Consider the following 115,343-nt stretch of genomic DNA (forward strand, 5'->3'; position numbering starts at 1 on the left):
GTACTCTTTATTATTGTAGGAATGGTTGTTAGCCACTACATCTACTTTGACAATGCTCTTTTAACACAAGGATTCGGAATATTAGCGCTTATCATTATTCTTTTTGATGGAGGCGTGCAGACCAAATGGAAAGATGTTAAACGCGTTGTTCGCCCTTCCGTTTCATTAGCTACTTTCGGAGTCCTCATTACGACAGTTTTAACGGGTGTGCTTGCCAAATATATTTTAGGTGTTACTTGGCTTGAAGGCTTTTTATTTGGGGCAATCGTTGGCTCTACAGATGCTGCAGCCGTGTTCTCTGTGCTAGGGACACAGAACATCCGCCAAAAACTAAACTCCACGCTAGAAGCAGAATCTGGTTCCAACGATCCGATGGCCATTTTCTTAACCGTTTCTATTATTGAATTAATTCAACATCCAGACTCTCCTATCCTCTCATTAATCTTTAATTTCTTTTGGCAAATGGGAATCGGGCTGGTACTTGGTTTAGTACTTGGAAAAGCATCCGTTTGGATTATTAATCGAATTAATTTGGATTCTTCTGGGCTTTACCCTGTGCTTACATTGTCATTGGCCGCCTTAACCTATGGAATTTCCACATTTGTAGAGGCAAGCGGTCTACTTGCTGTATACGTAATGGCAGTGGTAGTAGGAAATGCAGATCTAACTTATCGTCACACAATTGTTCGCTTTAACGAAGGTTTTGCATGGATGATGCAAATTTTAATGTTTATTTTACTCGGCCTTCTTGTCTTTCCTAATCAACTGCTAGATATCATTTGGCAGAGTATACTGTTATCTCTTTTACTTATGTTTGTCGCTCGTCCGCTCGGCGTATTTATTTCGATGATGTTTGCTAAATACTCATCCAAAGAAAAACTGTTTATTTCTTGGGCCGGTTTAAAAGGAGCTGTTCCAATTGTATTGGCTACTTACCCTATGATGGCAGGTTTGGAGAACAGCACGCTCATTTTTAACGTCGTTTTCTTTGTGGTCTTAACTTCCGCTCTTCTTCAAGGAGCAACAATCGCTCCTTTAGCCAAATTTCTAAACCTTTCTCAAGGTGAAAAAGAGACGGTTCCTCACAGTCTCGAGCTTGTTTCAATGGGCAAAACCAAAAATGAAATGATTGAGTTGAAGCTCGTGGAACATGCAGATATATCTGGAAAATCGCTTGAAGAACTTCACCTCCCTGAAGATATTTTAGTGACTGCTGTTATTCGAGATGATAAATTACTTACACCTAGAGGAAATACACAAATTTTTGCAGGTGATACATTATATATTCTTATTTCGAAGAAAAAACGAGATAAAGTAAAAGCATTTTTCCAAAAAAATACGTCTGATGGGGACGAAAGAGAAGGAAAAACCAGTTAAAAGATTGGCTAAAGCTTTTACTAGAAAAACAGCACCCGCTTATTGAACGGAGTGCTGTTTTTGCTGTTGCATCAAATAAAGAGATTTATAATTGGGATGATGTTTTAAAAGTTCTGAGACCGTTACAAATTTATACCCCTCTTCCTTTAACTTCGGTAAAATTTGTTTTAATGCTTCAATGGTTTGAGTTCGATCTCCTCCCGTATCATGAAACAATACAATATCTCCTGACCTGGCATGGTTAAGCACTTGACTTACAATTTTACCGACGCCTGGATTTCTCCAATCAAATGTATCTTGATGCCAAGACCAAAGAATAATCGTATACTGCTGATTTTTAGCAGCTTTTACTACCCGATCGTCATAATAACCAGTAGGTGGACGAAACAGGTAAGGTTTTATTCCTGTAATAGCTTGTATACGTTCATCCGCTTTTTCAATTTCTTGTTCAATTCTCTCTACTTCCTGGCCCCTTACTTTCAAATGGCTATATGTATGATTAGCAAGTTCATGACCTTCACGAACTTCTCTTTGAGCAAGCTTGGGAAATGACGTTATTCGATCGCCGACTACAAAAAAAGTTGCTTTGGCACCGTATTTTTGCAATAAATTTAAAATAGTCGGCGTATATTTAGGATCTGGTCCATCATCAAATGTAAGCGCAATTAACTTCTCATCTTTCATGGGAACTTCCCACACGATATCTCCTTTTCTTTCATAATAAAATCTGCTCTTCTTTGCAGCATCCACCTGAATACCGTAGAAATTAATGGAAACAATAATAATAATTGACAAGCACCATTTCACTCAATGACCTCCTTTTTTGTCTAGGTGTGATTCATGCGTATTGTCAATAAACGCTTTAATACCAACTGCAAATAATCGTTCATCACCCAAACACACGCGCTGTTGACGGCGATTAGCTGCAGAAGTTGATTTACGGTTTTTCATAGTCTTCTCTCCATTACTAATTGATTGTGTTTTTAGCTTTACCAAAAAGTCAAAAATAAACCTACGGGTTCTAACATGGCGAAAACATTTTTATATAGTAATTACACGCTGTCTAGCGTTTTGAATAGGAGATATATACATGCGAAAATTTTATTTAGCGCTTCTGTTAATGATAAGCGGAACCATGGTTATACTGCCTTCTGTTAAAGCAATCAGTGAAAGCAACGAGAAACATCAGCAGCTCACCGTAAGCGAACAAGGATATTCTCTTTCATTGCCCGGTGAATATACGCTTCAAAAAGAAGAAGATGGAAAAGATATTCTTTTTTCAACCAAGACTCCCTATACGTGGATGCGAATTGAAGTCCTTTCCGGGAAAGAAAGTACAAGCACACCATATCTAGATCGTTCAAAAGAATTGTTTGATGACCAGTTTGGAAAATCGTTAAAAATTTCTTCTACATCCCCATTTATTCAACCCGTTGTGTTTGCATCTATGTCTGGGAGTAAAAAAGAAACGGCAAAACTATATGTATTAAGAGAAACAAAGGGGCACCCTGCTTTAAAAATCACGATGGTTACGGCTAAAAATTCCGATGATGAAAAAAAGTTAATTTCAATTGTTAACTCAGTAAAAACGCATGAATGAAAATAGATAAGGAAGCCAGCTATGAAAAAAAAGATATTTCTTGTTTGTTTTATATGTTTGATGAGTGGCTGTTCAACTGCTTTTCGCGAAGAGCTTATCAACACACAAAAAGAAATTCCAAGAGAACGCTTGCCACAGCAAAACTTCACCTATCCTTACAAAGGAAGCAGCAGAACAGATGTAGGTTATCTTAAAAGAAGCAGTAATCAAAACTATACGCTTTACGTACTAGAAGGATACGAGTTTACAGAAGAAGAGCCCCGAAAAGATGTCATTTACAATAAAAAAAATGATGCTTTGTGGATGCGGATTGAAGTGTTTCCCTCAAATAAAAGTGTAGAGGAGCTGAAGAAAGAAACAAAAGAAATTTTAAGAGCTGGCTTTTCGGAAGTGGCTTCCCTTGACACGCACCTCATTCACTCTAGCTTAGAGATAGAAGCTGCGTACAAAGCGTCCGATGATAAAAGTAATGCATACGGCTTTCTTGTTCGAAAGCAAAATCAACACCCTACTTTCCGATTAACGATCTTTGCTCCTAAATCCGAAAGGGATTTAACTCCGTTTTTGGAAATGGCGAGAACGCTTCAAAATGCGTAGATAGATCTAAAAAAAGTCGGTTTACAAAGTGTAAACCGACTTTTTTTATTTTAAATCTAATAATTTGGTTTTTAAATCTTTTTCCATTTGATACAGCTCTGATTCTGCCTCGGTACGCTTCGTACGCCCTTCTTCTTGTATCTTTAGTACTTCTTCTAACGTAGTAATCAAGTCGGACTGCGTTTTTTTCAATGTTTCGATATCGACAATCCCCGCCTCGTTTTCACGAGCTACTTCAATTGTATTCTGCTTGAGCAGCTCTGAATTTTTAGTAAGCAAGTCGTTTGTTGTCTTAGATACTTGTTTTTGGGCTTCCATTGCTTTCTTTTGGCGTAATAAAGTGGTTGCGATGACTACTTGATTTTTCCAAAGTGGAATAGCTGTTAAAATAGAGCTTTGAATTTTTTCCACAAGGGTCTGATTGACTTCTTGAATTAATCGAATCTGCGGTGCACTTTGAATGGCAATTTGACGGCTCAGCTTTAAATCGTGCACTCGTTTTTCTAGCCTATTGATAAATTGATTTAAATCATTGACCTCCTGAGCCATTAAGTAGTCATTTTTTTGAGAGGCTGTTTGCTGCAGCTGGGGCAGCGTTTCATTCTGCAGCGCCACTAACTTGTATTCTGCCGCTGCAATGTAAACGTTAAGCGCCTCATAAAACTGTTTATTTTTATCATATAAGCTATCTAACATTGTAATGTCTCGATACAGCATTTGTTTTGAGCGCTCTAACTTATCTGCAATTTTATCAATTTCAACATTAATGCTTTGATATTTTGTTAATAAATTTTGAATAGGCCTAGAGACTCCTGAAAACAATCGACCGATGACTCCTTTTTTCTTTGAAGAAAAGTCATCGGGATTTACTTGGCGAATCTTACTCATCAAATCTCCTATAACGTCTCCTACTGGTCCCGTATCTTTCGTTTGAACATGCTGTAGTACAGATTGAGAAAACTGAGATAGTTCTGACTGAGCTGCTACCCCGTACTGTAAGATAGCCTGCTGATTTTTATAATCAATTTGATTTGCGATTTTCTGTGCTTTTTCCTGATATTCCGGTGTCAAATCATCGTATGTGTTTCTTTTTGCAGCGCGAGTATCCGGTTGTAACTGCGGGGTAGGCGAAGCAAAAGGATCATCAAGCAGCGCATCTAACGATTTATTTTGATCATATTCTTTCATCATAAAATCCCATCCTTTGCATTTACATTACTTTGTGCGATTAGTAGCTGTCGGTATATACGGCTGCTCTTCTTCAAATGCTTGCTTTAGCACTTTAAGCTCTACATCTAATGTCAGCTTATCTTGTGAAAGAGCATTTGTTAATAAATGCTCATACTTCCCTGATAACCCGCGCAGCATGTCTTCCGCTTCATGAAGACTTTCTTTTACTTCTATGCTTTTCGTTGGTTTTGATAATAAAAACATATACCTTTCAATGACGGTAACCGTTGATTGTAAGTAGTTCGTAAAAAAGGGCTGAACATCTTTATATCGTGCGGGCTCTTTTTCTACCATTTCAATGATGCTTTTGCCTACTTTGTATAGTTTAGAAAGTTCTGTCCACATATGAACAGACCGAATTTTAAAACGATAGCTTCCAATGGTTCTTAATTGCTTTCTTGCCTCTTTTACTTGATGACGCACGTATGCAATTTCTTCTCTATATGGATTTTGATAATGACGTCGAGCACTGCTCATAATAAAAAACAGGCTCATCACGACCATTACTCCTATACTAATGCCAACGGATTGAATCATCGTGGTACTGAATCCAAAATAGCTGACCGGAACGGCTACTGCTCCTGTTACCCAAATGGCAAGAATCTTTTTTATGATTCGAACGACTTTCATCGCTTTCACTCCTATCTTAAATGTGACCGAACTTTTAAACGTATACATATTATACCATTGTCTTCCCATCTCTTAAAACGATTACTGTTATAATTTATATACGGATAAATCCCTTAAAAGTTTCACAAAACAAAAAAACAGGCAGCTTTTATAGCTGCCTGTTTTTTATTGATCTTCGCGCTTGTTGTAATCATACTTCGAACGTTCAATTGGTTTGAACCCTTCTGGTGTATGAAAGCGGAGTAAGTCTCCGTAAACAAGTTTATCTGATAGTTCTAGCTTTTTCTTAACTAGTTCATCATACTTATCATACTGTTTCGCTTCCTTATCTGAAAGCTGCTTGCCCGTTGCGTTGTCATACACTTTCTGATCAACTTTTGTTACCTTCGGTGTAACAAAATCACCGTTACGGAAAGGTACAACTTGCTGATGTTCTTTTGATAATAAGTCTGTACCAAAGTCAATATAGTCTTTTGTATCAAGACCTAATAAATGCATCACTGTTGGACGAACATCTACATCTCCACCATACGTATGATTTACGCCGCCTTTAAGGCCTGGTGAAGTAATAAATAATGGTACGCGCTGCAGTTGAGCTTGTTCAAAATCATTGATGTTTTTACCCATTACTTTGCCCATTGCACGCTTATGGTTTTCAGAAATACCATAGTGGTCACCGTACATCACAACCATCGTATTGTCTGCTAAACCAGAGGCCTGTAAGTCCTCAAAGAATTGCTTGATTGATTCATCTAAATAACGAGCCGTTTGGAAGTATTGGTCAACTGACTTATCTCCCGTATTATGAGGTCCAATCGTTTGGTCTTCCTTATCTAATGGATAAGGGAAGTGGTTTGATAACGTAATGAACTTCGCGCTAAATGGCTGCTTTAAGCCTTTTAGGTACGGCATTGATTCTTTAAAGAATGGTTTATCTTTTAAACCATAGTTCAGCGTATCTTCGTCTGACATATTGTAATAAGCTGAATCAAAGAATTTTTCTACACCCATTGATTTATACATCTCATCACGGTTCCAGAACGATTTTCCATTTCCGTGGAACACAGATGTTGTATAGCCTTGCTGATCTAGAATACCAGATAGCGACTGATAGGTGTTATTTGCTTTTGTTGTAAATACAGAACCCTGAGGTAAGCCGAATAATGAGTTCTCCATCATGAATTCAGCATCTGACGTTTTACCTTGCCCTGTTTGATGGAAGAAGTTATCGAAATACATTGTGTTCTGATCTTTTAATAGTGAATTTAAGAATGGCGTTACTTCTTCACCATTTAACTTATAACCAATCATAAATGACTGAAGTGATTCTAATGAAATATAGATAACGTTTTTGCCTTTTGCTTGACCGAAATATTCTTTGTTCGGCTCAGCATACGTTGCTTTTGCATAGTTCTCTACCTCAGCCACATCACTGCTATCTGCTAGCGCGCGCTGTGCTGAAGATTTCGAGCTCTGGATGATGTCATAGATCGTATAGTTATACGTTCCTAAATATTTTACTAAATAGTTGCGGTCAAATGTTCTCGTTAATAGTTGAGGACGATCCATTTCCGCTAGTGCAATGTTGGCACTTAAGAATAAAATCCCTGATAAAAATACACCTGTCACAGTACGTCGACTAATTGTTGCTGGTAAGTCAACTTTTTTCCATAGTACTAAAACTAAAAGAATAAAGAAATCTGTGAAGTATAAAATATCAGTTGGGCTGATTAAAGCCATGGCACTGCCGCCTAATTGACCAAAGTTGTTTGACTGAGTCAATACAGGAACAGTAATAAAATCATTAAAGAAGCGATAGTACACTACATTTGCGTACAGGATGAATGAAAGTAAAAAATTCATTCCAAGCAGTGCTCGTACTTTTCCGCGCCCTTTAAATAGTAATGCAATGGCAAAAAAGAAAATTGCCGAACCAATTGGGTTTATGAAAAGTAAGAACTTTTGCATAAAATTGTCTAGCCCTAAGTTAAATTCGATACGATAAACGGTATACGTTTTAATCCAAAACAACAAAACTGCAATTAGAAATAACGGCAGCTGTTTCGAAAAAATATTTTTACCGTTTGTCATGAGCTGTTTCATATTCCCACCTCTGTCTCTATTGAAATTTAAGCTCACTTTTATTTTTATAGTAAATGTAAAAAGAAATCTCTCTTACAAAAAATGTAAGAGAGCTAATCTGTTCTTTCACATTTTAACTCTTTAAAAAAAATTGTCAACACCGCTACGTATAATTTTCACCAAACGTGAGAAAATAACTACTTTCTTATTCCCAGCTCTATCGGCTTTCAAACACAAATGTATCCTGCACTTTTTTCTTCTCACTATTTAATACGGACAGCTTCTCTTTAGGTTTCACTATTTTATATTTATTTTTTATTTTGTCCACTATACATATAAATTTAACACTTGCCTTAGTTTTCCTTCTACTTTACAAGAGAATGCATAAAAGCACTTGTGAATATTTGTTATATCAATACCTCTTATTTTCTTTTCTTTCTACAGTAAACCACATATTTTGAGTCATTTCTTTCTTTAAATATGAAAAAAATGTGTCAGTTTGCATCGAAAATTTTTATTTTTTTACCTTTTTGTTTATAATATAAATTATAAATATTATTTGAAATTTCAGATCTCTTTAACGTCTGATCTAGAAAGTGCATTTTTTATATAAAATTGGAACGAGTACAGGCTATGCATGCTTGTATACCTAGAAGCTTAAACGTCTTACATTTTTATAAAGGAGAAAAAATGAAAGAATGTATTGTTTTCATTACAAATATTATTAATGTATTGCACGACGGATTAATTTATATTTTTTATTTACTAGGATTTTCTCTTTCAGATAAAGAACTTCACTTCTGGATTATTGGCATTATTGGACTGCTCACGTTCTTAAGCGTTTATATGATCTTTAAATTATTGTCAAAATGGAAATTTAGTATTACAGCTATTTCCTTTATCTATACCCTTACCGTTATGCTTGTCTTAGTTTTTGCCATTGAAATTCAGCAAGGAATTACTACCCGGGGCAATATGGAATTTGATGATGCCATAGCAGGTTTATGGGGGTTTTTAGTCTTCTTTAGTATTTATATCGCCTTTGCTTCTTTTTTCCTTTTATCCAAGAAGTTATTGTCTTCGAATAAGGAGAAAAAAATAAAAGCCGAGGCCCCTACTCGGAGCCAAAGGCACGTTAATTAATTTCGTTTGAGTTTTAAAACGACTTGATGAATCCGTATTCGATTATATCGTTGAACCAAAATAAACGGTACGTTTGCAACAATCGCATAAATAACCATCCAAACACCTATAGAAGGAGAGTTCCATATAAAAAAAAGAATAGAAGGAAGTATGCTGATCCAGTGAGTTAACTCTGCTCGATTTGTTTCAATTAAAAAAAGCTGTGCATATTCCTTCGTTCTGCTCTCCCATTTCTTTTTATAAAATCCTCGTTGAAATAGCTTTCCTGCATCAGGAAGCCACGTTTTCCATCGGTGTACCCCGAATTTTTTATATATTCCAACTGTTTCCCAGCTTTGAACCTTAAACAGCGCAAGGTCTTTTTTTAAATAAAAGGCAGAAATTTTTGTGCACCTGTAGGCGATGAACATGTGAATCACAAACCATGCCATGATATTAATTAAGAGCTGAGCGCCTGTCATTTTATCACTTTCTTCTTTTTTTCTTCTTCTATAGATATGCTGCGTTCTTTCCATTTAACTTGCTTTCTCACCGCTGTTTGGATGAAAGACCATACGAATAGGCCCAGAAAAAACAGCACGTGAATAGGAAATAAGCACAAAGAAAAAAAAGTAAACGAACCTATTTTTCTTAAGCTATTAAATAAGAGACTGACATAGCAAACATAACTGCTAATTGCCAAGCCTGCATGTTGATTCCATAGAGTAGGTAAAAAAAGAACATAATTAATCATGCTAGTAAGCCATAAACTTACTAGAAATAAATAAATGGCTTCCGTTTTCCCCGCACCTGAAGCAAAGCTTTTACTCCACCCTCTTATCAGGCTTTTCATACCATCTGGATACATGCGCATGGAAAGAGCTCCTTGTCCACTCATACACGTAATAAATTCACCTTGTTTGCTCATTTTCTCAACCAGTGCCATATTTTCAACCACTTCTTTTTTTATCCCTTCGTGGCCTCCGCTTTGAAAGTAGGAGGCTGCGCTGCAAAGTAAGCACTGCCCGAAACCGACGGAAGGGCTTTTCCAATTTTTAAAGGGGTGAAAAGCGCCAATCGATGCAAACGTAACATAGTGAAATAAAGCAGAAAACATTTCATAAGGCCTCTTAACAAGATGATAAGGATGAACCGACAGCACCCCCCCTTGCTGTTGATAGTAGAAAAATACTTTTTCAATTCCGTCTTTCTCTACTGTAAGATCAGCATCTAAAAACAAAAGCACCGAGCCTTTTGCTTCTCTTGCTCCATTCCAGCATGCCCATGACTTTCCTAACCATCCAGCTGGAAGTGTCCCCGGGTGCACTACTTTCACGCCAAATGCTTTGGCTACCCGCTCAGTATGATCTGTTGAGTTGTCATCTACAACAATCACTTCAAAGTCAGCGTTCTGTAACTGGAGTGACTGCAATAAAAAGGTAAGGTTTTTTTCTTCATTTCTAGCTGGAATAATAATGGACAAACATGACATATCGTTTCTTACTATTTTTACACGTTTAAATGTAGGGATAGTGATGACAAGCGTACCTGTCAAGACAAGAGCAACCAGTAAAAAAGACATCTCTTTCTCCTTTCCTTCACGTATGAAAATTAGCGAACTGGACAAAATAAAAAGTTGTAGACCTATTTTTATTTTGCGTGAAGTCATTTTATACACATTGTTGACAACTCGCTTTTGTTTTATAAGGAGGAAAAAGATGAAAAAGAAAGTAATTGTTGTAGGCGCAGGTTTAGGTGGTCTGTCAGCTGCTATTCGTCTGTCAGCTGATGGATATGATGTAACAGTCGTTGAAAAAAGCGAGCGAATTGGCGGTAAGTTAAATATTCGCAGCGGCAAAGGGTTTTCTTTCGATACGGGACCTTCTATTTTAACAATGCCGTGGGTGCTAGAGCAGCTGTTTGACAGTGCAGGCCGCAATATCCACGACTACTTGACAATAGAACGAATTGAGCCTCAGTGGAGAACTTTTTTTCAAGATGGAACACAAATTGATTTGACCAGTGACCTTCCTCGCATGCTTCAGCAGCTTCAAGAACTTGCTCCAGAAGACATTGAAGGTTTTTTTGACTATTTATCTTATGCAAATAAAATGTATGAATCGAACTTAAAAAGTTTTTATAAAAAAAGTTTATCTGGACTGCACGATTTACGAACGATGCACACGGTAAAAGAACTGCTTCAAATGGATCCAATGAGATCTATGGATGCTACTACACGCAAATATTTTTCAAACAAACATTTGCGTCAATTGTTTAATTTTTTAATTATGTACATCGGTTCTTCTCCTTATCATGCACCGGCTGTATTAACGCAGCTTGCTCACGTTCAGCTAGGATTAGGTATTTATTACGTAAAAGGCGGAATGTACAAAATTGCTGAAGCGATGGATAAGCTCCTTCAAGAACTTGGCGTCACTGTGCATCTAAATACGCCAGTAAAAGAAATCACAACAAGCGGAGCAAAGGCAACTGGAATTACACTAGAAAACGGTGAAAGCCTATCAGCAGATGTTGTGGTATCTAATCTAGAAGCCATTCCAACTTACCGCTATTTGTTAAAAAATCATGCGCAAGCAGCTAAGCAAACTCAGCAGCTTGCAAAATTTGAACCTACTGTTTCTGGCCTTGTTCTTTTATTAGGGGTTAACAAACAGTACAAGCAGCTTCAACATCACAATTTCTTCTTCTCAAAGGATCAGAAAGAAGAGTTTGATACAATCTTTAACAAAGGGAAAATAGCGATGGATCCGACAATTTACATTGGCGTATCATCTAAATCAGATCCTACGCAAGCTCCTGAAGGAAAAGAAAACCTGTTCGTTCTTACTCATGTACCTCCTTTAAAAGAAGGCGACGACTGGGCTGCATTAAAAGACCGCTACCGTGATGTCGTACTAAAAAAGCTTGAGGCAATGGGATTAGAAGACTTACGTTCCAGCATTGAGTTTGAATATACGTTTACTCCTAACGATATCCAAGAGCTTTACGGCGCTAACGGCGGGTCCATTTATGGCGTAGCAACTGACCGTAAGAAAAATGGAGGGTTTAAAATTCCGGCAAGAAGTCAGCTTCTTTCTAACCTTTATTTTGTAGGAGGCTCTACACACCCTGGAGGCGGCGTGCCAATGGTGACATTATCAGGTCAGCTTACAGCGGACGCAATTAATGAAGATTTTCAGATTCCTCGTATGCAAAAAGATATTGGATAATGAAAAAGTGCAGGAAATTCCTGCACTTTTTTTAAAAGTTCATTTTTGACTGTCCACCATCTACGTTTAACGTCGCACCTACTATCCATGAAGCTTGAGAAGATGCTAAAAAAACAACGGCGTTTGCCACTTCTTCTGGCTCTCCAAAGCGGCCCGCTGGTATTTCATTTTCAACAAACTGCTTGATCTTTTCCGGATTTTCCTCCATTCTCTTTTTCCAATTACCCGTCTCGTGCAAAATGCTTCCCGGAGCAACACCGTTTACACGAATTCCTTTAGAAATCATTTCATCTGCAAATGACTTTGTAAAGCTGATAAGCGCTGCTTTTGCATTATTGTACGTAACTTTCCCTCCACTTTCTCTCCCAAAAATAGACGTAACATTAACGATTGCCGCATCTTTTGTCATACGAGCTGCTGCTAGCTTGCTCAAGTGGACAGCTGAAAAGTAGTTTAGCTCCATTGCTTCCTGAAAAAGAGATAAATCTGTTTCCATTGCCGTGCTTCCATTACTTCCTCCAGCGTTATTAATTAAAATATCAATACTCCCAAAGTCGTTAATGAATTTCTTAATTAACGCAACTCTATCCGCTTCGTTTGTTAGATCTGCTGTATATGTACGTACGTTTTCTAATTCTGACTGTGCATGCTGTAATGCTTCCTCTCCTCTTGCAGCAATTCCAACGTTTGCTCCTTCTTGAATAAACAAAGCAGCTATAGCTTTCCCAATCCCTTTTGATCCACCGGTAATGAGTACATTTTTACTTTGCAACTGTAAATCCACACGTATCCCTCCACGTTAAATGATAACTACTATACTTTCTATCATATCCCACCGCGTCTCAAAATTAAAATCATATACTACTTTACCTTTTACTTCCTTTCAAAGTGTGTTCTTTATGGATACATTCTTTGAATTTATTGTCAGAACTCTTAGCAAAAACAAGCCTTTGCGTGATATAATGCTTTTTGGTGTAAATGTTTTCAAATTGGGGGTTTTTTAATGCAACAAACGTTTTCAACGTCTCAAAAAGTTAAGCAGTTCGTTTTTATTTTATTTCCGATATTGGTCACCCAGTTTGGAATGTTTTCAATGACTTTCTTTGATACGATGATGTCAGGAAGAGTTAGTGCAGATGACTTGGCAGGGGTAGCAATTGGTTCGAGCTTATGGGTGCCTGTTTTTACAGGGCTAAGCGGAATTTTAATGTCTATTACACCAATTGTTGCACAGCTGGTGGGAGCTAATCAAAAGAAAAAAGTTCCGTTCTCAGTCATTCAAGGGCTTTATGTCTCCATTTTAATGGCCGCTGTTATCATTTTAATCGGCTTTTTTGTTGTTAGTCCTATCTTAAAAGGAATGAATTTAGAAGCAAACGTGATGCGCATTGCCAAACAGTATTTAATCGCTTTATCTTTTGGTATTATTCCGCTTTTTATTTATACGGTTTTACGAAACTTTATTGATGCTTTAGGGCAAACTCGTACGTCTATGCTGGTCACCATTTTAGGGCTTCCGATTAATGTGGCTTTAAACTATGTATTAATCTTCGGTAAGCTGGGCTTCCCTCACTTGGGTGGCGTAGGCTCTGGTTATGCAACGGCCATCACATATTGGTGCATACTTGTCATATCGATTTTAATTATTCATAAAAAAGAGCCTTTTTCTAGCTTCGGTTTATTTAAAAAATTTCACCGTATCTCATTTTCTGCCTGGAAAGAAATATTAAAAATTGGTTTACCTATCGGTTTTTCCGTATTTTTCGAAACAAGTATTTTTTCAGCTGTCACGCTGTTTATGAGCTCATATAATACCATTACAATCGCTTCTCACCAAGCAGCTATTAATTTTGCCTCATTTCTCTATATGATTCCACTGAGTATTTCGATGGCTTTAACAATCGTTGTAGGATTTGAAGCGGGTGCTAAACGGAATCAAGATGCACGAAGCTATAGCAGAATTGGTATAACAATTGCTGTTGGCATGGCTTTTGTTTGCGCAGGTCTTTTATTTACTCTTCGAGAATCCGTAGCATCTTTATATACAAAAGATGCAGAGGTACTGGCATTAACTTCTCACTTTTTGATTTATGCAATTTTCTTTCAGCTTTCTGATGCTCTTCAAGCTCCTATTCAAGGTGCGCTGCGAGGATATAAGGACGTAAATGTAACCTTTTTAATGTCCTTGGTATCTTATTGGGTAATTGGTCTACCTTTAGGCATTGTGTTAGCAAAATACACCGATTTGCAGGCGTTTGGCTATTGGGTTGGACTAATTGCTGGGCTCGCTGCAGGAGCAACAGGACTTGCGTATCGTTTGATAAAAATACAAAAAAAACAGCTGCTAGAGGAGGATAAATCTTCTCGAACGGCTTAAACCAAAAAAGAACGTTCTCAAAAGAACGTTCTTTTTTGGTTTAAAGATGGATGGATATTCTTCCTTATACTAAGACCTAAAACTTCTTATTTATTTAAGGTACGCTCTAACTCTTGTAAAAGCTGTTCCGCACCTTTTTTACTTAACACAACGTTTCCATTACCAAAGGTTAAGTTTTCACGCGTAATTTCCCCAGTTACTAAGCAAGCACCATACGGGCTATACTTTTGTAAAATAATAATATCTTCATCAACATATATTTCTACTGGATCACCTGTGTTGATATTTAAAATACGGCGCAATTCAATAGGAATTACTACGCGACCCAATTCATCTACTTTTCTTACAATTCCTGTAGACTTCATAAAATCCATTCCTTTCATAGTAAACAAATAATATCTTCTCGATACAAATCTAGTCAAATTCGTCAGAGTTGCTAAAACCAAAATGCTTGAATGATGGTCTGATAACGGTTTATAAGTTCTTAAAATATGGCAAATAACGTATTAAATAGATTTATATACACTTTGTATCATATCAATTCGTACACTATTTATGAATAGTGCATAATCTTTAAAATCGAATTCATCCATATATGTTAAAAGTGTGTATTTTATCCATAATATAACTATATATCCATCTTTTACACTACTTTGTACCCATTTTATAACTTTTATTCCGACATAAGACGACAAAATCAGCTATAGAAAAAACGTGTCTTTTCTAACTAAAGACACGTTCATTTGGACCCGAAGTTGTCACGAATAGCTTTTTGAATCATAGCTTCACACCGCTCCAGCTCTACTTTTAATTGTTTTTTATATAATTTAGCTTTCTCTTCTCCCTCATTTGTAAATGTATAATAAACCACTTCTTGAAGCTTCATTCCTTCTTTTTTACGCTTCACCTGTTTGAGGACACCGTCTTCAATCAAGTCATGAAGAGCTTTGTATACCTCAGAATGATTAGGTTTGAATCCAAAAGGTCGAAATTCATCTCTCAACACATCTAATAACCGAAGGCCATACAGACGCTCTTGCTCCGTCATTGTAATCATATATAATTTTAAGAAAGCACGTTGTTTTAATAGAAAACCACTGGATGTACGCTTTTCTCTCATCTCAACTTCCCCCTTCACATACTTGCTTTCATTTAGAATAATAGAAAGCTCTATACGTAATTATACTTTTTTTATTCTACATAATCCTTCTTTTTCACTCAAAATCTCTTTTTTTCCTCACATTTTTTCACTTATTTACGCATTTTTCTCATTCTTTGTAAGCAGGCATTGAATTTTCTTTTTTTCATATATATAGAAGGAATTTACGTGAATATAAGGAGGGGTTCCTTTGAGTAAAAAATATGAAGAGATTGATTGGGGTTCAATTCAGCATAAGGTAGAAGATATGCTTGGAAATCACTTTTGGAGCGATTTAAATCACATCTTGCCAAAGCGATTTCCAAACGTCGATTTATATGAAACCGATAAAGAAGGCATTATCGTCGTTGAAGTTCCTGGACTACATTCCACTAACGACATTCAAATTAAGTTGGACGCAAATATATTAACAGTTGAAGGGAACGTTCCTTACGCTTATGAAGCATCTAAACAAAAGCTAAAGCTGAACGAACGCCATACAGGCGTATTTTCTCGCACGGTCAAACTTCCTTTTCACTACACGGACGAACCAGTTCGCGCTAAGTACAAAAATGGTTTATTGGAAATTCGACTGAATAAGATAGAAAATGATCAAACCATTGCTATACAGTTTGAAGATGATTAACTGCACGTAACAAAAACCCTTCTGCTAGCAGAAGGGTTTTTGTTAGAGCGCTGAACTTAACACAACGTTTCCTTTTGGCGTCTTATTATTCGCGTTCGGTTCTAAAGTAATGGCCATAACATCCCACTTTTCACTCTGTTCTTTTTGGCTCATCGTATAGACCACTGTCCCATTTCCATTTTTATCTGTTACAAAAGCACCTGCCGGGTGAGGCTTATCACCTTTTATGAGCCATACCTGATAGACTTCATTCCCTTTTACATTTTTCAAGTTATTCGCTTGAATGACCACATTTAAATTTCCACCTTTTTTCGTCAGAGATGCTGTTGCTTCACCAGAAACATTCGGCTCTGCCTGCAGCTTCATCGTTTTCTCAGATGTAAGAGGTTCATTTTGAGGAGCAACCGAAACATTTGGTTCTTGTTTGCCTTTGTCTCCATCTTTCAACAGAAAGTAGCTGTTTCCTACAAGGGATAAAATAAGTGCCGCAGCTAATCCAATAATGACGGATTTTTTATTTGATTTCTTAGACGCAGCATATTGTTTTTCATTTTTTAAAGCTATTGATTCTCTCTTTGTCTCACCTTGATCTTCTTCGAATACATTTGCAAGTATTCGCTGTTTCATTTCTGGAGGAGGAGATTGCTCTGGTGTCAAATACGTTAGATCTCCAAGAACTTCCTCCAGTTCTTTTAGTTCATCCTGACAGCTTTGACAGTTTTTTAAGTGCATTTCAAACTCTTTTTTCTCATGGGAAGTCAACTGATCATTATAGTAATCAATTAGTTTATCGCACATACTCATGAATCAGCTCTCCCTTCTGCATCGGTACCTAAATATGTTTTTAATTTCCGCAACGCTAATCGCACCCTACCCTTTACTGTTCCTAATGGGATTTGCTGCTCTTCTGCTACTTTTTGCTGCGTTAATCCCTTAAAATAAACGGATTGAATAATCTTTTTTTGGTCTTCAGACAATTTTGATACAGCGTGCCGTACTCTCTGCTGTTCTTCTTTCCACTGAAGGTGCTCGTCAATCTGAGGATGATCATCTTCAATAAAATCAAAAATTTCTTCTGAGAAAATAGGATCGTTTTTTCTTTTTCTCACCATATCAATCGCGGTGTTTCTTGTAATCGTAAACAGCCATGATGAAAACTTCCCTTTTTCATCGCTGTAAACTCCCTTTCCTCTCCACAGCTTAATAAATACTTCTTGAACAGCTTCTTCAGCAATATCAGAGCTATTTGTTAACCGGTATACAAACGAATAAAGAATTCGCTCGTACTTGTCATACAGCAGTTCAAGGGCTTTTTTGTCTTGTTCTTTTATTCTATTGTATAAGACAACGTCGTTTTGCTCTTTCATACCCTTCTCCTTTAACTCTTATGAGTCCTTATTATATAATCGAATTACCTTTGCATTTGGATCACTTTCACATCTTTTAAACGTACCTTTATTTTTCAAAAATGACAAGTAATTATACTTTTTTTATGGAATAGGAGCGAAATTGTCCAATGAAACATTTGATTCTTTTTGACGGCATATGTAATTTATGTAACAGCAGTGTTCAATTTATTATTAAACATGATGAACAAGCTTTGTTTTCTTTCGCCTCTCTTCAATCAGATTTCGGAAAGCAGCAGCTCGCCTCTCACGGCTTACTTCCTGAGCAATTAGACAGCATTGTATATATCCATGGAAAACAAAGATATATAAAATCAACGGCTGCTTTAAAAATCGCCAAGCGCTTAGATGGACCCGTTAAATTTTTATATGCACTTATTATCATTCCTGCGCCTATTCGAGATATCGTATACAACTGGATCGCTCGCAACCGATATAAGTGGTTTGGCAAACAGCAGCACTGCATGCTCCCAACTTCTGATACAAAAAAGCGATTTGTCGATGACTAAAAAAGCTCGGCACATAGAGAAAAAACGATTCCAAAGAGGCATATTTTTATGTTAAGAAAGTCTATTCATAAAAAAATCCGAACTGATTCAACATTCTAATGAAAGAATGCTGAACTATAGTTCGGATTTTTTATCTAACATATGGTTGTATGAGCTTTTTTAGCTTCCACCCATTGCTTTTTTATTCGTTGCTTCAATTGCCTGCTTCATTGTTAAGAAAAAGTCTTGTTCTTTCATCACTTTTAATCCTTCGGCAGTAGCGCCGCCTGGAGTTGTTACTTGCTCTCTTAAAGACGCAGGATCTTTGGTTTCATGCAGCATTTGTACAGAGCCATACATCATTTGAATAACTAAATCTTTGGCTGTTTTTTCGTCCACACCGTAAGCAGTCGTTGCATCAATTAACGATTCTGCAAAATAATATAAAAACGCAGGTGCACTGCCAGTTACAGCCGTTAGCTCATGTACTTCTTTTTCTGAACACTCATGCGCTTCACCAATTCCTTTTAAAATCATTTGAAGCACTTCTTTATGCTCTTTTGTTGCAGAAGTTCCAAGTGTATACAGGGACATCGATTGCCCAATCATAGCAGCTGTATTTGGCATAATCCAAGCGACAGGCGTTTCCTGAGGAAGGTGGTTTTCTAAATAACTCGGACCAATTCCTGCAGCTAACGTTACAACAAATTGCTGATTTAAATGAGTCGAAAGTTCCTTGAGAACGGAAGGATGCGCCTCGGGAGGCATCGCTAAAATAATAACGTCCGAATTGTCAACTTCCTGGCGCCAATTTTGCGTCGTTTGTACGCCGTACGTTTTTTCAACTCGCTGTAACCGACCGATATCTCCGTTGTTTGACATCACCACTGCCTCAATACTATCAGCGCTGCTCGTAACCAAGCCAGCCGCTACGGCTTCAGCCATTCGTCCTGCTCCAATAAATAAAATTCGCTGTTTTTTCATCTGTTACTCCCAGTTATATGTCCAGAATTCTTCTCTTGTTAATAGACGTTCCATTTGCGGATAGTCAGATAAGCGATCGAAGTCAATTGCGTTCATCATTCCTTCTGTTTGAGAACGATGGGCTTTTAACGCTTCAATTTTTTTATCTTTCATCGCTGTTACATCAAAAATAACATCTGGTTCTCCAATATGTTCAATACGATCTTTTGAAAACGCATGACACCAAACAACCGGACGCTTTTCTTTTGGCATACGTTTTACCGCTTGGATCGTAGCTGCTCCCGTGGCATTGTGATCAGGGTGTACTGCAAAGCCAGGGTAATGCGTTAAAATGTGAGTCGGCTTTACATCGTTAATAATTTCTTCAATTTTATCTGCAAAAACATCAATATCAAGAAATTCTAGCGTTTTATCACGAAGCCCTAGCATACGCAAGTCTTGAATGTCTAAAACGTTTGCTAAATCTAAAAGTTCTTTTTTTCGGATTTGAGGTAGAGTTTCACGGTTAGCAAACAGCGGTCTACCCATGTTTCGTCCCATTTCACCTAGCGTAACACAAGCATATGTAACGGGCGTTCCTTTTTGTCTAGCTTGCGTGATCATTCCTGCTGCTCCATATGCTTCATCGTCAGGATGCGGAAATACAATTAATAATCTTTCTTCCATGTTCTATTCTCCTCTCTTTTCTGTTATGAAAACGGATGTTCACTTAATTGAAGGGCAACTGCTAAACGACCTTCAAAGTCATGCCCTGCTAAAAGAAGTCTGCCTTCTTCATCAATTTCCCAATCTGTTAATCCCTCTGCATAAATCCATCCTAAATCAATTTGAAGACCTACACGATAAGGACCTTCTCCAGTTATCTTTCCGTTTGAAATAGTGACTTTACCATTGCGAATAAAAGCCCCAACTGTCATTACTTTTTCATTTACGTGTGAAGCATATGCACCGTTTGTCGTTTCAAGGTGTACATATACGTCTTTATTTAAAAATGTTTGTATTTTTTTTTGAACTGTTTCTTTATGAATTGGTTGCACGCTTGTTACTCCTTTCTCATGTTCATAAATTGTATTGTACTAAAAATCAGGAGCGAATCCTAATGTTTAGTTCTAGACTTTGAATTTCTTTATTCCATCGTTCATAATCATACATAAATGTTAATTCTTCCCAATTTAACATACTGATTTCTTGAATGTCTATAATAATCTCAGCGAGTTCACGGCTAAGCATACCTAGTTCTTTTCCTTCTGCTAGCTTTTTTTTGTAACGATTAAAAGCTGGATCTAATTGTTCAATTTGTGCATAAATTTCATGGATAGAGCCATATTGTTGAATAAGAGGCAGTGCGGCTTTTTCTCCTACACCTGGAACGCCCGGAATATTATCAGATTTGTCACCAAGCAATGCTTTTACGTCCACCCATTGACGAGGATGAATATTATATTCTTCTTGAAAGTGCTTAAAGCCATAAACAAGATCGCCAACCTGCTTTTTAGCAATAATTTGCGAAATATGTTGATCTAGGAGCTGAAGCAAGTCTCGGTCGTTGCTATAGATGTACCCTGGACTTTGCTTTTCCTTACTCCACTTGCTTGCAAGTGCTCCAATTAAATCATCTGCTTCATAAGAAGACAATGACATTTGATAAATGCCTACTGTATCAAAAAATTGCTTTAACGTTTCGTACTGCTGAATCAGCGGATCAGGCAGCTCTGCTCTTGTTTGCTTATATAAAGCGTATGTATCTTTACGTTTTGTATCCTCGCGTTTAACATCCCAAGCGACGAAAATATGGCTTGGCTCATATTGGTGAATCAATGTATGCATTTTTTGAATCGTTACTCTCAGGGCATTCGTAAATTGGCCCTTACTGTTTCTTGTCAACGCTGCTTCATCTCTTCCATAAGAAGTAGCAAAATAACAGCGGCTTAATAAATTAAATCCATCAATTACTAATAGTGTTTCGTTCACATAGTCACGTCCTTTGAAAACTTTGCTCCTTTAGCTTTTAGAGCAAACATACTATAGCACTTGTTCTTTGCACGCGTCAATGAAGTACACAAAGCTCAAAACCCGCCCATTTTTTTCTCTCAATGTAAATGTAGTATAAAGATGTTAAATTGTTGTTATGATTTATTCGTTTGACTTTTAGAACTTTTGACTATCCTATAAAATGAGGATGAAAGATCAATCCTACAAATGAAGGTGAAAAAAGTGAATAAAAACACGATGATTAAAACATTAAAAGTTATATCTGTTGTGTCGCTTCTCGCTTTGTTATTTATCATTGCTTATGATCGTTCCATGTCTACATCCATGATTATTTTGTTCAGTTCGCTCATTTTCTTTGTATTTGTACTTAGCGACTTTTTTTTCGATCGCAAGCCGTGGGGATTAAAAGGCCTTCAATTATATATATCACTGATGTTATTCATCATTGCCATTTTTGAAATGCATCAAGTTGTCAGTTCACTTTGCGTTATTTCCATTATGGCTCTACCAAAAGTTATTGACGAATTAGCTTAAGCGCGAATGATAAATGATAAAATCCATGATCACAATGATCATGGATTTTATTACGTTTTGAGTAATTTTTCAGAGATGCGAAGAGCTTCTTCTATGCCAAATTTACGCACTAAACTGATGGCTTCCTTTATTTCTCTCTTTTTCAAATCATGAGTCGGATTTAAATTTAACAACACTTGAATAACAACTAAATCCCGCATCGTAAACATCATATTCTTTTTCATATCTCGCTGAAATGTATACTGTTCTTTTAAGAGCCGGTCACTTATTGCTAACACTTTCGACTCCGGAAGATGTAGCTGCGCTCCTGCTTCTTGACAAGACCACAATTTTTTCACTCGATCTTCAGCATTCATATTTGCGACTCGTGCATATGTAATATCGCTGTTTTCTTGGCGAATCTCTATCTCTTTTAACGTTGGCTTTAGCACCGTTTTCCGCTTAGAGACTTTTTTCTTGTCAACTCCTGTATCCCTGAGGACTCTGCCGTGAACGGTGTAAATGTCGTATTCATTTTCTCTTTTTACATCTTGTTTATTGTATTTTGGAAAATAACCATTTACAAGCATCGTTCTCAACATATCTAATTCTTTTTTTAATCCATGAACTTCAATATATCCAACCGCATGAATTTCTTTGTGGAATTTTTTTGTATTGCTAACACCTTTTCCTGCAACGTGAGCTCTTACTCTTTCTGATAGAGAGCCCGTCGTGGTTCCGATATACAAAAGCCTGCCGGGTTCATCAAAGAAAAAATAAATGCCAGGAGCGGAAGGCAATTGTCCCATTTCTGCTGTACTTAGCAGCTTTTGCAATACTTGCATGACTGCTAAATCAATTTTTGCTGTCATTATTTTTGATAACCTTTTAACATTTCTTCATATACTTTTAGATGCGTATGTACAGTTTGAAGAAGCGGTACGTGTATAGACGATTTTTCAGCTAACTTCAGCAAATATCCTTGAAGGTGGTCTCCTTCAATTTGAGAGCTTTTTTCCATGTCGCGCTGCATCGATGACTTCATGTCATACGTCATTTTGTCCATCGTATTCATATGCTGTTCAATGATTCCTTCGGCTAATGGTGCATCGTAGGCCATCATAATATTTTCCACTTCTTTAAAAAGTTCTTGCACAAATTGACGCCCGCCTTTTGCTGCTAAAACTGGTCCAACAGGTGCGCGCATAAGAGTAGTCATGCCTGACATAACCGTAATAAACAAATACTTATGCCACATATCCTGTTCAATATATGAACTTTTCACAAACGAAGCTTTTGTACCACTGAACGCTTGCTCAATCAGTTGTAATCGTTCTGTGTCCTTCTGCTTAAATTCACCAAATACAAGTCTGTGAGCAGGACTCGTCTGGACGACCTCTCCATCTTGGTTTAAAGTAGTTTCAATAAAGCACAGCCCTCCAATGACTTTCTCTTCCCCAAAAGCTTCCTGCAATGGAGCGACATGAGCCATACCGTTTAACAAAGGTATTACAACGGTCTGATTCCCTACAAAAGGACGGACATCTTCAATTGCTTGTGTAAGATGATAAGCCTTCGTTGTGAACAAAATAACATCATAAGGTCCTTTTACCTCAGATTTTGTAATAGCTTGTACAGGTGAAGTGAAGTCACCGTGTGCACTTTTAATCACAAGTCCGTTTTGTTCCAGCTCTTTTTTTCTGCGTTCTCTGACAAGGAAAGTAACATCTTCTCCTTTTTCCACAAGCCTGCCTCCAAAATAACCGCCAACGCCGCCTGCGCCTAAAACTAATATTCGCATAACTTTTGCTCCCCTTTTCTTTTTCTTTTTCTTTTATTGTAGCACAGCTAGTTTGAAATTTTATAATATTCTTATTTCATTGTATTTTGAGTTTTCTACAAAAGATAGCCATAGCGCTTTTAAAGTTGTTATAATGAATACAAAAAAGCATAAAAATTTACGTTTAGACATTTATCCCCTCTTGGATATACGATTTACCAACCCGTAATCGGAAAAATTCCGATTTAAATAATGTTATTTACATAGGAGAGACTGAAATGAAAACAGAAATCTACATTTTATCTGGATTTTTAGGAAGCGGAAAAACAACGTTGCTTAAACAGCTGCTTCAGCAAGAAAAAGATCGTAATCGCAATATTGCTGTTGTGATGAATGAGCTTGGCCAAGTTTCGATTGACTCAAATGAAGTAGAAGAAGACACGCCGTTAAAAGAATTGCTAAATGGCTGCGTGTGCTGTACGATTCAAGGTCAATTTGAAACGCAGCTTCATTCACTTTTACAGGAGAACACATTGGATGCTATCTATATAGAAACAACGGGAGTTGCCCATCCCATTGAAGTATTAGATGCTTGTATGTCTCCTCTTTTTGCGCATCAAGTTACGATTAAAAGTATTATCACCACACTGGATGCGACAAGATGGAAAGAACGTGGTTCCTTAAGCATTCAACTTCAAAAACTTCTTCAAGAACAAGTAAAACATGGGGATGTAATTTTATTAAATAAAACGGACATGCTGTCTGAGTCAGAAAAGTCTTCCCTGCTTTTTGAGATTCAATCCATTAACGCTAGTGCAAGGACATTATTAACGACATTTTCCCGCGTGAAGCTTGATGTGATTCAAAAAGCTCAGCTGTCTCAAAAACAGCCGCACCATAAGGCTCATGTTGAAGATCATCTTCATTTGAAAACATTTGTATATGAGTTTACAAAAAAAGTGGATCTTGAATTATTTGAAAATTGGCTGCGCCAAATGCCAGATACCATTTATCGCATTAAAGGCTACATGCGCTTCACTCATTCGAATGATACGTATTCGTTTCAATATTCATACGGCATGCCTCTATATATGAAAGAAATGATGAAGCTGCCCACCACTCTTGTCTTTATAGGTGAAAACCTCGATCACGCTAAGATGAAACAAGAATTATTTAATCTTGAACAGCAATCTCATTAAAAATCCCGCTCTAGGCGGGATTTTTTTATTACTTATAAACAGGCATTTTGTACTCTGCGCAAAATTTCATATGCACGATTTCCGGCTAACTCTGTCAATTCTTCAAATTTTTCATCTCTTTTCAAATCGAGTTCAATAATTTCTTTTGCCAGCTCAATAATCTCTTCTTTTTTCAATTGTTGCACAGCCATGTAAAACGCCCTTCCCTTTTAGAATTTATGTATATTCTCACATTTATTTTCTATTCATCATTTTGAAAGCAAGTGATTAACCACAAGGCTTTATCCTGTATGGTTAACCACTTGGGATCGAGTTAATCATTAGTTTATAGGACTCTTTTCCCTATTTCATTATTTATGTCACTTTTTCTCACATAGTAATTCAAAAATATAACATATATATGTTAGAATGTATTACATGTTATAATTTTTTGTATTTTTTTCCTTTATAATAACATACTACTACGTACTCAGGGGTGAGGGAGATTGTCTACGAATGAAGCGTCATATCGAGATAAAAAAGTCATGTCTATTGGGATTGTAAAAGAATTAACCGGTTTATCAGAAAGACAAATTCGCTACTATGAGAAAAGAAGCCTGCTCTTTCCGGACCGAACCAATACGGGTATCCGGAAATATTCGTTTTCAGACGTCGAACGATTAATGGATATTGCCGATCGTATAGAAGAAGGAGTTCAAACGAGTGAAATACGCACAGAACTGGCTAAAAAAGATGAAGCGAGAAAAATGAAAGAAGTAAAAAACCAAATGCTTCAAGGTCAGTTGAACGCTCATTTCAAGCGGAAGCTATAAAGTATACATACGGTGACTTTTCCGTCTCCGTTTTTATTTCTTTACAGCAGACAAAAAAGCGCATATCTAAAGATATCCGCTTTTTTGTCCGTTAAGCTGAACGCCCTTTAAAGAATTTCGGCTGATGAGAGCTCATGAACTTAGTTTTAGATAAAATGAACATAACCGACCCGCCCCAAATGAACAAAAAGGCAATCATTTCCACGCTAGAAAACGGTTCGTGATACACGAATACCCCTAATAAAAGCGTCATGGTAGGAGCAATGTACTGCAAAAAACCGACCATCGATAGCGGAATAAGCGGGGCTCCTTTAGCGAAATACAATAGTGGCATAGCTGTAGCAACACCGCCTCCAATTAAAAGAGCACTCACATCAAGCGACTGAAGGGAAAAACTTGAAGATCCTTTCACTAAAAGAAAAATAAAATAAATAACTGCAATAGGTGCAACCATCATCGTTTCAATCGTTAATCCTACTTTTGCTTCTAACTGAATAGTCTTTTTTACAAGACCGTACAAACCAAAGCTAAACGCTAAGCTTAATGATACCCATGGGATATGTCCGTATGTAACTGTCATAACGATAACACCTATAGCAGCCAATCCAACAGAAGCACCTTGCCAAAAATTAAGCTTCTCTTTTAAAACGACTATGCCAAGCAAAATACTAACGAGCGGATTGATGTAGTAACCTAAACTTGTTTCAATAATATGATTATGGTTAACCGCCCAAATGTAAACGAACCAGTTGATGCTGATTAGCACTGAAGCCACAAATAAAATGACCGCTTGTTTCGTATTACGAAATAATAAACCAAGCGTCTTCTTTAAAGAACTCATTTGCTTTGTCACAAGCAAAAGTAAAAGCATAAAAACAAATGACCATATAACGCGGTGAGCGAGTATTTCATTCGCATTCACCTCGCCAAGAAGCTTCCAGTAAAGCGGAAAAAGCCCCCACATAACGTAAGCGCTGGCTGTATAAACAATACCTGCTCGTTTAGAATCTTGATTCATTTCTCAACCTCTTTTCTTTATCTCTCTGTCTCTTATCATTATAGATGCATTTACCTCTTTTTTATAGCTTTATTTTGCCTATCGAAATAGCTCAAAAAAAAAAAAAACGATCGCTTTTAGCTCGACCGTTTTTTATACATTATTTTTTAGGTTGTTTAAATACTTTGGCACTGCGAATATACTCTACGTCTTGTACATTTTCTCGCGCGTTAGCGATTCGAGCCGCAGCAAAGAAATAATCGGATAAACGATTTAAATACTGAAGCACCGCCACATTAATTTTATGCTCACGCTGCACGCCAACAACAAGCCGTTCTGCGCGGCGTGTAATCGTCCGACAAATATGAAGCGTTGTCGCTGCAGGTGTGCCTCCAGGTAAAATAAAACGCTCAATGGCCGGCGCTTCTGACATATAGACATCAATGCGCTTTTCAAGTACTGCTATCATGTCATTCGTTACTTTGTACGGATGATCATCTTTTGCAAATGCTAAATCACTTCCACAGTCAAAAAGCTCATGCTGAATCGTAATTAGCTCTTCTTTTACATCTTTTAATGTTGCTTCATCCAGCTGATAAATCGCTTGACCTACAAAGCCATTTAGCTCATCAATCGTCCCGTATGCTTCCACTCGAATATCATCTTTATTTACTCTTCCTCCAATCAAGCTTGTCTGCCCTTTGTCCCCTGTTTTTGTGTAAATGTTCATTGTATTTCCTCCTTCAATCGATTAGCAATTCCGTACCAAATGTGATCTACTTTCTGGGCATGTGCCGCCAAATGCTGATACGCATACCCGCATTCATCTCTCCACTGCCGCTCTATTGGATCTAAAGGAACAATGCCTTTGCCGACTTCAGTTCCAATCACTATTAACTGTTCCCATACACCGCTGTCTCTCCACTTCTGTATGACCTTTTTAACAACAAGATGCGGAGCCTCCAGCTCGCTATGTATTAATTCCTTAACATAGTGCTCAAATCCTTCTAGCACAATGTAACTTTCTTCAAACTCAATGGCCGGTAAAACGGGGTCTTCATACAAACAATGCCATTTTATCGACTCACTGGCATACTGCTGCTTCACCCATTTTCTTTTGCCGGTAAATGCACCGCCGAATACGAAATGCATGCTCTTCTCTCCTTTGCCTGTTTGTATGTGCACGTTACTGAAAAACCTTCTCCATAAGAAAAAGAAACATCCCAAAGCGACGCTGTCTGTTTAAAATGGGACGCAAGTAAACGCAGTGGTCCGCCGTGTGAAACAATAGCAATGTGACGCAATTGCTGACTAGCCGCCAAATCGACCGCTTCTTCCCAAGCTTCCCAAACTCGGTTTGAAAACCCTGAGAAGCTTTCACCATTCGGAGGCGTATGTTCTGCCCAGTGATCGATCCAATTTCTATATGCCCGTATGTTTTTTAAATCTTCATACGTCTTCTCTTCCCAATCTCCAAAATGCAGCTCACGCCAACTTTCCCTTTTAATCACCTGAGATTTAGGAAAAACAATTGAACTTGTTTCTAGCGCTCTTTTTAAGTCACTGGAAATAACGAGCTCCGGCTCTAGAGAAAGCTCTTTTAATTCATTTTTCCCTTCTATACTTAAAGGCGGATCACTCCACCCTATATATTTTTTTTGTTGATTTTCAAGCGTCATGCCATGGCGAATACATGTGATAACCAAAGAATTATCCATAAAAACGTTTCTCCTCCTTCAATGGTTGCACCTATAACATCTCCTGTTACGCCACCAAACTGCGAACGATAAAACCGTATCCAGAGCCATAAAAAACCGGCAAAGAAAAAGATAATGAATTTATTGTCTATAAAAACAATGAAAATAGCAACTAAGAATAGGCTCATGACGATAAATGCATAAATAGACCATTTGGTGACTCCTTTTTGAAAATAAGCAGCAAGCCCCGTATCTTTAGCGGGCTTATCTCTCATAACTAAGAAAGCGGCTCCGATTCTTGGAAGTGTAAAGACGGTTATACATGCCCAAACCGATAAAGAAGAAAGAGACGTTAATTCATAGATTGCACTAAAGCGCAGCAGAAGCAGAACAATAAGAGAAAGAATAGCAAAAGACCCAACGTGCGGATCGCTTAAAATCTGCAGTTTCTTTTCCTTTGACTGATGGGAAAAATACGCATCACTTACATCCATCCACCCGTCTACATGAAGACCACCCGTTAAAACAAGCGGCAAAAGCAAAACTAAAATACTGCTAACAATAGCAGTGATAGGTGAATAGTGAAGCAGCTGTAAAAAGCTATAAAACATTAAACCTAGTAATATGCCAATCCAAGGCAGAACAAAAAGTGAGCGTGCCGTTCTTTTTTCAGTCCATTGAACGGTTTTAGCCAGTGGTAAGATCGTAAAAAACTGAAGAGAGATTCGTAGTATGGCTATCCATTCTTTCATTTGCTTACACATTCCTTTCCTTTTTTAAAACGGGAAAGTCCCGCTTCTACACAAATAGCCACATCTGCTTTTTCTACAATATACTGATGTAATTTCCCTAACATATGCATATAGCTATATGTCGGCTCCTCTAACACGCCCGCTTCAAACAGTTCATTAGATACTAGCACGACCGTCTGAGACTGCGCAAACAGCTTATCGAGCGCTTCTATCATCTGACGAAAAACCTCTTGTTTACCTTCTTTTGTTTGCCACCTTTTTTCGGTTAAAAAAAGCTCATTGGCAAGCCAGTTTGTGACACAGTCCAAGAGTATAGTATCATCACTTCGAAGGTTTGGAAGAATTTGTTGTAAATCTACAGACTGCTCGATCGTTGCCCAAGGCGTGTTCGCCGCTTGACGTTCTGTTTGATGAAGCTGGATACGTTTTTGCATTTCACTATCTGTTTGCCGGCTTGTGGCAATATAAACAGCGCGCTTTGTACAAAAAGTTTGAACCATGTTCTCCGCTGCACGTGATTTGCCGCTTCGAACCCCTCCGCTAATAAAGATGATCATATTTCATCGAGTCCTTGTTTGATTACGTTAAGTAAATAGTCATTTTCTTCTTTCGTTTTCACAGCCAAACGGATATAGCGTCCATTTAAAAATGGGAAGTTTTCAGTATGCCGAGCTACCACACCGCGGCTTGCTAAATAGATAAGCCAGTCGCGCGTTTTAATAGAAGACGGAACGCTGCAAAGATAATAGTTTGTTTGAGACGGAGAAACCAAAAGCCCCCATTCTTCTAGTTGACTCAAGATCCGTTTTCGTTCTTGTTTAATATAATGTACGGTTTTTTTCACAAAATCTTTTTCATCTACACATATCATCCCTACTTGCTGCGATAATCCGTTTACACTCCAAGGAGGTTGTTTTTTAGACATCTTGCTAATAATTTTTTCATTTGCCAAAATATAGCCAAGGCGAAGCCCCGCAATATTAAACATCTTTGTCATCGAACGCACAACAATGAGATGTTCATAGTTTAGAATAAGAGAATCAAATGAAGGCTGATGTTCGACAAAATCAATAAATGCTTCATCAATTATTAAGTATGTACCATGATGAGCAGCAGCTTTTACTACTTTCATCCATTCCTGGTGACTATACATAACGCCCGTTGGATTATTTGGGTGACAAATCCATAGTACTTTTATATCCGGAAGAATACTCATAATCAACTCTATATCCCAGCTCCAGCCATTTTCTTCAGCTAAAGGAACGTATGTCACTTCACATCCATACGCTTTACTTGCCTGTTCGTATTCGACAAACGTCGGCTGTACAATCCCCGCTTTCTCTCCTGAAAATAAAGAAGCAATAAGGAAAAAAGCTTCAGCGGCCCCATTTGTGGGCAGCACTTGGGCAGCGGAAACATGATGATGAGCTGCAAGTTTATTTTTTAGTTCTGTTACTTCAGGATCAGGGTAACTAAACGCAGCTTCCTTGAATTCGTTCCACTTTTCGTGAAGAACAAGGGGAGCCCCTAAAGGATTTGTGTTTACGCTAAAGTCTTTTAGATGCGACAAATTCTCGGCCCCTATTGCTTTTAAAAAGACATTGGGGTTAGCTCCATGTGTAGGTAATAGCACTAATAACTCCTCCTAACAAAAGATAGAATAACCACGTAGCATAGACCGTCCTTTTCATAATGAAAACAGCTTGTTCAATATGACCGGCTTGCAGGGGAATGAGTGGTTCGCCCATTTTTGCACGATTAGATTCTATGCCTTTATATGTATTAAGCCCGCCGAGTTGAATACCTAAAAGGGCAGCCACTGCACTTTCCCCGTATCCGCTATTTGGACTTGGATGCTTCTTAGCATCGCGCTTAATCAAACTCGTTACATGCCAAAGAGAATATTGGCTTTTTGCTACATTAACAGCGGTCATCACCACTGCAGTTAACCGACTTGGAATATAGTTTAATACGTCATCGGTTTTTGCACTAAAATAGCCGAACAGAAAGTAGCGGTCATTTTTATACCCAACCATTGAATCGCATGTGTTAATAGCTCGGTAAAAAAAGGCTAGGGCTCCTCCTCCTATAAATGCATAAAAAAGCGGAGCTGTAATACCATCACTTGTATTTTCAGCCACGGTCTCTACCGTCGCTCTGGCAATTTCTCCTTCTGATAAACGATCCGTATCTCGTCCCACAATCATGCTTACTTCATATCTAGCTTTCTCCATATCTCCTAGCTGAAGCGGCTTTTGCACCTTATAAGCAGCTTCGCTTAAGGAACGAGTGGATATAGTAGTCGCAATCATTACGCCCTCTACTAAAACACCTAGTATAAAATGAACTCCGTACAAAGCATGAAGGAATAAAAAAGGAATAACTCCTGCGAGCACCACCATACTTATCACAAGAAGCAATCCTTTGAATCGTTTTCCTGCGCCTTTATTTAACCTGGAATCCATCCAATAAATCCACTTGCCAAACCAGCGAACGGGATGCGGCCAATTTTCTGGGTCGCCTATGATTCGGTCAATGAGTAGAGCAATCGTCATGGCTGTCAGGTGTGCAATCATCGCTTGTGCAATACTCATTTCTTCACCTCTTTTCCTTAAGTGCCTGCTCTAAGCTTATTTTTACCAGCTTGGCTACCGCTTGACCTAAAGCGGTCATAGAGCCTGCATATTCATATAATGGTCCTTGCTGAGACGCTGCAACTGAGATACTGTCCGTAGATGTTCCCGTAGCAATCGTCTTTGTAGCTGGATCTATGACACCCAGCTGTGACAGCGTTTTTGTTTTGGCTTCTGTAGCGGCAATAAAAAGCTGTAAAAACGCCGCATCCGTAAGCGTGCCTTCCACGAAAAAAAACATATTAATTGTACCGGGAGAAGAATAAAATGGAACAGCTTCGTCAGCTGTAATATCCACTGCGTTTCCTACTCCAGCCGTTATCACGGAAGCTACTCTTACTCCGTAGCCTTCATAACAGTAAACCGCTCTTTCTTTTAACCAAACCGCTGTCATCAACCCTACGATTTGCTCATGGCGCACATTTTCTTTCATCAAATATTGCTCATACTCTAAAGAAGGAGTATCTGAATAATAGTCTTTATGAACAAATCGATTGTAAAAGGTGTCCGTTTCCATGATGCCTGTTCCTAAAACGCCTGAGCTGTATGTTTTATAAGAAGTCTCGGTTTTCATGATTAAAAGCTCAGGCCGTTCTTCAATTTTAAGATGTGAAAAGGGACCAATCCCCTTTTCAATTCGAACTGGAATATGGTCCCTCTTTTTATTTATTGTACACCTCAGGGTATACTGCTTTTGCTAAGTCCTCTAAGCCATCTACAATACGAGGTCCTAAGCGGTTGATTTTGTTTTGATCAACCTTTTCGATGTTCCCCTCTTTTACAGCAGTCATGCTGCTCCAAGCGGGACGCTTCATAATCTCATTTTTGTCTGCATCATACGTTGCGATAATAACGTCAGGGTTTAACTTAACAACTTGCTCTTCAGAAAACTTAACCCAACCCTTTTCACTAGCCGCTACGTTATCAGCACCGATCATAGTAAGCATTTCGTTCATGAACGTACCTTTTCCTGTTGTATAAATCTCAGGAGCTCCCGATACCTCTATCCATACTTTTTTACGATCTTCTTTTGAAATCGTTTTTGCTTTTTTCTCAATTGAAGCTACTTTTTCTTTCATGTCTTTAATTGTTTGATTAGCTTCTTTTGTTTTACCCGTTAATTTACCAATTTGCGTAATAGAATCATAAACCGTATCAAACGTTGTTGAATCTTTTACAACAAATACCGGAATACCCGCACTTTCAATTTGTTTAAATACTTCATCTGAAACGCCCATACTTGAAGCGTGTGCCAGCACTAAATCAGGATTTAAAGCAATAACTTTTTCTGCATTAACGTTCATATCTCCCACCTGCGCTTTTTTCTTTACGCTTTTAGGATAATCATCGTTGCTTGTGACACCGACTAATTCTTTTTCAAGGCCAAGGGCATATACAATCTCCGTATTACTTGGCATTAATGAAACAATTTTCTTAGGCTGTTTTTTCAACGTAATTTCTTTATCACGCGCGTCTTTTACCTTCACTGGAAACGCAGCTTGTGACGTTTGTTCTGTATCTTGCTTCGTTTTTTTATCACTGTTGCTTTGGCTGCCTGCACCGCATGCAGCAAGTACGATGACTAACAGCGCAATAATGGAATACGAAAGCCATTTTTTCATCTAAATACTCCCCCTATATATTGTTCATTGTGAATACGAAACCTCCACGTTAAAGAAAAAGCAAATGATCATGCAAAAAGCAGCGCTATCCCGTTTTTTCCGCTTTGACTATGTATACTGCTCGGCAGCAGCTTCAAAATAAAAAAGCTTTACTTTCAATTGAAAGCAAAGCAGGTAACGTCAAGATAAGCAGGAAAAGAATCCGTTCACTATACTTGATATGTATGTTCATTACCCTGCTTCACCCTTCCTCGAAGGTTTCACAGCTAACAATAAGGCAGGTCTCCTGACTTACGCACAAAGCGCTTACAGTGGCGGGACCGCGCTGGTTTTTCACCAGACTTCCCTTTTCACTCAATCTTTAAATTGAGACCTTATTGCTTTACGATTATTCACTTGTCCTAGTATACCCCACTCATCGAAAAATGGAAATAGCCATTCTCACAAAAAAAGCTGCGAGAATGCTCTCGCAGCTTAGGGAATTAAAGAGTTGCTAAAAATTCACGGACCGCTTCAGGCGTTTTAGCATTTGCACTGTGCAGGTGCGCAATTTTTTCACCGTTTTTATATACAAGAAGAGAAGGAATACCCATTACATTGTTTTCAGCAGAAAGTTCTTCAAACTCATCCTTGTCAATTTTAAACCATGCTTTATCTGTATTTTCGTCAACGATTTCATCAATAAACATATCCAAACGTTTGCAATCAGGACACCACGTTGTCGTAAAAATCCCAACGCTTAGTGTTTCATTCTTAATTTGTTCGCGAAATTGTTTTTCTTCCGTAAATTGTTTCATTGTGTTACCTCCAGCGTCTATTCGTTCCTTCCTACAATTCTATAGTAAGAAGTCTGACTTCATTATAAACGATTTTTTTATCGTTGTGCTAATGTTTCAGCTTATTTAGACCATAACGGTTTTAGACGTAAAAAAATGCTAGCTTAAAAAAGCTAACATTTCGAAATTGTAGAATGTTGTGTCTATTATCAGCTGAACCACTTAGGCGGCATGTTTCGGTTCCAATAAATTTTCCCTAAATCATAATGCTTTTGAAAATTATCTGCGGCCGCATGATAGTGAAAATTAAACCAGTATCCATCTTTTGGAGGATTTTCACGCCGTACATGAAACCGTATTAAGTCCTGACCGGTTTCCCGGTCATATACATGGAAAATCTTTTCACCGTAGCCAGCAGCAGGGTGCTCGCTTATCTCGAGATTCTGAATTGACTGTTCACGTTCAGTGCCAATGTCGGTCAGCACTTCTTCAATTTTAGGTAACACTGCTTGACGAAATTCATCTTCAATGACAGGACCAATTTTTGTTCCGAATTTTTCCACTGACTGTTTTTCAGCTGATTCCATTGCATACGTAACAAATGATGAAACGTCTTCATATTTTGGTTCTTCATATGGCAAATGAATATCTTCTATAACAGCTGTGACAGGAGTTGTTTCTCTTACATACCCTGCTTTATGTTGCTTGTCCGCTTTTGCATCATCAACGTATAAATATTCTGGTGGAGTGACAAGCCCAAATGTAAATACTGTAATAAATACAATTAGCATTCTTTTTATCCATCTAGGCATTCGTATCTTTCCTTTCTCATCTTTTCCCATATGGTCTTTTCATATTGTAAAATTCATTATCATAACTCACTAGGTATTGTAACATACTTATTAATTTTTTACCTATATTTGCTTATTCATTTATGCTGTCTACGGGCATTTGACGACTTTTCAGTTACCACCTTCCTTCTTCTGTTTGAGGTTGTCACACCGAGCGGAAACCTATACAAGATATTCCTTTTTTGCTGGATGCTTAAACACAAAAGTATTTTTATGTTCAAAAATATATCATACTTTTATGAACTTTAGATGAAATTCATAAAAAAAACTTCCAAAACTTTTTAATTCCTAAAAGGTTTTGGAAGTCTTTTCAATAAGCGTAATTAATTTTACTTTTTTGGTTATTTTTGTATATCAATTGTCCCGTAATGAAATTTTGATGTTTTTCGTTTTTGCACAGTAAATCCATGCTCTTTAAAACGACTGCTTTTCCAATGATCTTTTAGCATGACCTTTTGTTTGGCTACTCTTTTTGCTTCTTGTATAGCCATTGGCGTCAGCGTGGTATACAGTGCTATTGCTTTAATACCGTTAATTCCATTCGATTCCTCAATTTGTTCTTGAAACATAGGATCAAAGTAGACAACATCAAAAGAATTATCTTCACAACACGCCAAAAACGATTCAAAATTTTGATGAACCACGTTTATACGCTTCATTGCATCATTCAACTCTTGTACGTCACTTTCCCAATTTAAAAGTCCTTGTTTGACTAAATAAGCTACATAGCGGTTGCCTTCTAGTCCGACAACTTTCCCGCTTTTCCCTACCGCTGCGCTCGCCATCATACTATCCGATGCAAGACCAAGTGTACAGTCAAGCACGCTCATTCCTTTTTCTAAACCAGCAGCTTCAATAAACGGATCACGTTCTCCCCGCAGCCATCTCTTCACTCTAAACATAGCGGAGTTTGGATGAAAAAAAATAGGTTCCTCTTCATTTTGGACGTGCAACTCTACTCTATTTTTACCGACAACCAGCACGTCTGCAGCTTCAAGATTTTGAAGATCTGCAACAGATTTCTTCTCTCTTGTTACAAAAGGTATACTTAAATCAGCGGCTACTTGTTTGGCTTTTACAATCATCTGTTCATTTGTTCGACCAGCAGTCGTAACAATCACTTTCATAACTCCCCCTACACTGTTTGGCTATTTACATAAAGAAAAAGGATGCCGATAGACATCCTTTTTCTTATAAAGTATATGCGATTTTTCTCTAAAAATCTATATACTAGATGTGACAAAAGCAGGACATTTTATGAACAGTGCTGCTTAAAGCCATTTAAAATGTTTTCAAAAATAACTTCTAACGGCTGACCTTCAATTTCATGTCGAGGAATAAAATGAACAACTTCTTTTCCTTTTAAAAGTGCCATAGACGGTGATGAAGGCTCAATGTCCCCAAAATATTCACGCATTTTAGCTGTTGCTTCCTTATCTTGACCGGCAAAAACAGTTACCACTTGATCTGGTTTTTGCTCAGACTGTAAGTACGCTTGCGTTGCTGCAGGACGTGCTAAACCAGCAGCGCATCCACAAACTGAATTAACGACAACAAAAGTTGTTCCTTCTACGTTTTCCATAAAATCAACTACGGCTTCCTCTGTTGTTAATTCTTCATAACCAGCTTGAGTTAATTCTTGACGCATTGGTTTAACTAACTGACGCATATATTCTTCATATGCCATTGACATATTAACATTCCTCCTAACAATCATTCACGCTAAAAGCATACTATAAAAACCAGGAAAAATCTAGCTACTCACTCTTCAAATCCTTATCGCTGTCCCGTTCTCCTTTTTCATTTGACAAAAAAGATTAAAACCGGGTCATATCATCTAATTTTTTTCCATAAAAATGTCGATTTTTACTATTAATATTCCATTTTTTGTACTATAGTAGTAAATAGTAGTTTAGTAGAAAGGATTTTCAAATTGAACCAGCGATTTAAACCGAACAAACGATTTAAGCCAAACAAACGATTTTATGCATTTTTGTCTTTAGTGTTAGTGATCGTCGCTTCTTTATTTTTTATTACAGAAGCCAAAGGAAGTGAATCCGCTGCATCTCAGCAAGTCTTAGCATCTACTGCATTGCCGCTGAAAGAAGCTGCATCTTCAGCACAACCTGAGAAGCTGCTTAATACACTTCACCATAATATGTATGTAGGAAATACCGTGAACGATCAAAATCAAGCTCTTACACAGCCTGTTTACCTTACGTTTGACGATGGTCCAACGCCTGATACCCTTCACATTTTAGATGCTTTGCGTCAATATAACGTAAAAGCAACTTTCTTTATGTTAAAGTATCAAATTGACGCTCACCCTGAAATTGCTAAAAAAGTAGCACAGGAAGGACATGCCATCGGCTGTCACGGCGTCTCTCATGATATTCATGTCATGTATAGTGAAGACGGCGCTGCGTTAAAAGAAATGCAGGAGTGTCAAGCGACAGTTAAGAAAGTAACCGGTGTTGACAGTAAGTTAATCCGCGTTCCTTACGGCAGCGTTCCTTATTTAAAAGAGCCGCACCGTACAGAGTTGCTAAGCCACTTTAAATTATGGGACTGGAATGTAGACAGTGAAGACTGGGCACTTCGTTCTGCACCTAGAATTATTCAGGGCCTTGAACCTCATATTCAAGGGGTTAACTCCAACGGAAGAACACCCGTCATTTTATTTCATGACAAATCCTTTACGGCACAGTCTCTGCCGACTATTTTGACTTACTTAAAACAGTCCGGTTATCAGCCTATTAAAATTGATAACACGATGCAGCCTATGCAGTTTCCAACTCCCGCTGCAAAACAGTCATAAAAAAAGATCATTCAAGTGAATGATCTTTTTTTATGCTTTTCTGCTTTCCGTCATTTGTTTCCAAACAGAACCTTTTGCTTCTTCTCCGCCTTCGATACGTTCAATCGCTAGCTTGATTTGTAAATCTACCTCAAATTCTTTGTCATTCTCTGCTGCTTTTAATGCAGGAAGAGCCGTCTCATCCCCTACCTCGTATAAATACATCGCTGCACGCCAGCGCACAAGCTTGTTTTTATCACCAAGGGCTTCACACATTGCCGGAATACCTTCTTCAAAACCTAAATCCGACATGCAGTCTCCAGCAGTACGGCGCACAGTGACTGATTTATCTTTTAATGCTTTGTATAAATAAGGCAGTACCGCTTTTGATTCAATCATTCCTAAGTAGACCGTAGCTAAGCGGCGAATAGATGCTTTTTCATCATCAAGCGCTTTATTTAAAACGTCTAAATCAGCTTCTGTTGGATCCATTTGTTCTAAATGGGCATAGCGCACTGACCAATCGTTGTCTTCTAGCATCTCTTCTGTAACTTTATAGGTTTTACGCGGCTGTACCGTTTTTCCGCCTTCTTTTTCTTCTTGTGCATTGGCTACAAGGCGAGTTAATCTTTCTTGCGGATATGCTGCTGCTAATTCTTCCACTACTTCGTCTCCGATAGCCGCTAACTCTCCGTAACGAACGCCTTGTTCTTTCCATTTCCGTTCTAACACTACATTATCTGAAAAGCTTTGAAGCTCTGCTACCGCTTTTGCGAATCGTTCAGGCAGACCAAATCGCTTTTCTTCATTTCCATCCGTTAGCTTAACTTGCATTGGTACGTTTTTGAACATTTGAACGGACACATTGACCTCACCAAAATGCTCATTCATTTTGTGCTGTTCGCTGTTACTCTGCAAATCTTCACCAAACGCTGCACGAACTTGCGGCAAAATTTGCTTCCAGTCATATTTAGCATTTCGCTCTACTGCTAAGAAGTCCGCTACGTGATAGACTCCTTTTACCCCTTCTACTTTCAAGATGTCTTGAACAACTTCAGGCGCTGCTTCAGCATTTTTTTCCGTATAGTTATTGCTTTTTCCGCCTGATAGCACTTCGTCTAAATTAATTTTCATTGTATTCGGACTTGGCGTTGGCTCAATTGATTTAATGTTCATATCGTATCGTACTCCTCTCATTAAAATTGTAGCATGTGGCTTATACTCAGTCTAACGACTTGTTTACGCGTTTTCAATTTCTTCAATCAGCTCTGAAAGCTCTGCCCAGCGATCAAGCAGTGCATTTAATTCTTCATTTGCTTTTTCTTGTTCTAACGATAGGTTATGCGCTTTTGTATAATCGCTGCCCACCTGTTCAATTTCACTTGTTAAGCGTTCAATTTCTTCTTCTTTTGCTGCAATATGATCTTCGATTTCTTCCCATTCTTTTTGTTCTTTATACGTTAAGCGACGCTTTTTCGTTTTCTCCGGCTGTTTTGGCTTTTCTTCTTTCACTTTAGCCTGCTGAGCCATTGCCTGCTTCTTTTTCACCGCTTCTTCTAATTGATCTGTATAAGCGCCAAAATAAGTCGAAATGTTTCCTTCTCCTTCAAAGACAAGTAAGTAATCTGCTACTTTATCTAAGAAATAGCGATCATGTGATACCGTGATAACAACACCTGGAAATTCTTCGAGGTAGTCTTCAAGCACCGTTAGCGTTTGAGTATCCAAATCATTAGTCGGCTCATCTAGCAGTAAAACATTTGGCGATGTCATCAACAATTTCAATAAATATAAACGACGGCGCTCTCCTCCGGACAACTTTTGAATCGGTGTTCCGTGCGTATGTGAAGGAAATAGAAATCTCTCAAGCATTTGCGATGCAGAGATCATTTTCCCATCCGTCGTATGCACAACTTCTGCCGATTCTTTAATATAATCAAGCATGCGTTGATTCAAGTCCATATCATCGCTTTCTTGAGTATAGTAAGCAATTTTAACCGTTTGTCCTCTGTCAATTTCACCGCTGTCCGGCTCAATGCGTCCTGCAATCATATTCAATAGGGTAGACTTTCCGCTTCCGTTCTTACCGACAATTCCAATTCGGTCTTGTTTTTTCACGATGTGCGTAAAGTCTGAAAGAATGATTTTATTTTCATACGTCTTAGACACATCTTTTAATTCAAACACTTTTTTCCCAAGGCGGCTGCCTGCTAAACTTAAATCCAATGATTCTTTTTCAGAAGAATCGAGTTTTCCTTCTAATTCATCAAATCGCTGAATACGCGCTTTTTGTTTAGTCGTACGCGCTTTTGCTCCTCGGCGAATCCAAGCCAATTCATTGCGATATAAGTTGCTTAATTTTGCTTGAGTTGCTTTTTCCTGCTCTTCTCGAATCGCTTTTCCTTCTAGAAAAGCAGCATAGTTTCCTTTATAGCTATATAAATTTCCACCGTCTAATTCAAAAATTCGGTTTGTAACAGCATCCAAGAAATAGCGATCATGAGTAACAAGCAATACGGCTCCTTGATATTTGGATAAATATTCTTCGAGCCATTTAACCGTCTCATAATCCAAGTGGTTAGTGGGCTCATCTAAAATTAATAAATCAGGTGTTTGAATTAGGCTTTGGGCAATTGACACGCGCTTTTTCTGTCCACCTGAAAGCTCGCCGATTTTTGCACTCATATTTGAAATTCCCAGCTTCGTTAAGATCGACTGTGCGTTAGAATTGGCTTCCCACGCGTTCATCGCATCCATTTTCTGCTGTAAATCATACAGTGTCTGCTGGTTTTTTTCGTTTGCAGAATCTTGCTCTAACGCATATAGAGCTAGCTCATAGTTTTTTAATAAATTAAGAAGAGGCGTATCTCCGCTGAAAACTTGCTCTAAAACCGTTAAGTCTTCATCAAAATCCGGATGCTGAGGTAAATATGTCACGCTGTAGTCTTTAGCATGAACAATATCCCCTTCATCTCCAAGCTCTAGACCTGCGATAATTTTAAGAAGCGTCGATTTCCCTGTTCCATTTACACCAATTAAGCCGATTCGCTCATTTTCCGTAATGGTAAACGTTAGCTGATGAAACAGCTCTTTTTCTCCGTATGTTTTTGTTAAGTTTTCAACAGTCAGCATTTTCATAATGATAATTCCACTCTTTCTTAAATTGAACTAAAAATTCTTTCATATATGTATGTCGCTCTTGCGCTAGAGACCGTGCTGTTTGAGTATTCATTAACGCAGTCAGCTTTAACAACTTTTCATAAAAATGAGCAATAGCCGTTGATTTTCCGTGTCTGTATTCTTCCTCTGTCATCTCACTTCGTACAGCAATGTTTTCGTCATACAGAGCCGTGCCTTTAGAACCTGCATACATAAACGTACGTGCGATACCAATCGCACCAATTGCATCTAAGCGATCTGCATCTTGAACAACTTGACCTTCAAGCGTGGCCATAGCCGGACGGTTTCCGCCTTTAAATGACATCGTTTGTAAAATATGAACGATATGCTTGCAGTTCTCTTCTTCTACGCGCTGACTCTTCAGCCACTCCCGCACTTCTTCATACGCTTTTTCAACATCTTCCACTAGCTTATCATCTACCACATCGTGTAAAAGCGCGGCTAGTTCAATAACTTCCCGGTTGCCGCCTTCTTTTTTATATAAAAGCACTGCATTTCGACGCACGCGATCGATATGCTGCCAGTCATGTCCCGTCGTGTCATGCGCAAGCTTTGCTTGAACCCACTTTTCCGTCTTTTCTATTTTGTTCATTTGCTCACCTCAATTATATCCACCATTATTTTAGCACAAAGTAAGGCGCTCGTCTCACTGACAGCTGAGCACCCTTTGAAAACCCTGGCTGAAAAATAAAAAACAGATGGAGACCCACCTGCTTTTACAGCAATTCTTTTATATCTTTTTGAATATCTTTTGGTGCAGTTTGAGGTGCGTATCGCTTCACGACTTCACCTTGACGATTCACTAAAAACTTTGTGAAATTCCACTTTATCGCTTTAGAACCTAGCAGGCCAGGTGCTTGTTCCGTTAAGTATGCAAATAACGGATGTGCATGCTCACCTTTTACATCTACTTTTGCAAACATTGGAAACGAAACGCCGTAGTTTAACTCGCAAAATTGTTCAATATCATTTGAACTTCCTGGCTCTTGACCACCAAATTGATTGCAAGGAAAACCTAGAACCGTTAGACCGTTTTCTTTTTCTTCTTCATACAGCGCCTGTAAATCTTTATATTGAGGGGTGAAGCCGCATTTGCTAGCTGTATTCACAATCAACAGTACGTCACCTTGATAGTTAGATAGTGATACGTCTTCGTCTTTAATTGTTTTTGCAGAGTATTCATACACGCTCATTAAAACGCCTCCTTTTCTCTATTGTAATTCACTTTATTTCTAGAGTACAACTGAAACGCTCTTATGATTTGTCGTAAAGAACCTTTAGCTGGTCAGTCGTTTGCAGCATATAATCAATCATTTCGATTAAATCTCCTACTTGATCTTCGTAAATGAATCGGTTAAAGGTTACGGCAATATTGTTTTCATATTCGTTTCCTCCAACTTCATGAGTAATACGCTGCTTAACCACTCTTGTTGTTCCCCAGATCCTTTCACACATTTCCTGTATGTTTCTAAACTCAGCTTCTTCAAACGGTTTTTGTTTTTTCAGCTGAAAATGAATATAAACTGTACAACCTGGTTTTTCTACACGGGAAGGCGTTAATTCCGCATGAATATTATCTAAGTCGGTTGATAAAGTTAGCGACGCGGTACAGCAAAAATGCTGTTGAAAAGAAATGCGGTACGTTCGAGTAAACTGAGCTAAGTCTACAAAATCTTCGCGATTTGTAACAGATACTTGCCCAGATAAGTCAAGATCATAGATCTCTCCTTCTACAACCACTTTTAAATTATCAAATACAATTGGATCAAACATTTCAACTACTTCCTTTTTTTATAAAATACGAACAGTCAGCTCTTCTTCTTTCTTGCCAAATTAATTCATAACATACCTGTTATTTTGTTTTATCTCATAAGAAAAGCGATGCCAAGGCATCGCTTTTCTCTTAAAAAATACCTAGTGCATGTCCATTCTCGTCAATATCCATATTGAGCGCAGCAGGTTTTTTTGGAAGTCCAGGCATTGTCATAATTGAACCTGTTAGCGCAACGAGAAACCCAGCTCCGAGTGAAGGACGGAATTCCCTTACCGTAATCTTAAAATCCGTTGGTCGTCCAAGCTTCGTCTGATCGTCACTTAACGAATACTGCGTTTTGGCCATACAGATCGGCAGGTGATCCCATCCGTTTGCTTCAAATTGCTGTATTTGCTTTAACGCTTTTGGAGCAAACTCTACGCCTTGTGCTCCGTATACGGTTTTAGCAATAGCTTCTACTTTTTCTGGAATCGAAGCTGACACATCGTAAAGAGGAGAAAACTGACTTTCCGTCTCGTTCATGACTTCAAGAATTTTTTCAGCAAGCATGACGCCGCCTTCTCCACCTTTTTCCCATACTTCTGTTAAAGCAACTGGAACATTCTTTGAAGCACACCAATTCATAAGCGCTTCTACTTCACCTTTTGAATCTGTTACAAAACGGTTCACGGCTACAACATAAGGAACACCGAATGCCTGAATCGTTTCAATATGTTTTTCAAGATTTTCAATTCCTGCTTCTAAAGCCTCAATGTTTTCTTCATTTAAACGCTCTTTAGGAACACCTCCATGCATTTTCAGAGCGCGAATTGTCGCAACGATTACTACCGTTTCTGGTTTAATATCTGCCATACGAGCTTTAATATTTAGGAATTTTTCTGCGCCTAAATCTGCTCCAAATCCCGCTTCTGTTACTACGTAGTCGCCTAGTTTTGCAGCCATTTTTGTTGCAATGACGCTATTGCAACCGTGGGCAATATTAGCAAAAGGACCTCCGTGAATGAGGGCTGGAGTATGTTCCAATGTCTGTACAAGGTTGGGCTTAATCGCGTCTTTTAAAAGAAGAGTAAGCGCTCCTTGTGCACCTAAGTCCGCAACCGTTACAGGCTCATTATCCATGTTGTAAGCTACAACAATAGACGCTAAGCGACGCTTTAAGTCTTGTAAATCTGACGCTAAGCAGAAAATAGCCATAATTTCTGACGCAACCGTAATATCAAAACCATCTTCTCGAGGAACACCTTGCATAGGGCCACCTAACCCAATGACAACTTGACGCAGCGCGCGGTCGTTTAAATCAACCACTCGTTTCCACGTAATTTTACGTGTATCAATGCGCAGTTCATTGCCTTGATGTATATGGTTATCCAAAATAGCGGCCAGCGCGTTGTTAGCTGTTGTAATGGCATGCAGGTCTCCAGTAAAGTGTAAGTTAATATCCTCCATTGGAAGCACTTGAGCATAACCGCCTCCAGCGGCACCTCCTTTAATTCCCATTACCGGACCAAGAGATGGTTCACGCATGGCTACAATTGCTTTTTTACCTAATCTATGTAATGCCTGAGCTAAGCCAACCGTCACTGTCGACTTACCTTCTCCTGCTGGAGTTGGATTAATAGCTGTAACTAAAATCACTTTTCCATCTTGTTTTGTGTGTAAACGTTCCATAACGGATAAAGAAAGCTTGGCTTTATAATGTCCATACGGCTCTAACTCGGCCTCTAAAATATCGAGCTGCTCGGCAATCTCTTTAATCGGTTTAATCGTTGCCTCTTGTGCAATTTGCAAATCACTTTTTATTTGCTTCTTAGTTGTCATATAAAAACCCCTTTTCTGCTGAGAATTCTTTTTAAACACTTCATCAAAAAAGGATAAAATCCGTTTTCTGGGGGAGATATGAAGTTTAATAAATACAGGAACAACTGCTCTATAAATTTTACTGAGTTTCAGTCATGCTAAAAAAGCATAGCAACGCTCCAATTTAACCTTATTGTACCATTTCATTTTAGCCATTACGCATATTAATGCTCTTTTTTTTCAAAATTCAATTGCTTAATATTCTGTATATTCCTATAATAGTATATTGTACATAAATGTTGAACCTCATCTTCACGTGAGAAAGAACATTTATACGCGTCATTACTTCGAAATCGAATAGGAGGAATTTTATTGCCTATTAATATTCCACGTGATCTTCCGGCAAAAGAAATTTTAGAAAAAGAGAGAATTTTCATCATGGACGACGTGCGCGCGGTTAACCAAGAAATTCGCCCGCTTAATATTGTTATCCTAAACTTAATGCCGGAAAAAGAAAAAGCTGAAACGCAATTATTACGTTTACTCGGGAACTCACCGCTGCAAGTGCATATTACACTTCTTTACACGGCAAGCCATAAAGCAAAAACAACGAGTAAAAATCACCTAGATCAGTTTTATAAAACGTTTGAACAAATTAAAGAACGAAAATATGACGGAATGATTATTACAGGAGCACCTGTGGAACATATACCATTTGAAGAAGTAAACTACTGGAAAGAACTTCAAGAAATTATGGATTGGTGTAAAACAAATGTGACTTCTACCCTTCATATCTGTTGGGGAGCTCAAGCCGGACTTTATCATCACTTTGGGATTGACAAGCGACCTCTTTCTGATAAATGCACGGGTGTATTTACACATGTTGTATCGAGTGAAGAGCCCATTAAGCTGCTGCGAGGATTTGATGATGTCTTTTATTCTCCTCATTCCCGTCACACTGATGTAGACATGAATGAAGTGAAAAATCATCCTGACCTTGAGCTTCTTTCCTACTCTGAAGAAGCTGGTGTTTATATGGCGATGTCTAAAGACGAAAAGTTTGTTTTCGTGACAGGCCACCCAGAGTACGACGTTCAAACACTGCAAGAAGAATTTCTTCGAGATACAGAAAAAGGACTAGAACCAAAGCTTCCGGAACACTATTTCCCAAACAATGATCCTGACAAAAACCCTTTAAAAACATGGCGTTCTCATGCCAACCTGCTGTTTATGAATTGGTTAAACTATTATGTTTACCAAGAGACTCCATATCTGTGGGAATGAAAGAACCGAGTGGCCGTATATCAAACATAAAAAATGACAAGTCCTTATATGGATTTGTCGTTTTTGCATTGATTATATTTCTCTTTTGTAAGCAGCTAGCTTTCTTTTTAATTATTATTTAGAACATAGTTTTATCAAATAAATAAAACACAATCTTCTAAGAGATTGTGTTTTACAGCTCTTTAATATATTCAATGACCGAATCTGGAAATTCGTTTCGAATTCCGCAATTCCCACAATAAAATCCGCTATATTCGTCTGTCGCAACGTACTGTCTTAAAAGAAACAATGTTAACCTGTTTGGGAGACCGCATTCTGTGCAAAACGCCAGGTATTTGCTGCGCTGTCTGTTTGCTGACATACGTTTCATCCTTTCGATTAACTATAGAAAGCGTTTTCTTATTTATATGGAGCTTTCTTATTAGTTTATGACAGCAATTACGGTCTATCTCCAATTATTGTCGCGACGAGAAGGGCGGAATAAACGCAGAATTAAATTAATTACAAGCACAATAGCCAAAATGTTAATTAATAACCCAAAAATCCCGCCCAGTGCACCCATATGACCAAGCAAACCGCCAAATAACATCCCTGCCAGACCGCCGTACAGCAGTCCACGAGCGAATCCTCCTCGTTTTGAACGGGTAACGCCTCGATTTACAGTTCCATTTCTGCGATTTGAAAAATTAGATCTCGGCTCATTTTGTCTAACGCTTGGCTGTCTATTAAACGACCGCTTCCCTGAACGATACGACCTTGCACTTACGTTATAGTCGTCGTGATAGGAAATATATTCAGCTAAGGGAGATAAACTTAGCGAAAAAATCAATGCTATGGCAATCATTATTTTTTTCATCTGCTTTTTCCTTTCTTCACCTAATAGTAACTGTTTATTATAGTGCGCTGTTTCATGCATATCATACGTTTTGACACAAAAGGGCATTTCAGCTTCATACAAAATTTTTAATCGGGTATCATAACGTTATACTTTGCCCTAGAAAGGAGCGTGCATGTACATGATACGGAGAATTAGTATACTGCTGTTCACACTGTGCTTCTTATTTAATGGAGCCCTTCCTGCACTATGTAAAGCGGAACAAGTAAAAAATGTAGCTGTGCGTGACCGTTTGCTTTATCAAGGTAATAACCACCTAAAGCAAACCGCCCTAACATTTGATGATGGACCGGATCCGCGCTTTACTCCACATGTATTGGATCAATTGAAAAAGCATGGTATTAAAGCAACCTTTTTTCTTATTGGGGCAAAAGCTCATGAACATCCTGAGCTGGTGAAGAGAATGGTAGCTGAAGGTCATGCTGTTGGGATTCATACCTACTGGCACCCCAACTTACTAAAAGAATCGACTGAAAAGTTTCACTGGGAAATTGCCAAAACTCAGGCTATTATTAAAAACATTACCGGGTTTGAAACACAGCTGTTTCGTCCTCCCTATGGAAATTTAACGCAAGAAATGATTAGCGAGCTGCCAAATGAAAATGTCTATGCGATTAACTGGTCTTCTGATTCATTAGACTGGAAGCAAATCCCAGAAGCAGAAATCACCAAGAATGTATTTAAGAACATGCACGCTGGAACAATTGTTTTGATGCACGACGGCGGCCATTGGACCATGGATCTTTCCAACACCCCAAAGTCGCTGGATACCATCATTCCTAGACTTAAACAAGAAGGATATCATTTTGTGACCGTTCCAGAACTTTTGCACATCCCTTATCCAAAAAATTAAGCTCCAACGAGTTTCTGATTTAGAAACTCGTTGGAGCTTTACGATTTCCCTTAATAGAAAGTAAATGTGCCCCTACAAAAAGAGCGTGTCAAAAGATCTAATTCAAATCCATCTTAAAACTCAAAAATATACCTTATTTCTTCAAAACATTGTCATACTAAAGATACAAAAAGAGGCATTCTTTTTTTGTTCCATCACTCTACAATAAAGGGAATTTACGGATAACCTCTAAAATAGGTTTTAAGTTGCATAATTAGGAGTAAATATTACTATAACTACTCTCATATTTTTAGACAAGCTGCATATGTATAAAATGAGAGAGTCGAACGCATTCCACATATCCCTAAATTTCTTCTTCTCACAAAAAAATTGACGAACTTTTTTTGTCAACAGGTGCGTATAGATATGATAGAATTCCTATATAATGACCTGGATTCATTTCTAAACAAGGAGTTTTGACTATGATTAATGAACAAGAGACGTTGTTATTTATTAAAGAACTTGGCCGCTTGTTGAAAGACTATCAAAACTGTTCAAACGCCTCTGTAAAAAGTGAAATATATAAAGATATCGTGTTGTTGAGCAATGTTATCCAGTTAGATCACGTGAACGTTTCTTACGCTTAGAAAATCCTTTTTATTTCTTTATAAATTTCAGTTTTTCTACCATAACTACAGAAAAGGAAGAAAAGAGACGATTTCCATCCATCTCTTTTCTTCCTTTTCTCGTTCTCATATTTTTATGGTTATTTAGAACATAGTTTTATTAAAATTTTCATAGAGTTTTTCGAGTGTCTTCGGTCCAACTATTCCATCTACCTGCAAATAAAGTGCTTGTTGAAAAGCTTTTACCGCTTTGAGAGTGGAAGACCCGAATATACCGTCTGCTCCTCCAAAAAGAGAATAGCCTAAGTGAATAAGCATACGTTGAATTAACTGTACTTGATTTCCTCGATCTCCGTATTCAATTAGCACTCTTGAAACCTTTTCCGTCTGTTTCTCAGGTTTTTTTCCACTTCGAAGCTCCGACAAAGATAAACCGAATGTATATTGAAAATGAGGATAATCTTTTAAGCTTTTCCAATCTCCTCCCCATTCCAACCCGATCCTTTTTCCTACCTCTCCCGCTTTGTTCCATCTTCGATCAATGGTCCAGTCAACTTCTCCGTTGTTATCAAGCAGCGCAATATCAATAGCTAGTCCATAATTATGATAAGAATAGCCGCCTTTGGCATTAGTCACGATACTTCCTGGTGTTGTTCGGCCTTGTGAATATAGTTTATGCTGCTGCTCTATCGATCTAAATCCTTCAGTGATCACAATAAATATACTTTCTTTATATGCTTGCTTAATGAGTTCGTACGCTTTTTCTTGCACTATTTCATGTACATTCTGCAGCTTATTTTCTGCTTTTTTTAACAGCTTGTCTAATGATAAATCGCTCATACTCCCCACTCCTTAACTAGATGGCTTCTCCTTATATATACGTATAAGACGAACTCTAAGGGAGGCATCCAGTATCAGTTTATGCGGAAAGTAGTTAAGTGGTGCAACAGTGCCGCCTGCTGTGTAGAGCTGCTGTTATTTCAGTACCCAGTGGCTGATAGCCTTCGCTACTCCGTTATTGACATTTGTATCTGTCACCCAGTCCGCTGCTTCTTTTACAGCTTCCTGAGCATTTCCCATGGCGATTCCACAACCTGCCGCTTCAATCATAGCCATATCATTTAAGCTGTCTCCCATTGCAATGACTTCATCCATTGAAATGCCCAAACGTTCACATACAGTCATGATCCCTTTTGCTTTGTTAATACCAAGTGCATTAATTTCTAGATTCGTTAAACTAGAATTGCTGATTTCAAAATCTGAAATGCCTGCTATTTGTTTCAGCACTTCTTCTCGTAAAGCATCATCTGGAATATCGTAGCCAAACTTCAGCCATTCCTGTGAAGCAATATCTTCTGGAAATTCATCTCTCCATACTTTATCCGTCGTCACAGCCCAGAAGTTAAGCTTATGCTCTTGCGTTAGATTCCACATTTTCTCAATGTGTGAAGCATCAATTAACTTTCGTTCTACAAGCTGTCCAGATTCATCCCAAATTTCACTTCCGTTTACTGTAATAAGGTAAGAAGACAGCTGAAGAGACTGCGCGTATTCACGGCATGTTAAAAGAGATCGCCCCGTGCTTAATACCACATGAACACCTTGTTCTTGAGCTTTAGCAATGGCCGCACGATTTTCTTCAGAAATTTCTTGCTGATTGTTCAGCAGGGTTCCATCCATATCTAGTGCAATCAGTTTAAATTCTTTCTTTTCATTTGCTTGCATCTTTCTCTCTCCTTCTCATCAATAGTAAGTATGACATTGCGCTGAGTATTTAACTTACACTATGTAACTCTTACTATAACTGTAGCACAGGAACATTTCACTCTGCATCACATAAGCGTTAAAATGGTCAATTATTCTATGGGGAATAATTGAAGGAAAGCAGCATACCTTTGCCGTAATTTATATTTAAAGCTTTTCATTTTTATTTATTTCAACTAGAATTTTGGTAAAAGGATGTGAATGTTATGAACACTATTATTTCACCGGCTGACTTACATACTGCATTACAGCAACCCCAACACTTCATTGTGTTGCTTGACTGCCGATTTACCCTTGGAAAGCCTGAGGCAGGAGCAGATGCTTATCAAAATGAGCACCTACCGGATGCTCATTATTTGGATTTAGAAAAAGATTTGTCCTCTGTGGCTACTTCTCACGGAGGCAGACACCCGCTGCCCGATGTTCAAAAGCTCGCTCAGAAGCTCGGCAGCTTAGGAATTAATGTTGATTCCAGAGTCGTCGTTTATGATGAACAAAACGGAATGATGGCTTCAAGAGCATGGTGGCTACTGCGATATATAGGAATTGAATACGTACAAATTTTAAATGGAGGTTTTACTAACTGGAAAAAATCGGGATATGAAACAACTAAGAGCGTTCCAGCAGCTTCTCCTCAAACTTTTGTACCTTTCGTTCAACAAGACTGGGGACTTGCAGGAGTTGAATACGTAAAAGAAAACCTTCATAATCCTAATGTCGTTCTTATCGATTCTCGTGAAAAAAAGCGGTATCTCGGCTTAGAAGAACCTATTGATTTTATAGCAGGACATATTCCAGGCGCCATTCATTCTTTTTGGCAAGATGTGTTAACTTCAGAAGGTTTATGGAAAACAGATAAAGAGTGGAAGGAGATGTTTTCAGCTATTGATTCTCACGCTGAAATCATTGTATACTGCGGATCGGGTGTATCTGCTTGCCCTAACGTTTTGGCTTTAAAATCAGCCGGTTTTCCAAATGTAAAATTATATGCCGGCAGCTGGAGCGATTGGATTAGCTATCGTGACAATCCAATCGAGAAAAACAGATAGACAAAGAAGGCTCAGTCTCACCAAAAGTATAGAGACTGAACCTTCTTTTTTTGTATTTTTCTTATTAGCCTCATGTTATTTACTAAGCCTCAACATAAAATCATGAAGCCGCTCTAAGGTAAGCAAGTTTTGATTACACGCTTCGCTATCTTGACAAATATAATTTCCTCGTTGGGTAAATGTTCCTTGAACAGTTCCTTTGATTTCAGCAGTGAACATACCGACTTCTTCGTAGCTGTGACAAAGCGTGCATATTCCCTTCTGGTTGATAGGTTTAAACGTTCCTTGAATACCTTTTAGCTTCTGAGTATAGAGATCCTGCGCTACGATAAACTTTTTGTTTGAGCCTTTATCGACCCAGCTAACATATGAAATGCTCCCTAGATCAATGGTATCAACTGAAGGAATCTTTAACTTTTTCACTTTCGGAAACAATTTTTTCACGCCAGCTTCTGTAAACGATTTAAATGGAATCACGTAAGGCTTTATCGTTTCTAAAAACACTTCTGCTTGTTCTTTATTTTTAACTTCAGCAACCGGTAGCAATAACTCTTCCTGTTCCTCAGTAAGAACTTCAAACGCGTTTAATACTTTTTCTTTTGCAAGAGCTTTTAAAGCCTGCAGCACATCGGAATTGTTCACTGTTCCATACCCATTGATAAGAATTTGCGTTTGGCTTTTGATAAAGTTATATTGATCATTTCTTATAAACGCTTCCACGTTCTTCACTCCTTCTTCAGGTAATCAGCTACTTTTTACTTTACCGTATGGATTCCTTTTACGAAATGTAAAAAATAAATCAGAAATAAACTATACCTAAAAAAGCGCGGGCATTCAGTCGCCCGCGCTTGATTTTTACCGTTGCTTTTTATATACAATTTTTTTGATGGTTTCGGTTGATAAGAAGTATTCACGGGCTAGCTCCTCGATTGAAGCTCCTTTTTTGAACAACGTCTTAATCTGTTCGTTTCGCTCGTCAATCAACTTTCTTCCACCAGAGCAAGTGCCCCATTTCTTCCTTGCCTTCTGCGGCTTCGGAATATAAATGGTTTCTCCTTGAATATATTTTTGAATTTCACTAATCAGCTCTTCAGGTAAAATATTTGTTGCTTTTACATACGTCATTTCTGCCAGCTCCTTATGTGATTTTGCTTATACAATAAGGGGCAAAGCCGTATATATTAGAAATGAGATATGCTCGGTTAGGCGATGTCTATTACTAAACCGTCCACCCCATGCAAAGTATCGCCTCTCTAATATCAGGCTTTGCATGAGACGCTGCAGTATCCGGTAAATATCTTTTATTCACCATTTATTACACCTCCGCTTTACATCGAATGTAAACCAAGCTTGTAGAAAATTACAATTATTGGCTCAGATTTTATTATAAGCTATCTGCAATCTTGCAGACAATACCTTCTTACTTATAAAGATGGCACCGTAAATAAAACGAACTTGCAGTGAGCTGGTTGTTCTCCCTGCAAGTTCGTTTTATTTTTGTTATGAACGCTTCTGCTTTTTGTTAGCTGAACTGCTTTGAACACCTTGTTCAGAAGTGGTCGTCCCTTGTCCTTCTACATTTGGTGAACCTAGCTCTGATTTTGAGCGGTCTTTTTTAATTTTACTCATGTCACTCACCTCCAGTTTGTAGTGTACCCTTTGTACAGCTACATATAAGGAGACGCGTGCTGTTTTTATTGTTTCTTGAGCATAAATAGCCATAGAAACGTTAAGGCTTGCTTTAATTCATTTGGGAGCTGTCCAATCAGCTTATCAGTAACATTTCGCTTATATACACCTTCGCCATCGATTACTTCCCATCCATTTTCTTTTGCAAGCTGTTCAAACTCCCACGGCATCATCGTATTGCAAATAACGTCTTCCCCATATAGTCTTTGATAACTGTTGGTACGAGGCTGAGCAGTTGGCCCAAGAATACCTACGCATGCATATCCTCCTGGTTTTACAACTCGGTACAATTCCTTCAAAGCTAACCGCGGGTGCTCAGTCCATTCTAACGCATTGATTACCATAACCCCTTCTACTGATTCAGAAGACAGCGGGAGCTTCATAATATCAGCTTGAGCGAACGACAAATTTTCACTTTTATGCAGCTGCGATGCTTTTTGAATCATTTCTTCCGATAAATCAAGACCGATTGCTTTGTATCCAGAAGCAGCTAGAAGAGACGTTCCAAACCCATCACCGCAGCCCACGTCTGCCACCATACCACCTGATTTAAGATGTTTTTGAATAAATGGAATCACTGTTTTCCGACTTCCATTTTTCCACATCTCTTCACTTCGGCTATTCCAAAATGAGACTTTTTGGTTCCACTCGTCTTGAGCTTGATCATGCCAATTAAATGTTGTCATTTTTTATCCCCTTTGCACTCTTTTCTTTACCTTATCACTTTTTATAATGAATAAAAACGACTATTTCAGCAACCATATAGATGTAAAGGAAGGTGTTTATTTGTATGAAAGAACGTTTCGTTGCAGTGCGTAAAAATGCAGACGGTGACCTCTTAGAATTCCAAACGGCTTCAGGAGACGTTTTAACCTATGAAGAAGCGTTAAAAAAAGTAGAAGCTGGGGACGTTGAGCATGTGAGTACCTTTGTAGGGAAAGACGGCGGTACGTATATTCGCAGCATTCCTGACCATGACAAAACAAATAATCTCGATGCATTGCCATCGTTTTAAAGGAGAATGGATATGACAAAAAAGAATAACAAAGGAAGCGCTAATCAAAGTAATCCAAAAACGCAGCACCACCTTGTTGAAATGGGTGAAGAAATTTCAAGCGGGGATAATTCAAAAGGAAACAAACGCAACAAAGATCAGTCAAGTAAAACACAATAAGAAAAAGCCGTGCTTTTTAGCACGGCTTTTTTTATTAATGTTGGCTTGGAAGACCTAATGTTGAAAAATCTCCTGTTGCTACGCTTGTTCCAACTGAAGCAACACCTGCTACTAATGTAAACGCTAATGCCATACCGACTAATACTTTTTTCATAATTATTTCCTCCTCTTTCTTTGATTTGACTCTAGTGTATCACAGGATAAAAGTAGATGAATTCCTTTCTATCAGCATTTATCACCTTAAAACCATGGATTTCCTCCATTTTGATAGAAATTTCTCAAAAATTATAATGATAGGAATATTTTAAACAAATAGAGCTTCAAGTTCTTTTTCTACTAGCTTGACGAATCGCTCGTTTCGCTGCAAGGTGAAAATGGTCATAGACTTTTCCATATATTCTTTACCTTGTTCAATTTTACCTAATTTGATTAAGCTCTCTCCTGCTTGGTAATGAAGTTCTCCAAATAAATACATTGATTCATTACTAATGCACAAATCGATTCCTCGGTTGCTATATATCAATGATTCATCATAGTTACTCATATCTCCAAGCGTTTTGGCAAGTGCATTTAAAATTCTAATTTTTATATTTTCGTCTTTTGTTTGGGGCAGCTCATTTAAGCTTTTGAGTGCTGTTTGATATGTATCTAGAGCCTGTTCATACTCTTTCTCTTCATAAAGAATAATCCCAATGCTATTTAAAATTTCAATTTCTCTTTCTTTATAAAACGTTGCTGATTGCTTAGTAAGCTCGATCGCTTGGTACATTTTAGACAGCGCATCTTCTTTGTTGTGATGAATGTAATACACGCAAATACCTTCGTGCCACATTAAAAACTGCTTGTTCAGCGGATTTTGAAACAGGGGACTTTCTTTTTCTTTTACAATGATATTATGAATAGCATCATAATCTCTCTGACGAATATATTGACGAATTAACGATTGAACCGCATCTACGTAATCAAGTCGAGGTGATTCTACACTATCAAAAAAGTAGTTAACATCTACGCCAAGGCGCTTAGAAATTTTATAGAGGGTAATGCTTGATGGATATTCTTCACCGTTTTCAATTTTGCTGATTTGCGCTTGTGTACAAATGTCTCTTGATAATTCTTGTTGTGTCAACCCTGCCATTTTGCGAAGGTCTCTCATAACACTCCCAATTCTATACTCTCTCATCTCTTTTCTCACCCTTACTTTCACATAATATATTCTCTCTATAAACATATAGTGCTTTTATTTAGATAGTCAACTGTAAACACGCTAAAAATTTATGCAATGTTTCGAAATTGACCATTCCCTATAATAGCAAATTAATCTATAAGAGTAAAATAGTGTATTATTTTTCCTCTCTAAAAAATCCGAACGATAAATCGTTCGGATTTTCCTTCAACTAACATATTTTTGTTCCAGCCTCATTTACATTTTTCATTTATAAACAGGATATCCAACAAATTTAAAGTCTTTACCAATTGAAATAACAGAAAGACGCTCCACGTCCACTGCATCCCACATCTTTTCTACGCCTTTTCCTTCTAGAAAAGTAGGAGCTTCTTTTCCTCCTGAAAGCTTTGGAGCCATATACAGCACCAATTTATCAATTAAACGATTTTCTAGAAATGCGGCATTCACTTCGCCGCCTCCTTCAATTAAAAGAGACGACACAAATTTCTCACCTAGTATAGAAAGCATATCTTCAAGATTTACTTTGTCCTCACCGCTTGTGACAAATACTTCGACGCCTTGTTTCTCAAGCTGTTCTTTTTTTTCTTTTGAATAGCCCTGACTTGTAAATACCCATGTTGGCGCTAAAGAATCCGTTGCTAGCTTGGAATCAAGGGGCATACGCAACTTCGAATCCATCACAATACGAATCGGGCTTCGGCCGCCTTCGATGCGAGTTGTCAGCTCGGGGTTGTCCTTAATGACCGTGTTCACCCCTACTAAGATACCCGCCGTTTCATGACGAAGCTGATGTACATCCAAACGAGCTGCCTCAGACGTAATCCACTTGCTGTGAGAAAAAGCAGTAGCTATTTTACCGTCTAACGTAATCGCTGACTTTAACGAAACAAACGGCTTCTTCGTTACAATATACTTATTGAAGACTTCGTTCATTTGACGTGACTCTTCTTCACATACACCTGTTATGACCTCAATGCCTGCTTTTTCTAAAATTTCAACTCCATTACCTGCTACTAAAGGGTTGGGGTCTAAAGTTGCTATGACCACTTTTTTTACACCGGCTTCAACCAGCGCTTCAGCACAAGGACCTGTACGTCCGTGGTGTGAACAAGGCTCTAGCGTTACATAAGCAGTCGCTCCTTGTGCTTGTTCGCCAGCCATTCGCAGCGCATGAATTTCAGCGTGAGGCTCTCCCGCTTTTAAATGCGTACCGATTCCAACGATTCGATTATCGTTTACAATGACAGATCCTACAAGCGGATTTGGATCTGTTTGTCCTTTTGTTGCTTTTGCGTTTTGTAAAGCTATATTCATATAAAATTCGTGATTGATCAAAGAAGAACCTCCTCTTTTAAGTGTCCTGAACGTTTAACTTTGGTGTCTAGATACTTTTCATTAAACTGAGATACATCTCCCCAAAGTGGAACGCGCCCTGATAAAAGTGCGCCGTTTTTCTCAAGTGCGATTAGCTTTTTCGGATTATTCGTAATCAGCGTAACAGGTTTTTGACGCAGTACTTTTAACACACTGATGGCCTCGCTATAACTGCGAGTATCATCTTCAAATCCTAACCCTTCATTCGCCTCTACCGTATCAAATCCGTTTTCTTGAAGAACGTATGCCATTGCTTTGCTGAATAGGCCAATGCCGCGTCCTTCATGATTTGCTAAATAAAATAGCGCTCCGCTTCCATTTTCGACAATCATTTTCATCGATTGTTTTAATTGAAAACCACAGTCGCAGCGTTTGCTTCCGAATATGTCTCCCGTATGGCAGATACTGTGCATACGAATGAGTGCCTCATGCGATTCTTGAAAATCTCCGTACACAAGAACACTCGATTGCTGCATGTCAGCTAAATTAGCTCCTTGCATTTTTTCAATAAGCTCTTCCGTACTTAAAGATCCTTCTTTTACATTATCAGAACGCAACCATGAATACCAACTAAATACTTGTGTCTCTCCATCTAGATTCACCGGAAGCGTGATAGGTCCTACTATATAAATAAAATGATCATCATTTTTTACTACATTAATTTTATCTTTTAAAATTGAAACAACTTTTTCGTTAATCACAGTCATTTCCTCCTCTTATGTGTCTTTCACTTATCTACTCTTTTCACATTGTGCTCAATCTCTCACATGAACAAATATTTTTTCTAGCACTTCACTACATTTATCTTTTTTAATTGATGTATTAGCTTACTAAAAGTAAGTAACTTTACTTGCTTAAAGTATTATATGACGATACATTTATCTTGTAAAGCTTTTATGTTCTATTTGTTACTTTTAGTAATTAACTTCTTTAATTATATAAATTATATAATTAAAACATAAAAACGTAAAGTAATTTATGTTCTTTAAGTAATTAAATTACACAACACTAGATAAAATGCTGACTTTGTTTTATAATATAGGAAGAGAATGGAGGTAATAACATGGACGGTTTAGCACTCTGCCCGCGTTTTGAAAAGGCTGTTACTATACTAACGAAACGTTGGACGAGTTTGATCATTTTTCAGCTGCTTTCCGGCTCACAGCGGTTTTCTCAAATGCAAGAAGCACTTCCAGTAAGCGGAAGGCTCTTATCCGAGCGCTTAAAAGAATTAGAGCATGAAGGAATCGTCATTCGTACGGTTATTCCGGAAACTCCTGTTCGAATCGAGTATTCGCTATCCGACAAAGGATTAGCACTGGCGCCGGTAATTCAGGAAATTCAGACATGGTCCAGTGAGTGGATTACAAAAGAAGAAGTGGAATAAAAGAAATCTCTAAAGAAATCAGGAAGGCTTCAATATCGATGTGCTCACAGCCGTTTTCTTTAGAGCTCCATAAATAAAAAAGGCATGCTCCCCTTGAGCACGCCTTTTTTTATTTATATTATTTTCCTAATGATTCATTTTGAGAAAGAATACGCTGTTTCTGGCTTTTTCGGCCGTACAATACAAGGTATACTGCTATAGCTAAAAGAGCAACAATGGAACAGAATACATACATTCCTTTATATCCGGCTGCTGTAGATAAAATACCTAATAAAAAGGACCCTAACCCCATTCCAGAGTCAAAAAACACAAAAAACGTAGCCGTGGCGACACCTCGGCGATGAGGAGAAGCTTTTTTTACAGCAATGGATTGAAAACTTGATGTAATCGTTCCAAATCCTAATCCAATCAATGCTCCAGCTAATAAAAACACCCAGCTTGTTGTCGCTTGGCTAAGCAAAAAGATACCGATAGCTAGAGATAAAATGGACGGATATACCACGCTGTTTTCTCCGTATTGATCAAACCATTTTCCAGTAAAAGGTCTAGAAGCTAATAAGCACACCGCGTATACAACAAAGAAAAAGCTTGAAGCTTGCGTAAAGCCCATTTCTTTTGCATACATAGACACAAACGAAATAACACTTGCATATGAAAAAGCTACCACAAGGCCAGCAACAGAAATAGGCAGCGAACGGTATTCAAAAAACGCCGCAAGACCTTTAGCTGGCTGTATTTTATTTGTTGCAGAAGAAGCTGGCTCCACCTCAGGTACACGAAGTACTAAACTGCATAATGCTGCTAAAACAGAAGATACAATCGCAACGGTAAAGACCGCTGTATGACCCAAAGTATTTGTTAACGTTAAGCCTACAAACGGACCCACTACCATCGCTAAATTCATGAACGTCGCATAGTATCCCATCCCTTCTCCTTTTCTCTGTTCAGGGATTACATTTGCAACAATTGCTCCTGTAGCAGTTGTGCTCATTCCAAAACCAATACCATGAAGCACACGCAGCAGCAGCAGCGCTGATAATGAGTGGATATTCATATATAAAATAGAACCAATTAAAAAGATGAAGACACCTATTAATAGGACTTTCTTTTGTCCTAATGTTGTCATCCACTTACCGGCTAGCGGTCTGAACACAATGCCGGAGACTAAAAAAATTGTCACAATTAACCCTAAGCTTTGCTTACTTGCATGAAGTTCATCCGTTGCAAACAGCGGCAATGTGACAGTTAACATATAAAAAATGACAAAAACAAAAAAGCTAGTCAGTGAGACCGCTAAAAAATCTTTTGTCCATAATTTCGATTTCTGCATGATTTTCCTCCTTTTATCTTTTCATTCGTACCTATTTATTAAAACAAACTAAAGCATAGTCCATAAATAATATGTATACGAATTATCTCAACTCAAACTATTATAGGGTTCATATATGTAAGTGTCAACATGTATTTATCGATTTCATTTTTCTATAGAAACAAATCAATAAATGAAACCTACATTCACCATCACAATGAAAAAATCCGAACGATTAATCGTTCGGATTTCCCTTCAACTACATTACTTTTATCCCAGCCTCTTTTAGAAGCGTCACTTTTTTAAATGAGAAATAATTTGATCCGTTACTTCACTAGTAGTTGCACTGCCTCCAACATCTGGTGTAATGATACCCGATTCCGTCACTTGCTCAATAACCTCTAACAAATGACTGCCTAATTCTTGTTCACCGAAATGATCCAACATCATTTTAGCCGTCCAAATCTGTCCGATTGGATTTGCAATTCCTTTTCCGACAATATCAGGAGCAGACCCGTGCACCGGTTCAAACATCGAAGGATATTTTCCGTTCACATTAATATTTGCAGCAGGAGCAACGCCAATACTCCCCATAATAGCAGCTCCGATATCTGTTAAAATATCTCCAAATAAATTGCTTGCCACAATGACATCAAAACGACTTGGATTTGTTACGAAGAAAGCCGCCAGCGCATCGATGTGCTGGGAATCTGTTTCAATATGAGGATAACTCTTTGCAACATCTTGAAACACTTCGTCCCAAAACGGCATGGAATGAACAATTCCGTTTGACTTCGTGGCGCTTGTAACTTTGGCTTTTCTTTTAGAAGCTAATTCAAAAGCATAGCGCATCGCTCGTTCTGTTCCTTTTCGAGAAAAAACCGCATTTTGAATCGAAATTTGATCTTCTCCTTGATATATCCGGCCTCCTACTTCACTGTATTCCCCTTCACTATTTTCACGAACAACAATTAAATCAAAGTCTTTTGGGTCCGTTAGTGGAGATGCGATGCCTTTTAGCCTCTTGGCCGGACGAATATTAATTACCTGCTGAAATTCTCGACGAATCTTAATAAGCAGACCCCATAACGACACGTGGTCTGGCACAAGATTTAAATTTCCTACGGCTCCTAAAAAAATTCCGTCAAAGTCTTGAAGCTGCTGTAGCCCATCTTCCGGCATCATTTGTCCGTACTTCAAATAATAATCACAGCTCCAAGGAAATTCTGTAAATTCAAATTTTAATCCCCCGTGAAGCTCTGCAATCGTATGAAGAACTCTAACTGCCTCTGGAACAACTTCTTTCCCTACTCCATCTCCTGGTATATTCGCTATTTTTAACGTTTTCATCAAAAGTCCCCCTGCGTCTTTTTATATAGATCTATACACAATACTTCATGCATTATACTCTTTTGATTATACGCAGGGAAAATAATCATCTCAAGAAAATTCAGAATATACAAACCGTGAAAAAGACATCCCTCAAAGAGATGTCTTTTTCAAATCGGCAAAAACACTCCAGGTGCTTCCCCATGTTCATCGTCATCGAGCCACCATTTAAAGCCTTCCTGTGCAACTAATTTTTGTGCTTCTTCAGGGCCTTGTGAACCAGATGGATATTCATAAAGCGGCAGCATATCAGCTTCAAATGCATCTAATACTGGCTGTACCCACTGCCAAGATAGCTCTACTTCTTTCCAATGGGCAAAAAATGTGGAGTCGCCGATTAATGCGTCGTAAATAATTCGTTCATATGCCTCCGGCACACTTTCTTCTTCTCTTGAAAACGTAATACGAACCGGCTCAATCACACCATTTTTTAATGGATTTTTGCTATTAAGCTGCAAAGCGACGTTTTCGCTTGGGCTAATTTCAATAATAAATAAGTTTGGCGCTACTTTATCATAAGGAGTTTCATACAGACCTTTTAACGAATCTTTAAATTCAATGACGATACGAGTTGATTTTTCTTTCATTCGTTTACCCGTTCGAATATAAAAAGGAACACCTTTCCAAAATGGATTATCAATCCATAAGCGAGCGGCTACAAACGTGTCATTTTTAGAGTTTGCTTCTACGCCGGGCTCTTCTTTGTATCCTTTAACAGATTTGTGATCAATTTCTCCGCTTCCGTATTGTCCTCGTACAACATCGCGAGCTACTTCTTGTGCTGGAATTTTCCTCAGTGACTCCATTACTTTTTGCTTTTCTTCTAAAATGTTTTCTGAGCAAATTCGTTTTGGAAGATGCATGGCTGTCATCATGAGAACCTGCAGCATATGATTTTGAATCATGTCGCGTATGGCTCCCGTATGATCATAATACCCTGCACGATTTTCAACACCGACTGTTTCACTTGCTGTAATTTGGACATTCGCAATGTGTTTGTTATTCCACAATGATTGCAGTACAGGGTTCGTAAATTCAAGCGCTTCTAAATTTTGCACCATCGGTTTACCTAAATAATGATCAATTCGATAAATTTCTTCTTCTTTAAACGTACTGCTTAGCTTTTCATTAAGCTTTCTTGCAGAAGCAAGATCATGTCCAAATGGCTTTTCAATCATAAGACGCTTCCAGCCGCTCGTTTGGTCTAAGCCGCTTTTTTTTATATGCAGCGCAATTACATCGAAGTATTCTGGTGCTACGGACAAATAAAACAAACGATTTCCTTTACTTCTATGAGTTGTTTCTTGCTCATTCACAAGCTTTAGCAGCTGTTTGTAATCTTCTGTTTTGCTTGCGTCTACTGCTTGGTAATGAAACAGCGACAAAAAATCTTCCTCGTTACTTTCCATTTTCCGTCTTGAAAAATCGTTTATAGATTGCTTTACACGCTCTTTAAAATCCTCATGAGATAGCTGCTCGTATCCTGATCCAATAATAGAAATAGTATCAGGAAGCTTTTTGTCTGTAAATAAATTATAAAGAGCAGGAAAGATTTTTCTTTTTGCTAAATCACCCGTTGCGCCAAATAAAACAAAAGTTAAGGACTCCACGTTTTTTCCTCCCGTCAGGTTGTATGTATGATGGATTTTCTCTTCTCCTAGCTTACCTCTGTTTATTTGGGAATATCCTTTTTTCATCAAAAAGGACGCTCACAAGTGCGAGCGTCCTTTGTTATTCACATTAAAATATTTGTCATTCCCCACAGCAGCAAAAAGCTAAGCAAAATGGTCATATTTGAAACGGTCCCGACAAATTTCTGATCGTATTTGAATTCTACTGCGTAAGGTAAAACGGATCCCGCTACGGGTAGAATGAAACAAACTAAAATTGTATACCGGAACATATCTTCAAATGGAAGCAAGAAAAACAGCGCAATTCCTACGCCAAGTCCGATCACGTAGCGAATGCTTAAAAACATGATAATTTTTTTTAAGTAGCTTTTTTGGAACGAAAAATTTAAATATACGCCTAAAAGCAAAAGAGAAAGCGGCATATTCGCTTTAGAGATAATACCTGAGACGTCTAATACATATGCTGGTAAATGAAGGCCTATAATCGCAAGAAGACAAATGGTTACATAGGTCAGAAGCGGCATCGATTTTAATACTTTGTATAAAATCTTTTTAAATTCAATGTCAATATCATCCCCTGAGTAGTAGCTGCCAATTACGTAGCATAAAACAAAAATAACAAAAGCATTTCCGACATCAAACATACCAAAGTATTTAAGCCCTTCTTTTCCCCAAATGCCTTCTACTAACGGATAGGCAAACATTCCAATATTAAACCCTGGAATCATCATCGTCAGCATGCCTTTCACCTTTCGCTCATCTTTTCGAAAAACAAAAATTCCGACTGCAGCTAACAGCAAGCCATAGACAATCCCAATAACTAATAGTAAAATAAGCGATCCATCAATTTTAATACTGCTGAATGTAACAATAATCAAGCAAGGCATTGTAATATTAAAAATAATTCTTGCTAAAGCTTCCCCGTCTTTTTGCTGAAGGAGGTTTGTTCGTTTTAGTATGTATCCTAATAGAATAATTGTAATGGAATACAAAAACTGACTGTTAAAGCTACTCATAGACCTACTCCCTTACCTTCTTTTATACTTATTTAATCGATTGTTTTACCCTGTCTTTTTTAATCCTTGTTTCATTATAATATAAGCAGCCTAAAAAGAAACTAGAGAATTGGATGCAGTTTACCTATTTGTCAGACAAAAACAGCTTAGAAACAAACGCAAAAACTTTCTTCTAAATTGATTTTAAAACAGGACATTTTTCTTTTTTATGGAATTTACTTAAAAGGTATGAGTATTTTCATGAGGAGGAAGAAACGTGAAACGAAAAATGATAACGCTTACTTTTTCTGCTGCTCTTTGTTTTTCCGCTTCAGGATCTCTTGCTGAAGCTGCTAACAAAACAGATGTCATTCCAAATGCTGATCAATCAGCAGAAACCTATTTTGACGGAGCGAACGGGAACTGGCTGACGACTAAAAACCCGGCTCAATATCAGCAGGCTACGCTCTATGGAAACATCGGGCTTACTCCTTATAACTGGGGAAAAGCTGAAAATGAATCAGGCTGGTATCGAATCAATCAGCCCGCTGCGGTTAAAGGAACGCAAGTAAATGGAATTTTTGAAGACGCTCAATTCGTCATCCGGGTTCCTGATAACTGGAATGGAAAACTTGTGGTAGCCGGCATTCCTGCTACGCGCAACGAAACGTCCACCGATTTATTATTCAGCGATTACGTTCTTAAAAAAGGCTATGCGTTTGCTGCAATTGATAAAGGAACACAAGGAGAAAGTGATCCTACCGATCCTTTTGCTAAAGTAAAAAATGCGCTTGCTAATGAAGACGACAGCGTAGCAGAATGGAATATGCGCTATCGTCAAATGACAAAAGCAGCTCAGCAATACTTGACTACTCATTACTCAGACAAACTAATCAATCCGGCTAATCGAAAAAACCCTGCAAGCGATTTGATTCGAAACGATCATAAAGTACCCACGTATGCAATTGGCATTTCAAACGGCGGATACGTTGTCAGATACGCACTTGAACACGACGATCCAAAACAAACCAAAGAGCCTCGTTTATTTGATGGAGGCGTCGATTGGGAAGGCGTATTGTGGAGTGCAAAAGCGCCAAATTTAATCAGCTCACTAACACCGGTTGTAAACAATGCGGAAGAAGCGCTGTACGGAACGGGAAAAGAGCAGAAAAAAGCTATTAAACAAATGTATAAAGCCGGCCTTCCGAAAGGATCAGAAAAACTGTGGAGTTATCATGATCAAGTGTACTGGGCGGTCACTTTAAACATTTACCGTGACCACTTTGATCCGACAGCTCCAGGAAGAACAAACTGGCACAACTATTTAAACTTTACTTCATCAGGCCTGCGCGACCGTTCATGGGACTACATCTTTGAAAACTATCGCTATCAAACCCGTCCAAAAAGCGTAAAAGAAAATGTAGCAAAAGTAGAAAATACGGGCGATATCGATGTGCCTCTTATCAGTATGACTGGCTCTCTCGATTCACTTATCTTCCCGTCTATTCACGCCGAAGGCTATGAAAAACTCGTTAAAAAAGCTGGCAAGGCAAATCTTCATCGCCTTTATACTGTGAAAAACGGAAATCACGTTGATAGCTTAGTGTGGAATAAACAAACGGATCCAAATCAAGAGCTTCAGCCCCTGCTCCCATATGCTCATCAATCTTTTGATTTGTTAGTAGACTGGGTAGAAAATAAAAAAGCAGCGCCTGCAAGTAAAGATATTAAAGCACCAAAAGACAGCCTTAAAGTCATCGACATAAAATCTGGACGAGAAGTAGATCCCCGCTGAGGCTGAGACATAACGAAATGAATTCAGCCTAAAGGCGAACAAATGAGATACATGAGCTGGACTGCTTGTGACACCGAAGTTGATTTCCGTGCAAGACTTCGCTTTCTGCGGGCGGCCGCTGAGCCTCCTCGTCGCTTGCGCTCCTGCGGGGTCTCACCTGATCCGCTTTTTCCGCAGGAGCCTTTACCTTGCCCTCCAATCAACTGCTAGAGGGAACGAAACAGATAAAACGATATGTACCATCACAAAAAAACGAACCACTATTCAACATGTTGATTAGTGGTTCGTTTTTCACTTGGGCTAAAATACGTTTGTCCTAGCCTCAGTCTTCATAATAATCAAGATAGAGATGACCCGCTGAGTCTGCTTGCCCTAAAAATACTTTGTCGACTGCAGCACCTTTCTCTTTGAGCTGTTCTTTAACCCACGCTACGCTATATCCTAGCTCATGAACCGCTTCTTTCATTATATTTCCGTCCATGATAATCGTTTGAGGTAATCTCGTCGCCTCTCCTTTTATTAATAAATCTTCACGCGTAACGTTCTGCTTTTCTTTTTTTAACAGCACGCTTAATTCGCCGTTGGTTTCGAGCATAGCAAAAGCTACGTCTTCCACATAAAAGATGTCTTTTTTCCGAAGCTGTTCCATGAGCTCATCTACGGTATATTTTTCTTTTTTCACATTTTCCTCAAGGATTTTTCCTTCTTTAATGAGGATCGTCGTCGTCCCTTCCACCGCTTTTCGAAAGCTTATACTTTTTAACGATACGTTTGACACAACAATAAGAAATGATGCCCACACTAAAATTGCTACTACCCCATGACTTGCCTGTAAATCTACATCCATTGAAATGGTTCCTGCAATATCTCCAATCGTAATGCCAACGATATATTCAAAAAAAGAAAGTTTGGATAACTGTTTTTTTCCTAACAGCTTTGTAATAAAAAACAAGCCAAGTAAAATCAGCACTGAACGAAGTACTACTTCCATCCAATGATTCAACGCATGCACCTTCTTTACTAAAATTGATGTATCCTTTATTTTGTGCATATTTGTATGTATCAAAGCAGATTTTCATCTTCCATTATTTACATACCTTTCACGGCAGGTTAGAGTAGGAAGAAGTAGGAAACAAATTGGGGGACTTATGATGAACGATGAAGTGTTAACCATATTTAACACCCAACAGCAGCGCATAGGAACAGCGTCTCGCAAAGAAGTTCATGAAAAAGGCTATTGGCACGAAGCGTTTCACTGCTGGTTTGTCAGCCGCGAAAATGATATAGACTATATTTATTTCCAAATTCGCAGCGAGCAAAAGCAAGATTACCCCGGTGCACTCGATATCACAGCTGCCGGACATTTGCTTCATACAGAAACCGCTGAGGACGGTGTAAGAGAAATTCACGAAGAGCTCGGCGTCAACATTTCATTTGATGAATTGCTTCCTTTAGATGTCTTTAAATACGAAGTATCTCAGCCGCACTATGTTGATAAAGAATTTGCACATGTATTTTTATACTACAGCTCTCACCCTCTTAGTGCGTTTACGTTGCAGCAAGAAGAAGTATCAGGCCTTGTAAAAGCTCCGTTTTCTCACTTTTGCGAACTGTGGCTTGGAAATCAAACAGAACTGATCATTGAAGGGATAACAAATGAAAAAGAGCCAATTCACCGTACAGCACATAAAAGTGAATTTGCTCCCCATCCCAAAGCTTACTATAAAACAATTATTGCATGTATTAGTCAGCAGCTGAATTCAGCAGAAAAAGCTTAGAATCCTAAGCTTTTTTTGCTAAAAAAATCATATATGTTGCACTGCCAAGCGCAACAAGCTTGCCGCTGCTGTCTTCAATTTTCACTTCTCCAACAGCAAGCGTTTTGCCGCGGTGAGACAATGTAGACTTTGCAACTAAATATTCGCCTATACCCGGCCTTGTGTAATTTACTTTTAACTCAACTGTACTGGCACTTTCCTCCTCAGAAAGAGAAGAACGCACAGCCGAACCAACAGCCGCGTCGATAAGCGTGGCAATAACGCCTCCATGAACCGTTCCTCTTCCTTGCAGAAGCTGTGGTTGAATCGTAATTTTCAACTCTGCATATCCTTTTTCAAGCAGCGTTTCTTCAATGCCAATATAATCCCAAAACGGAATCATCCCTTTACTCGTTCGTTTCATTAATCTCATCCTTTACATAAATAAGCTATGTAGGAAATTCTAGAAAGGCTGGAAAACTCCTGTTTTTACATACAAAAAGCGCCTGCTCTTTATCTTTAGCAAGCGCTTTTTATTTCTCTATTTTTCAAATAAAAACTGCACTTTGTTTTCTTTCCATTCTAACTTAGCGTTAAAAGTCTTATCACCTTTTTTAAAGCCTTCAATCAAGTCTGTCTGCCCTTCGCTTAACAGTTTTTTTAAATTAGCCTGCGTGACTGTTTTACCTAAAATCTTTTTCGATACGGTAAATGTACATTTTGTTTTTGCATAGTTTGAGCATCCGTAAAATGAACCTTTATCGACTACTTTTCCGTCGCAAAGCTTACATGAACCAAACGATTTAGAAGAAAAGCTTTTACCTTTGCCCTTGCCTTTTCGCTGAATGGATTCAGTGTCATATCCACTGAAGTTCCACTTGCTTTCTGCTTCGACAGCGTCTTCAATAATTTTAGCTGACAGTTTCTTTGTTTGTTCCATAAAGGCAGCGGCCGATGCTGCTCCTTCTCCAATTTCAGCTAGACGCTGCTCCCACTTAGCCGTCATTTCTGGTGAAGCTAAAATTTTATCTCCAATCGCGTCAATCAATACCTTTCCTTTATCAGTCGCAAACACTTGGTTTTTTTTCACATCAATATATTTACGATCTTTAAGCATTGTAATGATTCCAGCACGCGTTGCTTCTGTTCCTAAGCCTTCTGACTTTGCTAGAATTTTCTCCAGCTCATCGTTATCTAAATGCTTACCCGCTGTCTTCATCAGTGTAATCAACTGACCTTCGGTGTAGCGTTTTGGAGGCTGTGTTTTGCCTTCTTTTACGTCTACCTTCATAACTTTACCTTCTTCCCCCTCTTGAACATTCGGAAGAATGACATCGTCGTCTTTCTCATTTTGAAAAATTACCTTGCGCCAGCCTTCTTGAATTTGCTGCTTTCCTTTTGAAATAAAAGCGGCTCGCTTTTCCACAAGTGTCGTAATCGTTGTGTAGTCGAAAATCGCTTTTTCGTAGTGTGCTGCAATTAGCCGTCTTACGACTAAGTCATAAATTTTCTGTTCGTCTCCTGACAGTTTGCTCGGGTCCTTCACTTGTTCCGTTGGGATGATCGCATAGTGATCGCTCACTTTTTTTGCATTTACGTAGCGTTTATTTCCTAGAATCGAAGGGTAAGGAAGCGGAAATAAATGTTCATATTCAGAAAAAGCGCTCAGCTTTTCTAAAATCTCAGGAAACGTTTCCGCTTCGCCTTCTGTTACGTAGTTTGAGTCTGATCGTGGATAAGAAACAATTCCTTTCTGGTACAGCCCTTGCAGCACATCAAGCGTCTTTTTAGGTGAAAACTTAAACGCTTTATTCGCCGTTGCTTGAAGTGATGATAAGTTAAATAATAAAGGCGGCTGGAACTCTTTTCGCTCCGTTACGAGTTCATGAACTTGTGCGTCTTTTCCTTCGCAAAACTGAGCAATTTTATACGCCATTTCTTTTTCTTTAAGACGCGACTCTCCGTCTTGATGCCATTTGCCTTCATACTTTTTTCCTTCAATATCAAACTTAGCAAGCACTTCCCAAAAAGGCTCTGATTTAAAATTATCAATTTCCTTTTCACGCTTTACAATTAAAGCAAGCGTTGGTGTCTGCACGCGCCCTGCTGAAAAAACGTCTGACATCCCATGCTTTTTCAATAAGATGCTATACACGCGTGAAGCATTCATCCCAACGACCCAATCCGCGCATGCTCTTGTATAGGCTTCATAATAAAGGTTGCGCGTGTCGCTTTCGTCTTTTAACTGTTGAAACCCATCATAAATGGCTTTTGGTGTTAAAGAAGAAATCCACAACCGTTTCATCGGCTTATGCACACCTGAGAGCTGGATGATATTACGGACGATTAATTCTCCTTCTCTTATACTGACTTATATATTTGTGTAATTATTATGCGTCCTAGAGCTAAAGCTTCTCACAGTGTTAAAGGGTTAATTATCAAGATTACACATTTAGGTTTAATAAGTACGTTTATAGTCATTAGCTGTTACATGTATTTATGAATGATTTTTTACACATTGTCAGCCAAATAATTTATTTCATTCTAAAAAATAGCGCTTTTTAATTTTAATAATTTTACTATCCCAAATAAGTGCTACAAATAAAAATAGTTCTATAGACTAGTTTTTTTACATTTTTTATCTATAATTAAAGTAGTAAATTGTTTAATATAAGGAGGCCGTATAACTATGGCTACTGATCCTATAAAGAGTGCAAAAAAGTCCATTAGCAGTAATAGAAAAAGAATTGAGCGTTTAGAACAAGAGTTGAAAGGTATTAAATCTAAAATTAAAACTAAACCCCTTAGAACCTCCATTAAAATAAGTAATAAAGAAATATTTATGCGAAAAGCACTTATAGAACCCAATTTTACAAGTAAAACTGTACTCACCGATTCCACTTGGCAATATGTGGAAATGTACTTCAAACGTAAGCAATCTGATAAAAAAATATATAATGATGCCTTAAATTATTGGAATCAGTCAAAAAATTTTTTTATTGCAACAGAGCACTTAGATATATTATCTAAACCTTTAACAACATACTATTGTTTTCTAAACGCTATAAAAGCACTTTTAACTTGTAAATCTGTAACTTTCGATACTAAACATGGAGTTTCAGGGAAAAGTATCAACTCCCAAATTAATATTCTAAACGAAATGGTTTTCATCCACCCTAGAGGGGTTTTAGCAGGACTCTGTAGTTACCTCGGTGAACACGTTAAAACAACTACTCTACAACAAAAAGAAGCATTTACATTAAAAGACATCCTTTATAACTTAGAGTTTATTCATAGAGCCTATAGTATGACTTATACCAATCAACCCGAACTATATATTCCTATAGAAGAACCAAGGTTTGTTTATGAAAAATCTTTAAAAAAAGGATGGTTCGAAGCTAGATTAGAACCTGAATATTCAAACAAAACTACCATGTCTAAATTACCATCATTTGAAATCGATCCTTATTATGATAATAATGATTATTATGTAATCCGGTTAAAAAAGAGATTTAGTTGGGATGCCTATAGAAATCAACCAAATGCCATTAGTAGAGCTTCTTTTAAATCCTATTATAAGAAAAATAGAAATCGATTCCGATACATATATAGCGCTAATAATTTATGGTATATTAAGCGGTCAGATTTAATCAATAATAGCTGTATTATTGACCGAAATCCTTTAATTTTAATGTTTGGTGCTATGCATCGCTTAAGTGAAATGTCTCGATATGATCCTAATACTTTAGATAAACACTTATCTGGAAAGGCTGGGTGGTTATTATCAGAATTTATAACTAAATCAATTTATCAATTCATAGACATGGTATCTTCAGAAATTACGGGAGATGATTTTAGAGTTACAGGATTTAGAACATAAGATAAATTACACCTGCGTTCCGGCATTACCTGTTAATTTTTTCACCAATTAGAAATTATGATATATAAAGTTAATTACGACATCCAGGTTTAAAGAAATAAAATCAGACTCAAATTTCAATAACGAGTTTATAAAAATTATTATATTCATCAGGAGAATTATTTTAGAAATGATAAAAAGAAAAATTCGATATGATATTGATACTGACTCCTGGACTATACGGGGGCTTAAAATTCCAACTAAATTACAGCTACAATCGATAATTGATATTGATATTTTGGAAGTACTTATACACATTGCAAAAAGAACTAGCCTTCCAGTAAGTTTTGGATTTAACCTTGGTGATTTATGGGCTTGGTTGAGGTATCTTCCAGCAATTTCACCAAGTCCATATTTGAGAATGCGAAGTGAATGGGACGAGGTTGATTCTCATCAAAAGACTATTTTGAGCGATGACATGGGAGTTGGATTCTCTTCCTCTATCCTATCTAGATCTCTAGATCTTATATTTATTTGCCCCACTAATTATGTTGTCAAAAGACATCCTAGCCTTGCTTTGAGTAAGAGTGGAAAAAGAGGACCTGACAAATCACCTGATTTTGTAGCGGTAGATATGCTTGGGAATTTGCATGTTATTGAATGTAAAGGTACACAAAGTAGCCCAAATGTCCTTAATAACCAATTAGATGCTGGCTTTATTCAGAAACATAGCCTACTTGACCCTAAAGGAATAATCGATCAGAGGATAGTCTCGGGAGTATTTGTTCCCCAACATAATAGTAAAGAAACTGCAATATTTAAAGTTGCAGATCCTGAATACCAATTAAATTTTTCTTTTGTAACTAAAAATGAAATAATTGACACAATTATACTAGGTGAAATTTCCTCCTCTCTTCGATTGTTAGGCTTTTCTAAATTCGCCAACACTTTAGCATGTAATAACAAAATTAATTCTAGAGACCTTAAAAATTTCAAAACAGAAATAACAGAATTAGAAAGTCACAAAATTAATGGTATTTTATATAAAAAAGCAAGTACTCTTTATAGATTTGATAATATTTTTGCCAATGACGCCCCACAGGGTTTGAGAATACAGATAGGTTTAAAGGAAGAGTTTATAAATAAGTTATTTACTATTTTAGAAAACTCAGAGCATCTAGAACCTGGAGAACCCTTAGACATAGCAAAGCAAATTAGAAACAAAATTCAACATCAAACTCTGAGGGGTAATACTAATGAGAGTGGACCAAAATGGACTAGTATAGAATCCCCTTTAGGTCTATTTATTAAATTTGAACTAGAAAATTAAAGATATACATCTAATTTTATAATAGAATCTTAACCAGTAGATATTATATTTTCCTTTTTCAACTTCTATTGACACATTATAAATTTAACAGGATATAGAAACAAAGGAGAGAATCTTGAGAATTCCCTCCTTTGTTTCTATATTAAAATTAAGACTAAGCTAACCACTTTAAAAACCTTTTTTCAATCTTATATCAGAATGATATTTCATCAAGAAAATCCCTTAGAAATTCTTTAGCTAGTTACTTATTATTATATAATTATTGATTTATAACTATTTTCATCTGCGTTTAACATATATACAGTAAGAAATTCGTTTTTATGTTCATTTTTTTTGACAAATAAACTAAGGAATTCTTGATCATGTGTAGAAAATATTAACTGTTTGTTTAAATTACTAAGCAAGTCACAGATAGAAAACCTGTTAATATCATCCATATTTTGTATCGGGTCATCTATAGCTGCAAAATCAAAATAACTACATTCTTGAGCCTGATTTGTAGCTATAAATATTGCCAAAGCTAGTACATTCAATTGACCTGAGCTCAGAACCATGTTGGCATCAATACTATATTTATCCCCTAAAGAATTGGCATTAAGGATTTTAATTGACAGACTTTCATTGTTAACTATTTCGAAATGTAAATTGTTGAATTCTGAAGGACGAGGATTTAAATATCTATAATACCTTTGAATTACTGTATCATTATCATTTAGAAAATCTGCTGTTTCTTTACCATATTCTCTGTCAATTTTAGAAATCAATTGGAATAATATTATTGCTTTCTTTGCAAAATCTTTTTTATTAGTTTTAACCTTCTTAAGCTCCATAAACAAAATTTTCAATTCTTTGTCTATCTCTGAATTGTATAGCATGTCACTTGCTATCTGCTCTACCTTCCTTATTAGATGAAGGTTATTTTTTAAGTCTTGCTGACTCTTCAATAAGAATTCATAAACTTCCTTGACATCTAAATTCAGGTTCTTATCATAGCCATTGAGAAAAGAGGTTAATTTACTTTTAATTTGACTTAATTTAAACATTTCTTCGTTTAATTCTGTTAGCAGGGATTTGTTGTAATCGATTTCTTCTGAATATATTTTAACTTCGCCTTGCAGTTCTTCGTATTTAACTTGTAAAGTCTTCAAACTTCCTTCAGTAATACTCTCTTGTGAACTTATAGTTAAGTTCATTTTTTCTTTTAATTCCTCAATTTGAACACATATTTTTAAAGCACTATTTAATTTGTCCGATTCTGTATTGTTCCTTTTGTATATATCTCCAATTTCTGTATAACTCAAACCGAAGAATTCACCAAATAATGCATTTCCCTCTATTCTTCTGAGTGTGTCTAATGCAACATTAAAATTAAATTTTAATTCTTCTATTACGTTCTCTTGTTTTGCAATTAAATCCTTCTCTTTTGTTATTGCCTTACTATTTTGTTTTTTTAGATTTAACTGATAAGTAACTTGTTCTTTATGCTGGTCCAATTTGTCTATTAGCTCATTGATATTTGTTTTTAAAATAATATCTAAATCATTATCTACTTTACTTGAACAAACCGGACAAACTTCTTTTTGGGTTTGTTTTGTCACGTAGCTAAGTATTTGTTCCATACCATTTATAAGCTCATTCAAGGATGAATTTTCATCATTAATCAAAATACTTTCAGATAACTTTTGTTGTTCTTTTAAATAAAAAGATAAAGCATCCTGTTTAGTAGATAATAAAAGATTTTCTTTAGATAATGTGTTTTCAAACCCGTCTATAATTTGTTTAGCTTTGTCATATTCTGACTTATACTTTTTAGCATAAGAAATCAACTTTTGTTTCTGCTCTATTTTTTGTATATTATTTTTTAAGTTATCAAATGTATATGGAAATATATCTAATTTTAAATTATGTAGACCATCTTCTAATTCTTTTATTTCCTTTTCTAAATTTTCTAGTTCTTTCTTCAGATTTTCATTATCTAAGATATTTTTTATTTTCACTTTTAATTGTTTTATTTTTTCAGAAACATCGTTATCTTTAATTAAAAATTTATTTAGCTCATCTTGGCATATTAAAATCTGTTTTCTCTTTTCCTCCATACGAATACTTAAGTCAGCTAAATTACTTATTTCTTCATTCTTAACACCCTTTAAAAATCTAATTTCTTCTTCGTTATTATAAATATTTCTTTGTAAGTCATCGTATTGTCTTTGTAATTCCTTTTCCTCTAAAGGGAAATTCTCATTTTCATACTGTTTTTGATAGAGAGTTAAAATATTGTTATCTATAAATTTACGTTTCTGCTGTTGTGTTTTTATATGATCTTTTAATTTTTCTTCTTTTTCAGTTAATGTTCCAATTTTTTCATCTATTATCTTTTTAGAATTCGAAATATTTTTTCTTATCTTAACTATTTTTTCAAAACCCATTATGCTAGCAAGTGCGTTATATCTATCATTTGGTTTATCTCTTGTTACAAAGTCAGCAACCTGATCTTGTGATAAAATATACGCCTTCTTTATTATTTCTCCTACTTTATATTTTAAATCTTTAAAATTAACTCCTTGCTCTTGAAATTTCTCTCTTAGTGCCCGGTCTACGTTATCTTCACCAGAAGTTATTTTTCTTAAGCCTCCTGTTTCTTCTACGGTATTTAAAGAAAACTCTATGTTCCCGAAACCTTCTTCATTACAATAAAAGATTCTCTTTATACATAAATTTGCAAAATAAATTTCTACATAACAATCTTCACCTAAAGGAATTTTTTTATTGGCAAGAGCTTCCTTAGGCGTTTTACTACCATTAAATCTAGATATGTTTCCAGTTAATCCCCACTCTAATGCATCAAAAAAAGAACTTTTCCCATTGCCATTGTCTCCGTAAAGAATTGTTATATTTTTGTTTAATTTAAATACATGTCTACCTAAATAATTTCTGAAATTTTTAATTTCCAGTCTATCAATTCTCATAATCAATTCTCCAATATTAATATTTCATTAATTTTTTCCTTTATATTTTTTTTCTGTATTTCTTTATACTCCCCATCCTCACTAAAAATCCATTTTATTAGCTCATCAACTTTTTCATCTTTTGTTTCCAAAATTTCATTAAAGTTTGCAGTGAAATTTAGACTAGTTCCCTCTTCTTCGTAACTTTCTATAAACGGTATTCTATATAAATCTGATTCCTCAAGAATTAAATACTTTCGTAAACCTTTAGAATTACGTTCTATTTGATAAAACTCTCTATATTTGTTTTTATTTTTGTCTAAATCTGCAATATTCAATAAAATAATGAAATAAGTATTCCATACATTAATATTTAAATTTCTTAATATTGATCGTGCTGCTATAACGTCCGACATTATGTTATCTAAATTATAATTAGAATACTCTTTAACTATGAATCCAATATTTAACGCTTTATTATAACAATAGATTAATCCACTATTTTCTAGAAACATCTCAGAATTTTGAACTATAAAATTATGTTCATGTAAATTACTAAGAACTTTACTTTGATTCAATTGTTTCACTCCTTATTAAGTTCTTTCTTGATATACATTTTATAAGCTTCAACTTCATTAATTTTGCTTCTTTGTCTAAAAAATTTCCTTACCTTACTGTTATTTCCGTTTATAACTGAAATTTCATATGGCACTTCAACTATAGATCCTTCTAATGCTGTTTTAAATTCTTCTTTTACATTTTCTTTTAACTGATTACTTGAAGGGGAACTGGAACTCTTTATTTCTATAAAAGATCCATTCTCAAACTCATCTTCATCAAATTCACCGGAAAAGATGACTTTTAAAGGACCCTCTTTGAATACATTTATTTTGTCTGAAAATTCTAACAATTCAATGATATCTCTTATTTTTTTTATAGCTAATGAAAAATCATCAGTATCAAGTAGATTAAAAAAGCTAAATTTTTCTTCTCCAAATTTTTTTAACAATAATATTTTATGGTTATCATCAATAGTTAAATAGCCCTCATTTATTAGTTTAATAAAAAACGTTATGTCCAATAGTTCCTTTATAGAAGTAGTCATTTCTTCACCTAGAGATAGATTTACTTTTGCTGAAGAAAAATTCCGTTCTGTATAACGGCTAATTACGTTAAAAAGACTTCCTCCATCACTAATATGATTTTTTAACTCTAATTCAAATTCATTTATATATCTTTCTAGACCTGAGTAAAGGGGTATAGTAGACGAAAATGATTGATGGAGTTTAATAATATATTTATCGATATAATATAATGAATCATTCTCTTCAAGGTATGACCTTGCCTCCTTATTAAATCGATTTTTAATTTGTTCTTTTATTTCAAGTGCTTGCTGCTTATCTATAAATTGTATTCTTGGATTTGATGGGTAATAGCATTTTGAACAAATATATCCAATTAAAAAGTCAATATCTTCTTTTACAGCTTTGAATCTACTATTGAATAGATTACCAATTTTTTTTTCTAATTCGTCTAAATATTGAGTGGTATCTTTTTTACTCATCTTAAATTTAGACAGTAACTTCTCTAAGTATTCTCCCTCTAGCCCCTCATAATTTCCTTTCTGAGAGTACTCTTCAATCTTATTAAAAAATGGGTTTCTTTTAATATTCATGTCATAATTCTCATTACTATAATATATTTCAACCGGAATATTAGGGGAGTTTCGAACTGTGAAATTAGTAACTAATTCAAATTCTGTTTTATAAGAAGTAGAATGCGTAAATAATTTATCTAATTCAAACAACTTTTGTATCCATTCTTTATACAACCCTGTTTTTGTAACATCACTATATTCTTTGTTCTTAGTTTTTGCTTGAATAAACCTAATTTTTTCTTTATTAAAAACTACCACATCTTGATGATGATCAATTAATAAATAATCCCATTTTCCTTCAATTAGCTCTATTAGATAATCTATAGAGACCATAAATTGAAAGTAAAAGCCTGACAAAGCAATAATTCCTCCATTGTCTTCTGTCTCTTCTAGAGTTAAAAGATCAGCTACCGAATCAGAATTAATTTCATCCTTCAAACTTTGTTGTATTTCTTCTAATGTTTTATTAACTAACATTTTGTTAAAAAAGCTTACTTCACTCTCTTTTTTTGTGTTTTTTTCAGTTTTCAACTTTATTAACGAGGTCACGTCATCTCTACTGTTTACTACAGTTTGTACTCTTTCACTCACTAGTAATAATCTCCTAACATATTTCGTGAATTTAATTTATAAATTTTCTTCTCAAATATTTAACTGTGTAATTTCACTTGGTATTTAAGACCTATAATATCACTTCAAAGGAAATTTTGCATATAAATTCCACGGAAATGTTTTCTATTTATAAGAATCTAAAATCTTAATTTTTATTTAAATTTATTAAATTCAAGAATTTAAAAATGAAATTTTTTACAAATAAAAAAGAACTCTCTTTTTAGAAAGTTCTTTTTGAAATAATTCAAATTTATAATATTATTTTTCAAACAAAAATTGAATTTTATCTTCTGTGTATTTTAATTTTGCATTAAACGTCTTTTCTCCTTTTTTAAACCCTTTAATTATATCTGTCTTACCGTCTTTCAATAGTTTCTTAGCATTAGCTTGAGAAATTGTTTTACCCAGTATCTTTTTAGAGAGAGTAAAATTACAGTTATTAACAGAATAATTAGAACAACCGTAAAACGTTCCTTTATCTACTATATCCCCATCACACTTTATACATTTACCGACCTTAGTTCCAATTGTTTTTGTTTTTCCTTTTACTCGGCCCTTGCTCCTTTCTCTTTTAAATTCACTGAGATCAAATTTTTCAAAAGACCAACCTTCACTTTGGTTCTTAGCGTCTTCTATTAATTTAAGCGAAAGCTTTTTAGCTTGTTCCATGAATTCCTGAGAGGATGCTTTACCTTCCCCTATTTCATTTAAACGCTGCTCCCATTTAGCCGTCATCTCTGGGGAGGCTAAGATACTTGAACCTATAGATTGAATTAAAAGCCTTCCTTTATTAGTCGCAAACACCTGATTCTTTTTAACGTCAATATACTTCCGATTTCTTAAAACATCAATAATTCCAGCTCGTGTGGCTTCTGTACCTAGACCTTGGGTTTTATTTAACACTTTAACTAGCTCGCTATCTTCTAAATGCTTTCCTGCGGTTTTCATCAACGTAATTAATTGACCCTCAGTATATCTTTTAGGAGGTTGAGTTTTTCCCTCTTTAACTTTTACATCTTGTACAATACCTTTTTCTCCATCTTCAAGAGAAGGTAAATCCTGCTCATCTTCATCAGCTTCTTGCTCTTTTTTATTGTCATAAATAACTTTGCGCCAACCTTCTTGAATTTGCTCTTTTCCTTTAGAAATAAAAGTTGCTCTTCCGTCAACAAGTGTATTAATGGTTGTATAATCGAAAATAGCTTTTTCGTAATGAGCAGCAATTAGTCTTTTGACAATGAGAGAATAAATTTTTTCTTCTTCTGCTGACATCTTAGCTGGATCTGTTACTTGCTCCGTCGGAATGATAGCATAGTGGTCTGTTACCTTTTTGGCGTTCACATACCTTTTATTTTCCATGACGGATTCAAAAGGCAATGGGAAATATGATTTAAAAGAGTCTAACTGACTGATTTTTTTTAAAGTATCTGGAAACATTTCTGCTTCTTCTTTTGTAACGTAACTTGAATCTGATCTAGGGTATGAAATAATACCTTTAACGTAAAGCTTCTGAGCAATTTCAAGCGTCTTTTGTGGTGAATATTTAAACATTCTATTAGCCGTGGCTTGTAAAGAAGATAAGTTAAAAAGAAAAGGTGGCTGAAACTCTTTTCTTTCCTTCTCAATCGAGTCAATAACTGCTTCCTTCCCTTTACAAAACAACATAACCTTATGTGCCATCTTTTCGTCGTTTAAACGTGTTTCACCATCTTTATGCCACTTACCCTTATATACCTTATTATCCATGTTAAATGTGGCTATAATTTCCCAAAAAGGCTCAGATTTAAATTTTTCAATTTCATTTTCTCTCTTTACAATTAATGCCAACGTTGGAGTTTGCACACGTCCTGTTGAGAAAACATCTGATATACCCTTTTTCTGCAGCAACAAAGTATACGCTCTAGAGGCATTCATTCCTATAAGCCAATCTGCACAGGCTCTACTTAAAGCCTCATAATATATATTTCTTGTCTGATGTTCTTCAAGCAAGTTTTCAAACCCATTAACCACGGCTTTTGGAGTAAGAGATGAGATCCAAAGGCGTTTCATTGGCTTGTTATTTTTACATAAATTCAGAATTACCCTTACAATAGCTTCGCCTTCCCTCTCTGCGTCTCCCGCAATTATAATTTCATTTATTTCTTTTCTATGAACTAAGTCTTTAATAACTTTAAACTGCTTCCATTTTGATTTGGTTACTTGATGTTTAAACTGCGTTGGAACAATCGGTAAATTTTCAAGAGACCATTTTTTCCACTCTGAATTATATTCTTCTGGAGGTACCAGCTCACATAAATGACCAATCGCCCACGTCAATAGAGCACCATTCGGAAAAATATGATTTGGCTCTATTTCTACATATCCTTCCTTTTTCTTAAAAGAAAAAGGAGACGCAAGTTTTAAACCTTGATCGGGCTTTTCTGCAACGATTAACTTCATAAAACATCTCCTAATACATAAAAGCTACGTAAAGCAGCATAATTAATTCACTTTTATATTGTAATACTAAAAGCTTATTAAATGAAATAGTTTAAATTCCAATAACGAACACCTTTAAATATTATGGATATATTTCTTTATTAATGTTTTTACTGTATAAAAACATAACTTAAGATTAAATTTCTAAGCTATAATTAACTATACTCATAAAATCAGCATCTAGTTTGTATTGTTCTTTAGAAAAGTAGTAAAATTCAGTTTCTGTAAGAAAGAACCATTCAGTAGAATCAAAAAGGGGATGACGTTGCTGTTTGAATTTTCTTTTTAAATAAGTTTCCAAGTTTAGGGCATTATAGCTTTCAATAATCTTTATTTCACCAAAATCATTAGTGTCAAATTTAAAATTATAGCGCTCTCTCGCTTCAATATATCGTCTAAGCAAACTTTCTTTAGTTACTCCTATCTTAACAATATTATTTTTATAACTACCATAAACATATAATATGTGAAACATTCCATAAGTTTTCATTAAATCAAAGTCATATTTAATAGTATTGAAAGACTTTAGGTTGCCATAAATCTTTCCTGGGAATATACGTGTAGTTATAAATTTATCAAAATTAATGTACTTTTGCTTAGCCAATAATTTCATCTCATTATGAAACTTTCCAAATATATAGTTGCTAGGAATTCTTCTATTTTCTTTCATAGTTTCAAATAATTTCTCTATAGGTAGAATTTCTTCTTGTAGCTTTTCAAAACGTTTATAAACACTAATATATACTAACTCTTTTATATAGATTTCTGTTATTCGGACATCTTCCACACTTATTTCTTTGGAATCCCATTTATACCCTTGGTAATAATTCATCCATTGCGTAAAAAAACAATCTATTTTAATTAGTAACTTTCTCACATCTTCCTCAACTTTAAAGTTATTTTTATAAAAAAAATCTTCGTATTCACCAAGTTCTTTTCTTAATTCACAGATAAGGTTTACTCGTCTTACTTTTTGATTTCTCATTAATAAAAGTTTCTTTACAGATAAGCTTATTTTATTTAGAAGCAATTCAATATTTTGCTTATCTCGAAAAGAAAATTCTTTTTTGTGAAAACTATAATAACTTACTAGGCCATTTAGTCTTTTTATTTCTCTTATTTGTTTGTTAATATCTCGCTTAAAGAGGCCATTTGCTTTTACTATTTTATTGTTAATCTCGTTAGCGACAGCTAGTCTCTCTTCTAACTGTTGAATTTTTTTATGTTTCAATTTCACTTGCTTTAATATATTAGTGCACCTCCTGTCTATGAATTCTATTCTTTTTCGAATCAATTTATTTATCCACCTTTCTTGACTAATCTGGTCTTCTAAGTCTTCCAATAAACGCTCAAGACCCTCTTGATAATTCCTCTCAAATTCAAGTTTTTTTTGTAAACTCTTGTTAATTGCTTTCATTCCTCTGTACGTATTATCCATATCTAACTCTCCCTTCTTATTTTTATTTTATTAAAATCTACCTTTGTAGACTATAGTCTGTAGAACAAAAATCATTGCTCTTTAAAAATAGTCATATAGACTTTTAGGAGCGTGGTTTCTTGGATATTGAACAGGCTTTCGGAATTATTATAAAGAAATATCGTGTAGAGCTTTCTTTAAGTCAAGAGAAGCTAGCTCTTGAAGCAAACTTAGATCGTACTTTTATCAGCCTCTTGGAGAGAGGAAAGAGAAAACCTACAGTGAACACCTTATTTTCTATTTCTAACGTTTTAAGAGTAGAACCTCATAAGATAATTTTAGAAATAGAGAAGCTCTTACAAAAAAATTAAAAAGTAGACAGCATTTGACCAACTTAATGGGCTCTGCTCTCTACTTTTAATAATCAAATGTTTAATGATTCAATATCTTGCTAAATAATTGTTATATATCCTCCATGAACTCTCTAATTTTTGTACCTCTGATAAGGTCATTAAAATATTCTATTCTTTCTTGGACCATTTTTTTATGTCGCAACAACTCAATTCCCTTTAAATCTACAAGCAAAATTTCAAATAACTCTTTTCTTCTTTCTAGGAACGGTACTTCACTTCCACTCCATGAATATATATTTTGTTCAAAAGGCAGTTTAATAAATAAATCAAATGATCTATTATATTTTAATAGATCTAATATATATTCAGACTTTTTTTTATTGCTTAAGTGTGCTGTGGCTCTAAATAAAAATACAATTCTATTTTCATCTTGGAAGTGCATGCATATCTGGTTTTTAATCCAGCTGTTTTGCCTTTCTAAGATTATCATTTCATTCGTCTCTTTGTTAGTAAACAAACTTTTTAAAACAGTTAAAACACGAAGATTATTTCTCTCTTGTTGAGCTTCTAAGCTTTTTATTAATTTATTAACTATTATTTCGTAATTCTCATGTTGCCAGATAAACGCAAATCCACCCTTGCTAAGTCTTGAAAAATTATCGCCTTCCATAATTAAAAAAGTTATTACTTCTTCTACTATCATATTATCAACATCTATATATTTTTTTAATGTTGTAAAACCAGGGTCATGATTTCTATCTACTTTGAGCAAACGTAAATATATATTTTTTAAGACATTGAGATTTTTTGAAAAAATAAAAAATATTCTTTTATTAATTTGTGAATATATATTAAATAAGTACCTTAAATCTCTAACTACTACTTCATCATTCTTATTTAAGATTTTCTGAATAACATTAATATAAACGTCAGAGTCCAATTCAAGATAGGGCTGTAGAAATTCTAAATCTCTTGAATAACCACTGGTCTTACCCTCAGGTTTATCGAAATAAGTATATATTTTTTTTAATGTCTTTAGATTTACACCCTTTTCTGATTCAATCACTAACAAGCAGTACATCCAATAACTTTGATTAAAATAGGAAATAGAGGTAAGTAAATTCTCTGCCCCCTCGAAGCCAAGAATCGTATTTAACCTTCTGATGATAGCCATTGGGTATACGTTCATCCTTAAATCAGTGGATAGATAGCCTTTTATCACATCTACAAAGATTTCCTCTCTTGCATTTTCCAAGAGAATTAAGATACTGTTTTCCATGTTGTACAATGAATTTTTAAAGATATTATTTTTGTTGATTTCATGACATACTTCAAAAACCGTTTCGAAATCATTAAGGCTAAAATTGGTAGCCATATTAATTAGATTTTGCTTCGCTTCAAGTTCTTCTTGTTCATAATTAATACCTAAAAACTCTTTTGACATTGCATTATATATTTTATATTCTCTCGAATCTAACTTTGAAAGCAGGTCAGTCTCCAACTTTAAATCATGTCTAAGCAAAATGTTATTGATCCTATTAAAAATAATACTTTGTCTTAGAGATAACTCCTCTATATTGATTAAGAGCTGAGATATAAACTTAAAATCAAACCTTAGTAATTTCTTATCTATTTCTCTAGCATTTTCATAACCAAAGTTAAATAATATTTCTTCAACGTGTTCATTAACTGTACAGTCTAAATATAAACTAATAAGTTTCTCCCATACAACTTTTCTTATTTCATACATATCCTCATTGCCTGTTAAAATAAGATCGTAGTATTTTATTGTGTTTCTTCCTGCTACCTCATTAATATGAAAGCTAAAACTCAAACAAAAATCTAAAAGTTTAATTAAAAGCATTTTTGAAACCATACTTTTTTCTTGATTATATGTTCTTATAGAACAGTCAATCATACTTTTTTGAAGAGCATACCTCTGTCTTTCAGAAAAATCTTTAAACCCAAACCCTTCAGTAAGAGCAGAATAAACTTCTAAAAACTCCTCAGGTTTTTTTAAAAGATATTTAAATATTAATTGTAACGCTTCCTCATAATACTCTGTCTGACTATAGTTCATAAGTGTTCTGAGAATTTTAGGTAGATGAGGACTATTCTTAGAAATATCATAACTTACTAATTCTGGGGAACTGGCTACAGGATAATCGTCAATCTCTTGACTAATATAGACTAGCGTTTCAATTTCCATCGCAAACCAAAAAGAATACATAAAATCTTTTTGATCTTCTTGGTTAGATGCCTTCTTCTCATCAAATACCTGTTTTATTTCCCTCTTTACAAAATTATATATATCTTCATGATAAAAATAAGAAAATACTCCGTTTATATTTTCAATTATACGTGTAGTGATTTTAGGGAAATAAGCTTTAATTAAGAGAGAATATGCTAATAGTTTTTTATTAAAAACTGAATGGTAGAAGAGGTAAGTTCCCAAAATTTGATCAGAAACTTTCACAACTTCCTCTTCATAGATATCTACAACTTCCATAGCATGAAGTCTATCTGTAAGGCTTAAAAAATCATCTTCCGTTAGATTTGTTATCTCACACATAACTCTTAAATTATCCAAATATTTCAAATTTACGTAATTTAAAAAGCTATATATCGCTGCTACTTTAAGTAAATTATTATTTTCTAATTCTGCTTCAAAATCTGCCTTAATGCTTTTATAATACTCTTCTATTAATTCAATAACGTTTCCAATACTTGCTAAAGTATTCTGTTTAGCAGCAGTTTCACAAGCCATTACAGCTATCCTTGCATTTCCTTGAGCAATCTCTAGAATTCTCTCAATGTAGATGGAATTGTGTATATTATATTCTTTACAGCATAAAGTTTTTATTACATCGTTTTCCAAAACATCAACTTTTATAGTACAGATTTTAAATTTCGAAAGTTTATCAATTAAATTGCGCTCTGCGTATTCTCTTACTGATAATATCAATTTGATGTGGATTCTTTCAGTATCCATATTTAAATACTCTAAAACCAAATTCAGTTGAGTGAGTTGATTGGCATCATCGATAAATATTAAATAGTAACCCGGCTTACCAAAATTAGTTTTTAAATCTTCATATAAGTTTTGTCCATTATTTCTTAAACATTTTACTGTATACTCTGGATATTTATCCTTAAAAATTTCTATACACTCTATAGCTAGACGAGTTTTCCCTACACCTGGTTTTCCAGTTAATATAGAAATTTCATTTTTCGATATAGATTCCACAATCAAGTTTTTTTCTTTCTCACGAGCATATAATGTAGTATTAAGTGGTGTAGATAATTTATTTCTGTTATAGATTTTTACAAAATCTTCTTTATCTAATATTTGCTCTGTATCTAAAGAAACCCCTAAAAATTCTTTTGCGATTGAAGGGTTATTATAAATCTTAAACGATAGCGCATCTACTGTTATTAGCTCCAGACTAATGCCATAAGTTGCGCACTGTGTATTTAGATTAGAAATTTCATCCGTTGTAAGTTTTCCTGTGCAACAACATATTATTTTATTAATTTCGTCTAAAGCAATGTTAGTCTTACCTTCATCTAAACATTTATTAATATCATCTTCAAATTTCTTAAAGATATTGTTCTTTTGAACTGTATATTCTATAAAAATATAACCTCCTTCCCTGAGTTTAATCAACGTATCAGGTGTTCCTGTTCTTGTGTTATTATTTCCTAATACAGAACCTACAGCATAGACTTCCCCTTCAATTATTTTTGAAAAGTATACATCCATCATTTTTTGAAATTCTCCACCATTGAGTTCACTAATTTTTGATTGAATTTCATTAATTTTAGACATTAGCATCACCTTTTTAAATAGCTTTAATTGAACTATTACAATTATACACTCTAATTTTCCTCATTCTTCTTTATATTAATATTTTTTCCTGATGTGAAGGGTATGTTTTTAGGTATATGTTTTTCTTGTAAAGTTTTAATTGTTATTTCTTTTTCGATCAATATTTTGTGAAGCTCGTCATTTCTAGTTAATAAATATTGTAAATCTTCTTGCATTTTTTCATTTTGAAGTTCTATCACATTTTCTTTTGTAATATGATACAAAATTTTCTCATATTGATTTTGAATATCATTAATTTTTTGTCTAAAATTTGTTATTTTGCTTTCGTTAAAGTAATCTGGAACATGTTTTATCGAATATTCAACATAATCTTTTAAAATTGAATCGTTGTATAAAGTTTTCCTCGTGAAATTCGTAGCAGGTGAATTTGTAATAGATGTCTTGGTAACTTTCAATTTTTGAATACGTTTAACTAAATCCTGCGCTTCTTTTTCTCTTTCTTGAATAAATTTCTCTACTTCTATTAATCTTTCTTGGGTTTTTGCATCTAAGTTATCAAAGGGAATTTGATTAATGTCTAGTAATTTTTCTTGCACTTTTCCTTTTATTTGATCCAAGGTTGAACCTCCTCTTTTATAGACTCTAACTGATTAACTATATGAACAGTATCTGGAAACTCTTCAATAGTAGCTGCTTTTCCTTTTTCTTTAATATACTTTTCTAGTAATTTTATTTCTGTCTTTAATGTTTTCTTTGAAAAGTGCTTCAAAGCGTTTACTTCTCTTTCATATTCAGAGATGAATTTGTCATTTTTAGTTGCAATAATTTTATTATGTTCAACTATTTGCTTTTTTTGTTTAAAACGTTCATAGGAATAGCGAATAAACTTAAATGTGGGTAACTGGACCCCAATATGATAATAATCTGCGCTTGAACTAAAATACTTTCTTCTTTCACAGATACCGTGAATAACACTTCTCATACATACTCCAAACTCATTCTCAGCTAATGGTGACTGAGTCCTCTTTAAAAGCTTTAATACCTTTTCCATATCTTTCTGGATATTGAGATCATTATTGGTTAAAAACTCATTAATTTTCTTTATGTTATCAGCAAAACCTTCATTGTGTAGTTCGGATTGTAAAAATGAATCTTGTACTTTTAAAGGATTTGTTTCAATCAACCCATTTTCGTTGGAAATGGAAGATAATATTTGTACGCTCTCATTTAGTTTATCTTGAAATTCTTCGCTTTTATCATAATAAGTGGTCATATCTTCTGAAAGATGATTCATATGTTTTACAATAAAATCTAAATGAACCCCTTGTAAAAATAATTTTGTACAGACTGTCACACGAAACATGTGAGGGTTTACGTACCAATATTTTTTCATCTGAATTTCTTTATAGGTCACTTTTTTTCTTTCTTCAACATTGACGAATTTATTATACTTAGATTCACTTGTAATCTTAAACATCTTTAAGTTATGGATTTCAGCCGATGGAACTTTATCTATGTTAAAATCTTGTTCATGGGTGAAAAAGAACCTTTGAATATCATCTCTTAACAGTCTTGTACCATGTTTTTTCAATCCGTATTTCTCACTAATAAATAAATATTTCCTCGCTTGTTTATCTAACATTTTAAGTTCTTCAATATCAATGTCTCTGTCTAAACTTTTAATTTTACTATTGTTTGACTTTGGTTTTAAAGTTCCTTTATTACGTAATGTGAGCATTACTCGATTCTTGGTACTTTCACTCAAAGAATCTATTATTTCATTAACCAAGTTTTCTGCAACCTTATACGCTTTAACGGCTTTATCACTTAACCAAGTAACTGTTTCTTTTGATTCGAAAGTTCCCTCTTGAATCTTAAAAGTTCTAAACTTCAAATAGTAGTGTCTATTTTCCCCTACAACTATTTCTTCTAGGTTATTGGCTTCTAACATAGTTGCTTCTTCCAACCTCATGCCAGTTTCAGCTAATAGGATTATTAAAGCTGCAACAATACGTCTATCTTTATTAAGGTTAAAGTTCTCAATATCACTTAAAGCTATAGATACAATTTGGTTTAAAAAGGCATTTGGTATGTACTGATTTTTTGCAGTAGTTGTTTTTGCCTTATAACATTCTTTTGTAATTTCGTCTAAATATTTTTTTATAGGTTTCACATCTATAGAATCAATATCTTCTATGGCTGTAATAAGCTTATAATAGGCTAACTTTAGAGTCTCAATATAATTATTAGTACAATAAGCTTTTTTCTCCTCAAAGAAATCTTTAATTATTTTTAAATCTAATAACCTAATATCATGAATGTTTTTATGTTCAAGATATTTGATAATTGATTTTAATGTAGAAAAAGTTGGATGAATGCTACTAAATCTGTTCTTGTTAATTAGTAACTGATTTAAAATGACTGTTTTCACGTATAAATGATACGCAGAAGGGATTTTGTTAAAATCGTACCTATAAATTTCTGGAGACCTATTCAACTTGTTAAGGTTTTTAAAATCCCATATAGCATCTCTAAACCAAATATCGGAAGTAATTCTAAAGTTTTCATCTTTCTTGTACCTATTACTTTTTAATTCATTTAAGTTTTTAACTAAGTCTTGTTCAAATTTGTAAATAGTTGTAGTTAATCTCATAAAGCTCAACCTCTAACCAATTTTATTTTATACATTTCGGAAAGGTATTTTCCTAATAGTTTTTTTTGTATGTTCAGTTCTTCTATCTCTAAGTAATTATTGGTATTTTCAATATCACTATTATATTTCTGAATCAAGTTTTCAAAATTCGGAATTCTATTAACAAATGTAACAAAGTGCCTGCACAATAAACATTCTCCTATCTCAAAAATACAAGTATCACTTCCACAATGACCTAAGTTTTCTTTAACTAGATTTTGCATTTGCTTTGTTTCTTCTAACAATATATTTCCCTTTATGTCCACATCAGAAAAAGTTACCTTTGCCATTGCTTCAACATAAAATTCAATATCGTTGTGCTTCCGATAATATTGGTTTGCAGTTTTATAACTATTTCCAGTAATTAAAGCAATTTCATTGATGGATAAGTTCTTTTTGATTCCTTCTTTATAAGCGTTATCAATAAAAGTATGGCGAACATTATAAGGATGATAACCTTCTTTAACTTCTAAGGTTGGTCTTAATTTTTCTATAATGTTACTAAAGTACTTAGAGAAATTAATACGCTTATTATGCTTAATTCTTGAAGAGTGATATTCTTCTATAAAAATATAGTTAGATATTATACGGTTAGGCTGAACTACTGGCTGGGTAATCCTAATAGCTTTTTTTATTAAATTAATTATATTTGACGATACTCTTTGTGTTACATACTCTTTATTACTGTTTTTAGAGACATAAGATATATCTCCTGTACCATCACTATACTCATTTACGATACATTCTCTCCTAAGATTCAATATTTCTCCTATCCTCAAATTAGTTAAAATAAATATTTCAAATACTATAGTATAAAGTTCCCCGTTCGTGCGAATATTTGATAAATTCTCAAACTCTTTATATATTTTATTACTGTCATTTTGAGTTAATGGCTGGCCTCCAGTTTTAACCTCCAACCCTTTCAAATTTAATATCTTTAAATCAGAATCTGTTACTTTATATCTTTCTTTATAGAATATTAAAAATTTTCTAATTCCTTTTAACACACCTTTCAAAGATGTACCGGTATTTGCCTCTAATTCTTCCTGACTTCTATATTCCCATAAGAACTCACTAGAAAAAATCTTATTACCTTCATATCTTTTAAAAGGAAACACAGCCTTATTAAATTCTTCCCATAAATTTAGAAATTGTTTAATTTTATAAAGATATTGAGTGTTAGTTTTAATATTACTGTTACTATTCCAAATAAATTCTTTTATATCTTCCTGAAACTTCAAAGAAACGTCCTCTAAATCCACACCAATCCATGATTGGTTGGAGTTATGGGCACTATTGAAACTATAATTATTAGGAATGATACAAAACTTATTACAGACCGGTAACCCTTCTAAAGGATTATAATAAACAAAATTGTAACCTTGTTCAAAATAGCGATAAAAACTTTTAGAAAGTATAGCTTCTTTGAAACTAGTTGGGAGTAAGACGAAATTTGAAAGCTTTTTATTTGAATAGACAAGATACCTGTAAAATTGGACTAATAGCTCTTTGAGCTCCGAATTTACAATTAGTTTTCCATAAAGAGGATCTTGCAAGTCTTTAAAATATTGATATTGTTTAGTAAAGAGTTTTTCATCAAACCTCCACTGTTCTTTAACATTAGAATCACCTAGGCTTTCGTTAAAATAATACATGAACACTCTTAAATGTCTCCCATATAATTGGTCGGAGTTAAACGTAAGCAAATAAGAATATAATATATCTTTAACAAATTTACTATCTGTTCTGACATGAAAATTACTTTGAGTTTCTTCATCACCTGTTTCATTTGCATGTTTTATAGGAATAAGATTGTTATAATGACAACAAGGAGGATAGTTGCTCAGAACTTCCTGAGCATATAACGGTATGCTCCTTTTCACTTTGGATTTTTTGATTTCAGTTAATAAGTGTAAATAATTTTTAATTTCCAAAACATTCATTCTATCGCAGTATAAGGGACTATACGCCAGGTACTTGAAGAATTCACAAATAACCTTATAAAAGTTTTTTGCTCCCAAGACGTTTTTCCGTTTCTCTTTTTCTTTATACGCTTTGTTAATCAGACTATCTTGATTTGCATTTAAGCTCTCACAATAATACAAGGTATTAAGCAGATCAAAGTTATAAACTTCACATATAAAATTCCAGTTCAGATCTTCTATACTCTTGTTATTAAACACACTTATTAAATACTTCCACCCTAGATATTCTCTTTCATAAACATTTCTATCGTTAATAATAGGAAATACATAAGAGTTAACATAATAGTCTAGAAAAGCCTCTCTAGTCTCTATACACTTAATATTTGTTATTATTTCAAATTTAATTTCTTCCTGTAAACTTTCCCACTTTTGATTTTTCATATAATTTATATCCCTATTCCTTATAGTAATCTAAAAGTTTTTTCTCTAACTCTTTCGTATGTTCCAGTATTGTTTCATGTTTTGGGTTATAGTATTGCAGTGTTGATTGAATACTTTTATGCCTTAATTCTCTTTTAACATAGCTAATATCTTTATTCATGTTTTCAATTAAATACATTGCATATCCATGCCTAAACCTGTGGCTTAAGTTATTTTTTTTATTCTTATGGTCTGTAGATATTCCTATGTTCATGAAAACTAGCTTTAACATTTTATTAAAACCTCCTGCTGTTAAAGGGGTTCCATTCTTATTTAGAAACAAATAATAATTTGGTTCATGCTCGTTATCTAAGCTGTCTGCTATAGAATTTTGAAAAATGTTATCAAGTACAGAATCCGACAACAACAACAAATCGCGAGAGGTCTCTATATATTGTTTTAAATCCCCCATGAGTGCAGCCGGTACCGTAATGGTTTGGTATCCTATTCCTTCTTCTGTATATAAATTCGAATTATAATCTTCTTTTTTAAATACTTTAAAGCATGTTTTAGCTTGTTGATCTTTTTTATCACTCAAACGATTTCTAAGTATAAGGATTCCTGCATTAGAGTCTTTGGGATGAACTTTTATATCCTCAAGCGTTAGCCCCAAAACCTCTCCTAAACGCATCCCTCTCGTAAACATTAAATTTATTATCAGTAAGTCCCTTGAATTATGACGGGAATTTCTTGAAACAATGAATTTTTTTACTTTTGAAAATTCTTGTAAGCTAATATACTTTGGAACATAAGAGACAAAGCTGTTATGCCTGGTTACATTTGTTTTATATTTATTAACTGTAATTGTTTTAGTATGGGATAAAAGCCCAAAACCTCCTTTACTTATACTAGCAACTGTTTGCTCAAATAAATAGTCGCTTTTCACCTCAATAAATTTCATAAATTTTCGTATGGTATCTAAATATTGATTGTGGGTAGAAATTGACCTTTTAGTAGTTAACAATAGTTGATATAGATTACCTTCAATAGCATCTCCTAAAATAAACCTTGATAAATTGTTAACTTCATTTCTATCCAGATCTTGTACTGTTATATCCCTAATTTCTAGGAAAGAATAAAATAATTTTAAGGCACTTGCAGCTTGTTCCTTACTATTTCTAACTTCTGCCTTACAATAGTCATTTATAAAATTAAATACTTCTTTAATTACTTTTCCACGAGAATCTAATAAAAAGATATATTCAACTCCTTCGTATGTTTGATGTACTCTTGTAACACTGATTTTCCTAATTTCCACTTGGTTTTTGTATATATGGTATACAGTCCCAAAATAATTTTCTCCCTCTTTAATAACTCTCATTCAACCCCTCTTTTCTTACTCCTTCTCTTTTATAATATATGGCTATTTAAAAGATTCTTCAAACTACTTACACACTATAGAAAGTTAGTATATCTTTAATTCATAGAAAAAGAGACTTGTATAAATTACACATTTACACAAGTCTCTATATCTTCCCGCCCCGCATCTCCCGCATGTATAATTTCTGTGACCGTCGGCTTTTTAAGCAGCTTTTTTACCACTTGAAACTGCTTTGCTTTTGAGCGCGTCACTTCATATTGAAAACGGTCTGGAATCATCGGCAGCGTGTCAATTGACCACTTTTTCCACTCCGGCTTATAATCTTCCGGACTTACAAGCTGACATAAATGCCCCACTGCCCACGTTACATATGCTCCGTCTGTAAACACTTCATTCGGTGGAATCTCTAAATAGCGGTCGTGACGCTTCGGCTTGAACTGTGAAGCGAGCGTCGATCCTTGATCCGGCTTTTCTGCAATAATTAACTTCATGTATTTAATCACCTTACATTTCAAATTTCCATGTGAAACTTAGTCAGTTTTATTATTTTATCATAGAAAGAGCTGTTGGAGTATGAATGGGGAGAAAAGTAGTTTCAATGAGAAATACATATCCCATTTTAAAAGCGTGTCAGTGTCCGTTATACTTTTTCAATGAAAAAGCTGTAGATTATTTTCTACAGCTTCGATACACATCTAAAATTTTCTGATAACAGCGATTATCATCCTATCGACTAAAACAAATCTCCTTTAGTACGCGTTATGAAATAATCAGCAACCAAATATACAAACCAACAAGCGTAATAAACAAGGTCGGAATCGTTAAAATAATACCCGTTTTAAGATACGTTCCCCATGAAATTTTCACGCCTTTTGTTGACAGAACATGAAGCCATAAAAGCGTCGCTAAAGAACCAATCGGGGTAATTTTCGGACCTAAATCCGATCCAATGACGTTTGCATAAACGAGCGCTTCCTTGATTGTGCCAGCTGCGTGTGTTGCATCGATTGCTAGTGCATCAATCATAACGGTTGGCATATTGTTCATAATCGATGAAAGAATAGCCGCAGTGAATCCCATACCAATCGTTGCTGCAAACAGTCCATGGCTGGCTGTTGCTTGGATCACGTCAGCCAGAATTTCTGTTAAACCAGCATTACGCAAGCCGTATACAACGACATACATGCCGATAGAGAAAAAGACAATCGCCCATGGAGCTCCCTTTAGCACTTTTTTTGTATGAACCGCTCGGCTTTTTTTGGCCATCATCAAAAACAGAATAGCAATAATACCTGCGATGATCGAAACGGGGACGCTAAAGAATTCTCCAATTAAATAGCCTAGCACTAGCAAAACTAAGACAATTCCAGATAGCCGGAACATCTTTTCATCTTTGATGGCATCCACTGGCTTCTGCAAATCTGCTACATTGTATTTCTTAGGAATTCTTTTGCGGAAATACAGATACAAGACCATAATACTTGCAAACAGAGAAACCAAATCTGGAACAATCATGCGTGATGCAAATTCAGAAAAGCTAATGCCAAAGAAGTCGGCTGATACGATATTCACTAAGTTACTAACAACAAGCGGCAGCGAAGTTGTATCCGCAATAAATCCACTTGCGATAATAAACGGAAAAACCATTTTATCGTCGAACTTTAATGCCCGAACCATGGCTAAAACAATGGGTGTTAAAATCAAAGCTGCTCCGTCATTAGCAAATAGCGCTGCTACAACGGCTCCAAGAAGAGACACGTAAACAAACATACGCACGCCGTTCCCTCCTGCAGCTCTAGCCATGTGAAGCGCTGCCCATTCAAAGAAACCAATTTCATCTAAAATTAAAGAAATAATAATAATAGCAATAAACGTAAGAGTCGCATTCCACACAATGCTGGTTACCTCAAGAACGTCTTGAAAATCAACAACGCCTGCCATTAAAGCAAGGATAGCTCCCCCACAAGCCGACCAGCCGATTGATAAATTCTTCGGCTGCCAAATGACAAAAATTAGTGTTACTAAAAAAATCAATGATGCTAGTACAACCGATGCCACTGTTTAAACCTCCAATTATTCACAACAACTAATACGCAGTCCTTGTTTTTCTAGCTCTTTTAAACGTTCGTCCTGACTTGGTACAGATTCAAGTATACCTAGAACAAACTCATAGTACCGGCTTTCTTTATTAAGAGAATAAAAAACCCATTGCCCTTTTCTTCTTTCCTTCACAAGCTCAGCATCTCTTAATTTTCGCAAATGCTGACTAATTGAAGGTTGGCTAGCTTGATAGATATCCACGAACTCACACACACAACATTCATTGTTCTCTATTAATTTCACCATCGAAAGCCTTGTTTTATCTCCCAATAATTTTAAGATTTGAGCTGCCTTTTCAATACTATCTATAGATTTTGTACTCATTAATGAACACCTCCTACTCCCTTTCAGCTGATGTATAAATGGGCTTATGTATTAATGCTTCATTACTATAATTGATTTTTAACTGATTTACAATTTTTTAGTGAACTAAAAGTGATTTAGTAGTTGTTTAAGGATTGGATTTAAGGAATTATTTTCCCTACTAATTTAAGTCAAATCTAGCATACGATAATATAGGTACGTTTTCTCGTAAAAATGCTCCTAATGTCCTTGGACAAACATACATACTTATTTTGTCTATCTGAATAAAATATAGAGAAAAATAAGAAAGGATGATTACGATTAAAAAACATTATTCCTATTATAATCCGCAAGATGGTAAATATTATGTAGACAAGCCTTACTCTCTTAGAGACGATAAAGTATCCCCCTCTGCTGCCCCTAAAATCCCTTTAAAAAATACAGCCGATAGAGCTTATAAAATCCCTGTATTCCTCAGCCACCCTTCTATGCTTAATGCTACTCAAACAAGATTTCTTAATCGTTTAATTGATGAAATTGAACGTGCTCTTCTTTTCCCTCGTACACTGCCTGATACGGAGCAATATCCTAATAAAACGATTACAAGCGTTCGCCGAATGATCCTCTCTAGCTATGGATTGATTGCGGTGAATATGCAGCAAGTCTTCGCCAATTATACCATGACGAATATTCCCGGCGGTACACCTCCGCCACCATCATGGGAAGGTGCTCCGTTTTTACAAATAGAGCCAAGCATGGGTTACCAACGAGGCCTGCCTTTACTTCTTATCAAAGAATCAGGTGTCAATAGTATAGGCGTATGGAATCCATCAGTAGTTCCGTTCTTTATCATTGAATGGGATTCTTCAAAGCCGCTTGATGAGTTTTTTAACCGTGTTGAATGGAGAGAAATATTTCAAAACTGGATAGCTCAAGTGCGAAATGGCTACTTTATTCAAACACAGCCTTCCTATCGATACGGCCCGGATGATCTATAGAAATCACTTCAAACGAAGAGTACTTTCGAAAGCTATTTCTATAAACAACGTTGAAATGTGAGGTGAATATAATTGACTCTAATTACTAGTGGGACATGCGTAGGAGTTCTATATCGAGCTAATGCCGGTGCATCATGCAGAAACGGGTACTGTGTTCATAATGGAAGATTAGTAGGGGGCGTCATAAGCTCAAATGCCGGTATCTTAACGGTTACAAGAAGCATCGATAACACAAAGTTACAGACTTATAACGGTATTCTTCTAAGTCACCGAGCCGTAAATCGAACGACAGGGCAAGTCACGCAGCAATATTTGTATTTTAGAAAAAATCAATTGGAAAAGGTAGAAGTCACACCTTATACACAATATAGTGACCCTAGCTGTCAAAGAGAAAGTCATTACAACATCCCTGATATTATCTATCCCGGTGAATGTGTAGGAATCAGATATCGGTCAGGAGATGAATGGTATATAGGAAACGGGCGATATCTATATTGGACAGGCCAAGTGAATCACTGTATATTTGATGAACGTCCGCAAAGTACAAATAGACAATTTTTACGTCAGATTTGGTACGTACACTGGATACTTGACCCAAAAAACGAACGAAATATTATACCTCAAAAGACCTCCAGAGGACCTGGATCTCCAAGAGGTGAACGTAGAATTTATGCTTTTAAAAATATAATTCCAGCTAACGGTGAGACCGTCCTTGTAAAAGCTGCTTCTCCTGTGAATTCTGCTTCTTGGCCTTTTCGTATTATCTATCAGTGAGAAAAATAGAGAATAATCCTTAATGCTATTACAACTCCCATCCTCCACCTAGTTTCCTCTCAAAATCCCACAAATAGGCCGAGGTTAATTTGAACTGCCCCTCCAATGGTTAACCATTGGAGGGGCAGTTTCTTATGACTTTCTGTTTTTATTTGTCCATACGCTTCTCTACTTTATTTCCTTGTACTGCTTCCCTTTTTCTCTTTTTTGTAAGAAAATAGAGGCACTAATCCAAGAGGTAATCGGAATAATAATGGCTACACCAATGCCCCCGCTTAAAATAGAAATGACTTCCGCACAAAAGGTTTTTGAATTGATAATGTCTCCAAACGAATACGACAATCTCTTAAACCAGATAATTAACGTCAAATATCCGCCTACAAAGGCAAAATACAGTGTATTGGTTGTGGTGCCCAAAATATCTCTTCCGATTTTCAAACCAGAATTGAAGAGATTCTTTTTAGTTACGGACGGATCATGAACAAATAATTCATTCATAGAAGACGAAATAGATAGCGAAATATCAATGATCGCTCCTATGGCACCCATAATAATTGTACAAATGGCTATTTTAGCAAAGTCAATTCCAACATAAAGTGAAAAAGCGTTAATTTCTTCTTCCTGTTCTTCTCCAAATCCTTGAATCATTGCATGATGTTCAATAATAAAAATAAAGAGTACTAAAACAGCTAAGGTAATAATCGTTGAAACAAACGCAGCAAGCGTTTTATGATTGAATTTATTAATATAAAATAAATTAATGCAGCTAATGATTGTACAAGCGATTAACGTAACAACAATCGTATTTTTTATAGACAGCATAAAGAGAATGGTGAGAAAAATAACGCCAAAATTCAAGAACAGCGCAAGGAAAGACCGGATTCCTTTTTTTCCGCCCACAATACTCATCAGAATAAATAAAATAAGAGCAAGCAATAGTAAAACGTTCACTTTCTGTTCCCCTTTCTAAAAATAAAAAGAATCGAAAGATAGAGTGTAATGGGAATCGTTAACACAATACCAATGCTGCCAGTAAGAGCACGGATTAACTCCAAGGAGAAATTCATCGAAAACGTATATCCTAAAGGAGAGCCATTCTTTAAATAAAGAAGAACCATTGGGATTGTTCCGCTTATATATGAAAAAAATAAAATATTCGTCATAGCTCCCATGATGTCTCCGCCAATTTCTTTGCCTGATTTCAGTAAATCTTTGCGCGCAATCTCTTTATTTTTTTCATATAGTTCATAGACAGAAGAAGTAATCGTAATCGCTACATCCATAACAGCTCCTAAAGATCCTATTAATACCTCACTCATAAATATTTTTTGAGGAGGAATCGTTACAAACTCCATTCCTTCATAATGAAGGCCATTAGAATCTGTCAGTTGCATGACACCATACGCGATTAAAAGAGAAACAAATGTACCTATTAAAGTTGAAATAATGGCTACATGCGTTTTTTCTTTATTACCGCTTACTAATAACAAAGAAATAACCGTAAAAAGAACGACAGCTACCATACATACAGCTAGCAAGCTCACATTTCCTAGTGCTAAATATACATTGAGGGCCCCGATTAAAAGAACAATATTAATAAATAAGCTAATGATTGAATAAAAACCTTGTTTTCTTCCAATAGCCAGCAAAATTAATATAAATAAACCAGCGACAGCGGTAACCTGCTTGTCCCGCTTCACTCCTTCAATCGTTCCATTTAGAGCATGCTGTGAATTCTTTTCTAAGGAGACAAAAAGATCTGTTCCGACAGTATACTTTTGATCATAAGCACCTGAATACGAGTACGTATTCTCTAAATGGATAAGCCTTCCTTTATATTTTCCGTTCATTATTTTAGCAACAATTTCCTGAGAGTATACGGTATCTTTGTTATGATTTAAATCAGCAGATTTGTTTTTTTCTACAACATTCGTCTTCACTACCTGAGCTATTGGTTTTTTATAAAGAGAATAATTGTGGTTTGTTACAATGAGCGCTATACACAAACAGCAAATCCCTAATATGTAGAGAAAAATTTGTTTCCGTGATGATTTATTGGACTTTATTTTCGAAAAAAGGTTCCTTATGTGCTGAGCATACAAAGTAGACATAAATACTTTCCTTTCTGGTTATCAGTTGAACGCAGAGCTTTTGAACATGAAGAGACTGCAAAGAGATCCAAATTCCCTTTGCAGTCTTTTCATTCGTTTATTATGAGCGTTATAGAGCAAGACATACTCCAGGTACACAAGACGCTTAAACCTGCTGTTTTTTCCTTCCGTACTGTACCAGAGAAAAATGAAATTATAGTGAAAACATAGAACGATTTATCTACTTCACTAGTTTTTTATGACTATCTTATATAATCATAGGAATATAAAAACAAATAGAAAACTGCCTGCGCTATAATAAGTTGACTTTATAGCTACTAATTAGTTATAAAGCTCATGAAAAGCGACAAATAGTTGCTAAAAACAAGGAGGTTATTTCATGTTAACGAAAAAAACACTTGTCATGCTTTCTACTCTTACGCTTGCAACAACATGCGTAGCATTCAGCACTCCAACTACTGAAGCAGCTACTAAAGATGCCTACTCACAAAAAATTGAAGCTAAAGCAGAAACGAGGCCTACGCTTCGTAAAGGTTCCCACTCTAGCTACGTAAGAGACTTACAGCAAAGCTTAAAGGATGTGAAGTATAACACATCAGTTGATGGCATTTTCGGTACGCGAACGCAAACTGTAGTAAAAGAATTTCAAACCGATCACCGCTTGTCTCCAGATGGTATTGTTGGCCCCTTAACATGGGCAGCTTTAGATGAGAACAAGGTAGAAAGAAAGCAATTTCCTGTCAGCACGGCTATTGCATTCGGTAAAAAAGAACTCGGTGACAACATTGTCTTCAGTACAGACGACCGCTTACGGAAAGATAACAACGATAAAGCTTACTATAGATTCGTAGCAAAAAATAAAGACTGGATGGATCAAGGGGGATCAGGTACCATAGGTTGGTATCATATTTACAAAAGTGGAGATGTGATTGAAGAATCCAATTAAATCTATTTGCAGATAACCGTTCGAAAAAAGCCTTTATAATCACTCTTTTGAGTGATTTACTGCCCGCCTTACAGAATGCTAAAATTTAAAGGAATCATTCCGTAGGTATTTTACTTGAACAAGAACAGCTGCTACTCCCCGTAGCTGTTCTTGTTATTTTTTTAAGTAAACATACAAAAAGCAGCATGTAAACATTTCACACGCTGCTTTTTGCAATTACATGACTACTCTGCGGGTCGAGGTCCTGCTTCTCGTCCTGAGCTCTCTACCGTTAGTATTGGTCGAACGGTGACATCTTCATTTACACGAATTTGGCACGATAAGCGCAAATGATCTTCAATTGAACTTTCTGAGTATACATTTTTCTCTGCGTTTGTTAAATCACAATATTCACCTTCGAGCACTTCTACCCTGCAAGTTGTGCATTTGGCTTTTCCGCCGCACCGATGAAGAATATTTATACCATTGTCTTCAAGTGCCAAGACAAGCTTTTTTCCTTTTTCCACTTCAAAACTTCCGTGTCCTAAAACGGTTACTCTTGGCATGTATCTCCCTCTTTCCCTCTACTGTGTACAAGCGATTTAAATTACACTATATGCAGTTTCTTTTTATTGCATGCCTAAATAAGTTACAATCCATTATTTCTACTAATTGCTACATCTATTTGTACGTTACAGGCCCCTTTTGCATACCTAGATCCAATTAAGAAGACCATCATTTTGTAATACGGCAACTAAAACGACAATCCCAAGTATAATAACAGGTATCAGTGCTTTTAAAATTTGATACTTAGATAATTCTACGCGTTGAGGCTCCTTTAATGAGCGGCTTTGATTTAACTCAGTGTTGTTTTCACTTTCTTTATGATTCATGTTCCTCTGCCTTTCTATTTTTTTATAGTGCGGTTCGTATCTACTTCTGCTGAAATCACAAAACTAGACACAAGGTTTCTTCATAAAAACCATCTTAACCTTTTTAAGAACATGCTATACCAACAATGCTATTTTAAAACAATTCCCTATCGCATGTTTCAAACAAACAAACTCACCTTGTTTCTTTTCTTAATAGCGTCAGATCAGAAGACTAGACTTTTTCACATGACTAAATGCATGAGCAAGGTCGTTATTTATAATCAAAAGTAAAACCCCATAACGAGTCATGGGGTTTTACTTCGTACGTTGATTTTTTGGAATTTTAATTTGTTTAATATCTCCCAGCACGTAAATATAAAAAATTAACCCTAGCAACAATACAATTCCCGCTACAATAAAGCTTAGATTAAAAGAACCAGTTTTATCCAAAAGATATCCCGTTAAAGCTGTCGCTATAATTCCACCAAACAAATTATTAGCTAAATTAACAATAGAACTGAGAAGAGAAATAGAGCCTGCAGGCGCAATTTCAGCGGAAATAGACCAGCCGATTGGTGCCGTTGCAGATATACCTGCCAGTCCAATCGAAATACAAATCATCGCTACGACGACATTATCGGTGAAAATAGAGCCTAAAAACACAAACCCTAAGCATAACCCTACTATAATGATCGTACGATATACGTTTTGACTGTTATACCCTTTTTTTATAAGGTAATCAACAAGCCAGCCGCCAACTAAAATGCCAGCAAATGTAGCAATTAGCCAAGGTACTGCCGTAAGCAGGCCCGATGACATGATATCCATACCGTATTTTTCTTTTAAAAAAGTTGGCAGCCACGTTAACAGTAAATTAAACGTATATCCATAGCCTGTAAACCCAATCATTAGCCCCCAAACTTTCCGATTCGTAAATAATACTTTTAAGGTATGTAAAAATTTTGATGTTTGCTCATCGTTTGCATTTAAATTATTTTCTTGAATATACTTCAACTCATCATCTGATATGCGTCTATGCTTTTCTGGCTTTTCGTAATAAAACCAAAACAGCAGCGTAAACAGCACGTTTATAATTCCAATGGATAAAAATGCTGTGCGCCAATCAAATTTGGTGATGAGAAATGCTACAAGAGGCGCGCCAAGTACATTTGAAAATTTGGCCGCTGAATCAAACAAAGAATTTGGTAAGCTTCTTTCGTTTGGAGGAAACCATAGCGACGTAGCTTTTGATGCTGCCGGAAATGCGGAAGCACTCATTATTCCTATTAAAAACCGGACAATATAGAGAAGAAGTTTTCCTTGCAAAAAAGCCATCGACATCGTTAATAAACTCCAAATCACCATACCGACTCTTGTCACCCATGCTACTCCGAACCGATCAAGCAAGCTTCCAGCAGGTATTTGCATGATCGTATAAGAATACGTATAAATAGAAAAGACAATTCCAAGCTCTGTTCCCGTTAAGTGAAATGCATCTTGTATTGCAGGAGCGGCCACTGACACCGCTACACGATCAAAATAGTTTAAAATAATCATACTGCTTAACAAAGATGAAATGAACCATCGTGTGCGTCCTGTTCGCTTTACTGTATGTTCACTCATAGCTAGCTCCTTTCATCAGTAGTTTGTTCGTTTTATTACCGTAGCATTCTACTTAATACCACAGCTAGAAGACACTACATAAAATCTAAGCTCACCATACCCATAAAAAATCCGAACAATGAATCGAGATTCTCAATCAAGAATCTTGATTCATCGTTCGGATCTTCTTTCACCAAAAATACTTTTGTCCAGCCTTTTTTCTCGCTAACAGTCTATTTTACTGAAAGCTCATCTTCCGTTACCCACTTATGATTTTTCACTTTCTCTCCGCCTGTAGTCGGCGTGTAGTCTACCATATATACCGTTGTTTTTTCGGCTGAATCAATCGTTGCTTTTGCCCCTTTCATACCTTTCATATGATCTGCTTCAAGCGTCACTTCGCTGCCTGGCTTTAACTGCTCGTTACCCGCATCTTTTATTTCTTCTTGAATAACCCACTTATGATTTTTTACTTTTTCCCCGCCAGTCTTTGGCGTATACGAAACGGTATAGGCCGTAGTATCGTAAGCACCAACAATCGTTGCTTCAGCCCCGTTCATGCCTTTCATATGATCAGCTTTCATAACGGCTTTATCTCCAACTTTATATGTTGGATTTTCAGCTTGCTTTAATCCTTTTGGAACCTCTCCTGAACTAGAGTGATTCATCTCTGAGTGATCGTGCATGGATTCATTTTTGTCAGCTGAAGGTTTTTCATGACTAGAATCGTTTCCGCATCCGCTTAGTCCAATAATGACAGATGCACCAAGAATAAATAGCTGTTTTTTCATGACAGTCCCTCTTTTCCACCTAATAAATTTTAAAATAAAAATCCTTTAATCCTTAGAAACAACTTATCTTTGCATACTCTTCTTCTTTTCTTTATTGTAGCCAGACTTTGTGCAGATTTTGTGAAGATGAAGGTAATTAGGTACGAAAATTTCCTGTGCCTAAAAAAGGCCTTCGTATGAAACACTTACCACTAGGAAAAAGTATAAAAATAAAAGGAGGAAAGAAACATGCTAAAAATACGCTTTGCTCTATCCTCACTCTTACTTGTAGTTAGCTTGGTGATGGGAGCCCCCTTTGCTTCCGCACAGTCCACGCTCTCACCTAGCGTACAAAAGATAGAAGTAACGTCCATTAAAATGAAAACACTCAAAACGTTTATCGATGAACAAGATATGAATACATTCACCAATAGTATAAAAAAGGCTGAGCGCATGAAACTTCTCTTAGATGAAGAATCTGCTGGGAGCATCGATTGCAAAATGACCATTACCTATGGAGATGGTTCTAGCCGTCATTATTTCATTTGGATTATGGATGATGGACGTGATGTGTTAATTGCTCAGCAAAAGCATCCAGAAGACCTTCATCTTAAAGGGTATGAATTGAATCAAAAAAATTCCTTGCACCTGACAAAGCTGCTAAAGAATATTCTTTAGCAGCTTTGCTTTTGGATCACTTTCACCGAGAGTGGCTCGATGACTCCAATATTTTTTAGTTTATATTTCCCACACAGCATATACTGCTATGACAGCAAGCACGTACAAAATAGCTGAGATGATCCACTTTTTCATACCTTATAGCCTCACTCTCTGCAATCGCAGTGCATTTAATACAACCGATACGGAACTAAAAGCCATCGCGGCACCAGCAACCCAAGGAGCTAACAGCCCAACTGCTGCAATTGGAATACCGAGCGTGTTATAACCCATCGCCCAGAATAGATTTTGCTTAATATTAGAAATCGTTTTTCTACTCATTTCAATCGCATCTGCAATGCTCATCAAGTCTCCTCGCATCAGCGTAATATCAGCGGCTTCCATCGCTACATCCGTTCCTGTTCCGATGGCCATTCCAATATCAGCTAACGCAAGTGCAGGAGCATCGTTAATACCGTCTCCTACCATTGCGACTTTTTTACCTTGCTGCTGAAGCTTTTTCACTTCTTCTGCTTTGCCTTCTGGCAACACTTCTGCTATAACGTGCTCAATACCCGCTTGCATCGCAATAGCCTGAGCTGTTTGACGATTATCTCCGGTAATCATCATCACTTCTAAGCCCATCTCTTTTAACCTAGAAACTGCTTCTTTAGAAGTCTCTTTAATAGTGTCTGCAACAGCAAGCATGCCGGCATATTTTCCGTCAAGAGCAACGAGCATGGCCGTTTTTCCTTCTCGTTCTAAATTTGTCATTTCTTCTAAAGCTGCATCAATATTCACTTTATGTTGGTTCATAAGCTTTCTTGTTCCTACTAACAGCTCTCGTTCTTGTACAGTTGCCCTTACTCCATGCCCTGGAATCGCTTCAAAAGATAACGGATCTTGAATTTCTATACCTTTATTTTTTATACCTGCTACGAGTGCTTGAGCTAGAGGATGCTCCGATAAACGCTCAGCTGATGCAACTAACTGTAATAGCTCATTTTCTTCGTAGCCCTGTGCAATACGTACATCGGTTAGCTCAGGCGTTCCATTTGTAACAGTTCCCGTTTTATCTAAAAGAATTGTATCGATTTTATGCGTCGCTTCTAAATGCTCGCCGCCTTTAAACAAAATACCAAATTCTGCTGCGCGGCCCGACCCCGCCATAATGGAAGTTGGAGTAGCTAAACCTAATGCGCATGGACATGCGATCACTAATACGGCAATAAGCTTTTCTAAAGCCGGTGCAAATTCGCCAGGCACAATCCAAATGTACCAGACAAAGAACGTAAGAAGAGCAATTCCAACCACAATTGGCACGAATATACCTGAAATATAATCAGCTAATCTCTGAATAGGGGCTTTAGACCCCTGCGCTTCTTCTACTACTTTAATAATTTGCGCAAGCGCCGTCTCTTTTCCAACGTTTGTAGCTTTTATTTTTAGAAAACCATTTTTATTGAGTGTGGCTCCAATTACTTTATCTCCAATGCTTTTATCTACCGGTACGCTTTCCCCTGTCAGCATGGACTCATCTAAAGCCGATTGTCCTTCAATAATCTCTCCGTCTACAGGTACTTTTTCACCGGGTTTAATAAAAATAACTTCGCTTTTTTGCACTTCTTCCACTGGAATTTCAATTTCCGCTCCATCTCTTACTACAACGGCCGTTTTAGCTTGTAAACCCATCATCTTTTTAATTGCTTCTGAAGAACGGCCTTTGGCATTGGCTTCAAATAATTTCCCTAAAAGAATCAGCGTAATTAATATAGCACTCGTTTCATAGTAAAGCTGAGTAGTATGAGCAGATGAGCCAAGCGATTTAAGAGAAGAGTATAAACTATAGAAATAAGCTGCGCTTGTACCTAGTGCTACTAAAACATCCATGTTGGCACTTTTGTTACGAAGAGCTTTAAATGCACCTATATAAAATTGCTTCCCTACGACGAATTGAACAGGCGTAGCTAAAGCGAGCTGAACCCATGGATTCATCAGCATATGAGGCAAAGGAATAAACGACGTAAACGTAAAATGACTAACCATTGCCCATAATAACGGTACGCTTAAAATAAATGAAAACCAAAACTTTCCTTTTTGTTTACTCAGTTCTTTTTCTCTGTAGCTTTGCTCTTCTTCTTTTTCTTCTGACTTTAGCTTGGCTCCGTATCCAAGCTTTTCAACTCGCTGCGTTATGTCTTGCGGATCTATTTGAGAAGGGCTGTATTCAACAGAAGCCGTTTCTAAAGCAAGGTTAACACTTGCCTTTGTCACGCCTTCTAATTTGTTTAACCCTTTTTCAATACGAGTCGAACAAGCGGCGCACGTCATGCCCGTAATAGCAAATTCGGCTTTTTCACTTACAACTCCGTACCCAAGCTTTTCGATTTTTTCTTCAAAGGCCTGTGGACTTGTTTTAGACGGATCAAATATGATAGTAGATCTTTCCAAAGCCAAATTCACGTTTGCTTCTTTTACACCTTCTATTTTTTTTAACCCTTTTTCAATCCGGTTAGAACACGCTGCGCATGTCATACCCGTAATTTGCAAGGTGGCTTCTTTTTGTTTGTCACTCACCGCATTTCGCCTCCTGTTATATACCTATAAGGGGTATATCTTTCTCCTAAATCAAGCGTGCGAAGGTATTCGCACGCGATGCTGTTTATGCTACGTCATAACCTTGGTCATCAATAGCTTCTTTAATATCTTCGACCGTTACTTGACTTGGATCAAATGCAACCGTTACTTTTGCATCTTCTAAGCTTACTTCTACGCTTTTAACGCCATTAAGTTCGCCTACGCCGCCTTCAACAGCTTTGACACAATGACCGCAAGACATTCCTTGTACTGATAATGTTACGTTTTCCATTTCTAGCATCTCCTTTATTTCATTAATCGTTTAATGGTTGTTAATAATTCATCCACTACTTCTTCATCACCAGCTTGCACACGTTCTACAATGCAATGCTTCAAGTGACCTTCAAGCAAAATTTTACTTACACTATTCAAAGCAGACTGCGCAGCTGCGATTTGAGTAATCACGTCGTCACAATACGTATCTTTTTCAATTAATCCTTTAATTCCTCGAATTTGTCCTTCAATTCGATTTAATCGGCTTGTTAGGTTTTTTTTCACTTCTGGAGAATGGTGACTTTTTCTTTCACTATTTATCGTACAACATTTTTCTTCACTATTCATGTGATTCGCTTCGACCATCTAACATCCTCCCTTCATAACTTCATGATACTATACCCCCCTACCCTATGTAAAGCGAAAAGCTGGCTTCTGCTTACTTTATCTTTTCACCAATTTTAGTAGCTATGCTCATATCATTTTCAACTAACATCAACCCACTTATAGCCTATTCCCCATACGGTTTGCAAGTATTCGTCTACGGGAAAGCCCGCTTTTCTAAGCTTATCCCGAACATTTCGCACATGAGAGTCAATAGTACGGTCTCCAATCTCCGCCTCATATCCCCACACTAACACAAGCAAGTCGTCTCGGCTGAACACACGATTTAAATGCTGAAGAAGTAACCCCACCAATTCAAACTCTTTAGGCGTTACTTGAATCTGCTGATCTTTATATTGTAATACGTGATTTTCCTTGCTCCATACTAACCCTTTGTAGGTGATTTCATGTTTTTCCTTTAACGAACGTCTAAGAACCGCACCGATGCGTGCAACCAATTCTTCTTCGCTAAACGGTTTGGTAATATAGTCGTCTGCCCCTATATTTAATCCTTTTACTACATCTAATGTTTGGCTGCGGGCTGTGAGCATAATGACAGGTAGATCAGACATTTTTCTTACTTCTTGGCAAATCTCCCACCCATCTTCGCTTGGCATCATAATATCTAATAACATCAAATCTGCTTTGTTACCTTCATAAAGATAGCGCAGCGCTTCTGTGCCTTTTTCAAATTTTATACATGTAAATCCGTTTGGCAGCAGATAAAGTTCTAGTAAATCCAGCATCCTTGCTTCATCATCTACTAATAAAATAGTTGCCATCCTATCCATCCTTTCTTAATACAATCTCTACAGTCGTACCTTTTCCCGTCTCGCTTGTGATTGTTATTTCTCCTCCATGAGCTTCTACAATCTCCTTTACAATTGATAAGCCTAATCCGTATCCTCCGCTTTTTCTCGAGCGGGATTTTTCCACTCGATACAGCTTGTCAAATACGTAAGGTAGATCTTTTTCTGGAATGCCTATTCCTTGATCTTTAAGAGTTATTGTCAATGATTCAGCTGATTTTTTTACACTTAAATCAATTTTGGTCCCTTCTTTTGAATAGTTCATTGCGTTATCAAGTAAATTGATAATCACTTGCTGAAATCTTTCAGGATCTAGTGAAACGTAAAGACCTTGAGGGCAGCTTATCTCCAGCTCCATCTCTTTTTCTTTTAAAGCTAAATGAAAATGCGCGCATACGGTGTGCAAATACATAGCTAGCTCTACTTTTTGTTTTTGAATAAAAAATGTATGCTGATCCAGCTGCGCCAGCTGAAACAAATCTTTGACTAACTGTGAAATTCTTCCTGCTTCTTCTTCCACAATAGCAAGGTACTTATCACGTTCTTGCGGTGTATTAGAAGGCCTTCTTGCTACGTCTGCATAGCCCTTTAAATACATCAAAGGCGTTTGAAGTTCATGTGAAATGCTGCTTAAAAATTCATTTCGCTCTTTTCGTAACCGCTGCAGCTCATTCGCTAACGACTGAATGGACATTCCTAATTGTCCAAGTTCATCTCTTGAATGAGCGCCAAGTTTCACAGACAAATCTCCTTGACTCAGCTTCTCAGTTGCTTTTTTCATTTTGATTAAAGGAGCGGTTATAAATTTAGACAGAGCAAAAATAGTCACAATGGAAAATAAAACGGACACAGCTCCCGCTACGTAAAAATGATGCTGTAGTCTCGCAATCATTTCGTGAATATCCTTTGTGTTTTTGAACATATAAACCGTTCCGAACTGTTGATGGCCTTCTTTAATAGGTGATGCCGTGGCGATATAAGGTTTGCTTTTCCAGTCGCCTTGCATAATTTCACCTTTATATGTAAGAGACTTTCCTTTCCATTTCTCTACTGCTTTTCTTGCACCTTGAATTAAAGGTCTAGATGAACTGATAATTTTCCCTGTTTTATCCGTTATGATAACATCAGTTTCTGCTTCTGATTCCATCAGTGCAACATGGTTAAGCGTCGCCGAATCATGATGCTTCTCTAATACTTCCCGGTGACTGTTTCCTCTTAAACGCAAGCTTTGCAGCTCCTCTGAAATTCGTGTATTGGCAAGACCGCTATATAAATAGAAAAAGAGAGCGGCTTCAATTAGTAAAATGAACATTAAAAACAAGAGTCCAAGCTTAATAGAAATACGATTCATTTATTCACATCCCTTGCTTTCATTATAAAAGTAATAAATGAAGAAACTGTGCAGAATAAAACATACCTAATTAAATAACGGTTATTCTTTGACATTTTACCACGGGTATCTGACAGCTTAGCGTATGAAGTAAGTTTATCATACAGCAAATTTCGAACTTACGAAGCGTGCAGCAATACATAATCCAAAAGCAAAAAGAGATTGAGACATAACAAAATCACTCTAATCTAAAGACGAACAAATTGGATAAGGGAGCTAGTATAAATTACTGGTCACACCGCAGTTGATTTCCGTGCAAGACTTCGCTTTCCGCGGGCGGCCGCTGAGCCTCCTCGTTGTTTCCGCTCCTGCGGGGTCTCACCTGTTCCGCTTTCCCCGCAGGAGTCTTCGTCTTACCCTCCAATCAACTGCTAGAAGCAACTATATACATGAAACCTACGTTCACCATACCAATAAAAAAATCCAAACGAGTTGGATTCTTCATCAAGAATCTCGATTCATCGTTCGGATTTTTCTTTAACTAAATTTGCCTCAGCCTCTTTTTATTTAACAATAATAACAGGACATTCTGCGGATTGAGCAACTTCGTGACTTACACTTCCTAGAAAGGTCTCTTTAACAAAGCCCTTTCCTCGGCTTCCTATCACAATGACGTCTTGTTGATTGTCACGTGCGTATTCAATAATTTTCTTTGAAGCGGTGCCTTCTACACCGTATGCCTCATATGGAATACCTGATTGAGTTAAATGATTGTGAGCTTCAGATAAAATATCGCGGTTTTCTTCTTCTATCAGTGCGTCCAAGTCAACGCTAAAAACAGGCTGCTGCAAGTGAATTCTTTCCTTAATATGTACAATTGTCAGCTTATTAGCATTTACGCTTTCAGCTAGTTTACTTGCATGTTGAAGAGCACGAATAGAAGGTGCGGAACCATCAAAGGCGACTAAGATTTTGTTATACATATCAAGAACCCTCTCTCTTTTTGTTCTTTCATGATGTATTACCATCTAGATGCTGTAGATGATAAAGCAAAAAATAATAAAGTAAGAGACTTCTTGATTTTTGCTTTATCATCCATACTATACTTTTACCGCTTTCAGAAAAAACAAAACATTTATCCGTTTTTTTCCATATAAAAAGCCTTTGCTCACTAGAAGCAAAGGCTGATTGTTTATGTTAGTAGGTTATTTAACAAACTTCTTTTAACTCTTCAGTTAAACGTAAAAAAGTTTCTTTATCTCTTTTTTCTAAAGACTGATCGATTTGCAGTAAAAGCTGTGCTTTTTTAAAGTCACGAAGAGATTTGTTTAGCACTAGTTGAGCTGCTGTCGCGTCTGATACTTTTACTTCTTCTCGTGTCATTTTGCGGGACGTATAGTTTTCCATTACAAGTCAACTCCTCATCCTTTTCGCTATTATATAAGAAATCATATAATTATTCAAATATTTTTTCTTATTTTTCATTTTAAATTTGACCCCCAAAAACCGAGATTAAGACATAGCGAAATCAATTCAATCTAAAGACAAACAAATTGGATACATGAGCTGAACCGCTTGTGACACCGCTGTTGATTTCCGTGCAAGCGCTAGAAGCATCTACCCACATAAACGAAACCTACGTTCATCACAATAACAAAAAAATCCGAACGAGTTGGATCCTTTATCAAGAATCTCGATTCATCGTTCGGATTTTCTTTCCACTAAAATAATTTTGTCTCAGCCTCTTGTTATCACAACCACTCTGGGCGTGAAGAACCTCGAGGAACGAGAACCGTCTTATATTCCCCTGGAGTTTCCGACATTTCAATTTGTTCTGTAAGCCCTTGGTACAATCCTAAAGGTGTTTGAGCTGTAAAGAGATCCGGTGCAATGTACTCATGCTTCTCTGACGAACCAGCTGTTTGATGAGCATATGTTTTATCATAGATGCCCATTGATAAGATCCATAAAGATACGCGATCTAATGATACACGCACTCGGTAGCTGCCTCCTTCTTTTGCTCTTCTTTCTAGTGCCATTAAAGCACCAACTTCAAGCAGCCAAGAAACCGCATAATCATTTACCACTACAATAGGAGGCAGCTTAGGATTTTCTGGCGATCCTTCTAACGCCATGACTCCCGTTACGCTTCCCGCTGTTTGGTCAAATCCATTTCTTTTTGCCCAATCTCCTTGCGTTCCGTGCAGGTTAACGGTGCAGTGGATGATTCCAGGTTTTAATTTTGCACACTCTTCAGCTGTTAGACCGTATCTCTCTAGGAATCCGTAGCGACGGTTCGCAAAAAAGATATCTGCTCCTTGTAGAAGTTCAACCATTTTTTCTTTTCCTTCTTTTTCACCGATATCCAGCGTTGAAGAGCGCATACCGACATTAGACGTAGCGTAAATCGTATCATGCTCCCAATCCGTTGGCTTCCAAATATTTAAGACGTCCGCACCGTGTAAAGCGAGAGCTCTACCGAATCCTGCTCCTGCAATAACGTGACCAAGCCCTAATGCTCGAATACCGTCTAGCGGCGTTTTAGGGTTCTTGGAAAAAGGAATTGGCTCACTTTCTCCAATCTTTTCAATTTCAATCAAAGGAAGCTGCGCTACTTCTTCATACACGGACTCATTCATAAACTCTTTAATTGTCCGCACAACAGGCATGATAACTCCTCGCTCCGCTGCAGCTTTTTCCAATTCTTCTGCATTCCATCCGCGAATCGCTTTTGCCACTGCATCAGGGTCTTCTATACAATTTAATAGCTTGAGCGTTTCATGCTTAGAGCGTGGATACGGATTCAGCGGCATTACCCATTTGCCGTCTTTTGTTTGATAAAAGCGAAAGCCTAATGGATTATAAGGATCATTTGCTTTACTCGGGGCATACCCATTAAGCTTTTCCCATTTTTTATCGTAAAAAGGTGATAATCTTCGTATCGCTTTTCGTAAATCCATATGAATATCTTGACCTTTTCCTCCGCGTATTCTCCAAATTTTTGAGACAGCTACTGACTTAGCAACCAGTGCAATAGCTGCTGCTGAGGCAAGTCGCAGCGTACTAGGAACAATTGGATCTTCTCCGTAAAATGTAATGTTTCCTCCACTGTCTTTTGCTGATAAGCCGACTCCTTGAAGCACATTTTCCAGCTCTTGATAGATATCAAAATCACTATTATCCGTTAAACGATTTTCATTTGCTTTCACAATAGATTTTGTTAGCTGACCTTTCGTAATGTTGCTCATGTGTAGTCCCTTCTTTCCTCGTATAATTACCTCATTATGTCCCTGCTTGCTGAAGTTATGCCCTCATCGAGTTAAATCAAAACACTTTAAATATAACCTTTACGTTAACGTTAATATTATCTTAAAACGAATGTATCATATATCACTTGGGCGAACAAATAATTTGTTTCATAAACAAACAAAAGCGTTTTATGTTTTTGTACATAAAACGCTTTTTTCCTATTTTATATTTTCTTTTTCGAACTACTTTTCGATTGGTTTTTTTAATGCATGTAAATTTTCTTCTGCAGAAAGCATGACCTGGTTCATAATATCTTCCGCATCTTTAATGGCTTGGTTATAAAAGTGAGGACCTATATGTTCTTTAATAAACTCCAATACATTTTCCGCTGCAAATTCACTGATTTCTTCATCTCGTTCGTTATAAAAAAACGTTTGAATTTCATTCAGCATTTTATCTTTGTCTTCTTTTGAAAAATTAATAAACATAAACAAAACTCCTCTTTACATTGATATCTGTCTACCTGACATCATAGCAAGAGGAGCTGAGAAAATGCAGTCTTTTTTTCTTGTGATTTTTGTGTACAATGCTTGTGTTGATTTGAATTAGCTAGACACTTTCATAGCCGGTTTTTCTTTTATGCGGCTTGAGCGTTTTTTCATATCCTGTAAAATCTCTAAATATCTCTTTTCCGTCAACTCATATTTTACGAGTGGGACAAGTGATAACAAGCAAAGAATACCCGGAATAATCGTAAAGATTAAAGCAATCCAAATGAGCGTGCTGTGTGACTGAATTTGATTTGGCACGTACCCTACTGCTGAAAGGATGTACCCACCTACTGCTCCACCCACTGCTGAAGCGACCTTTGTTTTGAAAATATTCGTAGAAAACACCATTCCTTCTGCTCGGTTCCCCGTTTTCCATTCGCCGTATTCTACACAGTCAGCGAGCATAGATGTTTGAGCAATGTTACTAACCCCACCGCCAAAAGAAGCTAAAAAGCTTAAAATCATCACTGGCATAACGTGGAAACCCGTTGCAAACATTGTAAGAGTGGCTACAGCATTTAGGGCAATTCCCCCTATTGCTGCACGTTTCTTTCCAAATTTATTTGAAATGAAAGGAGACGCGATCGCTCCTACAATTTGTGCTGTGAAAAATAAGGTTAAATAAAGAGACGCGATGTTCTCTGCATTTAAATTGTATTTAAAATAGTAAATAGAAAACGTAGTTCGAATCGTTAAAATTGTTTCAACTAAAAGCATCGAGAAAATCAGGTAGCGCAACGGTCTATTTTGAATAAATAAGTTCCAAACTGCTTTTGGCGTCTGCTTTTCCTGTCTTTTTACGGTATAGTTTTCTTTTACTCCTGAAAATGTGATGATCATTGTAATCATTAAGATACACGCATAAATAAGACTAAGCATAAACCAGTTTCCAAAATAATGAGCTAGTGGAAGAGTTAATAAACTAGCAAATAAAGACCCTACTGCTGCAATTGTTCTAGGAAAAGCTACAACTTTATTTCGTTCTTTTACATCTTGTGTAATCGTTGCTGAAAGCGACCAATAAGGAATATCCATGATAGCAAAGCTTGTTCCCCACGCGATATAAGTGATATAAGCATAAATTAATTTTCCTGTGTGAGAAAGATCAGGACTAATAAAACACGCGACTGTAGCAACAGCTGCAAAAAATCCGCCTATTAAAAGATAGGGCCTAAACTTACCAAATCTCGTTTCTGTATTATCAACAATCATTCCGATAATAATGTCTGCAATTCCATCCCATATCCTTGCAATAAGAAATAAGGTTCCTACGGCTGCAGCATTTAATCCTACGCTGTCCGTATAAAAAATCATTAAATATGTACTTGTTAATGCATAAATAATATTGTTTCCAAAGCTCCCCATTCCGTATGATAATACGGTCTTTAGAGAAACTTTTGACTGTACCCCCATGCTCATATAACCTAACTCCCTTCTCCTATAAAACGCTTTCATATCATATTATGAGTGACTAGAATCTCATTGCTTTATGAGATTCTAGTCTCCTGTTGCTACTACATGTTTTCTACAACTCGACTTTCGTAAGGCTGCAGAACAATATCTTTAAATACTTTTACTTCTGGCGTATGGTTCATAAGGAAGTAATAACTTGTCTCTCCAAGCTTGCGAGGATATACTTCAACTCCATCTTCACTTTCCGTATGCTCAATCTGCTGCTGTTTTACAATATCAAGCGCAATTTTTTCAAACGTTTGCCCTTCAATTCCACAGCCTACATAATAAACCGTCCCGCGACCAAACTGATTTTTTGTTACAGCGGCTTGATTATAAAATGGATCATCATACTCATACAGCACTTCAGCTGTTACAGGTGTGATAATGTCTCTCCACACGGACGCACTTGCTTGTTCTCCTTCATACGATCCTTTTCCTTTAATAGCTGCTTTTTGAGTAGAAGACAGTGCTTCCACTTCATGAATTTCAATCCCTGTTATTTCTTTTACATATCCGGGCAGCGTCTGTTTAAAGTGAATATTATTTTGTTTGTCTTTAATGCCGGTTCTAAACGTAAAAACGATAACGCCTCCGCTTTCAGTAAATTCAGTAAATCTTTTACCTAGTTCTTCATCAATGATTTGCAAAGCTGGAACAACCAGTACTTTATAGCTTGAAAAATCTCTTGTAGCAGGAATAACATCAATAGGTGTATTCAACTTATAAAACGGTGTATACCCTCTAAGAAGCTCTTGCGTAAAGTCAAACCCTTCACTTTGCTGCTGAAAGCGCCATGACCATATATTTTCATAGTCATATAAAACAGCAACATCCGACTTAATGTCAGATTCAAGTACATGTTCGTACTTAACGATTTCACTAAATAACGACTGAACTTCTTTGTAGCGTCTTCCATAATGATTATCGTGACCTACAATTCCGTAGCAGTATTGCTCAGCTCCTCTTGTCATTCCGCGCCAACGGAAATACAGCATGTCCGTGCATCCATGAGCAAACGCTTGATAAGACCACATTTTTGCCTGATTAGGCCTCGGTAGATAACCGATGACATCATGACCTTGAGCACCCATTAATTCCTCTACAATCCAGAAATTTTTATGTAGCAGACCTCTATTAAAATCATGTCCCAGTGCAATATGAGCAGGGGTAATCGGCTCTGTTTGACCGCCCCATACCGGATAATTGTCATAGGATACAAAGTCCATGACTTCTAGATTCTCTTCATGGTCAAACCATTTATCAAAAAAGCCTCCTGAGACGTTCGTTGTCAACAGCTGGTGATCACCTTTATATCTCTTCACAATTGCTGTTTGTTCATGAGCATATCTGTTTAACGAAAAAGAGCGAAAGCGCGCCCAATCAAGCTTTAACGAAGGACTGTGTGTCGTAATTGTTTTTACAGGCATAGGCACTTCGGTAAAGTCGTTATACGTTTGTCCCCAGAAAATAGTGCCATACTTTTCATTTAACTCATGAATATCTTTATATTTTCTTTCCAAAAACTGCTGAAACTCTTTATGACATTGTTCGCAGTAACACATATCACTGCCTTCATGGCCAAATTCATTGTCAACTTGCCATGCTACGATTGCTTCTTCTGAGCAGTAGTGCTTTACTAGTTGTTCTGTAATCTGAGCGCTATACTGCCGGTAAAGAGGAGAATTAAAACAATATTGACGTCTTCCTCCAAATGCTCTGACCGCCCCATTTTCATCTATTGATAAAATAGAAGGATGCTGCTTCGCAAGCCAAGCCGGAAAAGTGGCAGTAGGGGTACCAAACATAATGTCAATATTCTGTTTTTTAAGCTTATTGATAACGCTATCAAAAAAAGAAAAGTCATATTGCCCTTCTTTAGGCTCCATAAGATGCCAAGCGAACTCCCCTATTCTCACCATATTTGATCCTAACTCTTTAATACCTTGGATATCTTCTTCTATCATATTCTCTGGCCAATGTTCAGGGTAATAATCGACGCCGATGTACATTTTTCTCTACTCCTATCTATTTCTTTATTTCATTAAATGAACGTTTTGCTGTTACTTGTTAAGGTATTCTTGGAAACGGTGATCAAAAGCAAAAAAATCACATTTCCTGTCTTCATAAATAATTCTCTATTCAACTTTTAAGATACATACTTTCTAATCTTTTAAAACGCTTACAAGTTTATTTTATGAACTTTATTCAAAATATTCAATGGTAAAAATTTAGAGAAAAACATCCTTTTTTTGCTCTTTATTAAAATAAAGAATAAAACGCTTACAAAGACAAATGTTTTTATAATTCTTTTATATATCTTCCCTCACACTTCCCACATCCACATTTAGGTAATAAATTGCTTAGAAAACAATCTTCAAAAGTCATTTCTTTCATACATGTTATCTATCAATTAGTAAGAGTCATTTGACTTATCTATAAAATAGTAAAAATTCCAGAGCAGGTTTTTACCATTATTAACACATTGATCCT

Annotated in this window: 114 protein-coding genes, 2 pseudogenes and 1 riboswitch (1 of these 117 only partly in view); of the genes and pseudogenes, 28 read left to right on the top strand and 88 right to left on the bottom strand. The window is 36.4% G+C overall.

The window, feature by feature from the left end; genetic code table 11:
* On the top strand, nucleotides 1-1,377 hold the 3' portion of the coding sequence (locus ACRPLY_RS03575; protein ID WP_432231558.1) for a potassium/proton antiporter. It extends 102 nt beyond the left edge of the window; 1,377 of the gene's 1,479 nt are visible here — the last part of the coding sequence; its start codon lies beyond the left edge, outside the window; the stop codon is at nucleotides 1,375-1,377.
* 39 nt (nucleotides 1,378-1,416) lie between these two features.
* Here ACRPLY_RS03575 and ACRPLY_RS03580 read toward each other — a convergent pair whose 3' ends face one another.
* Together ACRPLY_RS03580 and ACRPLY_RS03585 are read right to left on the bottom strand one after the other, a co-directional pair.
* Complete coding sequence (locus ACRPLY_RS03580) at nucleotides 1,417-2,184, bottom strand: polysaccharide deacetylase family protein (protein ID WP_033578783.1); 768 nt, start codon at nucleotides 2,182-2,184, stop codon at nucleotides 1,417-1,419.
* On the bottom strand, nucleotides 2,185-2,328 hold the full coding sequence (locus ACRPLY_RS03585) for a hypothetical protein (protein ID WP_013056734.1): 144 nt from the start codon (nucleotides 2,326-2,328) through the stop codon (nucleotides 2,185-2,187).
* A gap of 139 nt (nucleotides 2,329-2,467) precedes the next feature.
* Between ACRPLY_RS03585 and ACRPLY_RS03590 the strand changes: the two genes are divergently transcribed.
* Together ACRPLY_RS03590 and ACRPLY_RS03595 are read left to right on the top strand one after the other, a co-directional pair.
* Complete coding sequence (locus tag ACRPLY_RS03590) at nucleotides 2,468-2,977, top strand: hypothetical protein (protein ID WP_033578782.1); 510 nt, start codon at nucleotides 2,468-2,470, stop codon at nucleotides 2,975-2,977.
* A 21-nt stretch (nucleotides 2,978-2,998) separates the two neighbouring features.
* Entirely contained in the window at nucleotides 2,999-3,574 is a 576-nt protein-coding gene (locus ACRPLY_RS03595) for a hypothetical protein (RefSeq protein ID WP_430054619.1), read from the top strand.
* A 45-nt stretch (nucleotides 3,575-3,619) separates the two neighbouring features.
* On the opposite strand, the gene ACRPLY_RS03600 is transcribed toward ACRPLY_RS03595, so the two are convergent.
* From ACRPLY_RS03600 to ACRPLY_RS03610, 3 genes are all read right to left on the bottom strand, one after another.
* The gene (locus tag ACRPLY_RS03600) at nucleotides 3,620-4,765 is read right to left on the bottom strand and encodes a toxic anion resistance protein (protein ID WP_432231559.1); all 1,146 of its coding nucleotides are present in this window, start codon (nucleotides 4,763-4,765) and stop codon (nucleotides 3,620-3,622) included.
* Between the two features lie 24 nt (nucleotides 4,766-4,789).
* A complete protein-coding gene (locus tag ACRPLY_RS03605) occupies nucleotides 4,790-5,434 on the bottom strand; it encodes a 5-bromo-4-chloroindolyl phosphate hydrolysis family protein (RefSeq protein ID WP_028413622.1) in 645 nt (214 codons plus the stop codon).
* A 165-nt stretch (nucleotides 5,435-5,599) separates the two neighbouring features.
* On the bottom strand, nucleotides 5,600-7,537 hold the full coding sequence (locus ACRPLY_RS03610) for an LTA synthase family protein (protein ID WP_013056729.1): 1,938 nt from the start codon (nucleotides 7,535-7,537) through the stop codon (nucleotides 5,600-5,602).
* 669 nt (nucleotides 7,538-8,206) lie between these two features.
* Between ACRPLY_RS03610 and ACRPLY_RS03615 the strand changes: the two genes are divergently transcribed.
* On the top strand, nucleotides 8,207-8,659 hold the full coding sequence (locus ACRPLY_RS03615) for a DUF3810 domain-containing protein (protein ID WP_140450757.1): 453 nt from the start codon (nucleotides 8,207-8,209) through the stop codon (nucleotides 8,657-8,659).
* Here ACRPLY_RS03615 and ACRPLY_RS03620 read toward each other — a convergent pair.
* Both ACRPLY_RS03620 and ACRPLY_RS03625 read right to left on the bottom strand, forming a co-directional pair.
* The gene (locus tag ACRPLY_RS03620) at nucleotides 8,656-9,174 is read right to left on the bottom strand and encodes a glycosyl-4,4'-diaponeurosporenoate acyltransferase (RefSeq protein WP_432231560.1); all 519 of its coding nucleotides are present in this window, start codon (nucleotides 9,172-9,174) and stop codon (nucleotides 8,656-8,658) included. The genes ACRPLY_RS03615 and ACRPLY_RS03620 overlap by 4 nt on opposite strands.
* Nucleotides 9,117-10,220 (bottom strand): glycosyltransferase, encoded by a 1,104-nt coding sequence (locus ACRPLY_RS03625; protein ID WP_034269311.1) that lies wholly within the window; start codon nucleotides 10,218-10,220, stop codon nucleotides 9,117-9,119. Before ACRPLY_RS03625 ends, ACRPLY_RS03620 begins: the two co-directional genes overlap by 58 nt.
* A 136-nt stretch (nucleotides 10,221-10,356) precedes the next feature.
* Here ACRPLY_RS03625 and ACRPLY_RS03630 point away from each other — a divergent pair, with 136 nt between their 5' ends.
* Nucleotides 10,357-11,868, top strand: a complete 1,512-nt coding sequence (locus ACRPLY_RS03630) for a phytoene desaturase family protein (RefSeq protein WP_033578777.1) — start codon at nucleotides 10,357-10,359, stop codon at nucleotides 11,866-11,868.
* A 31-nt stretch (nucleotides 11,869-11,899) separates the two neighbouring features.
* On the opposite strand, the gene ACRPLY_RS03635 is transcribed toward ACRPLY_RS03630, so the two are convergent.
* Entirely contained in the window at nucleotides 11,900-12,652 is a 753-nt protein-coding gene (locus ACRPLY_RS03635; protein WP_033578776.1) for an SDR family NAD(P)-dependent oxidoreductase, read from the bottom strand.
* 219 nt (nucleotides 12,653-12,871) lie between these two features.
* Between ACRPLY_RS03635 and ACRPLY_RS03640 the strand changes: the two genes are divergently transcribed.
* Nucleotides 12,872-14,245: an MATE family efflux transporter gene (locus ACRPLY_RS03640; protein ID WP_028413627.1), complete on the top strand. Its 1,374-nt coding sequence runs from the start codon at nucleotides 12,872-12,874 to the stop codon at nucleotides 14,243-14,245.
* Nucleotides 14,246-14,331: 86 nt separating this feature from the next.
* On the opposite strand, the gene ACRPLY_RS03645 is transcribed toward ACRPLY_RS03640, so the two are convergent.
* Both ACRPLY_RS03645 and ACRPLY_RS03650 read right to left on the bottom strand, forming a co-directional pair.
* Nucleotides 14,332-14,610 carry an AbrB/MazE/SpoVT family DNA-binding domain-containing protein gene (locus tag ACRPLY_RS03645; RefSeq protein WP_025752053.1) on the bottom strand — a complete coding sequence of 93 codons (279 nt, stop codon included), beginning with the start codon at nucleotides 14,608-14,610 and terminating at the stop codon, nucleotides 14,332-14,334.
* Between the two features lie 374 nt (nucleotides 14,611-14,984).
* Nucleotides 14,985-15,365, bottom strand: coding sequence for a helix-turn-helix transcriptional regulator (locus ACRPLY_RS03650; protein WP_013056721.1), 381 nt, complete (start codon nucleotides 15,363-15,365; stop codon nucleotides 14,985-14,987).
* Nucleotides 15,366-15,594: 229 nt separating this feature from the next.
* On the opposite strand from ACRPLY_RS03650, the gene ACRPLY_RS03655 reads away from it, so the two are divergent.
* Nucleotides 15,595-16,029, top strand: a complete 435-nt coding sequence (locus ACRPLY_RS03655) for an Hsp20/alpha crystallin family protein (RefSeq protein ID WP_013082862.1) — start codon at nucleotides 15,595-15,597, stop codon at nucleotides 16,027-16,029.
* Nucleotides 16,030-16,071: 42 nt separating this feature from the next.
* On the opposite strand, the gene ACRPLY_RS03660 is transcribed toward ACRPLY_RS03655, so the two are convergent.
* Both ACRPLY_RS03660 and ACRPLY_RS03665 read right to left on the bottom strand, forming a co-directional pair.
* Nucleotides 16,072-16,833 carry an anti-sigma factor gene (locus ACRPLY_RS03660; RefSeq protein ID WP_028413628.1) on the bottom strand — a complete coding sequence of 254 codons (762 nt, stop codon included), beginning with the start codon at nucleotides 16,831-16,833 and terminating at the stop codon, nucleotides 16,072-16,074.
* Nucleotides 16,830-17,396, bottom strand: a complete 567-nt coding sequence (locus ACRPLY_RS03665; RefSeq protein WP_028413629.1) for an RNA polymerase sigma factor — start codon at nucleotides 17,394-17,396, stop codon at nucleotides 16,830-16,832. Before ACRPLY_RS03665 ends, ACRPLY_RS03660 begins: the two co-directional genes overlap by 4 nt.
* Nucleotides 17,397-17,545: 149 nt before the next feature.
* Between ACRPLY_RS03665 and ACRPLY_RS03670 the strand changes: the two genes are divergently transcribed.
* A complete protein-coding gene (locus ACRPLY_RS03670) occupies nucleotides 17,546-17,944 on the top strand; it encodes a thiol-disulfide oxidoreductase DCC family protein (protein ID WP_028413630.1) in 399 nt (132 codons plus the stop codon).
* A gap of 159 nt (nucleotides 17,945-18,103) precedes the next feature.
* Here ACRPLY_RS03670 and proC read toward each other — a convergent pair whose 3' ends face one another.
* From proC to ACRPLY_RS03690, 4 genes are read right to left on the bottom strand one after another with little or no spacing between them, the layout of a single operon-like run.
* Entirely contained in the window at nucleotides 18,104-18,907 is an 804-nt protein-coding gene (gene proC / locus ACRPLY_RS03675; protein ID WP_028413631.1) for a pyrroline-5-carboxylate reductase, read from the bottom strand.
* 3 nt (nucleotides 18,908-18,910) lie between these two features.
* Nucleotides 18,911-19,573, bottom strand: coding sequence for a bacillithiol biosynthesis deacetylase BshB2 (gene bshB2 / locus ACRPLY_RS03680; RefSeq protein WP_013056715.1), 663 nt, complete (start codon nucleotides 19,571-19,573; stop codon nucleotides 18,911-18,913).
* A gap of 23 nt (nucleotides 19,574-19,596) precedes the next feature.
* Nucleotides 19,597-19,944 (bottom strand): YojF family protein, encoded by a 348-nt coding sequence (locus ACRPLY_RS03685; protein ID WP_013056714.1) that lies wholly within the window; start codon nucleotides 19,942-19,944, stop codon nucleotides 19,597-19,599.
* 46 nt (nucleotides 19,945-19,990) lie between these two features.
* The gene (locus ACRPLY_RS03690; protein ID WP_049164233.1) at nucleotides 19,991-20,878 is read right to left on the bottom strand and encodes a 5'-3' exonuclease; all 888 of its coding nucleotides are present in this window, start codon (nucleotides 20,876-20,878) and stop codon (nucleotides 19,991-19,993) included.
* Nucleotides 20,879-21,121: 243 nt separating this feature from the next.
* Between ACRPLY_RS03690 and ACRPLY_RS03695 the strand changes: the two genes are divergently transcribed.
* Nucleotides 21,122-21,433 (top strand): hypothetical protein, encoded by a 312-nt coding sequence (locus ACRPLY_RS03695; RefSeq protein ID WP_016763842.1) that lies wholly within the window; start codon nucleotides 21,122-21,124, stop codon nucleotides 21,431-21,433.
* A 50-nt stretch (nucleotides 21,434-21,483) separates the two neighbouring features.
* On the opposite strand, the gene ACRPLY_RS03700 is transcribed toward ACRPLY_RS03695, so the two are convergent.
* Both ACRPLY_RS03700 and panE read right to left on the bottom strand, forming a co-directional pair.
* Entirely contained in the window at nucleotides 21,484-22,284 is an 801-nt protein-coding gene (locus ACRPLY_RS03700) for a GIY-YIG nuclease family protein (RefSeq protein WP_154988945.1), read from the bottom strand.
* A complete protein-coding gene (gene panE / locus ACRPLY_RS03705) occupies nucleotides 22,284-23,213 on the bottom strand; it encodes a 2-dehydropantoate 2-reductase (RefSeq protein WP_028413634.1) in 930 nt (309 codons plus the stop codon). Before panE ends, ACRPLY_RS03700 begins: the two co-directional genes overlap by 1 nt.
* A 257-nt stretch (nucleotides 23,214-23,470) precedes the next feature.
* On the opposite strand from panE, the gene ACRPLY_RS03710 reads away from it, so the two are divergent.
* Nucleotides 23,471-24,391: a CobW family GTP-binding protein gene (locus tag ACRPLY_RS03710; RefSeq protein ID WP_014460454.1), complete on the top strand. Its 921-nt coding sequence runs from the start codon at nucleotides 23,471-23,473 to the stop codon at nucleotides 24,389-24,391.
* 32 nt (nucleotides 24,392-24,423) lie between these two features.
* Here the strand turns inward: ACRPLY_RS03710 and ACRPLY_RS03715 are convergent, their stop codons facing one another.
* A complete protein-coding gene (locus tag ACRPLY_RS03715; protein WP_013056708.1) occupies nucleotides 24,424-24,582 on the bottom strand; it encodes a hypothetical protein in 159 nt (52 codons plus the stop codon).
* 294 nt (nucleotides 24,583-24,876) lie between these two features.
* Between ACRPLY_RS03715 and ACRPLY_RS03720 the strand changes: the two genes are divergently transcribed.
* Nucleotides 24,877-25,203, top strand: a complete 327-nt coding sequence (locus tag ACRPLY_RS03720) for a MerR family transcriptional regulator (RefSeq protein WP_013082852.1) — start codon at nucleotides 24,877-24,879, stop codon at nucleotides 25,201-25,203.
* 91 nt (nucleotides 25,204-25,294) lie between these two features.
* On the opposite strand, the gene rarD is transcribed toward ACRPLY_RS03720, so the two are convergent.
* The 14 genes from rarD to ACRPLY_RS03790 all read right to left on the bottom strand — a co-directional run bounded on the left by rarD (nucleotide 25,295) and on the right by ACRPLY_RS03790 (nucleotide 36,224).
* A complete protein-coding gene (rarD, locus tag ACRPLY_RS03725) occupies nucleotides 25,295-26,221 on the bottom strand; it encodes an EamA family transporter RarD (protein ID WP_033578771.1) in 927 nt (308 codons plus the stop codon).
* Between the two features lie 139 nt (nucleotides 26,222-26,360).
* Complete coding sequence (locus ACRPLY_RS03730; RefSeq protein ID WP_028413636.1) at nucleotides 26,361-26,930, bottom strand: cob(I)yrinic acid a,c-diamide adenosyltransferase; 570 nt, start codon at nucleotides 26,928-26,930, stop codon at nucleotides 26,361-26,363.
* Entirely contained in the window at nucleotides 26,927-27,352 is a 426-nt protein-coding gene (locus tag ACRPLY_RS03735; protein WP_033578770.1) for a bifunctional adenosylcobinamide kinase/adenosylcobinamide-phosphate guanylyltransferase, read from the bottom strand. The genes ACRPLY_RS03730 and ACRPLY_RS03735 overlap by 4 nt, the downstream gene beginning before the upstream one ends.
* Nucleotides 27,304-27,918, bottom strand: coding sequence for a histidine phosphatase family protein (locus ACRPLY_RS03740; RefSeq protein ID WP_028413638.1), 615 nt, complete (start codon nucleotides 27,916-27,918; stop codon nucleotides 27,304-27,306). The genes ACRPLY_RS03735 and ACRPLY_RS03740 overlap by 49 nt, the downstream gene beginning before the upstream one ends.
* Nucleotides 27,876-28,649, bottom strand: coding sequence for an adenosylcobinamide-GDP ribazoletransferase (gene cobS, locus ACRPLY_RS03745; RefSeq protein ID WP_028413639.1), 774 nt, complete (start codon nucleotides 28,647-28,649; stop codon nucleotides 27,876-27,878). Before cobS ends, ACRPLY_RS03740 begins: the two co-directional genes overlap by 43 nt.
* Nucleotides 28,646-29,206, bottom strand: coding sequence for a bifunctional adenosylcobinamide kinase/adenosylcobinamide-phosphate guanylyltransferase (locus tag ACRPLY_RS03750; protein WP_028413640.1), 561 nt, complete (start codon nucleotides 29,204-29,206; stop codon nucleotides 28,646-28,648). Before ACRPLY_RS03750 ends, cobS begins: the two co-directional genes overlap by 4 nt.
* The gene (cobD, locus tag ACRPLY_RS03755) at nucleotides 29,203-30,282 is read right to left on the bottom strand and encodes a threonine-phosphate decarboxylase CobD (protein WP_165635889.1); all 1,080 of its coding nucleotides are present in this window, start codon (nucleotides 30,280-30,282) and stop codon (nucleotides 29,203-29,205) included. The genes ACRPLY_RS03750 and cobD overlap by 4 nt, the downstream gene beginning before the upstream one ends.
* Nucleotides 30,257-31,243 (bottom strand): adenosylcobinamide-phosphate synthase CbiB, encoded by a 987-nt coding sequence (gene cbiB, locus ACRPLY_RS03760; protein ID WP_033578767.1) that lies wholly within the window; start codon nucleotides 31,241-31,243, stop codon nucleotides 30,257-30,259. Before cbiB ends, cobD begins: the two co-directional genes overlap by 26 nt.
* Nucleotides 31,244-31,247: 4 nt before the next feature.
* A complete protein-coding gene (locus ACRPLY_RS03765; RefSeq protein WP_048021298.1) occupies nucleotides 31,248-31,856 on the bottom strand; it encodes an adenosylcobinamide amidohydrolase in 609 nt (202 codons plus the stop codon).
* Nucleotides 31,857-31,944: 88 nt separating this feature from the next.
* Nucleotides 31,945-32,904, bottom strand: a complete 960-nt coding sequence (locus tag ACRPLY_RS03770; RefSeq protein WP_028413644.1) for an ABC transporter substrate-binding protein — start codon at nucleotides 32,902-32,904, stop codon at nucleotides 31,945-31,947.
* A 259-nt stretch (nucleotides 32,905-33,163) separates the two neighbouring features.
* Nucleotides 33,164-33,296, bottom strand: a riboswitch (cobalamin riboswitch).
* A gap of 90 nt (nucleotides 33,297-33,386) precedes the next feature.
* Nucleotides 33,387-33,701 (bottom strand): thioredoxin family protein, encoded by a 315-nt coding sequence (locus ACRPLY_RS03775; RefSeq protein ID WP_013056696.1) that lies wholly within the window; start codon nucleotides 33,699-33,701, stop codon nucleotides 33,387-33,389.
* 188 nt (nucleotides 33,702-33,889) lie between these two features.
* Nucleotides 33,890-34,492, bottom strand: a complete 603-nt coding sequence (locus ACRPLY_RS03780) for a YpjP family protein (RefSeq protein WP_028413645.1) — start codon at nucleotides 34,490-34,492, stop codon at nucleotides 33,890-33,892.
* Nucleotides 34,493-34,872: 380 nt separating this feature from the next.
* Entirely contained in the window at nucleotides 34,873-35,652 is a 780-nt protein-coding gene (locus ACRPLY_RS03785; RefSeq protein WP_367077385.1) for a class I SAM-dependent methyltransferase, read from the bottom strand.
* A gap of 134 nt (nucleotides 35,653-35,786) precedes the next feature.
* Nucleotides 35,787-36,224, bottom strand: coding sequence for a BrxA/BrxB family bacilliredoxin (locus ACRPLY_RS03790; RefSeq protein WP_013056693.1), 438 nt, complete (start codon nucleotides 36,222-36,224; stop codon nucleotides 35,787-35,789).
* 240 nt (nucleotides 36,225-36,464) lie between these two features.
* Between ACRPLY_RS03790 and ACRPLY_RS03795 the strand changes: the two genes are divergently transcribed.
* Nucleotides 36,465-37,349 (top strand): polysaccharide deacetylase family protein, encoded by an 885-nt coding sequence (locus ACRPLY_RS03795; protein WP_028413647.1) that lies wholly within the window; start codon nucleotides 36,465-36,467, stop codon nucleotides 37,347-37,349.
* 30 nt (nucleotides 37,350-37,379) lie between these two features.
* On the opposite strand, the gene ACRPLY_RS03800 is transcribed toward ACRPLY_RS03795, so the two are convergent.
* From ACRPLY_RS03800 to ACRPLY_RS03825, 6 genes are all read right to left on the bottom strand, one after another.
* Nucleotides 37,380-38,504 (bottom strand): conserved virulence factor C family protein, encoded by a 1,125-nt coding sequence (locus ACRPLY_RS03800; protein ID WP_028413648.1) that lies wholly within the window; start codon nucleotides 38,502-38,504, stop codon nucleotides 37,380-37,382.
* Nucleotides 38,505-38,567: 63 nt separating this feature from the next.
* Complete coding sequence (locus ACRPLY_RS03805; RefSeq protein ID WP_033578764.1) at nucleotides 38,568-40,466, bottom strand: ABC-F family ATP-binding cassette domain-containing protein; 1,899 nt, start codon at nucleotides 40,464-40,466, stop codon at nucleotides 38,568-38,570.
* Nucleotides 40,447-41,100, bottom strand: a complete 654-nt coding sequence (locus tag ACRPLY_RS03810) for an HD domain-containing protein (RefSeq protein WP_033578763.1) — start codon at nucleotides 41,098-41,100, stop codon at nucleotides 40,447-40,449. Before ACRPLY_RS03810 ends, ACRPLY_RS03805 begins: the two co-directional genes overlap by 20 nt.
* 124 nt (nucleotides 41,101-41,224) lie before the next feature.
* Nucleotides 41,225-41,701 carry a glutathione peroxidase gene (locus tag ACRPLY_RS03815; protein WP_028413651.1) on the bottom strand — a complete coding sequence of 159 codons (477 nt, stop codon included), beginning with the start codon at nucleotides 41,699-41,701 and terminating at the stop codon, nucleotides 41,225-41,227.
* 61 nt (nucleotides 41,702-41,762) lie between these two features.
* Nucleotides 41,763-42,281 (bottom strand): hypothetical protein, encoded by a 519-nt coding sequence (locus ACRPLY_RS03820; RefSeq protein WP_033578762.1) that lies wholly within the window; start codon nucleotides 42,279-42,281, stop codon nucleotides 41,763-41,765.
* Between the two features lie 130 nt (nucleotides 42,282-42,411).
* Nucleotides 42,412-44,100: a formate--tetrahydrofolate ligase gene (locus ACRPLY_RS03825; RefSeq protein WP_367077270.1), complete on the bottom strand. Its 1,689-nt coding sequence runs from the start codon at nucleotides 44,098-44,100 to the stop codon at nucleotides 42,412-42,414.
* A gap of 351 nt (nucleotides 44,101-44,451) precedes the next feature.
* Between ACRPLY_RS03825 and metA the strand changes: the two genes are divergently transcribed.
* Nucleotides 44,452-45,363 (top strand): homoserine O-acetyltransferase MetA, encoded by a 912-nt coding sequence (gene metA / locus ACRPLY_RS03830; RefSeq protein ID WP_013056685.1) that lies wholly within the window; start codon nucleotides 44,452-44,454, stop codon nucleotides 45,361-45,363.
* Nucleotides 45,364-45,535: 172 nt separating this feature from the next.
* Here metA and ACRPLY_RS03835 read toward each other — a convergent pair whose 3' ends face one another.
* Both ACRPLY_RS03835 and ACRPLY_RS03840 read right to left on the bottom strand, forming a co-directional pair.
* The gene (locus ACRPLY_RS03835) at nucleotides 45,536-45,724 is read right to left on the bottom strand and encodes a hypothetical protein (RefSeq protein ID WP_014460480.1); all 189 of its coding nucleotides are present in this window, start codon (nucleotides 45,722-45,724) and stop codon (nucleotides 45,536-45,538) included.
* A gap of 84 nt (nucleotides 45,725-45,808) precedes the next feature.
* Nucleotides 45,809-46,219, bottom strand: coding sequence for a hypothetical protein (locus ACRPLY_RS03840; protein WP_325077583.1), 411 nt, complete (start codon nucleotides 46,217-46,219; stop codon nucleotides 45,809-45,811).
* A 160-nt stretch (nucleotides 46,220-46,379) separates the two neighbouring features.
* On the opposite strand from ACRPLY_RS03840, the gene ACRPLY_RS03845 reads away from it, so the two are divergent.
* Entirely contained in the window at nucleotides 46,380-47,111 is a 732-nt protein-coding gene (locus ACRPLY_RS03845; protein WP_033578758.1) for a polysaccharide deacetylase family protein, read from the top strand.
* Between the two features lie 461 nt (nucleotides 47,112-47,572).
* Entirely contained in the window at nucleotides 47,573-47,737 is a 165-nt protein-coding gene (locus tag ACRPLY_RS03850; RefSeq protein WP_013056680.1) for a hypothetical protein, read from the top strand.
* Between the two features lie 123 nt (nucleotides 47,738-47,860).
* Here the strand turns inward: ACRPLY_RS03850 and ACRPLY_RS03855 are convergent, their stop codons facing one another.
* Together ACRPLY_RS03855 and ACRPLY_RS03860 are read right to left on the bottom strand one after the other, a co-directional pair.
* Complete coding sequence (locus ACRPLY_RS03855; protein ID WP_432231561.1) at nucleotides 47,861-48,556, bottom strand: peptidoglycan-binding protein; 696 nt, start codon at nucleotides 48,554-48,556, stop codon at nucleotides 47,861-47,863.
* Between the two features lie 135 nt (nucleotides 48,557-48,691).
* The gene (locus tag ACRPLY_RS03860; protein WP_176344174.1) at nucleotides 48,692-49,441 is read right to left on the bottom strand and encodes a Cof-type HAD-IIB family hydrolase; all 750 of its coding nucleotides are present in this window, start codon (nucleotides 49,439-49,441) and stop codon (nucleotides 48,692-48,694) included.
* Nucleotides 49,442-49,686: 245 nt separating this feature from the next.
* Here ACRPLY_RS03860 and ACRPLY_RS03865 point away from each other — a divergent pair, with 245 nt between their 5' ends.
* Nucleotides 49,687-50,529: a sulfurtransferase gene (locus tag ACRPLY_RS03865; RefSeq protein ID WP_325077584.1), complete on the top strand. Its 843-nt coding sequence runs from the start codon at nucleotides 49,687-49,689 to the stop codon at nucleotides 50,527-50,529.
* A gap of 75 nt (nucleotides 50,530-50,604) precedes the next feature.
* On the opposite strand, the gene ACRPLY_RS03870 is transcribed toward ACRPLY_RS03865, so the two are convergent.
* From ACRPLY_RS03870 to ACRPLY_RS03885, 4 genes are all read right to left on the bottom strand, one after another.
* A complete protein-coding gene (locus ACRPLY_RS03870; protein ID WP_028413662.1) occupies nucleotides 50,605-51,249 on the bottom strand; it encodes a FusB/FusC family EF-G-binding protein in 645 nt (214 codons plus the stop codon).
* 135 nt (nucleotides 51,250-51,384) lie between these two features.
* Nucleotides 51,385-51,663, bottom strand: coding sequence for a CD3324 family protein (locus ACRPLY_RS03875; RefSeq protein ID WP_285852074.1), 279 nt, complete (start codon nucleotides 51,661-51,663; stop codon nucleotides 51,385-51,387).
* A 366-nt stretch (nucleotides 51,664-52,029) separates the two neighbouring features.
* Nucleotides 52,030-52,158: a YuzL family protein gene (locus ACRPLY_RS03880; protein WP_013056674.1), complete on the bottom strand. Its 129-nt coding sequence runs from the start codon at nucleotides 52,156-52,158 to the stop codon at nucleotides 52,030-52,032.
* Between the two features lie 65 nt (nucleotides 52,159-52,223).
* A complete protein-coding gene (locus tag ACRPLY_RS03885; protein WP_034268278.1) occupies nucleotides 52,224-52,904 on the bottom strand; it encodes a class I SAM-dependent methyltransferase in 681 nt (226 codons plus the stop codon).
* A 104-nt stretch (nucleotides 52,905-53,008) separates the two neighbouring features.
* Between ACRPLY_RS03885 and ACRPLY_RS03890 the strand changes: the two genes are divergently transcribed.
* Both ACRPLY_RS03890 and ACRPLY_RS03895 read left to right on the top strand, forming a co-directional pair.
* The gene (locus tag ACRPLY_RS03890; RefSeq protein ID WP_013056672.1) at nucleotides 53,009-53,233 is read left to right on the top strand and encodes a DUF3892 domain-containing protein; all 225 of its coding nucleotides are present in this window, start codon (nucleotides 53,009-53,011) and stop codon (nucleotides 53,231-53,233) included.
* Nucleotides 53,234-53,245: 12 nt separating this feature from the next.
* Entirely contained in the window at nucleotides 53,246-53,392 is a 147-nt protein-coding gene (locus tag ACRPLY_RS03895; RefSeq protein WP_013056671.1) for a hypothetical protein, read from the top strand.
* A 304-nt stretch (nucleotides 53,393-53,696) separates the two neighbouring features.
* Here ACRPLY_RS03895 and ACRPLY_RS03900 read toward each other — a convergent pair whose 3' ends face one another.
* From ACRPLY_RS03900 to ACRPLY_RS03910, 3 genes are all read right to left on the bottom strand, one after another.
* Nucleotides 53,697-54,572, bottom strand: coding sequence for a helix-turn-helix domain-containing protein (locus ACRPLY_RS03900; protein ID WP_014460489.1), 876 nt, complete (start codon nucleotides 54,570-54,572; stop codon nucleotides 53,697-53,699).
* A gap of 249 nt (nucleotides 54,573-54,821) precedes the next feature.
* On the bottom strand, nucleotides 54,822-55,913 hold the full coding sequence (gene ribD, locus ACRPLY_RS03905) for a bifunctional diaminohydroxyphosphoribosylaminopyrimidine deaminase/5-amino-6-(5-phosphoribosylamino)uracil reductase RibD (protein ID WP_028413665.1): 1,092 nt from the start codon (nucleotides 55,911-55,913) through the stop codon (nucleotides 54,822-54,824).
* On the bottom strand, nucleotides 55,910-56,653 hold the full coding sequence (locus ACRPLY_RS03910) for a GTP cyclohydrolase II (RefSeq protein ID WP_033578753.1): 744 nt from the start codon (nucleotides 56,651-56,653) through the stop codon (nucleotides 55,910-55,912). The genes ribD and ACRPLY_RS03910 overlap by 4 nt, the downstream gene beginning before the upstream one ends.
* A 362-nt stretch (nucleotides 56,654-57,015) precedes the next feature.
* Here ACRPLY_RS03910 and ACRPLY_RS03915 point away from each other — a divergent pair, with 362 nt between their 5' ends.
* Nucleotides 57,016-57,339, top strand: a complete 324-nt coding sequence (locus tag ACRPLY_RS03915) for a winged helix-turn-helix transcriptional regulator (RefSeq protein WP_014460492.1) — start codon at nucleotides 57,016-57,018, stop codon at nucleotides 57,337-57,339.
* Nucleotides 57,340-57,457: 118 nt separating this feature from the next.
* On the opposite strand, the gene ACRPLY_RS03920 is transcribed toward ACRPLY_RS03915, so the two are convergent.
* The 4 genes from ACRPLY_RS03920 to ACRPLY_RS03935 form a co-directional block, all read right to left on the bottom strand.
* Nucleotides 57,458-58,669, bottom strand: coding sequence for an MFS transporter (locus ACRPLY_RS03920; protein WP_432231562.1), 1,212 nt, complete (start codon nucleotides 58,667-58,669; stop codon nucleotides 57,458-57,460).
* A gap of 273 nt (nucleotides 58,670-58,942) precedes the next feature.
* Nucleotides 58,943-59,998 carry a tartrate dehydrogenase gene (locus tag ACRPLY_RS03925; RefSeq protein ID WP_325077588.1) on the bottom strand — a complete coding sequence of 352 codons (1,056 nt, stop codon included), beginning with the start codon at nucleotides 59,996-59,998 and terminating at the stop codon, nucleotides 58,943-58,945.
* A 149-nt stretch (nucleotides 59,999-60,147) separates the two neighbouring features.
* Nucleotides 60,148-61,647: a glucose-6-phosphate dehydrogenase gene (zwf, locus tag ACRPLY_RS03930; RefSeq protein WP_034268269.1), complete on the bottom strand. Its 1,500-nt coding sequence runs from the start codon at nucleotides 61,645-61,647 to the stop codon at nucleotides 60,148-60,150.
* A 125-nt stretch (nucleotides 61,648-61,772) separates the two neighbouring features.
* Nucleotides 61,773-62,684 (bottom strand): AEC family transporter, encoded by a 912-nt coding sequence (locus ACRPLY_RS03935; RefSeq protein WP_432231563.1) that lies wholly within the window; start codon nucleotides 62,682-62,684, stop codon nucleotides 61,773-61,775.
* 256 nt (nucleotides 62,685-62,940) lie between these two features.
* On the opposite strand from ACRPLY_RS03935, the gene ACRPLY_RS03940 reads away from it, so the two are divergent.
* Complete coding sequence (locus tag ACRPLY_RS03940; RefSeq protein ID WP_432231564.1) at nucleotides 62,941-64,458, top strand: alpha/beta hydrolase; 1,518 nt, start codon at nucleotides 62,941-62,943, stop codon at nucleotides 64,456-64,458.
* A gap of 23 nt (nucleotides 64,459-64,481) precedes the next feature.
* Here ACRPLY_RS03940 and ACRPLY_RS03945 read toward each other — a convergent pair whose 3' ends face one another.
* Nucleotides 64,482-64,661 carry a hypothetical protein gene (locus ACRPLY_RS03945; RefSeq protein WP_081732878.1) on the bottom strand — a complete coding sequence of 60 codons (180 nt, stop codon included), beginning with the start codon at nucleotides 64,659-64,661 and terminating at the stop codon, nucleotides 64,482-64,484.
* A 119-nt stretch (nucleotides 64,662-64,780) separates the two neighbouring features.
* Nucleotides 64,781-65,470, bottom strand: a complete 690-nt coding sequence (locus tag ACRPLY_RS03950; RefSeq protein WP_432231686.1) for a DUF421 domain-containing protein — start codon at nucleotides 65,468-65,470, stop codon at nucleotides 64,781-64,783.
* Nucleotides 65,471-65,606: 136 nt separating this feature from the next.
* Between ACRPLY_RS03950 and ACRPLY_RS03955 the strand changes: the two genes are divergently transcribed.
* Nucleotides 65,607-66,236 carry an NUDIX hydrolase gene (locus tag ACRPLY_RS03955; protein ID WP_432231565.1) on the top strand — a complete coding sequence of 210 codons (630 nt, stop codon included), beginning with the start codon at nucleotides 65,607-65,609 and terminating at the stop codon, nucleotides 66,234-66,236.
* Between the two features lie 4 nt (nucleotides 66,237-66,240).
* Here the strand turns inward: ACRPLY_RS03955 and ACRPLY_RS03960 are convergent, their stop codons facing one another.
* Nucleotides 66,241-66,639, bottom strand: a complete 399-nt coding sequence (locus tag ACRPLY_RS03960; protein WP_033578746.1) for a PaaI family thioesterase — start codon at nucleotides 66,637-66,639, stop codon at nucleotides 66,241-66,243.
* 117 nt (nucleotides 66,640-66,756) lie between these two features.
* A pseudogene (locus ACRPLY_RS03965) lies at nucleotides 66,757-68,577 on the bottom strand (DNA topoisomerase 3); the annotation flags it as partial.
* A 327-nt stretch (nucleotides 68,578-68,904) separates the two neighbouring features.
* Between ACRPLY_RS03965 and ACRPLY_RS03970 the strand changes: the two are divergent.
* Together ACRPLY_RS03970 and ACRPLY_RS03975 are read left to right on the top strand one after the other, a co-directional pair.
* Nucleotides 68,905-70,095 carry a YaaC family protein gene (locus tag ACRPLY_RS03970; protein ID WP_432231566.1) on the top strand — a complete coding sequence of 397 codons (1,191 nt, stop codon included), beginning with the start codon at nucleotides 68,905-68,907 and terminating at the stop codon, nucleotides 70,093-70,095.
* Nucleotides 70,096-70,264: 169 nt separating this feature from the next.
* Complete coding sequence (locus ACRPLY_RS03975; RefSeq protein ID WP_432231567.1) at nucleotides 70,265-71,404, top strand: hypothetical protein; 1,140 nt, start codon at nucleotides 70,265-70,267, stop codon at nucleotides 71,402-71,404.
* 251 nt (nucleotides 71,405-71,655) lie between these two features.
* Here ACRPLY_RS03975 and ACRPLY_RS03980 read toward each other — a convergent pair whose 3' ends face one another.
* From ACRPLY_RS03980 to ACRPLY_RS04000, 5 genes are all read right to left on the bottom strand, one after another.
* Nucleotides 71,656-74,370, bottom strand: a complete 2,715-nt coding sequence (locus ACRPLY_RS03980) for an AAA family ATPase (protein ID WP_432231568.1) — start codon at nucleotides 74,368-74,370, stop codon at nucleotides 71,656-71,658.
* A gap of 2 nt (nucleotides 74,371-74,372) precedes the next feature.
* The gene (locus tag ACRPLY_RS03985) at nucleotides 74,373-74,927 is read right to left on the bottom strand and encodes an ABC-three component system middle component 1 (RefSeq protein WP_432231569.1); all 555 of its coding nucleotides are present in this window, start codon (nucleotides 74,925-74,927) and stop codon (nucleotides 74,373-74,375) included.
* Nucleotides 74,928-74,932: 5 nt separating this feature from the next.
* On the bottom strand, nucleotides 74,933-76,597 hold the full coding sequence (locus tag ACRPLY_RS03990; RefSeq protein ID WP_432231570.1) for a hypothetical protein: 1,665 nt from the start codon (nucleotides 76,595-76,597) through the stop codon (nucleotides 74,933-74,935).
* A gap of 279 nt (nucleotides 76,598-76,876) precedes the next feature.
* Entirely contained in the window at nucleotides 76,877-79,057 is a 2,181-nt protein-coding gene (locus ACRPLY_RS03995; protein WP_432231571.1) for a DNA topoisomerase III, read from the bottom strand.
* A gap of 175 nt (nucleotides 79,058-79,232) precedes the next feature.
* Nucleotides 79,233-80,534 (bottom strand): GIY-YIG nuclease family protein, encoded by a 1,302-nt coding sequence (locus ACRPLY_RS04000; protein ID WP_432231572.1) that lies wholly within the window; start codon nucleotides 80,532-80,534, stop codon nucleotides 79,233-79,235.
* Nucleotides 80,535-80,653: 119 nt separating this feature from the next.
* On the opposite strand from ACRPLY_RS04000, the gene ACRPLY_RS04005 reads away from it, so the two are divergent.
* A complete protein-coding gene (locus tag ACRPLY_RS04005) occupies nucleotides 80,654-80,884 on the top strand; it encodes a helix-turn-helix domain-containing protein (RefSeq protein ID WP_432231573.1) in 231 nt (76 codons plus the stop codon).
* A gap of 91 nt (nucleotides 80,885-80,975) precedes the next feature.
* On the opposite strand, the gene ACRPLY_RS04010 is transcribed toward ACRPLY_RS04005, so the two are convergent.
* The 8 genes and pseudogenes from ACRPLY_RS04010 to ACRPLY_RS04045 form a co-directional block, all read right to left on the bottom strand.
* Complete coding sequence (locus tag ACRPLY_RS04010; protein ID WP_432231574.1) at nucleotides 80,976-84,695, bottom strand: hypothetical protein; 3,720 nt, start codon at nucleotides 84,693-84,695, stop codon at nucleotides 80,976-80,978.
* Between the two features lie 50 nt (nucleotides 84,696-84,745).
* The gene (locus ACRPLY_RS04015) at nucleotides 84,746-85,312 is read right to left on the bottom strand and encodes a hypothetical protein (protein WP_432231575.1); all 567 of its coding nucleotides are present in this window, start codon (nucleotides 85,310-85,312) and stop codon (nucleotides 84,746-84,748) included.
* Nucleotides 85,300-87,348 (bottom strand): hypothetical protein, encoded by a 2,049-nt coding sequence (locus ACRPLY_RS04020; protein WP_432231576.1) that lies wholly within the window; start codon nucleotides 87,346-87,348, stop codon nucleotides 85,300-85,302. The genes ACRPLY_RS04015 and ACRPLY_RS04020 overlap by 13 nt, the downstream gene beginning before the upstream one ends.
* A gap of 5 nt (nucleotides 87,349-87,353) precedes the next feature.
* Nucleotides 87,354-89,753 (bottom strand): tyrosine-type recombinase/integrase, encoded by a 2,400-nt coding sequence (locus tag ACRPLY_RS04025; RefSeq protein WP_432231577.1) that lies wholly within the window; start codon nucleotides 89,751-89,753, stop codon nucleotides 87,354-87,356.
* Nucleotides 89,754-89,766: 13 nt separating this feature from the next.
* Nucleotides 89,767-91,113, bottom strand: a complete 1,347-nt coding sequence (locus tag ACRPLY_RS04030) for a tyrosine-type recombinase/integrase (protein WP_432231578.1) — start codon at nucleotides 91,111-91,113, stop codon at nucleotides 89,767-89,769.
* 152 nt (nucleotides 91,114-91,265) lie between these two features.
* Nucleotides 91,266-91,604, bottom strand: a pseudogene (locus tag ACRPLY_RS04035) (toprim domain-containing protein); the annotation flags it as partial.
* Between the two features lie 268 nt (nucleotides 91,605-91,872).
* Nucleotides 91,873-93,171 (bottom strand): arsenic transporter, encoded by a 1,299-nt coding sequence (locus tag ACRPLY_RS04040; RefSeq protein ID WP_432231579.1) that lies wholly within the window; start codon nucleotides 93,169-93,171, stop codon nucleotides 91,873-91,875.
* A 15-nt stretch (nucleotides 93,172-93,186) separates the two neighbouring features.
* A complete protein-coding gene (locus ACRPLY_RS04045; RefSeq protein ID WP_033578743.1) occupies nucleotides 93,187-93,537 on the bottom strand; it encodes an ArsR/SmtB family transcription factor in 351 nt (116 codons plus the stop codon).
* A gap of 290 nt (nucleotides 93,538-93,827) precedes the next feature.
* Between ACRPLY_RS04045 and ACRPLY_RS04050 the strand changes: the two genes are divergently transcribed.
* Both ACRPLY_RS04050 and ACRPLY_RS04055 read left to right on the top strand, forming a co-directional pair.
* The gene (locus tag ACRPLY_RS04050; protein ID WP_228307684.1) at nucleotides 93,828-94,514 is read left to right on the top strand and encodes a hypothetical protein; all 687 of its coding nucleotides are present in this window, start codon (nucleotides 93,828-93,830) and stop codon (nucleotides 94,512-94,514) included.
* A gap of 72 nt (nucleotides 94,515-94,586) precedes the next feature.
* The gene (locus ACRPLY_RS04055) at nucleotides 94,587-95,288 is read left to right on the top strand and encodes a hypothetical protein (protein WP_432231580.1); all 702 of its coding nucleotides are present in this window, start codon (nucleotides 94,587-94,589) and stop codon (nucleotides 95,286-95,288) included.
* Nucleotides 95,289-95,456: 168 nt separating this feature from the next.
* Here ACRPLY_RS04055 and ACRPLY_RS04060 read toward each other — a convergent pair whose 3' ends face one another.
* Nucleotides 95,457-96,239 carry a YibE/F family protein gene (locus ACRPLY_RS04060; protein WP_028413678.1) on the bottom strand — a complete coding sequence of 261 codons (783 nt, stop codon included), beginning with the start codon at nucleotides 96,237-96,239 and terminating at the stop codon, nucleotides 95,457-95,459.
* Nucleotides 96,236-97,228, bottom strand: coding sequence for a YibE/F family protein (locus ACRPLY_RS04065; RefSeq protein WP_033579521.1), 993 nt, complete (start codon nucleotides 97,226-97,228; stop codon nucleotides 96,236-96,238). Before ACRPLY_RS04065 ends, ACRPLY_RS04060 begins: the two co-directional genes overlap by 4 nt.
* 550 nt (nucleotides 97,229-97,778) lie before the next feature.
* Between ACRPLY_RS04065 and ACRPLY_RS04070 the strand changes: the two genes are divergently transcribed.
* The gene (locus ACRPLY_RS04070; protein WP_048021339.1) at nucleotides 97,779-98,345 is read left to right on the top strand and encodes a peptidoglycan-binding domain-containing protein; all 567 of its coding nucleotides are present in this window, start codon (nucleotides 97,779-97,781) and stop codon (nucleotides 98,343-98,345) included.
* A gap of 224 nt (nucleotides 98,346-98,569) precedes the next feature.
* Here ACRPLY_RS04070 and ACRPLY_RS04075 read toward each other — a convergent pair whose 3' ends face one another.
* The 4 genes from ACRPLY_RS04075 to ACRPLY_RS04090 form a co-directional block, all read right to left on the bottom strand.
* A complete protein-coding gene (locus tag ACRPLY_RS04075; RefSeq protein ID WP_165635866.1) occupies nucleotides 98,570-98,890 on the bottom strand; it encodes a 2Fe-2S iron-sulfur cluster-binding protein in 321 nt (106 codons plus the stop codon).
* Nucleotides 98,891-99,037: 147 nt separating this feature from the next.
* The gene (locus tag ACRPLY_RS04080; RefSeq protein WP_165635865.1) at nucleotides 99,038-99,217 is read right to left on the bottom strand and encodes a hypothetical protein; all 180 of its coding nucleotides are present in this window, start codon (nucleotides 99,215-99,217) and stop codon (nucleotides 99,038-99,040) included.
* Between the two features lie 294 nt (nucleotides 99,218-99,511).
* The gene (locus ACRPLY_RS04085; RefSeq protein WP_028413683.1) at nucleotides 99,512-100,819 is read right to left on the bottom strand and encodes an MFS transporter; all 1,308 of its coding nucleotides are present in this window, start codon (nucleotides 100,817-100,819) and stop codon (nucleotides 99,512-99,514) included.
* A 212-nt stretch (nucleotides 100,820-101,031) separates the two neighbouring features.
* Nucleotides 101,032-101,589 (bottom strand): YdhK family protein, encoded by a 558-nt coding sequence (locus tag ACRPLY_RS04090; RefSeq protein ID WP_432231581.1) that lies wholly within the window; start codon nucleotides 101,587-101,589, stop codon nucleotides 101,032-101,034.
* Nucleotides 101,590-101,817: 228 nt separating this feature from the next.
* Between ACRPLY_RS04090 and ACRPLY_RS04095 the strand changes: the two genes are divergently transcribed.
* A complete protein-coding gene (locus ACRPLY_RS04095; RefSeq protein ID WP_028413685.1) occupies nucleotides 101,818-102,246 on the top strand; it encodes a hypothetical protein in 429 nt (142 codons plus the stop codon).
* Nucleotides 102,247-102,384: 138 nt separating this feature from the next.
* Here ACRPLY_RS04095 and ACRPLY_RS04100 read toward each other — a convergent pair whose 3' ends face one another.
* The 11 genes from ACRPLY_RS04100 to ACRPLY_RS04150 all read right to left on the bottom strand — a co-directional run bounded on the left by ACRPLY_RS04100 (nucleotide 102,385) and on the right by ACRPLY_RS04150 (nucleotide 114,862).
* The gene (locus ACRPLY_RS04100) at nucleotides 102,385-104,802 is read right to left on the bottom strand and encodes a heavy metal translocating P-type ATPase (RefSeq protein WP_223546539.1); all 2,418 of its coding nucleotides are present in this window, start codon (nucleotides 104,800-104,802) and stop codon (nucleotides 102,385-102,387) included.
* Nucleotides 104,803-104,887: 85 nt separating this feature from the next.
* Nucleotides 104,888-105,094 carry a copper chaperone CopZ gene (copZ, locus tag ACRPLY_RS04105; protein WP_013082796.1) on the bottom strand — a complete coding sequence of 69 codons (207 nt, stop codon included), beginning with the start codon at nucleotides 105,092-105,094 and terminating at the stop codon, nucleotides 104,888-104,890.
* A 14-nt stretch (nucleotides 105,095-105,108) separates the two neighbouring features.
* The gene (locus ACRPLY_RS04110) at nucleotides 105,109-105,441 is read right to left on the bottom strand and encodes a metal-sensitive transcriptional regulator (RefSeq protein WP_014460516.1); all 333 of its coding nucleotides are present in this window, start codon (nucleotides 105,439-105,441) and stop codon (nucleotides 105,109-105,111) included.
* 119 nt (nucleotides 105,442-105,560) lie between these two features.
* On the bottom strand, nucleotides 105,561-106,241 hold the full coding sequence (locus ACRPLY_RS04115; RefSeq protein WP_028413687.1) for a response regulator transcription factor: 681 nt from the start codon (nucleotides 106,239-106,241) through the stop codon (nucleotides 105,561-105,563).
* Nucleotide 106,242: 1 nt separating this feature from the next.
* A complete protein-coding gene (locus ACRPLY_RS04120) occupies nucleotides 106,243-107,619 on the bottom strand; it encodes a sensor histidine kinase (protein ID WP_033578733.1) in 1,377 nt (458 codons plus the stop codon).
* A 542-nt stretch (nucleotides 107,620-108,161) separates the two neighbouring features.
* The gene (locus tag ACRPLY_RS04125; protein WP_028413689.1) at nucleotides 108,162-108,581 is read right to left on the bottom strand and encodes a universal stress protein; all 420 of its coding nucleotides are present in this window, start codon (nucleotides 108,579-108,581) and stop codon (nucleotides 108,162-108,164) included.
* 226 nt (nucleotides 108,582-108,807) lie between these two features.
* A complete protein-coding gene (locus ACRPLY_RS04130; protein WP_013082792.1) occupies nucleotides 108,808-109,005 on the bottom strand; it encodes an IDEAL domain-containing protein in 198 nt (65 codons plus the stop codon).
* 344 nt (nucleotides 109,006-109,349) lie between these two features.
* The gene (locus ACRPLY_RS04135) at nucleotides 109,350-110,846 is read right to left on the bottom strand and encodes a CoA transferase (RefSeq protein ID WP_430047867.1); all 1,497 of its coding nucleotides are present in this window, start codon (nucleotides 110,844-110,846) and stop codon (nucleotides 109,350-109,352) included.
* A 243-nt stretch (nucleotides 110,847-111,089) separates the two neighbouring features.
* Nucleotides 111,090-111,335, bottom strand: a complete 246-nt coding sequence (locus ACRPLY_RS04140; RefSeq protein ID WP_013082790.1) for a DUF2164 domain-containing protein — start codon at nucleotides 111,333-111,335, stop codon at nucleotides 111,090-111,092.
* Between the two features lie 117 nt (nucleotides 111,336-111,452).
* Nucleotides 111,453-112,817 (bottom strand): glycoside-pentoside-hexuronide (GPH):cation symporter, encoded by a 1,365-nt coding sequence (locus ACRPLY_RS04145; protein WP_098112760.1) that lies wholly within the window; start codon nucleotides 112,815-112,817, stop codon nucleotides 111,453-111,455.
* A gap of 95 nt (nucleotides 112,818-112,912) precedes the next feature.
* Entirely contained in the window at nucleotides 112,913-114,862 is a 1,950-nt protein-coding gene (locus ACRPLY_RS04150) for a beta-galactosidase (protein ID WP_098112761.1), read from the bottom strand.
* Nucleotides 114,863-115,343: the final 481 nt, after the last annotated feature.

Source organism: Priestia sp. TGN 0903 (assembly GCF_050846855.1).
GTDB classification, from domain to species: domain Bacteria; phylum Bacillota; class Bacilli; order Bacillales; family Bacillaceae_H; genus Priestia; species Priestia zanthoxyli.

Excerpts from the sequence above, each read along its gene's own strand:
- ACRPLY_RS03585 (WP_013056734.1), bottom strand. The coding sequence starts at position 2,328 with ATGAAAAACCGTAAATCAACTTCTGCAGCTAATCGCCGTCAACAGCGC.
- ACRPLY_RS03590 (WP_033578782.1), top strand. The coding sequence starts at position 2,468 with ATGCGAAAATTTTATTTAGCGCTTCTGTTAATGATAAGCGGAACCATG.
- ACRPLY_RS03595 (WP_430054619.1), top strand. The coding sequence starts at position 2,999 with ATGAAAAAAAAGATATTTCTTGTTTGTTTTATATGTTTGATGAGTGGC.
- ACRPLY_RS03600 (WP_432231559.1), bottom strand. The coding sequence starts at position 4,765 with ATGATGAAAGAATATGATCAAAATAAATCGTTAGATGCGCTGCTTGAT.
- ACRPLY_RS03605 (WP_028413622.1), bottom strand. The coding sequence starts at position 5,434 with ATGAAAGTCGTTCGAATCATAAAAAAGATTCTTGCCATTTGGGTAACA.
- ACRPLY_RS03610 (WP_013056729.1), bottom strand. The coding sequence starts at position 7,537 with ATGAAACAGCTCATGACAAACGGTAAAAATATTTTTTCGAAACAGCTG.
- ACRPLY_RS03615 (WP_140450757.1), top strand. The coding sequence starts at position 8,207 with ATGAAAGAATGTATTGTTTTCATTACAAATATTATTAATGTATTGCAC.
- ACRPLY_RS03620 (WP_432231560.1), bottom strand. The coding sequence starts at position 9,174 with ATGGAAAGAACGCAGCATATCTATAGAAGAAGAAAAAAAGAAGAAAGT.
- ACRPLY_RS03625 (WP_034269311.1), bottom strand. The coding sequence starts at position 10,220 with ATGTCTTTTTTACTGGTTGCTCTTGTCTTGACAGGTACGCTTGTCATC.
- ACRPLY_RS03630 (WP_033578777.1), top strand. The coding sequence starts at position 10,357 with ATGAAAAAGAAAGTAATTGTTGTAGGCGCAGGTTTAGGTGGTCTGTCA.
- ACRPLY_RS03640 (WP_028413627.1), top strand. The coding sequence starts at position 12,872 with ATGCAACAAACGTTTTCAACGTCTCAAAAAGTTAAGCAGTTCGTTTTT.
- ACRPLY_RS03645 (WP_025752053.1), bottom strand. The coding sequence starts at position 14,610 with ATGAAGTCTACAGGAATTGTAAGAAAAGTAGATGAATTGGGTCGCGTA.
- ACRPLY_RS03650 (WP_013056721.1), bottom strand. The coding sequence starts at position 15,365 with ATGAGAGAAAAGCGTACATCCAGTGGTTTTCTATTAAAACAACGTGCT.
- ACRPLY_RS03660 (WP_028413628.1), bottom strand. The coding sequence starts at position 16,833 with ATGAGTATGTGCGATAAACTAATTGATTACTATAATGATCAGTTGACT.
- ACRPLY_RS03665 (WP_028413629.1), bottom strand. The coding sequence starts at position 17,396 with ATGAAAGAGCAAAACGACGTTGTCTTATACAATAGAATAAAAGAACAA.
- ACRPLY_RS03670 (WP_028413630.1), top strand. The coding sequence starts at position 17,546 with ATGAAACATTTGATTCTTTTTGACGGCATATGTAATTTATGTAACAGC.
- proC (WP_028413631.1), bottom strand. The coding sequence starts at position 18,907 with ATGAAAAAACAGCGAATTTTATTTATTGGAGCAGGACGAATGGCTGAA.
- bshB2 (WP_013056715.1), bottom strand. The coding sequence starts at position 19,573 with ATGGAAGAAAGATTATTAATTGTATTTCCGCATCCTGACGATGAAGCA.
- ACRPLY_RS03700 (WP_154988945.1), bottom strand. The coding sequence starts at position 22,284 with ATGACAGCAAAAATTGATTTAGCAGTCATGCAAGTATTGCAAAAGCTG.
- panE (WP_028413634.1), bottom strand. The coding sequence starts at position 23,213 with ATGCGAATATTAGTTTTAGGCGCAGGCGGCGTTGGCGGTTATTTTGGA.
- ACRPLY_RS03710 (WP_014460454.1), top strand. The coding sequence starts at position 23,471 with ATGAAAACAGAAATCTACATTTTATCTGGATTTTTAGGAAGCGGAAAA.
- ACRPLY_RS03715 (WP_013056708.1), bottom strand. The coding sequence starts at position 24,582 with ATGGCTGTGCAACAATTGAAAAAAGAAGAGATTATTGAGCTGGCAAAA.
- rarD (WP_033578771.1), bottom strand. The coding sequence starts at position 26,221 with ATGAATCAAGATTCTAAACGAGCAGGTATTGTTTATACAGCCAGCGCT.
- ACRPLY_RS03730 (WP_028413636.1), bottom strand. The coding sequence starts at position 26,930 with ATGAACATTTACACAAAAACAGGGGACAAAGGGCAGACAAGCTTGATT.
- ACRPLY_RS03735 (WP_033578770.1), bottom strand. The coding sequence starts at position 27,352 with ATGCATTTCGTATTCGGCGGTGCATTTACCGGCAAAAGAAAATGGGTG.
- ACRPLY_RS03740 (WP_028413638.1), bottom strand. The coding sequence starts at position 27,918 with ATGGATAATTCTTTGGTTATCACATGTATTCGCCATGGCATGACGCTT.
- cobS (WP_028413639.1), bottom strand. The coding sequence starts at position 28,649 with ATGAAAGAATGGATAGCCATACTACGAATCTCTCTTCAGTTTTTTACG.
- ACRPLY_RS03750 (WP_028413640.1), bottom strand. The coding sequence starts at position 29,206 with ATGATCATCTTTATTAGCGGAGGGGTTCGAAGCGGCAAATCACGTGCA.
- cbiB (WP_033578767.1), bottom strand. The coding sequence starts at position 31,243 with ATGAGTATTGCACAAGCGATGATTGCACACCTGACAGCCATGACGATT.
- ACRPLY_RS03765 (WP_048021298.1), bottom strand. The coding sequence starts at position 31,856 with ATGAAAACCGAGACTTCTTATAAAACATACAGCTCAGGCGTTTTAGGA.
- ACRPLY_RS03770 (WP_028413644.1), bottom strand. The coding sequence starts at position 32,904 with ATGAAAAAATGGCTTTCGTATTCCATTATTGCGCTGTTAGTCATCGTA.
- ACRPLY_RS03775 (WP_013056696.1), bottom strand. The coding sequence starts at position 33,701 with ATGAAACAATTTACGGAAGAAAAACAATTTCGCGAACAAATTAAGAAT.
- ACRPLY_RS03780 (WP_028413645.1), bottom strand. The coding sequence starts at position 34,492 with ATGCCTAGATGGATAAAAAGAATGCTAATTGTATTTATTACAGTATTT.
- ACRPLY_RS03790 (WP_013056693.1), bottom strand. The coding sequence starts at position 36,224 with ATGTCAATGGCATATGAAGAATATATGCGTCAGTTAGTTAAACCAATG.
- ACRPLY_RS03800 (WP_028413648.1), bottom strand. The coding sequence starts at position 38,504 with ATGAACATTAAATCAATTGAGCCAACGCCAAGTCCGAATACAATGAAA.
- ACRPLY_RS03805 (WP_033578764.1), bottom strand. The coding sequence starts at position 40,466 with ATGAAAATGCTGACTGTTGAAAACTTAACAAAAACATACGGAGAAAAA.
- ACRPLY_RS03810 (WP_033578763.1), bottom strand. The coding sequence starts at position 41,100 with ATGAACAAAATAGAAAAGACGGAAAAGTGGGTTCAAGCAAAGCTTGCG.
- ACRPLY_RS03815 (WP_028413651.1), bottom strand. The coding sequence starts at position 41,701 with ATGAGCGTGTATGAATACTCTGCAAAAACAATTAAAGACGAAGACGTA.
- ACRPLY_RS03820 (WP_033578762.1), bottom strand. The coding sequence starts at position 42,281 with ATGTTTGATCCAATTGTATTTGATAATTTAAAAGTGGTTGTAGAAGGA.
- ACRPLY_RS03825 (WP_367077270.1), bottom strand. The coding sequence starts at position 44,100 with ATGACAACTAAGAAGCAAATAAAAAGTGATTTGCAAATTGCACAAGAG.
- ACRPLY_RS03835 (WP_014460480.1), bottom strand. The coding sequence starts at position 45,724 with ATGTCAGCAAACAGACAGCGCAGCAAATACCTGGCGTTTTGCACAGAA.
- ACRPLY_RS03840 (WP_325077583.1), bottom strand. The coding sequence starts at position 46,219 with ATGAAAAAAATAATGATTGCCATAGCATTGATTTTTTCGCTAAGTTTA.
- ACRPLY_RS03845 (WP_033578758.1), top strand. The coding sequence starts at position 46,380 with ATGATACGGAGAATTAGTATACTGCTGTTCACACTGTGCTTCTTATTT.
- ACRPLY_RS03850 (WP_013056680.1), top strand. The coding sequence starts at position 47,573 with ATGATTAATGAACAAGAGACGTTGTTATTTATTAAAGAACTTGGCCGC.
- ACRPLY_RS03855 (WP_432231561.1), bottom strand. The coding sequence starts at position 48,556 with ATGAGCGATTTATCATTAGACAAGCTGTTAAAAAAAGCAGAAAATAAG.
- ACRPLY_RS03860 (WP_176344174.1), bottom strand. The coding sequence starts at position 49,441 with ATGCAAGCAAATGAAAAGAAAGAATTTAAACTGATTGCACTAGATATG.
- ACRPLY_RS03865 (WP_325077584.1), top strand. The coding sequence starts at position 49,687 with ATGAACACTATTATTTCACCGGCTGACTTACATACTGCATTACAGCAA.
- ACRPLY_RS03880 (WP_013056674.1), bottom strand. The coding sequence starts at position 52,158 with ATGAGTAAAATTAAAAAAGACCGCTCAAAATCAGAGCTAGGTTCACCA.
- ACRPLY_RS03885 (WP_034268278.1), bottom strand. The coding sequence starts at position 52,904 with ATGACAACATTTAATTGGCATGATCAAGCTCAAGACGAGTGGAACCAA.
- ACRPLY_RS03890 (WP_013056672.1), top strand. The coding sequence starts at position 53,009 with ATGAAAGAACGTTTCGTTGCAGTGCGTAAAAATGCAGACGGTGACCTC.
- ACRPLY_RS03895 (WP_013056671.1), top strand. The coding sequence starts at position 53,246 with ATGACAAAAAAGAATAACAAAGGAAGCGCTAATCAAAGTAATCCAAAA.
- ACRPLY_RS03900 (WP_014460489.1), bottom strand. The coding sequence starts at position 54,572 with ATGAGAGAGTATAGAATTGGGAGTGTTATGAGAGACCTTCGCAAAATG.
- ACRPLY_RS03915 (WP_014460492.1), top strand. The coding sequence starts at position 57,016 with ATGGACGGTTTAGCACTCTGCCCGCGTTTTGAAAAGGCTGTTACTATA.
- ACRPLY_RS03920 (WP_432231562.1), bottom strand. The coding sequence starts at position 58,669 with ATGCAGAAATCGAAATTATGGACAAAAGATTTTTTAGCGGTCTCACTG.
- ACRPLY_RS03925 (WP_325077588.1), bottom strand. The coding sequence starts at position 59,998 with ATGAAAACGTTAAAAATAGCGAATATACCAGGAGATGGAGTAGGGAAA.
- ACRPLY_RS03935 (WP_432231563.1), bottom strand. The coding sequence starts at position 62,684 with ATGAGTAGCTTTAACAGTCAGTTTTTGTATTCCATTACAATTATTCTA.
- ACRPLY_RS03955 (WP_432231565.1), top strand. The coding sequence starts at position 65,607 with ATGATGAACGATGAAGTGTTAACCATATTTAACACCCAACAGCAGCGC.
- ACRPLY_RS03960 (WP_033578746.1), bottom strand. The coding sequence starts at position 66,639 with ATGAAACGAACGAGTAAAGGGATGATTCCGTTTTGGGATTATATTGGC.
- ACRPLY_RS03970 (WP_432231566.1), top strand. The coding sequence starts at position 68,905 with ATGGCTACTGATCCTATAAAGAGTGCAAAAAAGTCCATTAGCAGTAAT.
- ACRPLY_RS03975 (WP_432231567.1), top strand. The coding sequence starts at position 70,265 with ATGATAAAAAGAAAAATTCGATATGATATTGATACTGACTCCTGGACT.
- ACRPLY_RS03980 (WP_432231568.1), bottom strand. The coding sequence starts at position 74,370 with ATGAGAATTGATAGACTGGAAATTAAAAATTTCAGAAATTATTTAGGT.
- ACRPLY_RS03995 (WP_432231571.1), bottom strand. The coding sequence starts at position 79,057 with ATGAAGTTAATCGTTGCAGAAAAGCCCGATCAAGGTTTAAAACTTGCG.
- ACRPLY_RS04000 (WP_432231572.1), bottom strand. The coding sequence starts at position 80,534 with ATGGATAATACGTACAGAGGAATGAAAGCAATTAACAAGAGTTTACAA.
- ACRPLY_RS04010 (WP_432231574.1), bottom strand. The coding sequence starts at position 84,695 with ATGTCTAAAATTAATGAAATTCAATCAAAAATTAGTGAACTCAATGGT.
- ACRPLY_RS04020 (WP_432231576.1), bottom strand. The coding sequence starts at position 87,348 with ATGAGATTAACTACAACTATTTACAAATTTGAACAAGACTTAGTTAAA.
- ACRPLY_RS04025 (WP_432231577.1), bottom strand. The coding sequence starts at position 89,753 with ATGAAAAATCAAAAGTGGGAAAGTTTACAGGAAGAAATTAAATTTGAA.
- ACRPLY_RS04030 (WP_432231578.1), bottom strand. The coding sequence starts at position 91,113 with ATGAGAGTTATTAAAGAGGGAGAAAATTATTTTGGGACTGTATACCAT.
- ACRPLY_RS04045 (WP_033578743.1), bottom strand. The coding sequence starts at position 93,537 with ATGAGTACAAAATCTATAGATAGTATTGAAAAGGCAGCTCAAATCTTA.
- ACRPLY_RS04050 (WP_228307684.1), top strand. The coding sequence starts at position 93,828 with ATGATTACGATTAAAAAACATTATTCCTATTATAATCCGCAAGATGGT.
- ACRPLY_RS04070 (WP_048021339.1), top strand. The coding sequence starts at position 97,779 with ATGTTAACGAAAAAAACACTTGTCATGCTTTCTACTCTTACGCTTGCA.
- ACRPLY_RS04075 (WP_165635866.1), bottom strand. The coding sequence starts at position 98,890 with ATGCCAAGAGTAACCGTTTTAGGACACGGAAGTTTTGAAGTGGAAAAA.
- ACRPLY_RS04080 (WP_165635865.1), bottom strand. The coding sequence starts at position 99,217 with ATGAATCATAAAGAAAGTGAAAACAACACTGAGTTAAATCAAAGCCGC.
- ACRPLY_RS04085 (WP_028413683.1), bottom strand. The coding sequence starts at position 100,819 with ATGAGTGAACATACAGTAAAGCGAACAGGACGCACACGATGGTTCATT.
- ACRPLY_RS04090 (WP_432231581.1), bottom strand. The coding sequence starts at position 101,589 with ATGAAAAAACAGCTATTTATTCTTGGTGCATCTGTCATTATTGGACTA.
- ACRPLY_RS04095 (WP_028413685.1), top strand. The coding sequence starts at position 101,818 with ATGCTAAAAATACGCTTTGCTCTATCCTCACTCTTACTTGTAGTTAGC.
- copZ (WP_013082796.1), bottom strand. The coding sequence starts at position 105,094 with ATGGAAAACGTAACATTATCAGTACAAGGAATGTCTTGCGGTCATTGT.
- ACRPLY_RS04110 (WP_014460516.1), bottom strand. The coding sequence starts at position 105,441 with ATGGTCGAAGCGAATCACATGAATAGTGAAGAAAAATGTTGTACGATA.
- ACRPLY_RS04115 (WP_028413687.1), bottom strand. The coding sequence starts at position 106,241 with ATGGCAACTATTTTATTAGTAGATGATGAAGCAAGGATGCTGGATTTA.
- ACRPLY_RS04120 (WP_033578733.1), bottom strand. The coding sequence starts at position 107,619 with ATGAATCGTATTTCTATTAAGCTTGGACTCTTGTTTTTAATGTTCATT.
- ACRPLY_RS04125 (WP_028413689.1), bottom strand. The coding sequence starts at position 108,581 with ATGTATAACAAAATCTTAGTCGCCTTTGATGGTTCCGCACCTTCTATT.
- ACRPLY_RS04130 (WP_013082792.1), bottom strand. The coding sequence starts at position 109,005 with ATGGAAAACTATACGTCCCGCAAAATGACACGAGAAGAAGTAAAAGTA.
- ACRPLY_RS04135 (WP_430047867.1), bottom strand. The coding sequence starts at position 110,846 with ATGAGCAACATTACGAAAGGTCAGCTAACAAAATCTATTGTGAAAGCA.
- ACRPLY_RS04140 (WP_013082790.1), bottom strand. The coding sequence starts at position 111,335 with ATGTTTATTAATTTTTCAAAAGAAGACAAAGATAAAATGCTGAATGAA.
- ACRPLY_RS04145 (WP_098112760.1), bottom strand. The coding sequence starts at position 112,817 with ATGAGCATGGGGGTACAGTCAAAAGTTTCTCTAAAGACCGTATTATCA.
- ACRPLY_RS04150 (WP_098112761.1), bottom strand. The coding sequence starts at position 114,862 with ATGTACATCGGCGTCGATTATTACCCTGAACATTGGCCAGAGAATATG.